Consider the following 115,343-nt stretch of genomic DNA (forward strand, 5'->3'; position numbering starts at 1 on the left):
CTGTTTTCGGTCACGTTATCGAAGGACAAGATGTGGTTGATGCAGTAGCTCAAGGCGATAAATTAGAAACTCTTGAAATTATCAGAGTGGGTGATGAAGCTAAAAACTGGAATGCTATCGAAGCTTTTGTAAGTTTAAAAGGAGCTCGTTTGAAAAAATTAGCGGCTTTAAAAGCAGAATCTGAAGCCAAAATGGAACAACTAGCTGCAGGGTTTGAAAAAACAGAAAGCGGTTTGCGTTACCAATTCATTCAAAGAGGTGAAGGTAAAAAAGCAGAAGCAGGAAAAACAGTTTCAGTACATTATGAAGGTTCATTAGAAAGCGGAAAAGTTTTTGATTCATCTTATCCAAGAAAAAAACCAATCGAATTCAAATTAGGAATTGGTCAAGTAATCGAAGGCTGGGACGAAGGAATCGCTTTATTGAAAGTAGGTGACAAAGCTCGTTTTGTAATTCCATCTGATTTAGGATACGGACCAAGTGGTGCTGGAGGAGTAATTCCACCAAACGCTATTTTGATTTTTGACGTAGAATTAATGGACGTAAAATAAAGTACACAGTATTCAGTAGCAGATAGCAGAACTGAATAATACAATACATTTTAGATCCCAATATTGTAAAAGATATTGGGATTTTTTTTATGTTTACTCAAAATAAAAAAAATATGAAAACGAAACTAATTGTACTAACACTAACAGGGCTTTTTATCGCTTCTTGTTCCAGCAAAAAAACAGCTGCAGTACCTGAAAAACCCAAAGAAGTGGTCTTAACTCCAGAACTGATTGAAGGAAAAAATTTGTATGGAACTAGCTGTGTCAAATGCCACAAACTCTATGAACCTACAGCATACAGCAAAGAAGAATGGAAACCCATTTTAGTTCGAATGCAGAAAAAAGCTCGTTTAGACGATGTAAAAATGGCTTCTATCACTAATTATATTCATTCACAATTATAATTGTAATTTCTATAAATTTGATAATAAAATTCATTGCCAATAAAGCTATGACTAAAAAAGACCGCAAATTGGCAAAATTATAATTTGCTAATTTGCGGTCTTTTTTGCTTTAAGGTTTTGGATATTGCTTTCGTATATTGCGAATTAATTCTTCGAGACCATTGAGTTTTAATTCATAAACCAGCTGTAATTGTTGACCTAACTCTCCTTTGGGAAATCCTTTATTGGAATACCAAACCACATAATATTCGGGCAAATCAATAAGATGCCAGCCTTCATATTTGCCGAAGGGCATTTTGGTGTGTGCCAGTTTGATGAGCTGTTTTTGGTCTTGTTCCATTTTTTTTAGAGAAAAGAAAATAGAGAAGAGAAAATAGACCTATCAAAAATCTTTTTTCTTTATTCTTTACTCTCTGTTCTTTTTTCTATTTCCAATTAAAACTAATTCTCTTCTCGATTTCAGGATTCAAACTTAAGAAAACTGGACAAGTCATCGCAGCTCTTTCTAGAATAGTTTTGTTTTTTTCATCGGTAGTAACATTCATATCAAAAACAATTTCTATAGCCGAAATCATCCTTGGTTCAGCTTTCATTATTTTTGTAACAGCAGCTGTTGATGTAGCCAAATCTACATTCAAATCTCTGGCTTTAATTCCCATAATAGTGAACATACAACTTGCCAAGGCATTGGCAACCGTATCAGTTGGAGAAAAAGCTTCTCCTTTTCCGTTGTTATCAATAGGTGCATCCGAAATGATTTCACTTCCAGATTGCAAATGAATAGACGATGTTCTTAAATCTCCTAAATAAGTTACTTTTGAGGTCATTTTTTTTGAGTTATGAGTTATGAATACTGATTACTAATTCGCTTCTTTTACCATCAAATCGGTGTCGTAGTGCAGGATATAAACACCTTTATTCGTATAACCACCGCCTTCTCTTTTATAAAATTCAAATTTATTATCTACTTGTTCCGTTGCTGTAGTATCTACTGTTTCTTGGTAACTTTTATCCTGTGATAAACGCAACATGGTATCAAAAGTCACATCAAAACCACGAGTGGCAAAATTGCTTGGTAAAATTTTATTTTTCTTTCTGTATTCTTTTTCAAAAATCAAAGCTTCTGGAGATTCGTTTTCACGAATAACTGAAGGATACATTAATTGTAATTTTGTTAACTGCTCAAAACTAATTTCATCTGTATCCAAAGTTTCATTCGGTTCTAAAATGACCAATTGTACTTTATACATTTTCATGGCTCCTATCATTGTGTTCATTGTCCACTTTATCATCACTGTGTTAGCGGTTTCCAAAATCACATAATTGATTTTATCTTTGACAAATAATCCTTTCAAACCTTCTACAGAAAGACTTCCGTTTTCTAAAAGTGGTGCAAATTGAACGTCTTTTTGATACTCTCTTAAATATTGTCTTACCGATTCTTTTTTCTTATCAACTACAGCAATCATATTACCGCCTTTAGCTCTCATATAATCGAACATAGCCGATTTTAAAGTTTCGTTGCTTGGAATAGTTTGGTACAAATTCGGATAAGCATTTCCTAAATCTTTTGACAAAGGAGAAATAACTGGAGTATTATTTTTGCTTAATAATTCCGCTGTTTTTTCAACATTACTTTGATAAAAAGGTCCCACAATAGCATCGGCATTTTCTAAATTAAGAGCAGCGACATTCGAACTATTTTTAGTTTCTTGCGAATCAAAAATATTTACATCAACAGCAATTCCAAGTGTTTTGGCAGAGTCAATTGCCATCAAAGCTCCAGAATAAAAATCCAAAGTCATGTTCAAAAACTTGTCTTTTTTCAAACGCGCAGCTGTTGAATTGATAGTATCACCTTCGATTTTTGAAATATTGAAAGGCAATAACAATACTAGTTTTTTTCTATTATTCGAACTGTTTTTTGGAGACAAAGAAGTGTATGCTTTTTTAGCTTCCTGCGTCATCAAAGCCGTTGATGGTACTTTTACTAGCATTCCTATTTCAACTCCATTGACCAAAGTTGGATTTAACTTTAGTAATTCGTCTTGACTCAAACCCGACATTTTAGACAAACTATACAAAGTTTCTTTTGGTTTTACTTCATAATCAACATAGCTAATTGCTGGAGTTGTTTTTGGAACAACAACTTTAGGCGTTTCAATTACAGTAACTTTATCCGTTTTTGGTCTATTTCCTTTAATTAATAATTGATAACCAATAGTCAAGTTAGGAATGATTTCGGGATTTAGTTTTTCCAATTCTTCTATTGTCATTCCATATTTTTTAGCAATGGAATATTTTGTCTCTTTAGGAAGAACTTCATGAAAAATATTTTTCTCTGGAGTAACAGTCGCTTTTTTTGGAGCTGTATTGGAAGGAATAATCAACACTTGCCCAATTTGCAAACCTAATTTTTCTAAATCGGGATTGGCTTTTTTCAAATCTTCTTCTGATACTCCGTATTGTTTTACAATACCAAATAAGGTTTCTTTGGGTTCTACTTTATGCGTTTTGGCAACTGCTTTTACTTTTGTAGTAGTTCCTTTTTTAGGAATAAGCAAAACGCTATCCACCTTCAAACCACTTTGTGCATCTGGATTTAATTGATAAATATCATAAGGAGTAATACTGTATTTTTGGGCAATTTGGGTAATCGTTTCTCCTTTTTCAACTTTGTGTTTATCAAAATTTTGTCCAAATGCAGAACAAACAATCATAAAAACAAAAATGCAAATAACTCTATTTATCATAATTCTAGTATTTTAATTTCAATAATTAATTTCAATGGCAATGTAATTATAAACGGCAATGACCGAAACAAATTGCAATTTCAATGCGTGGTTCTTTCGTTTTTAAAAAAAGTTAGCCACGAATTACACCAATTATCACTAATTTTTTAATCAACTTTAAAATTGAATTGCACTAATTCTATCTGCTTTAAGAATTTGTATAATAAAAAAAAGCTTTAATTGCTTCGCCTATTCGCTATCGCTCGGGTCGTGTTTATTAGTGTAATTCGTGGAGGAAACTTTTAAATTCGAAAGCAATGATTTCAATGCCAATATAAACGACAAAAATCAATTTCTAAATTACTTCTTGAAATTGATTTTTGTCATTATTGTTGTTTATTTTTTATTCCCACTCAATGGTTGCAGGCGGTTTTGAACTGATGTCATACACCACTCTATTAACTCCTTTTACTTTATTGATAATATCATTTGATACTTTCATCAAGAAATCATAAGGCAAATGAACCCAGTCAGCCGTCATTCCGTCAGTAGATTCTACGGCACGAAGCGCAACCACTTTTTCGTAAGTACGCTCATCGCCCATTACTCCAACACTATTTACAGGAAGCAAAATAGCTCCTGCCTGCCAAACTTTATCATACAATCCCCAAGATTTTAATCCGTCGATAAAAACCTTATCAACATCTTGTAAAATTTGTACTTTTTCTAAAGTAATATCACCTAAAATTCGAATAGACAATCCAGGTCCTGGAAAAGGATGTCTTCCTAATAATTCAGGATCAATTCCTAAAGTTGCTCCTACTCTTCGCACTTCATCTTTGAAAAGCATACGCAAAGGTTCCACAATTTTTAATTTCATATAATCAGGCAAACCACCCACATTATGGTGTGATTTGATGGTTGCCGATGGTCCTTTTACCGAAACCGATTCGATAACATCAGGATATATTGTTCCTTGGGCTAACCAAGTTACGTCTTCAATTTTATGTGATTCATCGTCAAAAACTTCGATAAAAGCATTTCCGATGGCTTTTCTTTTCAATTCTGGATCAGTAACTCCAGCCAAGGCATCGTAAAAACGTTGCGAAGCATCGACTCCTTTTACGTTCAAGCCCATACCTTCGTATTGATCTAAAACCGATTGGAATTCATTCTTACGAAGCAATCCGTTGTTTACGAAAATACAATATAGATTTTTACCAATAGCTTTGTTTAACAAAACCGCTGCTACAGTTGAATCTACACCTCCTGAAAGACCTAAAACCACTTTATCATTTCCGATTTTTTCTTTCATTTCGGATACGATTTCTTCTACGAAAGCATTTGGAGTGAAATTTTGAGGAACTTCAGCAATTTTCACCAAGAAATTCTCCAACATTTTGGATCCATCTGTAGAGTGAAACACTTCAGGATGGTATTGAATCGCATAAGTCGTTTCGCCGTCTATTTTGTATGCTGCGTATTCTACATCATGAGTACTGGCTAATTTTACGCCATTTGTTGGCAAAGCTTTGATACTATCGCTGTGGCTCATCCAAACCTGGCTGTTCTCGGAAACTCCTTCAAAAAAAGTTTCGTCTTCTTTAATGTAAGACAAATTCGCTCTACCGTATTCTCTTGTATTAGAAGCTGCAACTTCACCTCCACTAAAATGGGCTAGATATTGCGCTCCGTAACAAACGGCAAGCATAGGTAGTTTTCCTCTAATTTGTGATAAATCTGGGTGTGGTGCATCTTCTCCTCTAACAGAAAAAGGACTTCCACCAAGAATTACCGCTTTATAACTTGATAAATCACTCGGAAAATGATTGTAAGGAAAAATTTCGCAGAAAATATTTAATTCGCGAACTCTTCGTGCAATAAGCTGTGTGTATTGCGATCCGAAATCTAAAATAAGTACGTTGTGTTGCATGCGACAAAAATACTTTATATAATTGGGATTGAAAAATTATTTTATTTTCGTTTTTACAAATTTATTTATTTTTTGCATAAAAGTTCTAATGTATCGTTATAGAACCAACAAGCTTGCTAACTTTGAAAAAATAAAACCAAGAAATCCTACTATTCGTATATCAAAAAAAAAAAAAAAACAATTTATGAAATCTAAAATTTTTGCCCTAACCGTTGTTGCTGCCTTATTCTTTATCGCTTGCAGCACCATTGACGATTTATTATCTTTTACTATTTCGAATGAAACTAGCATTCAGATTAAAAGCAACACCCTAGTCAATTTACCTACCGATGTTGTTATGCCTGATGTTACAACTAACTCCTCAAACGAATTCAAAAATAACCGAACAGAGGCTAATTTAGTCAAAGATGTAAAATTGAAATCGCTAAATATTAGTATAACCAATCCAGAAGGAGAAAATTTTTCGTTCTTGAAATCAATTCATATTTATATCTCAACAAATGACACTAACGAGATTGAAATTGCCCATCAAGATAATATCAATTCAACAGCAAGTAGTATCGATTTGATTTGTACCAATGAAAAACTTGACCAATATATCAAAGCCGTTAGTTACAAAATCAGAACGAAAGTTACCTTAAAAGAAACGGTATCACAAGATGTTACTGTAAAATCAAATATGAAATTTAGAGTTACTGCTGATCCTTTTTAAGGTTTGTTTTCCTTTTTTTTTAACCATTAAGTTCATTTAAAAAAAGAATACAAGTCTTCATTTTTTAAATGAACTTAATGGTTTAAATGTTTTTATAGGATACAAAATGTTGTTCAAAAAATCATTAAAACGGGTATAACTTGTGACTAGTTATATCTTATTACAAACCTAAATTAGGCAACACAAAAGATTTCGTGTTGGGATGCAACCTGATCCATAATCCAGGATTTGTATTGAATTGCAGTAATGCTTCCTCTTTATTTGAACTCAATTTAGTTTGAAGCACGTTGGCATAGGTTTTAATTTTAGCTGGAGCAGAATCGGCATCTACAACAGACTGAACGATTTTTTTGGCTTGTAAAATCGCAGCTGGTCCTAAAGTGAGAATAGATTCAGCAGATCGACATTCTTTTTCATCGGCTTCATTCACTAGGCTTCCACCTGCTTTAAACTTACTGATGTGATGCTCCAAAATACTGCTCGATATGGGGATTATCCCAGCAATATGATGATGCTGCGCTCCAGAAAAAGGTTTAATATAAGCCAAATGCGAGGCTTGATTTTCTTCTGGACCATGACCAATAAAAAAAATATCCAAACCACCTAATTCCTCCAATTTAGTCAAATAGGCTACAAGTGCCGACTCTAAATCTTTGGTGTCTGTTTGCATGGGTGTAAAGCTTTTTATCTTTTTGAAAAAGGCATCTCCCAAAATACGCTCAAAATCTCTAACAAAACTGAAACCATTATTCATACTTAAAGGCGCAAGTGCATCTTGAGTAAACACATTCAAACGAGCCAATAACTCATCCTCTTGCGTTGATTGAGCCAATTCTCCCAACAAACGGTGCAATTCTTGAGCACCTCTCCCACCAAGAAGCGCAATATTAATATCGCCTTCTTTTAATTTTGCAGTGTCGTAAAGTTCATTCAACATCGCTTGACCTACTTCTGCTTCTGTGTTAAGAACTGTGGGTGTTATGCCATAATCAGTAAAATTAAATTCTTGGTCGCTCGTTTGAGACAACCATATTGTATTGTTGTCTTCGTATCTTGTAAATGGGGAGTTGTTCATGTTTATTGTGATTATAGTATTATTGTCTTGGTAATAAAGTGGGTTTGGTAGTAAATTAATGCTTATTTTGGATTTGCGAAATGATTTAAATACAAAACTATTTTTAAATTAAGTCAATTGTCCAAATCCGTTGTAGTAGTTATTGACTTTAGTGTTTACACATAGTATTTGAGCACATATTCAATGAACCAATTTGGTAGTTCAGTAGGTTCAACTATTAAAGACAAATGTTTTTCTTCTATTTTAGCTATTAGATTAAATTGTTCACTAGAATTATCAAATAAAAAACATTTATCAACATTTTCAATCATTTGTATTAGATTATTTAAGGTGTTATAATAACGACTAGAAATTTTATCAGGATTAACATCGTGCCCTCCCTTTCCAACTCTATTTTCAACTCTAGATACGTTAACTTCTGGATCATCAATACAAATGAAGTATAAATAAGTTTTATAACCTTTTTGTTTTGCTTCCTTTATTTCGTCAATTTTAGAAGGGTGACTCATTACAGTTTCAAAACAAAAATCAATTTTCTGTTCTTGTAAATAATGCCTTAAAAATGCACTGATAAGAGCACCTTCATAACTGTGGGTGTCTTTTTCAATATCTACTATAATATTTTCTTTTAGGGAGAAATCTATTTTATGATGATCATCATTAGATTTTTTGATAAGAGAAATTGCTCTTTCTGTTTTTAAAAAATTATCTAAATCGTTTTGAGTAAGGTTTAAATTAAATTCACTTAAATCAATAAATCCTTTAGTCGATAATTCTTTTTCTATTAAATCTGCATTAAGAAAAATTCCAGAATTATATTTTTTTGAAAATGAATCAAAAAGTGTACTTTTTCCAGAACCATTTGGTCCAGCAAATATTCTTAATCTTGATTCAGACATATTATTTTCTTTCTAAAATCATTCCTTTTCTCAAAGAAGATATGTCAATCGTTGGTTTCGAAATATTTCTTAAAACCTTGGTTGACCGATCAGGATTAATTGCAATAATTTGATGATTTCGAATTACTTTGATTGTAAGACCTAATGCTATTGAACTTCTAACCGCTTTTGATGATGCAATTTTTGCAGAGTCTAATAATATAGCATCTTCTTTAGAAGAAAAAAAAGTACTTCTTCTCTTGATTCCAACTTTAATATGTTTTCTCTTGTTTTTCATAAAATGCAACTTTAATTCAAAGATATGAAATTAAGTGAAGAGTTAATTGTAAAGGGGCAAAATGTTACTGCTAACGTTAGTTTGTAACGTTTTGTGGCTTTGCGAGGTTGCGAACTTCGGAACTAATTATTTTCTGTTAAAGATAAAATTTCTTGCGAAACGTGAACGTGAACTTACAACAAAATTCGCGATTGCGAGAAACGGCTGTTGTTAGCTGCTGGCTTTGTAGGTTCTAATTAGCTTACTTTCGGTTCTATTTTGAATTACATTCTTTTCAACTTTTGTCCACGGCATTCTCCACCTTTCGTAACCAGTATAAATTGTTTCCCAATCCAATCCATTTAGCTTTTGTAGCAACGTCTTGTATACTTTATCACCATTTACAAATTGTAAAATTCTATATTCACCATTGATTAATCCAATCACACTTTGGTAGAATTTGTCTACTAGCTCTTCGGAATCTGCGGAAAAAAATTGACACCAAATGTAAGCGGTTGCTAGATGAAGTTCATCTTCATTTTGTAAATTTAAATTAATTTCAAAGTCAACTCCATCTTGTTTCGGTATATCCATAGATAAGTCAACATGTTCATCATCATAATTTATTATCATTTTCAGTTCAGGAAAATGATTTTGGATTTCTTTAAACTTCTCTTCTGCTATTTTAAAACATCTTGATTTTGTGGTCATTGTATTGTTTCGTGTTAAAGCTTGCCGCCAACTTGCATATAGGTCTGACTCAATAAGACTTATCAACCCAAAATTGGATCGCTTTGTCTGATAAAAATCAGGTTTATTTATTTTCAAATATAGGATATTTATTTCATTAATCGCCAAATGGACTTTTAATTTATTACAAACTTTTCGTACTAATACAAACATCTATTTAAGTAATCAAACTGATATTATCTCCCAACAATTCTTGTATGTATCTAAAAAATTCAAAATTATCTTTTCTGAACCTACTCACAATCCCACCCCTATATCCTTTCCTTCCTATAACTTCCCTAACTTTGCAAACAGGATTTATAAATCCGAGCGATTAGGAAATCAAAAATCATGTTAGATAAAAAAGCAGTAAATAAAGAGAATAGCTGGACAGTTTGCCCCCAATGTCAGGGACGTGGCAAAAAAAGTCGAGGGCTCACCAACAAAGCGAAACTTCGTTATCAAGCAGCCGTTGAGGAATTCGAAAAAACCAATGGCGAAGGGATAGCACCTGTTCCTCCAGTTGGTCATCAACACAGTTGTTTGAATTGTTCGGGTTCTGGATTGATTGCTGCTGAAAATCCTCCTTTCGCAGATACAGAAAAATATCCTCATGTTGCTATTATCGGTGGTGGTATAGGAGGTGTTGCACTTGCGGTGGCATGTTTGCACCGTGGCATTCCTTTTACACTTTATGAACGGGATACTAATTTCGAAGCCCGCTCTCAAGGCTATGGACTTACGTTGCAACAAGCCAGTAAAGCGATGGATGGATTTGGGATTTTTACTTTAAAAGATGGAGTGGTTTCTACCAAACATATTGTTCATACGACAGACGGAAAAATAATTGGCGAATGGGGCATTCGAAAATGGTTGCAAACCGATACCAAAAACTTTCAAAAACGAACCAATGTGCATATCGCTAGACAATCTTTGCGTTTAGCATTATTGGAACAACTCGGCGGTCAGGATAAAATAGAATGGGGACACCAACTAGTTGATTTTAAAAAATCAGATAATGGTGCTGTTGATTTGAGTTTTCAAGTCAATGGCAAAATTAATCGCGCCAAAGCAGATCTTGTCGTAGGTGCTGATGGTATTCGGAGTTCGGTTCGCCAATTGCTCATTGGTGACGCTGTTAGTCCTTTGCGTTATTTGGGTTGCATTGTTATATTGGGAATTTGCCCGTTGACTGCTTTAGAAAATGTTGAAAGTTCTTTACTCGATTCCGCCACCGTATTTCAAACCGCCAATGGCAACGAACGAATTTATATGATGCCTTACACGTCAGATTCGATTATGTGGCAATTAAGTTTTCCCATGCTGGAAGAAGAAGCAAAAGCCTTAAGTGCCAAAGGACCGAAAGCACTCAAAGAAGAAGCTTGCCGAAGAACCCAATGGCACGATCCTATACCGCAAATTCTAATGGCAACTTTGGAAACGCAGATTTCAGGTTATCCTGTTTATGACCGAGAATTACTCACTTCTGAATTGATAGCCCAAGAAAAAGAAATTACCTTAATCGGTGATGCGGCACATCCTATGAGTCCCTTCAAAGGGCAAGGTGCGAATCAAGCATTATTGGACGCATTAACCTTGGCACGAGCCATTTACAAAGACTGCCGACCATCATCTGAATGGAGAAATTTTGGAATTAGAGAAACAGTCTTAAATGAATTTGAATCCGAAATGTTAGCTCGTAGTGCATCAAAAGTAATCGATTCTGCAGCCGCAGCCGAGTTCTTGCATTCTGAAATTGTACTCTACGAAGGAGATGAACCCAGAGGAAGATTTTTAAAAAGAAAAGAAGATAATCAGGATTAACATTGCCTTTATTCTCTAATAACAATCATTTTTATTTTAACACCTAATGCAAGATTATCCCAATATTCAGTAGTTATTGGTCTATTAACATCATCTACAATGTGAATTTCTGCTGTATTTCCTCCAACTGTTCCGGTGCTAGCAACAACCAATTCAATGTTATTAAAACCAAGTGCTAATGGAATTCTAAATTCACCAAATTCATAATTTAAATACACTTCTGAACGTAATATTTTACCGTTTAAATATACACTAATTAAATCTCCATCAATTCGTCCAAAATCTCTGTATTTGAAAGTAAAATATTCGGATTTGGTTCGAAATTCACCAAGGTATCTATCAATTCTATCCAATTCACTTTTATCTTCCTTCAACCCTTCCTGAATCATTGTTTTTTCTATATCCTTGGTCATTTTAGATTGATACACATCGCCCAATTTGTGTTCGAATTTATTTTTTTGAATCATCGAAAAATGATTTTCAGGAGTGCCTATTTCAAAAGCATTGTTTGGTTTGGGTTTGGTACCAAAAATATTAGTTTCCTTGAACACATTGGGAGCAACAATTTTAGGGATATCTAACTTGGGCAAATTAATTGATGGTGGAATATCTTTCTTTTCTTTCGGTTTTACGATAGTTTTTTGAGGTTTGATAGGCTTGAATTTAATATTAAATTCAGCCTGCCCAAAGGCTTGTGAGCCAATGCCAATGAAAAATATAATTAAAAGAATTTGCTTCATATTGCTTTTCTATACTGATGATTCAATATTTAAAAACCCAAAAATAATAGAAATCAATTAGCTAGAATCACAAAAATTGTATAAAATAATTCTTTGATGATTGTTCATATTCTCTCATACAAAAGCTTTTGCCACCAATTTCACGAATGTACACCAATTTTATTTCATTTTTAATTTCACTAATTTTCAGTTACTGTATTGAATTTGTGCAATTCATTTTGAATTTTATTAGAATTCGTGTTCATTCGTGAAATTTGTGGTTCTTTTTTTTAAATACTTTACTCTTTGACCAATATAATTGTAGCCTTATAACCAGTTCCTACATTCCATTGGCTTACCGAAATCACTGCACCTTTGTCATCATAAACCTCAAATTGGGCGGTATTCGGCGATGCAAAACCTTCGTTCAATGCTTCAAAATCAATCTTATTCACACCTTTAACTAAAGTGATTTTAAAACCTTGAAATTCGCCATCCAAACTTACTTCGGGTTCAATTACCTTATCATTCAAATGCACTTTTATCTTATCGCCATCTACAAATGCAGCGTCCCGATACCGAATGGTTGAAGTTATTGTTTTGGTTTTGAAACTGCCCAAAAATTGATTCTGTCTATAAAAAACCCCTTCTGAATTCGCTTCTTTTTTATACAAATTTTCATTTTTAAAAAGTTCTTCAGGATTGATTTTCAAAGAATCGGGTTGCTGAACCACATCGGGTGGTGTCACTTTTGGCGACACTTCTTTTGGAGGAATGATTTCCTTTTTTTTAGCTTTTGGAGCAGGAATGGGTTTGAATTTGGAATTAAATTCGTCTTGTGCCAATCCACTAAAAGAAATCATCATCACTATTGCAAAAAAAATTATTTTTTTCATACCACTATTTATTTAAAATTGAAATAAGCCAAACATTACTATCATAACATTTATTAACCGCATTTATTACATTTTTTAGCAAATAAGTAATTCCAAAGCCTATTCTCCTCATTGAAATTTTTAATGAAATTCAGCGTTTTTATTTCTCTATTTTTTCATAAATTGCGAAAAATCTTGAAAATCCGAATACGATTTCAAAACATTAAAAATCAACATAATAAACAAAAACAATTAAAATGAAAAGAGAAAATATCTTGACTGGATCACCTTGGGAAGACAAAATGGGTTACTGTCGTGCGGTACGTGTTGGCAATTTCATAGAAGTATCAGGAACGGTAGCTATCGTGGATGGTGACAAAGTAAAAGCAGATGATGCTTATGCACAAACTTTAAATATCCTAGAAAGAATCGAAAAAGTATTAGAAGATTTGAATGCTGGAATGAAAGATGTGATTCGTACTCGTATTTTTACTACTGACGTTACTACTTTTGAAGAAGTTGCCAAAGCACACGCTACTTTTTTCAAAGACGTAAAACCAACTACAGGTTTTTATGAAGTAAGCAAATTAGTAGCTCCAGAATATTTAGTAGAAATAGAATTCACTGCAATCGCTGCTGAATAATTTTCTACATTTTTGTCATTCCGTAGGAATCTCAACAAATAAAAGCAATTAAAGAGATTTGCTTCGCCTGTTCGCTATCGCTCGAGTCTACGGAATGACAAATAAATCTTATTTTATTCTAGCAAAAAGAGTAATCTAATTAAAGTACTGAATTTAATGAATCTAAAAAAAAACCTTATTCTCGTTGCCAAATGGCTTTTCATTTGTGTTTTGATAGGCGTTTTTTCGGGTTGTGCTTCGGCATTTTTTTTAGTGTCATTAGAATGGGTTACTCAATTTAGAGAACACCACAATTGGATTATTTGGCTGTTGCCAATGGGTGGACTTTCCATCGGATTAGTATACCATTATTACGGAACCGATGTTGTAAAAGGCAATAATGTATTACTAGAAGAATACGAAAATCCTCAAAAAATCATTCCGTTCAAAATGGCTCCAATGGTACTTATTAGTACTCTAATTACCCATCTTTTTGGAGGTTCAGCTGGTCGTGAAGGTACAGCGGTTCAAATGAGTGGTGCTATCGCTGACCAATTTACAAAACTTTTTCAACTCAATAATTCCGATAGAAAAACACTAATCATTCTAGGAATTAGCGCAGGATTTGCTTCCGTTTTCGGAACACCTTTGGCTGGAGCTATCTTTGCTTTGGAAGTTTTATATTTCAGTAAAATCAGTTTAAAAAGTAGTGTACTTTCCTTTCTTGTTGCTTATATTGCTTATTTCACAGTCGAAATTTTGCAAGTAAAACACACGCATTATTCAATTCCTAAAATCCCTGAAATTACAATCACAAATCTTGCTTGGATTAGTATTGTTGGGGTATTGTTTGGTTTAGCAGCGATGCTTTTTTCTAGAACAACTCATTTTTGGGGGAAGTTATTTTCAAAAACAATCACTTATCCTCCACTTCGTCCGTTTGTGGGAGGACTTGTTTTAGTGGTTGCGATTTATCTTATTGGTACTACAAAATACATTGGTTTAGGCGTTCCTATGATTGTGGAATCCTTTTCTACTCCAAACGCTTCCTACGATTTTTTACTTAAAATACTATTCACTGGATTTACCCTTGGCGCAGGTTTTAAAGGAGGCGAAGTAACACCGCTTTTCTTCGTTGGTGCTACACTCGGAAGTGCTTTATCGCTTGTTATTCCTTTGCCCATTGCACTATTAGCGGGAATGGGATTTGTAGCTGTATTTTCTGGAGCAACCCACACTCCTATTGCTTGCACGGTTATGGGAATGGAACTTTTTGGCTTTGAAAGTGGCATCTTTATTGGCTTGGCTTGTTTAATCGCTTATTTTTCTTCGGGTTCCGTTGGGATTTATCATTCGCAGATTGTAATGGGAGCAAAACATGATTTGTATCAACGCTTTAAACGAAATAATCTACGAGATTTATAGTGCTATAAATGTTTGTTAAATAGCAAAATGTTTTCAGCATTAAAGTAAAAAAATGTAAATTCGCAGACTATGAAAGAACAAGACATACAAGCGATACACCAACTATTATCTACCCCAAAAAAGATTGCTATTATTCCACATCGTGGTCCTGATGGTGATGCTATGGGTTCAACCCTTGGATTGTATCATTTTTTATTAAAAAACAACCACCAACCTGTTGTTATTTCTCCCAACGAGTTCCCTGATTTTTTAGCTTGGATGCCAGGCTCGGAAACCGTTAAAATATTCGAAAAAGACAAAACTAATTGTATTACAATTTTAGAAGAAGTAGAACTCGTTTTTACATTAGATTTCAATGCTTTACACCGTGTGGGTGAAATGGAAAAAGCCCTCGAAAAACTAACCGTTCCTTTCGTTATGATTGACCACCATCAATCGCCAGATAATTATGCCGTGGTGACTTATTCGGATACGGTTTTTGGTTCTACGTGCGAAATGTTATATAATTTCATTTCTTTTCTTGGCAAAAAATCCGATATTGACCAAACCATTGGAACCTGTATTTACACAGGAATTTTAACCGATTCAGGTTCGTTTCGTTTTCCAAAAACTACAGGAACAACCCACAGAATCATTGCCGATTTAATCGATTTGGGAGTCGAGAACACAGAAATTCCAAGTTTGCTTTACGATAACAGTACTTACAGCCGATTGCAATTACTAGGAAGAGCCTTGCAAAACATGAAACTTTTAGAAACTTCCAAAACCAGCTATATCACACTAACTCAAGAAGAATTAGATTCTTTTAACTACATAAAAGGCGATACCGAAGGAATTGTCAATTACGGATTAAGCATCAAAGGAATTGTTTTTGCTGCTATTTTTATCGAAAATGCCGAAGAAAAAATCATTAAGATTTCGTTTCGTTCGCAAGGCGATTTTGATGTAAATTTATTTGCCCGAGAACATTTTAACGGTGGTGGCCATCGGAATGCTGCGGGAGGAAAATCGGAAGTTTCAATGCAAGAAACTGTGCGTAAATTCGAAACTTTGGTTGCTCAATTAAAACTTTAATTCATCATGAAATACCCTAAACTAATACTAGCACTAGTATTAATTACCAGTCTCATTTTCAGTTGCAATAAAGAACAAGAAGCTCGAAGACCACTCTCTCAAGCTTCGGGAACTTTTATGAAAAAATCAGCAGAAAGAAACAAAAAATTAGTTGCTACCGAAGAAGAGCAAATTGAACAACTCATCAAGAGTAATCCAAAAGTAAAGTACATGGCTTCGACTAAAGGCTATTGGTACACGTATTTGACACAAAATACGCTCGATACCATTACGCCTAAAAAAGGAGATGTCGCTTTCTTTGACTATGAAATAAAAGACTTAAAAGGCAATATCATTTATTCTGAACTAGAATTAAGACCGCAAACTTATTCGGTGGACAAGCAAAATATCATGACCGGTTTGCGTGAAGGCATCAAATTAATGCACAAAAACGAAAAGATTGTCTTTCTTTTTCCGTCGCATATTGCTTATGGTTATCACGGTGACAACAAAAAAATTGGTACAAACCAACCGTTGATGTGTACCGTAACGCTACATAATTTTATTTCGGAATCAGCCTTTAAAAAAGAAATTTTGTTAAAGCAAAAAAGTACCGAATTAGAAGAAAAACACAAACCAAAAGACAGTTTAACTCAATAAAAGTACATTTAAAAATGAAAAAAAGCATTGTATCATTCATCCTTGCCCTCACTTTATTTTCTTGCAAACAAGAAGAAAAAAATAATTTACCCGACGGATTGTATGCAAAAATAGAAACCAGTAAAGGCGACATCATCGTACAATTGGATTATGAAAAAACACCTGTAACGGTGGCTAATTTTGTCACTTTGGCCGAAGGAAAAAATGAATATGTTACCCATGAAGAATTAAAAAACAAACCTTTTTATGACGGTTTAAAATTCCACCGTGTAATTCCTCAATTCATGATTCAAGGTGGTGATCCTTTGGGAACGGGTTCAGGAGATACAGGTTACAAATTTAAAGACGAAATTACCGATAGAGTTTTTGACAAAGCAGGACTTCTGGCTATGGCCAATAGTGGTCCAGGAACCAACAGCAGCCAGTTTTTTATCACGCATCTTGAAACGCCTTGGCTAGACGGTAAGCACACCATTTTTGGCCATGTTGTTCAAAACGGAATGGAAACCGTTAATAGAATCGTACAAAATGACGACATCAAAACCATAACCATCATCCGCAACGGAGAAGCTGCTAAAAAGTTTGATGCCGTAAAAGTATTTCAAGATTATTTTGCTGCCGAAGCCGAAATTCAAAAAAACAAAGCTGCAAACGAAGCAGCTGCAAACGCCAAATACAAAGTAATTTACGAACAAAAAGCGGCTAGTCTTAAAGCTTTAAAAACCAAAACAACCAAAACATCAACTGGATTGCAATATATCGTTACCCAAAAAGGAAGTGGTAAAAAACCGACTAGCGGACAAGATATCTACATTCACTACACTGGTTTTCTAGAAGACGGAACACTTTTTGACACCAGCCTTGAAGAGATGGCAAAAAACTTTGGAAAACTCAATCCTGATAGAGTTGCTCAAGGCGGATATCAACCGATGTTGTTTCAAGAAGGCTTAATTCCTGGATTTATTGAAGGTGTCAAAAAATTGAATATAGGAGACAAAGCAACACTATTTATCCCATCAAATCTAGCGTATGGCGAAGCTGGAGCTGGAAGAGTAATTCCACCAAATGCCAATATTATTTTTGAAATCGAATTATTAGAAAAACCAAATTAACTACAAAAAACAGACTTTAATTTAAACAAAATGAAAACTAAAATATTTTTATTCATATTGCTGGGAATGCTAAATATGCAAGCGCAAACAGCTAAAAAACCAGTAACAACCAAAAAACCGGCAACCACAACTGCAAAACCAAAAACAGTAGCAAAGCCAGCACCAAAAACAACAGTAGCTCCTGAAGGCATTTTTGCCACAATTACTACTAATAAAGGAAGCATTGTGGTAGCATTAGAATACAAAAAAACACCTGTAACGGTAGCCAACTTCATCTCATTGGCCGAAGGAAAAAACACTTTTGTTAGCGATGCTAAACTAAAAGGAAAACCTTTTTATGACGGATTAAAATTTCACCGTGTAATTGCTGATTTCATGATTCAAGGAGGAGATCCTTCCGGAAATGGATCAGGTGGACCGGGTTATAAATTCAAAGATGAGTTTACCGATTTGCAATTTGACAAAGGAGGAATTCTAGCTATGGCCAATGCTGGACCAACCACTAACGGAAGTCAGTTTTTTATCACCCACAAAGACACACCTTGGTTAAATGGCAAACACACCATTTTTGGTCATGTAACCAAAGGAATGGAAATTGTCAATGCGATAGCACAAGACGATGTAATTTTAAAAATTACCATTACCCGAAAAGGAGCCGCTGCTTTAGCCTTTAACGCACCAAAAGTATTTGCTGATTATTATGCTAACAAGGACGAAGAAGCTAAAAAACAAGCCGCTATAGACGAAGAAAACAAGAAAAAACAAGCCGCAATTGAAGCCGAAAACAAACGAATTTATTTTGAAAAATACGGAAGCGTAATCGCTGCTAAAAAAAACTATATAGCCGAAACAAAGGCCACTGCTACCACAACTCCATCAGGTGTATCGTATAAAATCACTCAAAAAGGAAGCGATGTAAAACCTGCCAACGGAACAACTGTTAACATCAGTTATGCTGGCTATTTAGAAGATGGAACTTTATTTGACAGTAATTTTTCAGATGTGGCTAAAAGCTACGGAATATATGATGCCAACAGAGATGCGCAAGGCGGTTACAAACCCTTTCCTTTTGAAACTGGACAAAAAAACATGATTCCTGGATTTCTTGAAGGATTAAATCAGTTGTCATTTGGCGACAAAGCCATTGTATTCATACCATCAAGTCTTGCTTATGGTGAAAATGGTGCTGGAAATGTGATACCGCCAAATGCTAATTTGATTTTCGAAATCGAAATGACTGAAATCAAAGCTGAAGTAAAACAATAAATTCACACTCGTTTTTATTCCGATATGATATTAAATAACAAACCCCGACAATTTTATTTTGTCGGGGTTTGGTGTTTTTGGGATATTTTTATAAATGTAAAAATCTGATTACTGCAACCTGATTACTGACCACTATTTCTTAAATTTCCAATCAAATTCGTCCTTGGCATTGATAATAGCACCAATTTCAAATTTTACCACTTCTTCAAATTCGGTTTGCAGGATAAACCAATTGTCTTCGTTGAAATAATTTTCGAAAGTATCAAAATCTTCTTCTGTAAATTTGGTAATATTTTTAGTAGCCAATTCCTTTTTAACCGCACTTATTTTTTTGCCAATGATTGTGTTACCAAACAATTCTAAATCGGGACTTGAAGCCACAATATACCCCAGCTTTAGTTCTTCATCCTTATAAAATGTCAAACGCATTTTGAGGGCATTATAGGCAAAAATCACATTGTCGTCTTCATCTTTATAATTGCGGTTGGGTTTTCCGTAAAGTGCCACCACATCGTTTTGTTTCATTCCGAAAAGGAGTTTATCGATTCCGTTTTTTAGGTTTATTTTCATTTGAATTTATTTTACCACAAAGGTCGTAAAGTTTTTCACAAAGTTCGCAAAGTTTACCAAAGTTAAGGCAATCGCTTTTAGAAAATTACCGCAGATTCGCAGATTTTAAAATAAATCAGAACTATTTTATTGCACTAATTCAAAAATCAGTGTTAATTTTATCTAATTTATGTTATGAAAATCAGCGAATCAGCGGTGTTTTTTTTTATTTAGAATTTCTTCGGTTTCAAAAGCGAATGCCCTGCTCAAAGTTCGCAAAGTTTTAAAATTAAAAACAAATCCTTATTTTAGTTCAACAAAAGTACTAATCATGAAATAGAAAGCCAAAATCATCACTCATCGAAACCAAAAAAGAATAGCCGTTTATTTCGAAAAAAATGCTGAATTAATAACAAGAATCAAATTAATAGAAGGATCACGCTGGAGTCAAACCATGGGCGTTTGGCACATTCCTGATACCGAAGAAAATAGAATTCGGTTTAGGATTCTTCCTTTATCACACACTATTCCGTCTCCAGATGGCATAGAACAAATCCAAAAATTCAAACAAGTACTGCGCTCCAAACGCTACAGCGAAAATACCATTACTACTTATAGCGAAGCACTAAAATTGTTCTTGGTTTTTTATAGAGAAAAAGCTATTGCCGAAATCACTAACGATGATGTGGTTATTTACAATAACGAATATATTTTGAAAAACAATCTATCTGCATCGTATCAAAACCAAATTGTCAACGCTATAAAATTATTTTTCCAAACCATTCGTGAAACCAAAATGCTGGTAGATAAAATTCACCGTCCTAAAAATGCGAAAACACTACCCAATGTTTTAAGTAAAGAAGAAATATTTAGACTTATTGATTTGACAACCAATATAAAACACAAAACGCTATTGGCTTTAATTTACTCATCTGGACTCCGAATTAGTGAAGCTATAAACATGAAAATCATTGATATTGATAGCCAAAGGATGCTAATTCATGTTAAAAATGCAAAGGGCAAAAAAGACCGATACACTTTATTGTCAACAAAAGTTTTAGAACTACTACGAGAGTACTATGCCATTTATAAACCAAAAATGTTTTTATTTGAAGGGCAACATGGAGAACAATATAGTAGTAGAAGTGCACAATCTGTATTGCAACAATCAGCTAAAAAAGCGGGAATCACTAGACCCATTAGTTTGCATACCCTTCGGCATAGTTTTGCCACACATTTATTAGAAAGTGGCACCGATTTGAGATACATACAAGATTTGTTAGGGCATAGTAGTCCGAAGACAACTATGATATATACCCATGTAACCAATACTTCGTTAAAAAAGATTATCAATCCTTTTGATATGTAAGAAATATTTTTAAATTTGTAAAACAAACAAAAAAATAAAACGCTCAAAAACTATTAAAAACATGCGTATAACATGCCAATTTAGAATAAAAAGTGGTAGTTTTATGCGTATATATAGTAGTTAGCGGGCATTGTAAAACGACACCAAAGAATGACACTTAAAGACGACATAAAAGCAAGAATACAAACTGATTTTGGAGCAAATGCAGACAAGGCAACGACAATGTTATTTGACGCAATCAACAAAGTTGACTATCTGAAAACAGACAGAGTTATTCGTTGTATTGTGTTTTTGGCAAATGGCGATTTGACAGACTTGAGCAAATACATTGAAACTGCAACTTTTGACACAAGAGATGTTATGCTTTGGGCTGAATATGAAAAATTAAGTGATGACTTGAACTACAAAAGAAAGCGAGACTTTAATAAGACGTTTGACGAATGTACAAGCAACGTGAAAGAATAAGAACATGCAAATTAACACAAAACTGAAATTGCTATTTGTTTGTACAGTAAACAGAATGAGAAGTGCAACGGCTCATAAAATTTACGAAGATGACGACCGTTTTGAAGTTAAGTCGGCAGGGACAGACAAGTCAGCAAACACAATTCTAACAGAAGAAATATTAAATTGGGCTGACAGTATTGTTGTAATGGAAAAACACCATAGAAATCATATAAGAAAACATTTTCCTGAAATCTATAAAAACAAGAGAATTGTTTGCTTGTACATTCCAGACGACTATGACTATATGCAGACTGAATTAATTGGAATACTAAAAGACAAAGTAGAAGATGTATACAGCAGGAAACTTATTTGACGAAGAGAAACAACGACCCGCTAACAGCCGTTTTGCAAAAGCGGGGGTTTCGTGCTTCTATGACAGTGAAGTGCTAAATTCAAGCTTTGTACTTCTAATGAAGTTTAGTGCTGAAAATCCCCGCCTTCGCAAAGCGGCGAAACGTTGGCGGTAAGTTAACCATCAAAAAACAACTAATTAGGAAACAACAACCAAATGAAAAAGATAATATTCAGTTCTTTAATAATTAATTTATTTGCTTGTAATTCGCAAACCAAAAATGTTGAAACTAAAAATGAAAGTTTAATTCAAAAATCAATTGAAAAAAGCTCAAATAATGATAAAGAATCAATTGTTGACTATAATTTGATTTTAGAAAATAAAAAAATTGACGGTATTGAAATTTCGCTACTGAATATTGGAAATTTAAATTTACCAACTGGAAAAATAATTGTTTGTGACCCTTTGGTCTATACCGAACTGATTCCCTTATCTAAAAGTGTAAACCCTGGGAATTATCCAATGAAAATCTATATAGCTAAAACAAAAAAATCGGGCGATAGATTTGCGTTGGCAAAATTGGAAATCACTGACAAAAAAGCCGTTAAATGGATTCTTGCATTAAGAGAAAACGAAAACAGCAATGAACTAAAAGAAGATGATTCCTTTTTTGGTTTTACTGTTGATGCAGGTTTAGCAAGTTTTTTTGATTATAAAACAGGTTTAGAATTTGACAAATTCCAAAAGGAATTTTATGAAAAAGATTCAAACAAAAATATTTATGATGATTATTTTGAAACTGAATTTAAAAAAAATGCAGTTAATAAAAATGACCCAAAAGATGTTGGGAATTGGATTAATTACACGTTTCCTAAAACAGAATTAAATATCCCAATGTTTCAATCAGGTTACGGAGATGGTTTATATCCAGCATATTGGGGAATTGATGCAAATGGAAAAATCACATCATTAATAATCGATTTCTTCGTTGTAGAATTACCAAAACTGAAGAAATAACCTACCGCCAACACACGCTACAACGGATTTGGGCAATTGGCTTAATGGGAAGTTGGTTTTGTATTTGGAATGATTTGGCAAATCCGAAGAATGGGCTTAATTTAGTCCCAAACCCGCTGTAGTGCCAGAACGTTAATGGTAAGCAAAAAAAGCGCACAATAAAACTTATCGTTTAATATTTTTGTACTTTTGAAAAAAAAGAGAAATTATGAGAACAATACAACTAAATATACCTGATAGTGTTGATTTGAAAGATTACGATTTTTCAATGATAATAGCGTCAAAACTTTATGAAGATGCAAAATTATCTGCAGGACAAGCTGCAGAAATAGCAGGACTGACAAAAAGAGCATTCATAGAAATACTTGGAAAATATGGTGTTTCAATATTTAGTAATTCAATTGATGATTTACAATCAGATATAGCAAATGCATAAAATAGTAATTTCCGATACAAGCACTCTGATTATTCTTCATAAAATAAATGAACTAAGTATCTTAAAACATGTTTATGGAGAACTTATAACTACTCCTGAAATAGCTGAAGAATTCGGAGAAAAATTACCAGATTGGATTACTGTACAATCAGTAACTGATGAAAAATATCAAAGGTTTTTGGAAACACAAATAGACCGTGGCGAAGCAAGTGCAATTGCATTAGCTTCGGAATTTGAAGATGTTACATTATTATTGGATGACCTCAAAGCTCGCAAATTAGCTGTAAAATTAAAACTTAAGACAACTGGAGCATTAGGAGTAATTCACAAAGCTAAACAAATGTCCATTATACCAAAAGTTAAGCCTTTAATTGATAAATTGTTATTGACGAATTTTCGAATATCTAACAATATTATAGATGAAATACTAAAGTTGAATAATGAATAAATTGCCAGCCACTAACAGCTAGAGTTTCGTTGCGTGCGCAGCACGAACAATGAAACTCCTGTTGAACGGAACCGATTATACGTCCGTCAACCTATGTACTTATCGTAAGAGCTTTAGAGAGAATAGCACGAGGATTTATAGTCCTCTTTTTTTTGGAGTAATTTCTGGAGATTTTATAGTGTTTTCCTTCACTTTTGAGTCCCGCTAATCCAAGCATTAGGTATCATAGATACAACGGATTTGGGCAATTGGCTTAATGGAAAAATGGTTTTGTATTTGGGATGATTTACTTCGTCTATTCGCTATCGCTTGGGTGGCAAATCCGAAAATAGGGTTTAATTTAGTCCCAAACTGCGTGTAGCGCTGGAACGTCAGGCTATGAAAAAACCACTATTTTCTATTAAAACCTCTCCGTTTTTCAATCCCCCAATTCAAATAAAGTCTTTTAAGATGAGGCTATTTTTTCTTCTAAATCCTAAAAAATAGACATCCCTGTTTTTGTGGTGAGCTGCTCCAGAGCAAACATCCCTAATTCAGAATTTCCATTAGAATTTAATCTTGGACTCCAGGTAGAAACAATAAATTCTTTAGGAAACAAAGCGACAATTCCGCCTCCTACTCCGCTTTTGCCTGGCAAGCCTACACGATAGGTAAACTCTCCTGATTCGTCATAAAACCCACAGGTTTGCATCAAAGCATTCATCCGTTTTACTTGGCTTTTGTCTAAAACTTGCATTCCTGACATAGACACTCCTTCGTTTGCCAAAAAATAAAAAGCTTTTGTCAATTCGTGACAAGACATAGTAATCGAACATTGGTGAAAATAGAAATCTAAAACTAAATCGACATCATTTTTCAAATTCCCAAAGGACTTTATAAAATTTGCCAAAGCAGTGTTTCTGCATCCTTCCTTTTTTTCGGATTGAGCTACTTTCAAATCAAAATCAATGGTTGGAATACCAGAAATTTTTCGAACGAAATCGAGAAATTCTTGCTTTGGGTTTTCAAAACTAGACACGATCATATCAGCAATAACAATAGCTCCCGCATTAATAAAAGGATTTCGAGGAATCCCTTTTTCGAATTCTAATTGCACTAAAGAGTTGAAAGGAGTTCCCGACGGTTCAACACCTACTCTTTCCCAAATTGTATCTCCTAGAATGGTAAATGCAAATGCTAGCGACAAGGGTTTAGAAACAGATTGAATAGAAAAACGCACTTCTGAATCTCCTATTCCAAAATTTTTACCTTGAATAGTGGTCAAACTAATCCCGAAACTATCTGGATTAACTGTTGCTAATTCTGGAATATAGGTGGCAATACTTCCTATTTTGTCTTGAACTTGTGATTCTTTGTAGATTTCTTGTAAGGTTTGCTCAATATGCTCCATGTGTAATTTAGAATATTTTCTGTAAAATTACTATATTCTTGAGGAAGAACGTCTAATATTAAGCTCGGAAGTAAGCACAACTTTTTTTTCAATTTTCACACTTGAAGCATTTTCTATTCGTTCTAAAAATACTTTTGCGGTCATTCTTCCCATTTCTAGAGGAACTTGATCTACGGTTGACATGGGCAGTTCCATAAAATCAGTAAAAGGTTCATTACCAAACCCCACTACACAACAATCTTCGGGAATACGAATGCCATTAGCTTTCAATTGTTGAATAGCACCTAGAGCTGCAAAATCACTTGAAGAAAATATAGCATCAGGTAGGTTTTTTAATTGCATAAGTGTTTTTACTGCTTCTGCACCTGCCTCAATATCACTTTTAGTAAGAATTATATAATTTTCGTCAATTTCAATTCCGTTATCAACCAATGCTTGTTTGTAGCCTTTAAGACGATTCTTGAAAATTTCTAAATTTTGGTTTCCTTTAAAATGAGCAATTCTAGAACAACCTTGTGCAATTAGATGTTGAGTTGCCATATAAGAAACCTCATAATCATTGATAGTAACAGAACTTACGCCATCTATATTTCTTTTTCTATCAAAAAATATTAAAGGAACATTTTTTTCTATAACTTTCTTGATTATCAAATCATTTTCAGAACTAACACTTTCAGAACTAATGTTTGAAACCGACATTAAAATTCCATCTACTTGAGCATTTAACAAAGTATTGATGTTTTCATACTCCCGTTTTTCATCTTCATGAGTTTGACAAATGATAACATTGTATTTATGTGCATATAACTCTTCCTCAATTCCTCGAATCACTGATGCAAAAAAATTACTATCAACACGAGGAACAATTACACCAACATTATAACTTTTTCCACTGCGAAGTGCTAGTGCTACTTTATTTTGTTTGTAATTCATTTTATTAGCCGTTTCTAACACTAATTTCCTAGTGCTTTCGCTAATCTTTGGATTATCATTTAATGCTCTTGAAACCGAAGCTGCAGTAATATCCAATACTTTGGCAATATCATAAATGGTTGTTTTTTTTGTCATTAGGGTATTCTATTTATTTTGAAACGCATAAAATTAATCCATTTTAGTAAAAATAAAGGCTAAAAGTAAAATCAATTGCACCACAAACACACATTAATCGTTAAAATTTCATTTATTTACTAAATAAAAAGCAAAAGTGCATTTTTTATTTGATATTTTTTAAGTAAATCGAATAAAAAACACATTATATTATGACATATCTATTTTTCATGTTATTTATTTTGGCTAAATGAAAATTAAAAATTAGATTTGCGTAATCGATTGCATTTTATTTTTAGCCAAAATAACAATCTCCTATAAATAATTTATTTACTTTAATAAATAACTACAAATCAACAAAATGACCACAAAAAACCAAACTTTAAAACACTTTCTTTCTGTTTCAGTTTTGTCTCTATTTATAATTTCATGCGGAACAAAAAAAACAATTGCTAAAAAAGATACTTGGAAAGAAATGCAAGAAATCATCCAAAGCGTTAAAATTCCAGTATTTGCTAATAAAAAATATGACATTACCAATTATGGAGCAAAAGCTGACGGCGTTTTTGACAACACTAAATCCTTTAAGGAAGCTATAGAAACTTGTTCTAAAAATGGTGGAGGAATTGTTGTGGTTCCAGCTGGTAAATATTTCACTGGTCCTATCCATTTAGAAAGCAATGTCAACCTTCATTTTGAAGATGGTGTCGAAATTCTATTTAGCACCAATCCAAAAGATTATCCAATCGTTCATACTTCATTTGAAGGAACCGAATTAATGAACTATTCCCCTTTAATTTATGCCTACAAAAAACAAAATGTTGCCGTAACCGGAAAAGCAAAACTTAATGGACAATCGAGCAGTGTCAATTGGTGGCCATGGTGTGGTGCTGGTTCTTATGGTTGGAAAAAGGGAGCTCCAAGTCAATCTGACCCACTTAATCGCCCAAGATTAGTGGACATGGCTGAAGAAGGAATTTCAGTAGAAAAACGAATTTTTGGAGAAGGACATTATATCCGACCTAATTTTATCGAATTTTTTGAATGTACCGATGTGCTTCTAAAAGATGTAACGATTGTTGATGTTCCGTTTTGGGTCATTCATCCCATCAAATCGACTAATGTAACTATTGATGGTGTAACTGTAAGAAGTCATGGCCCTAATAACGACGGTTGTGATCCTGAATATTCTAAAAATGTAATTATCAAAAATTGTATTTTCGATACAGGTGACGATTGCATTGCCATAAAAGCAGGAAGAGATGCCGATGGAAGACGTGTAGCGATAAAAAGCGAAAATATTGTAGTGCAAAACTGTACCATGTTTGACGGTCACGGTGGTGTAACTATTGGTAGTGAAATATCCGCTGGAGTGAGCAACGTATATGTTGAAAATTGTATTATGAATAGTCCAAACCTTGATGTTGCTATTCGCCTTAAAACCAATTCAAGAAGAGGCGCCTTAATCGAAAATTTCTATGTTAGAAACATCGAAATCGGTCAAGTTCGTGAAGCTATATTAAAAGTAGATATGTTTTATAACGTTCACGGAAATCAAACTGGAAACTTCATTCCTCGAATCGAAAATATTTCGTTGGAAAATGTAAAAGTAAAAAATGCTGGAAAATACAGTATTCTAGCCAAAGGCTACAAAGAGTCACCAATCAAAAACATAACATTCAAGAATGTAACTATCGAAAAAGTAGCTACTCCATTTTCTATAGAAAATGTGACCAATCTTAACTTTATCAATTCTTTCATCAACGGTGTTCCGATGAAGAACCCTAATAACTAGGCTTTTTATAAAAAAACAAAAAACAGGAGTTTACAACTTATTAAACTCCTGTTTTAAATTTTGACAATCTTTTGCAATACAAAATAGACAATGAAAAAAATTGTTATACTCTTCATACTATTTTACTCGGCAGTATTTGCGCAAAGCAAATTTCCTGTTGATAGCAGCTATACGGTAAAGAGCGTGTATGATAAAGTTAAAAAAGCTCATCCTTACATCAGCTACGTTCCTGCTCGTAACTATAAAACAGTAAAGGAGGAAAAAGAAATCGTCTATAAAAAAATAAAAGATAGAGAACTCCACCTTGACGCTTATTTTAACCAAACTAAAAAAAGAAATCCAGCAATTGTAATAGTTCACGGCGGTGGATGGAGATCAGGTAATAAATCTCAAATGGAAACCTTTGCTATTGAAATGGCTTCTAAAGAATATTCTTGTTTCAATATCGAATTTAGATTATCTCTTGAAGCGCCTTATCCTGCTGGTATTTTTGATGTAAAAAACGCCATTCAATACATCAAAAAAAATGCTCGAAAATTCAATGTAGATACCACCAAAATTGCAGTTTTGGGCTGTTCATCTGGCGCACAAATGGCTTCACTAATAGGAACTACGAATGGAAAAATCGCTTTTGAAGAACCAAATTCAGATAAAAAATTTTCTTCAAAAGTGAATGCTATTGTAAATATTGATGGAACTTTAGCCTTCAAGCATCCCGAATCGATAGAAGGAACGGTTGCTGGTTTGTGGCTTGGTGGCAGCTATGCCGAAGTACCTCAAATTTGGGAACAAGCCGCTCCATTAAATCAAACCGATAAAAACACACCTCCTATTTTATTCATCAACAGTAGTGTTCCCAGATTTCACGCTGGAAGAGATGATATGATTGCCATTTTGAACAAATATGGAATTTACAATGAAGTACATACTATTGAAAATTCGCCTCATTCTTTTTGGTTTTTGAATCCTTGGTTTGACGAGACAATAGTTTATACGACTCAATTTTTAGACAAAATATTCAAATAACAATTTAGTTTATGAAGAGCATTAAAAACATTTTCGTTGGTATGGCTTTGGTATTATTTTTTAATACCAATGCTCAAACATTGGAACCAAAAAAAGAAATCCTTATTTCAGATCAATTAAAATGGTCTGAACGAATGGCTTTATCTATCATGAAAAGACATCCCGAGGCTTGGCAAATTGACAATCATCCTGCTCCAAAATGGGATTACAAAATTGGAATGATTTTAACGGCTTACGAAAAATTATACAAGCAAACCAAAGATCAAAAATACTTCGACTATATCAAAGGATATGCTGATAAATTAATTGATAAAAATGGAACTTTCGAAAAATTTGACCCTCAAGACCATAACATCGATTTTATAAATGCGGGTAAAATACTTTTCAATCTTTACGATACTACTAAAGAAGAAAAATACCTCATTGCCATAAAAACATTACGAAAAAATTTTGACGATTACCCAAGAACTCAATCAGGTGGGTTTTGGCACAAAAAAATTTATCCTAACCAGATGTGGCTAGACGGATTGTATATGGGACAACCTTTTTACGCTCGTTATACAACTGAATATGAAAATGGAGAAAAATTGAACGATGTAGCACACCAATTTGAACTTCTTCATAAACATTCATTCGACCCAAAAACGGATTTGTATTTTCACGCTTGGGACGAAAGCAAAAAAATGCCTTGGGCAAACCCAACAACTGGAACGGCACCACATATTTGGTTAAGAGCTCTTGGTTGGTACGGAATGGCTTTAGTCGATGCTTTGGATTATTTCCCAAAAAACCATCCAAAACAAAAAGAATTGGTACAATATTTGAATGAACTGGCGACGGCTGTTAGCAACTATCAAGACAAATCAGGATTATGGTATCAAGTACCCGATTTAGCAACCCGAAAAGGGAATTATCTAGAGGCTTCTGGCTCATCAATGCTGGTTTATGCTATGGCAAAAGGAGCTCACAAAGGTTATTTGCCAGCTAAATTTGAAAAAGTAGCCCAAAAAGGTTTCGATGGGTTAATTAAAAACTTGATAAAAGTAGATGCTAAAGGCGAAATTCACATCACACAAGTTTGTGCCAGTGCTGGATTAGGCGGAAATCCATACAGAGACGGCTCTTTTGAATATTATATGAGCGAAAAAATAAAAGTAGATAATTCTCACGGATTGGGTGCTTTTCTTTTGGCTGCAATTGAATTAAATAAATAAAAAATAGAACCATTAAAAACCAAAACTATGCTAAAGATTAAACCAAACACATTCAAAGCAGCGACACTTTTCGTTTCGTTGGCTTTTTTAAGTTGCAAAACCACAGCTCAAGAACCTACAAAAAATCTGGAAACACAAAAAATAGAAATCTCTAAAAACGCAAAATGGTCGGATAAAATGGCTTTAACGTTGATGAAACGTTACCCCGAATCTTGGCAAATTGACAATGCTAAAGCGCCAAAATGGGATTATGTTCATGGTTTAGTAGCCCATTCATTTACTGAATTATACAAGAAAAATCCAGACCCAAGATATGCGGCTTATGCCAAAGGTTATACCGATATTTTGATTCAACCTGATGGAACAATCAAAACTTACGAATTAGAGAAATACAATATCGATATGATTGTAGCAGGTCGTTTGTTGTTCAATTTATACGCTACGTCAAAAGAGAACAAATATTTAGTGGCCATGCAAACCCTAAAAAAACAATTAGAAGGACAACCAAGAACGGATTCTGGTGGATTTTGGCACAAAAAAATATACACGAACCAAATGTGGTTAGACGGTTTGTACATGGGAGAACCATTCTATGCTCAATACACCGTTACATTTGAAAACGGAAAAAACCTAAACGACGTTGCCAAACAATTTGAAGAAATTCAATTGCACGCAACTGACCCAAAAACAGGTTTATTGTACCACGGTTGGGATTCCAAAAAACTAATGCCATGGGCAAATAAAGAAACCGGTAATTCTCCAAATTTCTGGTCAAGAGCTTTAGGATGGTACGCAATGGCGCTTGTTGATGCCTTGGATTATTTCCCAAAAGACCACCCAAAACAAAAAGAATTGGTGGGTTATTTGAACAACGTTGCTGCAAGTTTAGCCAAATTTCAAGATCCTAAAACAGGATTGTGGTATCAGGTTACTGACAAGGCTGGCGAAAAAGGAAATTATTTAGAAGGTTCAGGTTCAGCTATGTTTGCTTATGCTTTTGCAAAAGGAGCCAATAAAGGATACTTACCAGCAAAATTCAAAAAACTAGCGAACAAAGCATTTGATGGTTTAACTACTCAACTAATTAAAGTAGATCCTACTGACGGAACAATCACCATCACTGATGTTTGTGCTGTTGCTGGACTTGGAGGAACTCCTTATAGAGATGGTTCTTACGAGTATTATGTAAATGAAACTAAAAAAGACAACGATCCAAAAGCCACTGGTCCATTCATTTTAGCAGCAATAGAATTAAATAGATAAAATCAAATATGAAATTTATACAAATCACGTCTCTTCTTTTATCCTGTATTGCTATTCAATCAGTGATTGGACAAGAAAAAAATACAACTAATTATTCCCAAGTTTGGGTAGCAGACAATGGCGATGGAACCTACAAAAACCCCATCATCAATGCTGATTATTCTGATCCCGATGCTATTCGTGTTGGTGATGATTATTACATGACTTCCTCTTCTTTTAATTGTATTCCTGGTTTGCCTATTTTGCATTCCAAAGATATGGTCAATTGGGAATTGGTCAATTATGCGCTCAAAAAGCAACCTCCTTTCGACGTTTATGACAAACCCGGTCACGGAAACGGAGTTTGGGCTCCGTCCATACGATTCCATAATGAGGAATTTTACATTTATTATCCCGATCCTGACTATGGAATTTATATGATTAAAACCAAAGACCCAAAAGGCGATTGGTCTGAACCCGTTATGGTAAAAGAAGGAAAAGGTTTGATTGATCCTTGTCCGTTATGGGACGAAGACGGCAAAGCCTATCTTGCTTATGCCTATGCTGGAAGTCGTGCAGGATTCAAAAGTCTTTTGGCAATTTGCTCTTTAAACCCTGAAGGGACAAATGCAAATTATAACGATGATGTCATCATTATTGACGGTCACGATGGTGAAGCAACCATTGAAGGTCCTAAATTATATAAACGTAACGGCTACTATTATGTTTTTGCTCCCGCAGGTGGTGTTCCTACAGGATGGCAAACCGTAATGAGATCCAAAAATATCTGGGGACCTTATGAAAAAAGAAAAGTATTAGATCAAGGAAAAACAAAAGTAAACGGGCCACACCAAGGAGCTTGGGTGCAAACTCAAACTGGAGAAGATTGGTTTTTCCACTTTCAAGACAAGTTTGCTTACGGTAGAGTCGTTCATTTGCAACCTATGAAATGGATCAACGATTGGCCAGTAATTGGAACAGACAAAGATGGAGATGGCACTGGCGAACCAGTTTCAACTTACAAAAAACCAAATGTTGGAAAAACATATCCTATCATGACTCCTCCTGATTCGGATGAATTTAATAGTCCAAAATTAGGATTACAGTGGCAATGGCATGCTAATCAGCAAGTCTATTGGGGTTTTCCTTCCACGATGGGGTATTACACGATGTATTGTCGTCCGATGCCAAAAGAAGCAACCAATTTATTCGACATGGGAAATTTATTATTGCAAAAATTTCCAGCCGATGAATTTACCGCAACTACCAAAATGACTTTTAATGCCCGTTTTGACGATGAGCAAACTGGTTTAGTGATAATGGGACTGGATTACAGCTATTTGAAAGTAAAACAAACCGCAGGACAACTCGCTATATCCCAAGCAACTTGTAAAAATGCAGACAAAAAAGGAAAAGAAACCGAAAGTGAATCTGTTAAACTAAAAAGCAACACCTTTTACCTTCAAGTCAAAGTGAAAGCAGGAGGAATTTGCAGTTTTTTCTACAGTGAAGACGGCAAAAAATTTACAGCATTAGGAACTGATTTCAAAGCAAGAGAAGGCAAATGGATTGGAGCCAAACTAGGATTTTTAGCCCTACGAAACGGAAATATCAATGATGCAGGAAGTGTACGCATTGACTGGTTTAGAATCACAAAATAATACATGTAAAATGAAAAATTTTAAAAAAGGAATTGTCCTTGTTGTTCTATTACTCTTAAACTGGTGTTTTTACGCCCAAGTCAACAAACAAAAATGGCCTGAAATCATAAACAAATCAGAACCAACTTGGTTTGCAACTGATGAGGCAAAAGCAATAGCTGAAAATGTTTTGTTGTACCAACGCAATATTGGCGGATGGCCTAAAAACATCCAAATGCAAAATCCTTTGAGTGAAGTTGAAAAACAAAAATTAATTGCTCTTAAATCAGACACAAAGGAACTGACAACAGACAACAAAGCCACAACACAGGAAATGTTGTTTCTTTCTAAAATGTATGCCCAAGTAAAAGATGAAAGATATAAAAATGCTTTTTTAGCAGGATTTGATTATTTGTTGAAAGCCCAATATGCAAATGGAGGTTGGCCACAGTTTTATCCACTAAAAAAAGGATATTACACTCACGTTACTTACAACGATGATTCGATGGCTAACATCTTGAATGTACTAAAAGCCTGTGTTGATAAAACAGGTTATTATTCCATTCAACCATCCGAAGCTACTCTTGCAAAAGCGAAAATTGCTTTCGACAAAGGGATTGATTGTATTATCAAATCGCAATACAAACAAAACGGAGTATTAACGGCTTGGTGTGCACAACACGACGAAGTAACTTTACTACCTGCAAATGCCAGAGCTTATGAATTAGCTTCGTTAAGCGGCAAGGAATCGGCTAAAATTGTATTATTGTTGATGACTATCGAAAATCCTTCTCCTGAAGTGATTACTGCAGTAAACAGTGCTGTAACTTGGTTTGAAAAAACTAAAATTACTGACTTGCGAGAAGACAGAGTTGCTGTTCCAAACAGTAAAATTATGGAGAAAGTAATGGTAAAAGATCCCAATGCAGAACCGCTTTGGGCTCGTTTTATGGAGCTAGAAGACAACAAACCTTTCTTTTGTGATAGAGATGGAATTAAAAAATATTCTATAGCCGAAATTGGTCAAGAACGCAGAGTAGGTTACAGTTGGTACACCAACGAACCTAAAGAAGTTTTGAAAAAATATGTTGCCTGGAAAAAAAAACGCAACTTCTAACTGAAAATACCATTCAGAAGGAAAAAACAGTAAAAAATGAGTTTAAAATCGTCGTTGACAAAAATGGAAACGGCGATTTTTCAACCATTCAAGAAGCGGTAAACGCTGCAAAATCTTCTTCAAATCAAAGGATTATCATTTTTATAAAAAATGGTACTTACGATGAAAAAATTAGAATTCCTATCACGAAAACCAATATTTATTTCCTTGGTGAAAGTCGAGAAAACACCATATTAACTCACAATGATTATTCTGGAAAACCCAATATTGGTCCCAACAGTACCTTCAACACCTACACTCTTTTGGTAGAAGGCAATGACTTTATTGCCGAAAATCTTACCATTCAAAATACCGCTGGAACAATAGCCCAAGCGGTGGCATTGAACATAAATGCTGATCGAGTGATCGTAAATAATTGTTCGTTGTTAGGCAATCAAGACACGCTCTATACTTCGGGAAGAGGCAGTAAAAATTATTTCATAAACTGTTATATCGAAGGTACTACCGATTTTATTTTTGGACATGCCACTGCCCTATTCGAAAATTGCATCATTCACAGCAAGAAAGATTCGTATATCACAGCAGCTGCCACTCCAGAAACTTCTACTTTTGGATATATTTTCAAAAATTGTAAACTCACCGCTGACGAAAACACAACTCAAGTATATCTAGGAAGACCTTGGAAAGAGTATGCTAAAACCGTTTTCATGAATTGCGAAATGGGAAAACACATTAAACCCGAAGGTTGGCACAATTGGTCGAAACCAGAAGCTGAAAAAACCGTATTTTATGCGGAATACAAGTGCAAAGGTCTTGGATTTCAACCTAAAAAAAGAGTAACTTGGTCGCATCAATTAAAGAAGTCCGAAGCAAAAAAATATACATTAGAAAACTGCATGGGATTAGAATTTTCAAAAGCAATTATTCAATATTACTCCAAATAATTAGACCTAAAAAACCAAAATAATGAAACACAAAATTCTATTTTTTCTACTGGTTTCGCTACAGTGTTTGGCACAAAATAGTACGTACCCAACAGCCAGTGTCGATTCTATTATTAAACGAATTCAACTACCTAAAATTCCTTCGTATAAAATTGTAATAACTAAATTAGGAGCAAAAGGCGATTCGATAAGTAATGCCAAACCTGCTTTTGACAAAGCTATGGCGTTGTGCAAAAAAAATAATGGTGGAACCATCATTGTTCCTAAAGGAGTTTATACCTTAAATGGACCGATTCATTTTGTTAGTAATGTCAAATTACATCTGGAAGACGGAGCGAAAATAAGATTCGGATCCAATCCGAAAGATTATCCAATCGTTCTGACGAGTTGGGAAGGAACGATGCTTTACAATTATAGCCCACTTATTTATGGCAATAATGTAGAAAATATCGCCATAACTGGAAACGGAATTATCGACGGCGAAGCTAAAAACACTTGGATCAAATGGAAACCGCTTGAAGCCAAAGGCAAAGAATTGAGCCGAGAAATGAACCACAAAAACACGCCTATCAAAGAGCGTATTTTTGGCGAAGGCCATTATTTAAGACCGCAATTAATTCAGTTTATCAATTCAAAAAACATTCTTTTAGAAAATGTTCAAATTGAAGATTCTCCGTTTTGGTGTGTTCATTTATTGAAAAGTAAAAGCATTACGCTTCGTGGGTTAAAATACAAATCGTATAACAATAACAATGATGGTATTGACCCCGAATATTCGAGCGATATTTTAATAGAAAACATCCTTTTTGACAATGCCGATGATAATGTTGCCATTAAATCAGGAAGGGATGACGAAGGAAGAAGTAATTCTGCCACTCCATCCGAAAATATTGTGATTCGAAATTGTCAATTCAAAGGATTGCACGCCATTGTTATCGGTAGCGAAATGTCGGCTGGAGTTCGAAATGTGTATGTCGAGAACAGTACCTTTCGAGGTGATTTGAAAAGAGGAATATTTTTAAAAACCAATTCCGATCGTGGTGGTTATATCAAAAATATTTTTTTCAACAATTTAGCCTTTGGAAAAGTAGAAGATTGTATTTATATTACTGCTAATTATCATGGAGAAGGCGGTGGTTTGCATTCGTCTAAAATATCCGATATTTCATTTTCGAATATCAGTTGTGTCGAAGCTACTAAAACAGGAATTGTAATAGAAGGCTATCCGAATAAAAAAGTATCCAACATCAAATTAGATAACATCAACATTCTATCTGCTAAAAATGGTTTAACCATTACCAATTCTGAAAACGTAACAACAAACGAAATTGTCATTGGCGAAAAAGCCACAACTCCTACAGCTGCAAAATAAATTCATTACAACTAAAAACAATATACTATGAAACTGGTTTCCTTATTCTTTATACTTATTTCGTTAAACTGTTTAGCCCAAAAACCAACTATTTATGGCATTGGCGATTCGACCATGGCCAATAAAACAAAACCCGAAGAAAATCCAGAGCGCGGTTGGGGACAACTTTTTCCAACATTCTTAAACGACAAAGCAACATTTGACAATCGAGCTGTAAATGGTAGAAGTTCGAAAAGTTTTAGAACCGAAAAACGTTGGGACGACATTCTTAAAACATTAAAAAAAGGCGATTATGTCTTCATTCAATTTGGACACAACGACCAAAAGGATCAAGATTCAACTCGCTTTACCAACCCACACACTACCTATCGCCACAATTTGATTCGTTATGTACAAGAAACCAGAGAAAAAGGCGCAACACCTATTTTATTTTCTTCCATCGCTCGAAGAAATTTTAACGAAAAAGGAGTTTTAATTCCAACACATGGCGATTATACACTAGAAACTCGCTTGGTTGCACAAGAATACAATGTAACTTTCATTGATTTAGAATATTTTACTGAATTATTAGAGCAATCGTATGGTCCAGAAAAGTCAAAACAATTACATTTGCATTACAAAGCAGGGGAAATTCCTTATTATAAAGATGCTAAGGCTGATGATACTCATCTTGGGGTAAAAGGAGCAACCGAGGTAGCCAAAATTGTGGTGGAAGAATTAAAGAAAACCAAACTCGATATCGTAAAATATTTCAAAAACTAATAAAACGAAAACCAACTAAATCAGCCTAATTATGCAAGAGAAAAATATAACATTAGGAGAATTTATCATTGAAAACCAAAACGATTTTCAATATTCATCGGGCGAGTTATCTCGAATTTTCAACTCCATAAAACTAGCCGCAAAAGTAGTCAGCTACAAAGTGAACAAGGCTGGATTGGTGGACATCATTGGTGGTGTTGGCGAAAAAAATGTACAAGGCGAAGACCAGCAAAAACTGGATGTTTATGCCAATGAGATTTTTATCAAAACCTTAATCAATCGTGAAATTGTTTGCGGAATTGTTTCCGAAGAAAACGACGAATTTATTACTGTAAAAGGCAGTGATGAAGGCAATAATAACAAATATGTTATTTTGATGGATCCGTTGGATGGATCGTCTAACATTGATGTAAATGCCTCTGTAGGAACTATTTTTTCAGTTTACAGACGAATTTCCGAAGTAGGAACTCCTGTAACACTTGAAGATTTCTTGCAACCTGGAACTGCTCAAGTCGCTGCAGGTTATGTGCTTTACGGAACATCAACCATATTAGTTTACACTACCGGAAATGGCGTAAACGGTTTTACTTTGAATCCCGCAATTGGAACTTTTTATCTATCACACCCAAAAATGCAATTTCCAGTTGATGGCACAGTTTACTCCATAAACGAAGGTAATTATGTGCATTTTCCAAGAGGTGTAAAAGATTACATCAAATATTGCCAAACCGAAGAAGGCGATCGTCCTTACACATCCAGATACATAGGAAGTTTAGCGCCAGATATTCATAGAAATATGATTAAAGGCGGTGTCTATTTGTATCCAACCAGTACCAAATCACCAGAAGGAAAATTACGCCTTTTGTACGAATGCAACCCAATGGCGTTTATTGTAGAACAAGCGGGCGGAAAAGCTTCGGATGGATTTTCTAGAATAATGGAAATTGTTCCAACAGCTTTGCATGAAAGATGCCCATTCTTTGCTGGAAGTGCCAATATGGTGGACAAAATAGAAGAATTTATGCTAAATGCTAAATTGAGTAAGTATTAATCAATAGCTTTTTTCTAAAAATAAAAACTCGATACGCAGCACTTTTAAAAGTGACGTGTATCGGGTTTCTTTTTTAAAATCAAATCAAAACGAATCCTAAAATGAACCGCTTCAGAATAAAAATTTATATTTGCACAAAAAATAATACATGTTAAATTCTATAGATTTATTTTCAGGTTGTGGTGGCATGACATTGGGTTTTGGGTGGGCAGGATTCAATTCAGTGCTAGCTTCTGACATTGATGAAAATTGCGAAAAAACATTTGCTACCAATTTTCCTGAAATCCCTTTTTTGTGTGGCGATTTATCGAATTTTAGCCAAGAAGAATTTGACAAAATAATAAACAATCAAAACATCGATGTTATTATTGGTGGACCTCCTTGCCAAGGTTTTAGTTTAGCCAATAAAAAAAGGAACAAAGTCTCCGAAGATCCTCGAAACAAACTTTTTTATGAGTTTGTAAAAACCATCAATTGGTACAATCCAAAATCCTTTGTAATGGAAAATGTCAAAGGATTGTTATCCATGGAATCAGGACAAGTTATTAAAGAAATACAAAACGAGTTCGAAAACGCTGGGAAATTTGGGTACGAAGTAAAAACCAAAGTCTTAAAAGCTTCGGATTATGGCGTTCCACAATCAAGAGAGAGAGTTATTATTATTGGCATCAGAAAAGATTTAGGTTTGATTCCTGAATTTCCCGCTAAAAAATACGAAACGGGAATTACGGTAGAAGAAGCCATTTCCGATTTGCCGCAAATCAATGCTGGCGAAGGCGAAGAAAAAATGGTTTACCCTCAAAAACCTGCCAACGATTACCAAAAATTCATGCGCAAAAAGGCTAAAAAGGTTTTCAATCATATCGCCATGCGCCATACCCAAAGATTAATTGATCGATTTAAAGCCATTCAACCAGGAAAAAATTTATTGGATGTTTGGGAAACCCACGGTGCTGTACAAAGAGGGAATCCTAATGAAAAATCAAAAATAAAATTCAGCCAAAACAACTTGCGATTGATTGCCAATAAACCTGCTCCTACTATTGCAGCTTCTTTTCAAAGCAATTTTATTCATCCTTTTTTAGACCGAAATCTTACCGCCAGAGAAGGCGCCAGATTACAATCGTTTCCCGATGATTTCATTTTTGAAGGTATGCGAACCAAAATGAGTTGGGAAAAAGGATTGAGTCAATACCAACAAATTGGGAATGCCGTTCCGCCACTTATGGCTTTTGAAATTGCCTTAACACTCAAGCGAGTTTTGGAAAATGGCAACCAAGAAGAAAAGACAGAGGAACAATATCTTGCTTTTAACGAACCTGAAATTATCTCATAAAGATCCTATCTCAAAATAAAAAAACTGCCAAGACACTATAAATAGTACCTTGGCAGTAAAAAAAAATAGTTTATCTAAAAGGGAGATTAACTCCCTTAAGAATATTTCTTAATTAGAATCCGTAAACTACAGCTATAGTAGCTTGTGTAGCAGATTTTGTAGCCATCATATCAGAATCAGAAAAATAATCATCTGAATTACTATCTAATCTGAATTCTGGAATTAATGTAAATCCACCTACTTTGTAATTAGCTGATAAAGTAAAAGCTGTTACTGATTGATCTGCATCAAGACCAAACATATCTGCACCTTCTTTAGCTTTAAAATATTCTGCACGCAATCCAAGAGCAAAAGCATCAGTAATAGCTACAGATGGGTACAAAGCAAATCCTGTGTAACCTACATCACCTTCATTTGAGAAATCAGCAGCATTCAATCCTAATTTGAATTTTTCAGACAATTGGAAAGTTGCTGTTAAATCAACAATAGTTCCACTAACTGAACCGTCCATGAAATTAAGGTAAGCACTAACTGGGCCACTAGCATAAGACAATTGAGCTCCAACAGCATTCAATCCCTTTGCTGGATTAGCATTATAGCTATTCCAAGTATCATTAAAGATTCCTACCATTGCTCCAAATTTGTCTGATATTTTGTAGTTTGCTTTAACACCAGCATTTTGGAATGGTCCGTTTGTAAACAAATAAGAAGTAGAATAATGGAAATTAGCTACTGGAGAAATTACTTCATATCCAATAAAAGTTCCCATATAACCTGCAGTCATGCTAAATTTGTCTGTGAAAGCATAAGTAGCATACAAGTTTTGAATATGGAATGAATTTCCATCAACTCCATCTCCATTTAATATTGATTGGTATTGTCCTCTTGGTCCAAATGAAAGTTCACCAACGAATGAAGCTTTTCCTGTAGTTTTTTTCAAAGCAATGTCTAACATACCTAAAGAAAGTGAATTTTGGTCTGATGCAAAACTTGTTCCAATGTTTGGAGTTTTAGCAAAATCATACTTGTAATACAAATCTCCAGAACCAGAAATCTCTAGTGGTGTTGATGCAGGTGCATCTTGTGCAAATGTTACGCTGCTTGCTAGCATTAAAGCCAAAATAAGTGTTACTTTTTTCATGTTCAATTTAGTTTAATTATTAAATTAGTTTAGTTTATTAAAAAAAACAGCCTCTTTGTTTTCTAACTAGTTTATAAAATTTGTTTTTAATAAATCAAAAAACAATATTTTATTTAACTAAATTTCTGACAGATTAACTGGTTTTTCTTGAGACAAATCTATTAACTTAAATTGTAGTTGAGTAAAAAAAAAACAGTTTTTTGCTTCTTTTGGAGAAGAATTATCAATTAGCAAGAAATCGTAATCAAATAATATATTATCCGTATTTATAACAAGATATTTTACAATATCAATATTTAGAAAAATAACAATACCCCTAGTTTTTTACGTCAAAAAACAAATAATAGCCATAAAATTGAATTTTTATCACTAAAAAAAGACTAAAAAAAGTAAACACCCCTAAAAAAAATACACCTTATTAATTTATTGTATAAATATCAAAAAAACATATTCCAACTGAATATTATAAAAAAACAGCACTAAAACCTAAATAATAATCCATTAAAACCTGAAGTAAAGACATAAAAACCACTCTTTATTGAAGAAATAAAACAGAAGCGATTTTATTAAATCAGCAAAGAAAAATCAAACTCTATTCTGACATCAATTCAGATGTTAATTTTTTTCTTAAATTTGACTAACTAACTATGATTTCATTTGCTAAATTCTATTTTTGTACGCTATGAAGCGAGTAGCTCAAATATTATTGTTTGTATTCATTACTTTTCTTATCACACCTTCTATTATAAGTGTATTAGAAAAGAATGCAGACATTTCTGTATTTTATAATTTTTCTGAAGAAGAAAAAGCACATAAAGAAATCAAAGCTTTGATTAATGATGAAGTAGCTGATACTACTAGCAATTTATCCGAATTATTGAAAACTACTTTAATTCAGTCCGAAAATTTATCCAAACACGATAAAATTACTTCTAAAATATTCATTCCTCCGCCCGAAAACATTTAATACAGTGATAGGTTTTTATTAAAACCTGTTGGTTTGCATTATTTAGAATGCAACATTCTCTTTGTATTCAATTTTTAGTAAGGTATCATGACAAAAAAAAACAATCTTTTTGCTAACCTAAAATCTGATTTTGCATCAGGTTTAGTGGTTTTTTTGGTGGCGCTTCCTTTATGTTTAGGCATCGCAATGGCATCGGGTGCTCCTTTGTTTTCAGGCATTATCGCAGGTGTCGTAGGCGGAATCGTTGTAGGGTATTTAAGTAAATCTCACATAAGTGTTTCTGGCCCTGCAGCTGGCCTGACAGCTATTGTTTTAACTGCAATTACTGATTTAGGCGCTTTTGACATATTCTTAACAGCCGTTTTCATTGCTGGTTTAATTCAATTAGCACTTGGTTTTATCAAAGCAGGAAGTATTTCGAATTATTTTCCAACCAATGTAATCGAAGGGATGCTTGCTGGAATTGGAATTATAATTATTCTCAAACAGTTGCCACATGCTTTTGGTTACGACAGTGATTTTGAAGGCGATCAAGCCTTTGCCCAAACTGACGGGAGTAACTCCTTTTCGGCATTATTCAATATTGTTGACTATATTCAACTGGGTTCAATAGTAATAACAATCGTATCAATGATTATATTGATTGCTTGGACTAAAGTTTCTTTCCTTAAAAAAATGAAGCTAGTACCTGGAGCACTTATTGCGGTAATCATAGGTGTTGTTTTGAATGAATTTTTTATTGTATCCGGAAGTTCATTAGCCATCCAAAAAGAACATTTGGTTTCGCTACCTGTACCTACTTCATTAGAAGAATTCAAACAAATTATTGTAACTCCTAATTTTTCAGGTGTTACCAATCCCAAAGTTTGGATTGTAGCTCTGACTATTGCCATAGTTGCCTCGATAGAAACCTTATTATGTATTGAAGCTGCTGACAGAATGGATGTTTACAAACGTTATACAGACACAAATGTAGAATTAAAAGCGCAAGGAATTGGAAACATTGTAAGCTCGCTTATTGGTGGTTTACCAATGACCTCTGTAGTGGTTCGATCATCAGCCAATAATAATGCTGGAGCCAAATCTAAAATGTCAACCATCATACACGGAATTCTATTATTGATAAGCGTACTAACTATTCCTACTATACTCAACAAAATTCCATTGGCAACATTAGCTGCAATTCTATTGTTAGTAGGATATAAATTAGCCAATCCTGCAACTTTTAAGCACTTTTGGCAAAACGGAAAATACCAATTCGTTCCATTTATTGCCACCCTACTAGCAGTTGTATTCTTGGATTTATTAAAAGGAGTTGCTTTGGGAATTTTAATTAGTATTATTTTTATCCTGAAAGGAAACCTAAAAAGAGCCTACAGCTTCAGAAAACAAGAATACGCAGATGGTGATGTTATCCATATTGATTTAGCACAAGAAGTTTCTTTCTTGAACAAAGCCGCTATCAAAACGACCCTCAATGATATTCCAGAAAATTCACAAGTGATTATTAATGCTCAAGATACCGTTTATATAGCGCATGATGTTTTGGATTTAATCAAAGAATTCAAAAAAATTAGAGCCAAAGAAGAAAACATAAAAGTAAAACTCGTGGGTTTCAAAAAAGCTTATGACCTTACTAATACTGGAGAAGAAGAAAAACACATATTTGTAGAACACAATCAAACCATAAAAAAATCTTAATTAATAAAAAAGATGAGAACACATAACAAAGAAACACAATCAAAATTAACTCCAAGATTAGCATTAGAAATTTTGCAAGAAGGTAACAATAGATTCATCAAAAATCTCCAAGCCAATCGCGATTTATTACAACAAGCAAATGAGACTAAAGAAGGACAATGGCCATTTGCTATAATATTAAGTTGTATTGACAGCAGAACATCTGCAGAATTAATTTTTGATCAAGGTTTAGGCGATATTTTTTCAGCAAGAATAGCCGGAAATGTAGTAAACACTGACATCCTTGGTAGTATGGAATTTGCATGTAAAGTAGCTGGGTCTAAACTAATCGTAGTTTTAGGTCATAGTAAATGTGGAGCAATCAAAGGCGCATGTGATCATGTAGAAATGGGAAATCTTACTGAATTGCTATCTAAAATACAACCCGCAATTTACCAAGAAAAAGAAACTAAAGAAGATAGAACATCAAACAATGCTAGTTTTGTAGAAAACGTATCTCGAATCAACGTGAAACGAAGTGTGAAAAGTATTGTAGATCGTAGTTTTATCTTGGAACAAATGGTTGATAATGGTGAGATTGGAGTTGTTGGAGCCATGCACAACATCGAAACTGGAAAAGTAGAATTCTACACCGATATAATGTATATCAAAGATGATAATAACCCAAAATTTTCTGTATCAGAATTAAAAGAATAATTTTCCTTAAAAGTGAAAATAAAACAATAGTAAATCTGGTTTAAAAAACCGAAATAATTAAATTGCTATTAATTCACAACTCTTTTTATCAAGCCGACTCCTAACAGAGTCGGTTTTTTTTTTATCATTTCTTTCTAATATATTTTGCAATCATGTATTCCGAAATTGGTTTTAATGTTACGCCTGTTTCTGGATGCAATCCTGGATGAGTAAAACATTCTAAATCATTTTTATGAAGAACTTTGGCATACCAAAAAAGAGGTTTCCCATTTTTGAAAAAAGTGGTTGTATCACAAACTGTTACTTTTTTGAAATTATCCAATAAACTTTGATTATAAACAATAACTGCTAAAGAATCCTTAACCTCATCATAATCTGCAGCTTCATAATGATTGTTGACCCAAACCATACAATTTTTATTAGAGAAAAATGTCTTTTTAACACCATAACTTAACAATATTACAAATAATAACACCATTGCTACTAGAACCCATTTCTTTGAACTAGATTCCTTTTTTAACTCTTCAATGACAGTAAATTTTATTTCTGATTCTTCACTACTACCTTCTTCTTTTAAAAATGTACTTTCAACTACAATATTAGCACCTTCCCTTTTATCACCTCCAATGAACTTTCGAAAAGGTCTTGGATTAAAATCGACCAAAACCGCCATTAAATCCAAGGACAAAGTTCGAGTATTCTCTGTTCTTCCTCTCAAAAAATTTCCTATAGGTCTTAACCTATCTATTTTGGCCAGTTCTATCTGCTTTCGTTTACTGGATTTGTCATCTAATTCAAAAAATAAATCGAATATTTCTTGGTCTTGTTTACTAATGCCTTTATCGAAAAGCAACAAGCAAAAATTCTTCAATTCAGCTGGAGATGGATTTTGCAAAAAAGTCGAATACTGTCCCTTTTTTGCTTCTTCATAGCTAGCTTTTATCGCCTTTTTATAATCCTCGAGAGTAATTTTATTCATAGTGCAATCGGAATTTATCGGAATGGTTTGGAATTTATCAGAATCATCGTAATGACTGGAATCCGTTACTAATTATCGTTCAAAAACCCCATTCCTTTGCTTTAGAATTAGTTCTTGTTTTAACCTGCAATTAAGACAAATGTACGAAACTAGTTCTTAAAAAGTGTTGCTAAACAGTCTGGCGATTTTATCAGGGAAGTATAACTATTGCCTTTCTGTTTCAGCACACTTCACTTCCCAAACCAATAATTGAGCCTACAATTCACAATGAATTTGACTCCGGCATGCATCCGATTCAAGTATCGGGCAGCCACAACTATGTTTAATTTTAATCTTAACTAAAATGAAAAAAATATTTTTAGTAGCATTATGTATCGCTGCAAACACAATGCAAGTTTCCTGCACAACTGACGAAACAGAAACAGCCCCAACTAGTAATACTGTGAAAAATGTGGTAGCAGAAGGTAGTGGAGAAAGTACTCCGATTAAACCACCAAAACCATAATTTATTTTTAAAATAGTAATCTTCTATTTTAATAAATTTCTGTATTTTCGGGAAATGATACTCAAAAAGTTACATTTCCCGATTTTTATTTTATTTACAGCGTTTTTGGTAGTAATATCATGCCAAGAAAAACCACAAAACAAGCAAGATAAAACCAACAATCATACTCAAATTGATAGCCTTATCAACCTTGGCGAATTGCATTTTGACAATGTGAACTATGATAGCTCCTACTTCTTTTACAACAAATCGAAATCGCTTTGTAATCCTAAAACAGATCATACCAGAATTTTGTATTCTTTGTACCGAATGTCGGAAATTCAACAAAACCAAGGCGATTATGCTGGCAGCGAAAGTACAGCCACAGAAGCTTTACCTTTTTTAAAAAACAATATCGATCCCGCTTATGAATGTTCCATTTATAATTTATTAGGCATTGTCAATGTAAAACTATTTGATTACGATAACGCCCTTTATTACTACAACAAAGGATTACATTTGAAAATTGATAAAGCTCGAAAATTAAAATTTCAGCATAATATAGCCGTGGTGTACATCAATAAAAAAGACTACCACCGAGCCATTCAAATCTTGCTTCCATTGATTTCCAGAAAAGAAATTATACAAGATACTGTAACCTTTTCGAAAGCACTTGAAAATTTGGGATATTCCTATTATAGAACAGGAAACCAAAATGGGATTGATTACATGAATCAAGCCTTGAAAATCAAAAAACAAACTAATGACCACTGGGGAATGGTGTCTAGTTACCTACACCTTTCAGAATACTACAAAGACAATCCTAGTATAGCCAATAAATATGCTTCACTTGCTTATGAAAAAGCAACCAAAGTAAATAATGTGGATGAACGACTAGAATCTCTATCTTTATTAATAGAAAATAGCGCTGGAAACCAATCCAAAATTTATTCCAAAAAATACATTCAAATTAACGATAGTATCAAGAAAGTAAGACAAAAAGCCAGAAACCAATTTGCTAAAATAAAATACGACTCCAAGAAAGAAAAAGAAGAAAACTCAAAATTAAAAACCCAAAAAATAGAGACCGCATTAGAACTGGAGCAACACAAAAACAGAAATCTTATTTTAATTTTTTTAGTGATAACAGGTATTCTTTCTACCATTTTTTTGTATTACTTTTTGAAGGCTTTGAACAAAAAAGAAAAAATTCAAATCTCCTACGACACTGAAACCCGAATTTCTAAAAGATTGCATGACGAACTTGCTAATGACGTTTTTCATACCCTAGCTTTTGCCGAAACACAAGATTTATCGACAAGCCAAAATAAAGAAATTTTACTCAACAATTTAGATGCTATTTATTCCAGAACCCGGAATATATCCAAAGAAAACAGTGCCATAAATACTGGAAAAAAATACCTTAATTGCTTGAAGGAAATGATGTCTGGATTCAATACTGATACTGTTACTATCATTACCAATGGAATGGATACAATCGACTGGGACAATCTAGAAGTAAACAAAAAAATTATTATCTACAGGGTTATTCAAGAACTCTTGGTCAACATGAAAAAACACAGTCAATGCAGTTTAGCAGCCATTAGTTTCAAAAAAAACGAAAAAAAATTACAGATAGATTACAGTGATAACGGGCTTGGAGCGAGTTTAGACAAAATAAATTCAAGAAATGGACTCCAAAATGTGGAAAACCGTATTCTAGCTATAAAAGGAACTATTACTTTTGATACTAATACAAACAAGGGATTCAAAACCAGTTTTTCGATTCCTATATAAATTAGAAAATTACATGTTCAAAAAAGTTTTAGTAGTCGAAGATTTTGATAGCATCAGCATCACCGTTGGACAAGCATTAGAAGAGCTTGCAGTTTCCGAAATTCATCACGCCAAATACTGCGACGATGCACTTTTACGAATAAAAAAAGCACAACTTGATAAAACTCCTTACGATTTACTGATTAGCGATTTATCATTCAAAAACGATCATCGGGAAAACCTATTAAACTCTGGTGAGGAATTAATAGAAGCCATAAAAAAAATCCAACCCGAGATCAAAACCATCGTTTTTTCGATTGAAGACAAATCTTTTCGCATCAAATCGCTTTTTAACACTTTAGGAATAAACGCCTTTGTTTCCAAGGGACGAAACAGTATTCCTGAACTCAAAAGAGCCATAATTGGAGTTTTTAACGACCAAAAACCAACTCCTTCTGCTGAAGTTTCGCAAGCCTTGAGAGACAAATCCCTTATTGAAATAGAAGCCTACGACATCGAAATTCTAAAATTATTATCCAAAGGCTATATCCTAGAAGGGATTGTAACCGAATTCAAAACCCTAGGCATTGTCCCTAACGGAAACAGCAGCATTGAAAAACGTATCAACAAACTCAAAACCTATTTCAAGGCCAGTAACAACGTACATCTGATAGCTATTTCCAAAGATTTAGGATTAGTTTAAATTTTAGATTGCAGATTTTAGATTGCAGATTTTAAGTATCTATTACTTCACTATTTTATTTATTTTAAGTTTTTTTCCTTTTTTTTCCCTGCTTTACGGTTTCCCGTAAGGATACTGTTTTTATAGCCGCTACTTTTGGCATAAAATAAAAGTTCATGCCATGAAATCTAATGCCAAAATAAACGCCATCGTAATAACAATAGGGGTTTTAACAACCCTGTTATTACTATTCCTAAAAATAAATTGGAACAACATCCATTGGAAAATACTCCTTGTTCCAACAATAATTGCCTCACAAATCATTTTTTTGTCGGTTGCTATAAAAAAAAGGTATAAAAAACCCTAGCACTCCAAACCCAAAACAGCAGGTATCCAAATCCTGTTCAAAACAATCATTATGAGCGAAAATAACACACAAATCTATATAAAAAATGACATTACAATTTCCCCAAAAACCTTGAAAAATAAATGGGACAAATACCTCGATGACTATAAAAACTATACCCAATCTTACATCAAACATTACAAAAAATCACTCGATGGCAAATCCAAATCTCTGCTTAAATACCCATACAAAAAAGCCCAATCCGAATGGATTTACCAAAAATTATTGAATGCGCAACAGAAAAATTTCTTAACATCCAAACAATTAGAAAAAATGTACAAAATTCAAATTAAAATCGCTAACCCATGTCTTTCCTAAATACAAGCCCAATGAAAAAACTCAACTTTTCCCTAGCAATTCCATTCGTTCTCGCTCTATTTTCATGCCAATCCAAACCCGAAAAACAAGCTGTCGTTCCCGAAAATTACACCATCCAAAATTACAAACTAGACGATGATGAAATTGCACGAAGAAAAGCATTAGACACTATCGAAAAAACAGAAGACACAATTGCTATCAAATAATTTTTCAAAAAAAATGCTCCAAATGTGGAAAGCCGTAACGAAATGATTTTTTATGGTGGTAGGTTTGGAGGATTATTAATTAATCACTAAAAAAATGAAATTATGAAGTATTATGTAAACAACAGAGCACAATCAAATGGAGATCACGAAGTCCACACAGAAAAGTGTAACTTTCAACCGTCAGACAAGAAATATCTGGGTGAATTTTCAAATTGTGCTGATGCAGTAAAAGAAGCAAAGAAAACCTATTCCAAATCTAATGGATGTAAAACTTGCTCAAATACCTGTCATACCAGTTAAAAAGCAATTTTAATTAGACTATGTTCTCACATTATCTTACATATCTATTACAAAAATTACGCTTTTTAAAAGTGATAATCGCTCGATTCCTTATTATTCTTTTTAGAAGAAAAAAAGGAATCGAGTTGTTATATCTTGATTACAATACGGAGTATTTATTTGAAAACAGCTATTTAATTATTAATTATCGATTTAGAAATGCACTTTATTATCGTTTCAAGAATATAAAAACTCTTGAAAAACAAATTAAAATTTTCAATCTATCCAATTTCGATAATGAGTTTGATTTGGTTGTATATGGTTTTTTCCAAAAGAAAGTATATCAAATAAAAGTTGAACGAAAATTAGAACTCGACAATTCAAATTTCAAAGCTTCAACTTTAAATCTCAATTTAAAATTAAGTGAGATAAAAATTCCAAGACTTACTCCAGAAAATATTTATTGTACTATCCATAAACCAATAATTACAAAATCAAACATTGAAATAGAAAACAAAAAACTAGCAATATCAAATTCAACTTTTAACCAAAATGATTTTATATGACACGAGATTATTATGAATTACCAAAAACAGGATGGATAATGCGCCAACTGTGGAAATGTGCCGGAGGCGATAGATTCCTTTTAGAACGTGCAACCTATTCTGACCAAATAAAATATATGTGTTTAGGTGGAATTGTATTTGCTACTGGAGCAATGGCCGGATTGGCTGGCGGTTATGCTTTTTATACCATTTTTGAACCCAGAGGGTCAGCAATTGAAAACCCTATTGATTATCCAACGATATTATTGGCTTTGATTTTTGGAATAATATGGGGATTGATGATATATAACATTGACCGTTTTATAGTAACAAGTACAGGAAAAGGTGATGGAACAGAAGCAATAACAATTGGTGAATTGAAAAGTGCATTTCCTCGTATTTTAATGGGCGTCATTATAGCGATGACAATTTCCAAACCTGTTGAAATTAGAATGTTTAAAACTGAAATTGACATTAAGTTAAGAGAAAAACAGCTCGAACAACAAGTAGAATATCAAACAAAAGTTGACAAAACTTATGCTGACAGAGAAAAACTTTTGTTAACTGATTTTGGGAAGATAGAAATCCAAAGAGCAGATTTATTAAATAGAATTAAAGATTACGAAGTTCAATATAGAAAAGAAACTGCTGAAGGTATGGGTGGTAGAGGTCAAGGAGAAGGTCCAGTTGCAAGGGCACTAAAAATCCAACAAGCCAAATTAGAAGGAGAATTAAGCAGGTTCGATGAAATCAATAAATCAGAACTAACAGATTTAAATAATAAGAAAAAATCATTAAGACTTGAAAAAGATAAAGAACGAAACAATAATGCAAAAATAGCTAACGGTTTAGATGGACTTCTAGAAAGAATTAAAATATGTCACGAAGTTGCAGGTTTTTGGATATCACTCTTCATTACACTATTATTTATGGCAATAGAACTAACTCCAATCTTTTTTAAACTAATGTTAACCAAAACAACTTATGATTATTTGGCTGAAAACCGAGATGAGTTACTTAAGGCTGAATATGGCATAGAAGTTCAATATGATAAATACAAGGACAAAGAAGGAATAGAAAGACACTTGACCATAAATCACGAAGCGGAACGAATAATATTTGAAAAGAAAATGGTTACTAACATTCAAAAGGAACTGACAAAATATGCAGTAACCAAATATAAAGAAAGAGAAATGAGAAAAATAGATGATAATCTAGATGGTTACATTAAATCTATAAATCCTAATGAATAAAGGGATAAATGAAATAAGACTTTTTCTTTTTACCTGTTCAGGAGAAGATAATTATATATTAAAACGATGCAAAACTAAAATTCAAGTTAGGTTTGCTGCAATAGGTTTTTTTGTATTATTGATTTTTCTTGGATGTTTTATAAGTGCGTCTTTTTTTACTTATTCGCTATTCAATGGCGCCATTTGGGCAAGTCTTCCTATTGGGATTTTCTGGGGTGCAATGGTTGTAAATATATATCTATTATTATTGCATACCATTTCTCCTGCAATTATACCATTATCATCAAAAAAGAAACGAAAAAAAGATAATGAGGAAGAAAAAAAAGTGAGTTTTTTATCGCTTTCTATGTTTTTGCGTTTATTGTTAATGATGCTTTTAGCTATAATTATTTCACAACCTTTAAATGTTTATTTCTTAAGTTCATCAGTTTCAACAAGTATTGAAAAGCATAAACTACAAGAACGGGTTAAACTTTATACAACAACGAATCAGTCATTAATTAACAATGAACTAGAGTTTTTTAAAGATTTTAATAGAAAAACGTCTTCTAAAATTGCTCTGAATGAAACTAATGTTGCTAACACAAATTTGAATTTTATTAATACAAAAATAAGCGGAGATAGTTTGTTTCTCAAAAAGACAAATTCAGCTTTAAAAAAACTCGACAATTTAAACAATCATTGGTCATTATCTTCAAAACAAAAAAAGCATCAAACAAAACTTTTAGATGAAATTAATACTTTATTAGATGATGAATTAAAATCTGATTCGGATTTTATCAATCAGCTAAATGATATAAAATTACCATTATCAATAAAAACAGAATTTGATGATTTTAAAACAGAAATCACATCCCTAATTAATGATAAAAATGCTAATTATAAAGCATTAAATTCTTTACTAGACAAAAGTAATTTTTATGTAAAAACCATTCAATTATTGCTTTTTGAAAATCCTTTATCTTGGATTATTACAATTTTGGTATGCCTAGTTTTTTTAATTCCTATTGGATTAAAATATAAAGCTAGAGACATTTCTGCAAAAATGTTTTTAGCAGACAATAAAGAGGATTTACAACTAATTAAATTAAGACAAGAGTTAATAAACACAACCAATTTCAATTGGTTAGAAAAAAAAATAAAAAAAATTGACGCAAAAGAAATTAGAACTACAGATTATTATTTCCAAAGAATGCTAATTGAACACAAAATTATTTTGCACGAATATGATATTGCAAAAAAACAATATTCCGATATTTTGACAGATAGAGTCAAAACATATAATAAAATTTGTAAAGAAAGATTAAAGCCATTTCTTGAAAAGTTAAAGAAAATCAATAACAACAAATACAATGAAATAAATAATTCAATCAATACTGAATATAAAGACGAGCTATTAGTAAAATATGAATATTGGATAGATAGCCCTTTCAGAACCAAAAGAAAACAAGTTATTAAAATTGTTGAAAATCAAATAGGGTTATTAGATTTTGTATATATGCCAAATACAGAAAAAGAGATTTAATGGATAAAAAAATCGTAAATATCATTAATGAAGAATCTTTTCTGGACAAAGATGGTTTGGATTATATCAAAATAACCAAAGAAATTTTAACACCTAGAAAAACCTATCTAAAAGGTACGATTTCAGGAAAATACAGAGGTGATAAAATACCCGACGTTTCCGACAAATCTGATTTGTTTGATTTTGAAATATACGAAGCAGAAGTAAATTGTAATTCTATAGATGATTTTAGTAAAAACAAAGCTTTTGAATTCCCAAAAGATTTCAAGAATATTACGAATCAAAATAAAATTAGAGGTTCTGTTTTTCCTAAAGAAAAACTTCCTAAAATACTAGCTGTTCAAATTTCTGCAAATAATAATTCATTTGGTATAAATGTTTTAGAACCACAATTATTTGAATTCGAAATTAATCGAAAATACCATCAAACAGATGGTGAACAAGTTTATGGGACTTTTAATGCTTATATTACAGGTTATGTCTTTGATTATGAAAGAGAAGAAGTAGTAGAAATCATTGAAAAACCTATACTTGCTACCGATGAAAAAGTAAGAGGAATATATCCGCCTCTTAAACATCATTGCGAATCAAATGATATTAAGACGGGAAATGTAGAAAAAAAAGATGGTTATATAAGATACGAATATTTTTGCAAACATCACCAAGATACCGTTTGGGGTAATCGAAAATATATAGGAACGGGTTCTACAAATCAACCTTTTATTGATAATGGAGGCTGTCTTAAAGAAATATTCGGAATACTTGGCTTACTAGTCGGTTTGTTCTTCTTGATTACTATTTTACCTGGATTCTTATATATAATTGGATTTTGGATACTTACAATCCTTTTAGGATGGTTGGCTCCTTACTTAAAATGGATTTTTAGAATCATTGGTGTCATTTTATTATTTGCATTTTTAGCATCATTACTAAATGCTTTCATCCATCGCTCACATACTTATAATCCATACCCGATACCAACTCCTACTATTGTGAATCCTCCTGTATATTCTCCAATTGTAGATTCTACTTCTAAAAAAACAATTGATGAATGGATTACAATTAATAGAAAATGGCAAGATTATGACAACAACATCTATCAAGGGAAATATAAAATTAAAAAGAGTGATTTAACTAATTCAAAATATTACAAAAACAATTTATCTTTAATTCCAAGTACAAGTCAAAGCTATGATCAAATGATTTATTCTTTAAAAGAAAATGACAAAAACAATATATCAAGTATATATCATTTGTTTGATAGTATTGGTAAAGCAAATCGTTTAGATAAAATAAAATTCGCAAAAATGATTGTCACATTTGTTCAAGATTTGCCATACGCTGTTGTTTTAGAAAACGAATGCAATGGTAATCTTTACAATGATGAATTTACTAAAAAATATCTTTCCACTCCGAATGCAAATTGCGACCCATTTGAGCGTTTTGGCATCAACACACCTATCGAATTTTTAGTAAATCAAAAAGGTGATTGTGACACAAGAACATTACTACTTTATACACTACTGGCTCATTATGATTATGATATTACACTAATGAGTAGTGAATTTTATAGTCATTCTATAATCGGAATTAATCTACCTATCATTGGTACTGCTTACATATACAACAATCAAAAATACGTACTTTGGGAAACAACAACAATTTCAAAACCCGGAGTCATTTCAAAAGAAATTTCTATATTAAATAACTGGAGAATATCCTTAAAATCAAAATAACTATGGACAAACAAAGTATTTTTTTTACGGTTTTAGTTGCTGTAATTGCAACTGTTTTAATGCAAATGGCAATTCAATTTCTAGCAAAAAAACAAAAAATACAACCTAATAGCAATGAGCAAGGTCTTCCACTCTCACTTACAATATGGAATATATCGTTACTAATTCCATTTTTTCTTTATTTAAAAACTGCAATACTAATTTTAGAAAATACAATTGAGATTTTAATAAGTCCCAAATGTCCTGAAAATGCATTTTTGGGAGTAATACAACGAATTGCAATTTATATTGGCTTTACTTTTCTATTTACTTTTTTAGCATATTATCTAATTGGAATTATTCTAAAAATAAACTTAGGAAAAAGAATCGATAGTATAGAAATAGACAACAACAATTATGGCTATTTTTTAATAAAAGGAGTTTTGATGATATTCATATCCTTTGTATTACTAGATACTTTTGAACACCTATTAAATTGGTTTGCCCCAATTATTGAAACACCTTTTTATCATTAATTTAATTATTAAGTATATTAATTGAAGTTATCTCTAAAAGTAATTTAAAGCATACAAAAGTTCAAAAATGAAGCCTTATTTATTCCTATTTTCTATCCTGTTCCTTTTCCTCTCCTGCCAACAACCGCCCAAAATCCCAACAAAACCACAAAGTTTTCATAAAGAAAAAATCACACCTGATGATATCGAAACCATCACACCACAGGAAGCCAAAACCTTTCATCAAGACAAAAAACACGACTACGAATACCGAACAGGAAATTCGGGGCATTACGAATACAACTATGATGTAATAGGCAAGGATCAAGACAGCAACAAAGTCTCTGGAAAAATAAATATTGAAGGCAAATACGGAGCAGGAAAAATTGACGACAATCAAGGCAATCCACACAACATAGAAGTAGAATGGTATGGAAAAGGCAAACTAAAAGCCGTAGATGAAAATGGAAAAGCCTATGAGTTAGAAGTGAAATAACATTTAACTATTGAAAATATCGAATATCGCAATATGCGATATTTTTTTATAAAACATTGTAAAATAAAACAATATACCGTAATATTGCATATCGCAATACGCAATATTACAAATTATGATAGCATCAAAATACAATATGAAACCTCAAGATATTTTGGTTTTATTAAAAATAATAGCATTGGATAACAAAGAATGGCAACAACTAACTTTGGCTCAAGAACTAAATATGAGTCAATCCGAGATAAGTCAATCTTTGCAACGTTCCAAATATGCACAATTAGTTGATTTTTCGGGAAAAAAAGTGAATAAAGTAGCCTTTTATGAATTTTTAATACACGGTCTGAGTTATGTTTTTCCGCAAAGACCTGCAGCAGTAGTTCGAGGCATTGCAACGGCACATTCAGCCGCACCAATAAACGAAATGATACAAGCAACAGAAGCGTATGTCTGGCCTTATGCCAAAGGAAACACAAGAGGTCAGGCTGTTATTCCGCTTTATAGTTCCGCTATTGAAGCCAGTTTAAAAGACGCTGCTCTACACGAACTTTTGGCAATGACAGATGTACTGCGAGTTGGAAGCACAAGAGAAAAAGAAATCGCAAGGGTAGAATTAAAAAAGAGAATCTTAAATGAATAATTTTATTGACATTCAATCACTGGTAAATGTAGCAGTAGGCTTGAAGGAATTAAGACAAAAAGTAGTCTTTGTTGGTGGCGCAGTAATCAATCTTTACAACGACGACCTAGCTTCGGAAGAAATAAGACCTACTGAAGATATTGATATGACTTTAAAATTAGAAACCTATTTTGAATGGACAACTATTCAAGAACGCCTTTCGGAACTTGAATTCTTTCCCGATCCTTTCGGACACGCTATTTGTAGCTATCGATTTAAAGGAATTCCAATAGACATTATGCCTGCTGAAGAAAGTGCCATTGGAGATTCAAATAGCTGGTATGCACCAGGATTTAAAGATTTAAAAACCGTTATAATTGGAAATAATATAAGTATTCAAATTTTGAGTGCGCCTTATTTTCTGGCAACAAAGTTTGAAGCATTTAAAAATAGAGGCTTTAACGATTATAGAAGCAGTCATGATTTTGAAGACATCATATTCGTATTAGACAACAGAACATCCATAGTGGATGAAATTTTGCAAGCTGATGAAGAAGTGAAAAATTATTTAAAAAAGGAATTTCTCTTCTTAAAAAATCACAAAAATGCAGATGAAATTCTATCCATGCACATTCACCCATTAATCGTCAAAGAACGGTTCACACTACTAATGGAAAAGATAAATTTGATAATTGAATAATGACCAAACCCCTCCTATTTCTACTCTTATTCCTAACCGCTCCAACCTTCGCCCAAGTCAAACTCCTTTCTTGGAACATTGAAAATTTAGGAAAGTCCAAATCCGATTCTGAAATTGGTTTTATCGCTAATACTTTGAAAGACTATGATATTATTGTCATTCAAGAAGTCGTAGCCGGCGATGGTGGCGTACAAACCGTAGCAAAACTCGCCGACGAACTCAACCGAAAAGGCAACAAATGGGATTATGCCATCAGCAATCCAACAAGTAGTAGTGCCTATAAAACCGAACGTTATGCTTTCCTTTGGAAAACGAGTAAAGTAAAGAAAATAGGCAATGCTTGGCTCGAAAAAAAATACCATTTAGAAATTGATAGAGAACCTTTTTATAGCACTTTCGAGTATGCAAACAAAACATTCACAGTCGCCAATTTTCATGCAATAACCAAGAGTAAACAACCCGAAACGGAGATTAAATTTTTTAAATTTTTACCCGCAGCATATCCCAATTTGAATTTGATTTTTGTGGGCGATTTCAACTGTCCGCAATCGCACACGGTTTTCAATCCCTTGCGAAAAATGGGTTACACTTCTGTATTGGTCAATCAAAAAACATCCTTAAAAAAAGGATGCGTCGCTGGAAACTGTCTGGCATCAGAGTTTGATAATATCTTTTATAAAACTACAAAAATTAAAGTCTTGAATACTGGAGTTATCCATTTCTACACGAACTTCAATACTTTAGAACAAGCTCGAAAAATATCCGATCATATCCCAATTTGGATAGAATTTTCGTTGAACTAATTTTTTAAAATTTGGAATTTGAAATTTGGAATTTGCTTTTTAAAATTGACTAGGTTTTCTGTTTTTTCTTTCTCGCAGCTGGAAACAATACATTATTTAAAATCAATCGATAACCTGGGGAATTGGGATGCAAATCCAAAACAGTTGCAGGATCTCCCACACGATGCTGGTAATCTTCGGGATCGTGACCGCTAAAAAAAGTAAACATTCCTTTGCCTTTCTCACCGTGAATGTAACGCGCTTCGCCATTGAGTTCACAAGTTCCCATCACCAACACATTCGATTTGATGAGAGTCGCATCAAAAGAAGTGGTTTGTCCCATAAAACCTTTGATTAATTGGGTTTGATTTTGACACAACATACTCGGAATTGGATCCCATTTGGCTGAAAATTCCATTAAGGTAAAATAATCTTTTTCCATCGGAATTCTCCTTTTTTCGGTCATATCAATATCCGAAAACTCATAATGCTCTGGCTTTCTATCTAAAGTAAAATCCTTGAAAGCAAAAGAATTAGCATAATTTATTTTTGCTTGATAATTGGGCTCACTTGCATCACCATCAAACATTGATTCACAAATATCTACGCCATCGGCTGCTAAAGCAATATCAAAACTATCTGTAGCAGAACACATAGCAAACATAAATCCGCCACCAATAACGAAATCTCTAATTTTTTTGGCTACAGCCAATTTCTCTTCTGATACTTTTTTGTAGCCTAGCTTAGTTGCCAAAACTTCGGCATCTCGTTTTTGTTCGATGTACCAAGGCGAATTTCTATTGGAACCAAAAAACTTACCATATTGTCCTGTAAAATCTTCGTGATGCAAATGCAACCAATCATATAGCAGCAATTGATCACTTAAAACTTCTTCGTCATAAATGGGTGTAAACGGAATTTCGGCATAAGTCAAAACTAAAGTCACAGCATCGTCCCAAGGTTGTTTTCCTTTGGGAGTATAAACTGCTACTTTTGGGGCTTTTTCAAGTACAACTGCTTCCATATTTTGAGAAGGACTGGCAATTTCTTCTAAAATTTGGTTGGTTTCTGCATCGCTTAATATTTCAAAACTCACGTCTCGGATTTGGCATTCTTTTCTAATTTCTGGTGCATCGGCCAATAAAAAAGAACCGCCACGATAGTTGAGCAACCAGCTGGCTTTGTATTTCTTATCGATACACCAATAGGTAATTCCGTAGGCTTTCAGATGATTTTTTTGCGTATTTTCATCCATTGGCAACAAAATAAACGAAGCTTTTACCGAAAAGGAAATCAGGATTAAAAAAATAAGGAATACTTTTTTTGAAAACATTTGTAGATTTTTTATGCAGTACCAATTAGTTTACTTTCCCAAATATACTAGTTTTATTGGAGGAAAAAGGATAAAAAACACAGTATTAGTTTTAAAAAAGTAACCACGAATTACACTAATTATCACGAATTTTTTAGAATTTAAAATAAATTACACGAATTGTATCCCTAATCAGAATTCGTGTAATTTAAAACTAATCGAAATTTGTGTTTATTTGTGTAATTTGTGGCTAAAAACTAAAACGGCATATCATCGTCATCGTCGTCATTCAAATTGCTACCAAAGGCTTCATTTGGTGATGGAAGATTTTTAGTTTGGAATGGATTTTCTTCGTGATTCATACTCGAAGGCAAATCATCATAACTTCCGTTGTAATCGTCAAGATTGTCAAATTTACCAAGGTGTCCGATAAATTTCAAACGAACGTTTTCAATTCCACCATTACGGTGTTTGGCAATCATAATTTCGGCTTGACCTGCTGTTGGCGAGGCTTCATCATCATCCCACTCGTCAATTTTGTAATATTCTGGACGGTATAAAAACGAAACAATATCGGCATCTTGCTCAATCGCTCCCGATTCACGAAGATCAGAAAGCAATGGTCTTTTGCTAGATCCACGAGTTTCAACCGCACGCGATAGCTGTGAAAGTGCAATTACGGGAACGTTTAATTCCTTTGCCAAGGCTTTTAAATTTCGAGAGATTGTGGAGATTTCCTGCTCGCGATTTCCTCCTCCTTTACCATTTCCTCCAGCGGTCATCAATTGCAAATAATCCACAATGATGATTTTGATACCGTGTTGCGAAACCAAACGTCTCGCTTTGGCACGCAAATCAAAAATAGAAAGCGAGGGTGTATCATCAATAAACAAAGGCGCTTTTTCCAAGTTTTTCACTTTGGTACTCAACATCGTCCATTCGTGAGGTTCTAATTTACCAGTACGTAATTTCTCTGAAGACAAACCCGTTTCAGATGAAATCAACCTAGTAATCAACTGCACCGATGCCATCTCCAAAGAAAATAAAGCTACTGGATGTCCAAAATCGATAGCCATATTTCGTGCCATTGAAAGTACAAATGCAGTTTTTCCCATCGCAGGACGAGCCGCAATGATAATTAAATCACTCGGTTGCCAACCCGAAGTTAGTTTATCCAAATTAGTAAAACCAGTTTCAACACCACTTAATCCTTCTTGTTTACTAATTTCTTCAATTCTTTTTTTGGCTTGTAAAACCAAGCTTTGAGCTGTTTCTGAACTTCGCTTGATGTTTCCTTGGGTTACTTCATACAGTTTCGATTCAGCTTTGTCCAACAAGTCAAAAACATCCGTGGTTTCGTCATACGAATCTTCGATAATTTCAGTTGAAATTCGAATCAAACTGCGTTGAATGAATTTCTGCAAAATAATTCTGGAGTGAAATTCAATATGTGCCGAAGATGAAATTTTCTGCGTTAGTTGAATTAAGTAAAAATCACCACCAGCAAGGTCTAATTTTCCGTTCTTTTTGAGTTGAGCAGAAACGGTTAATAAATCAATAGGTTGTGTATCAGTAAAGAGCTGAACGATAGCTTCAAAAATATGTTTATGGGCTTCTTTGTAAAAAGCATCCGCTTGTAAAATATCAATTACATCATCTACACCTTTCTTATCAATCATCATCGCACCAAGCACAGCCTCTTCTAATTCTAAAACTTGAGGTTGCAACTTTCCTTTTTCAAGGTTGATAATGTTGGTCTTATCGTATTTAATTGGGTTTATATTCTTCACATTTTCCATAGAGCGAAAGTAACTAAAAATTAAAAAACTTTACTATTGACTTATTACAAATAATTGTTCATAAGCAATCGTTTTTTGTTCATAACCCAAAAAAAATCCGAAGCGATAAGGCTTCGGATTAATTTGTATAAAGTAAGATTTTACTCTTTGTATTCCCCCATTTGAAGGTATTTCTCCATTCTTTGGGCGATTAAATCGTCTGTTGATAAGTCTTTAAGCTCATTGTATCCTTTCATGATATATTGCTCTACTGTCTTAAAAGCAGTTTCTCTATCGTAGTGGGCTCCACCTAGCGGTTCTGGAATAATATCATCGACTAATTTTTGCTTTTTCATGTCGGAAGAAGTCAATTTCAAGGCTTCGGCAGCTTGCTCTTTATAATCCCAGCTTTTCCATAAAATAGAAGAACAAGACTCTGGAGAAATAACAGAATACCACGTATTTTCCATCATATATACTTTGTCACCTACACCAATTCCTAATGCACCACCTGAAGCGCCTTCGCCAATAACCACCACAATAATTGGCACTTTCAAACGTACCATTTCGATGATGTTTCTAGCAATAGCTTCTCCTTGTCCACGTTCTTCGGCTTCGATACCTGGAAAAGCTCCGGGAGTATCTACTAATGAAAGAACAGGAATTCCAAATTTTTCTGCCATTTTCATCAATCGCAAAGCTTTTCTATACCCTTCTGGATTGGGCATTCCGAAATTTCTATATTGACGAGTTTTGGTATTGTATCCTTTTTGTTGACCAATAATCATAAACGATTGTCCGTCAATTTTACCTAAACCGCCAATCATCGCTTTGTCGTCTTTAAAACCTCTATCGCCGTGAAGCTCTAGGAAAGTATCGCCACAAAGTGCTTTAATATGGTCTAAAGTGTAAGGTCTATTAGGGTGTCTTGACAATTGTACGCGTTGCCAAGCGGTAAGATTTTTATAAATATGCCTTTTGGTTTCTTCCAGTTTTTTGTTGATTTGTTTACAAGTATTGGTAACATCAACATCTGATTCTTGACCAATAACAAGACATTTGTCTAACTGATCTTCTAATTCTTTTATTGGAAGCTCAAAATCTAAATATTCCATAGGATGTGTCCTTTTTTTTTGGTTTGATTCGAACTGCAAATATAAATTTATTTATTCAAACATAAATTATTTACATTAAAAACATAAATCTATTTTACAGAAAGAAGCTTAAATTAATTATTCTTTATTCGATAAATAGTGTTTCACAACGCCGTTAAGAATAACAGTTATGACAATTAATAAGGCTCCAATATAAAACTCAAAGCTCATTTTTTCTTTTCCGCCAAGGATTAAATACGCCAAAATAATTCCGTAAACAGGCTCTAAACTCGTAGTTAGCATCACTGTATAAGGCGAAAGTTTTTGCATCACTTTGACCGAAGCTGTAAAAGCATAAGCGGTGCAAATGGATGATAAAATCAGTAGTAAAATCCAATCATTAACCGACAGAACAAAGAAATCAGCTGTGAATTTATTTTCGAATATAAAATAGATTGAAATAAAAACCACTCCAGCCAAGAATTCATAAAAAGTGATAACCGCCGAATCGTGTTTTTCGATTAATTTTCCATTCATTAGGGTGAATAAAACACCCATTATTATAGAAGCCAAGGCATACAACATTCCTTCCAAATAATTCATTTCGACTTGCAAAATAACGCCCAATCCAGCAATGATAACCAATCCGAAGAATACTTCATACCAAAGTACTTTTCGGCCATAAAACAAAGGTTCGAGTAGCGATGCTAAAAAAGCACCCAACGAAAAAACCGCTAAAGTGATGGAAACATTAGAAATATGAATGGCTTCGAAAAAAGTAATCCAATGTAAAGCTATCAAAAGTCCCACAAAAATTAATTTGAATAATTCTTTAGGAGGAACGGAAAATGACTTCTTTTTTGAAAGTATAAAAAGCAATAAAAATCCACTTGCTAGAAGCATTCGATACCAAACCAAAGCATCAGCAGCTATCGAAATCAAAGCTCCTAATACGGCTGTAAATCCCCAAATAAATACAATTAAATGAAGATTCAAATAACTTCCTAATTTATCTTTTTGCATTTCGTAGTAAAAAAATGGCTAAAATTCCGAACACAATATTCGAAAACCAAACCGCTAACAATGGCGAAAAAGTAGATTTTTCGGCTAGAGTTCCAAATATTTTATCAAAAAATACAAAGGAAAAAGCAATTCCAATTCCAATCGCTAGACTCACTCCCATTCCTCCTCTGCGCTTCATGGCTGAAACAGAAACGGCAATAATAGTCAAGATAAATGCCGAAACGGGAATACTGTATTTTTTGTACAAAACCACCTTGTAGATATTAACATTAGAAGAACCTCTACTTTTTTCTTTTTCGATAAACCGATTCAATTTACCTAAAGTTAAGGTCTCGGCAATATAAATCACGGGGGTTAAATCTTCTAAATCAAAACTAAATTTAGCCTCCTTGCTATCGGCTTTTTCGATTTTGTCTTCTAATGTTCCGACCGTTCTTTTGACATAATCATACATTGTATAATTCTTGGTTTTCGGATTCCATTGAATTCTACTAGCCGAAATTTTATACTCTAATTTATCTTTTTTAAACTTCTCATAACTAAAATTATAAGCCGTTTTGGTTTCGGGATTAAAGCTATTGACATAGATAAATTCGTTTTTACTGATTTGGCGAAAAACATCTGTGTTTTTTCCTCTCATGGCTTCTTTTCCGTCACTTCGAAGATAGGTGTATCGAAAATTATTAAAGCCTTCGTTTGCCTTTGGAACAATAAAAAAACCCATCAATAACACAACAATAGAAACAATAGTAGCTCCAATTATAAAAGGTCTCAAAAATCGTGAAAACGAAATTCCCGAACTCAAAATCGCAATAATTTCCGTATTATTGGCCAGTTTTGAAGTAAACCAAATCACCGACAGAAACAAAAATATCGGAAACAATAAATTCATGAAATAAATCGTGAAATTATAATAGTAAACCAATATTTCCGAGAGTGGAATTTTGTTGGCAATCATTTTATTTATCTTCTCCGAAACATCAATGATAATTCCAATAGGTGCAAACAAAAGTAACATTACCCCAAAAGTGGATAAGTATTTTTTAAGGATGTATTTGTCTATTATTGTTAACATTTTTTTTTATTTAAAGGTTTAAGATGGTTTAAGAGTTTAAATTGGTTTAAGAGTTTCAAGAGAACTTTAAACTTTTAAACCAATTTAAACTTTTAAACTTCTTTTACAATCTTTGGCTCATATTGCGCACCATCATGTCTTTCCAGGTTCTAAAATCTCCTGCTATGATATGTTTTCTAGCTTCGCGAACCAGCCACATATAAAATCCAAGATTGTGTATCGTAGCGATTTGTTTTCCGAGGTATTCATTGGCAGCAAACAAGTGACGCAAATAGGCTTTGGAATATTCTGTATCTACAAAAGTATGACCCATTTCATCAATTACAGAAAAATCGGCTTCCCATTTTTTGTTTTTGATATTAATCGTTCCGTTAGCCGTGAACAGCATTCCGTTTCTAGCATTTCGGGTTGGCATCACACAATCGAACATATCAATTCCCAAAGCAATATTTTCCAAAATATTGATTGGAGTTCCTACGCCCATTAAATAACGAGGCTTGTCTTCCGGAAGGATTTCACAAACCACTTCGGTCATGGCATACATTTCTTCGGCTGGTTCACCTACTGAAAGTCCGCCTATGGCATTTCCCTGCTGACCTGAATTGGCAATATATTCAGCAGATTGACGACGTAAATCTTTATAAGTACTTCCTTGAACAATTGGAAAAAAAGTTTGCTCATAACCATATTTATATGGCAGTTTATCCAAATGATTGATACATCTGTCCAACCAACGGTGCGTCATGTGCATCGAACGCTGTGCGTAACGGTAATCGCAAGGATACGGTGTACATTCGTCAAAAGCCATAATGATGTCTGCACCAATGGTACGCTGGATTTCCATCACATTTTCAGGAGTAAAAAAATGATAGGAACCGTCAATATGCGATTTGAATTTTACACCTTCTTCCTTAATTTTTCTATTAGAAGAAAGTGAATATACCTGATATCCACCCGAATCGGTCAGAATATTTCTGTCCCAATTCATGAATTTATGCAAACCACCTGCTTTTTCTAGAATTTCGGTTTGCGGACGCAGGTATAAATGATAGGTATTCCCGAGGATAATATCGGGGTTTATCTCTTCTTTCAATTCCCGTTGGTGCACTCCTTTTACCGAAGCAACCGTTCCCACAGGCATAAAAATTGGAGTTTCAATAACACCGTGATCAGTAGTGATACTTCCTGCTCTGGCTTTGGTATGTGGATCTTTTTGTAATAAATCAAATTTCATAAGGACTTTTTTCAGTGCGCAAAGATAAGGTAATTGTGAATTGTGAATTATGAATTGTGAATTTATTTAACAGCTAATATTATGGAAATAAATTATACAAGTTGTCACTAATCTATTTTCTTTTGTTAAACAATTAATTCGATTTAAAAGCTAAAAAAAAGACCAAAATGAGGTTTCCCGTAAAAATACAAAATTGATTATCAATAATTTAGACCTCAATAAAAACAACAATTCTCTAATTATGATAAAAAAATCCATTTTAATAGAAAACAAAACATCCATTACGACCAAAAATTTACAATTGGTTATCCAATCCGAAATTCGAGAAAGCTCAGTGCCCATTGAAGATATTGGTTTTTTAGTTTTAGATCATCCCGAAATTTACTTGAGTTTACCCGCCATGAATTTATTAGTAGAAAACAATACTGCTGTGATTATTTGTTCTAAAAATCATTTGCCTAACGGAATGTTTCTGAACCTCAACAGCCATCATATTCAGCAAGAAGTTTTTAGAAACCAAATTGAAGCTTCTGTTCCACTAAAAAAACAATTGTGGCAACAAACTATTGTGGAGAAAATAACCAATCAAGGGATTCTTTTGACAAAAATTACTCAAAATAAAAACAGCTTCGAATTCTTGGCAAGCAAAGTCTTGAGTGGAGATACGACAAACATGGAAGGAGTCGCTGCAAGCCAATATTGGAAATCCTTTTTTGATACTTATGACATCAATTTCAGACGAGAACGTTTTGGCGATTATCCCAATAATTTTCTCAATTATGGTTATGCGATTCTTCGGGCAGCAACCGCTAGAGCTTTGTCTGGAAGCGGATTATTGAACACGCTAGGCATTCATCACAAGAGCAAATACAACGCTTTTGCACTAGCCGATGATATTATGGAACCGTTCCGACCATTGGTTGACGAAAAAGTTTTCGAAATTATGCAAAACTATGAGGAACAGGAATTGAACACTAAAATCAAAGCCGAACTCTTGCAAGTATTAACTCGAACCGTTTATTTCAAGGATGAAAAAAGTCCGTTGATGGTCGCACTACAAAAAACGGCTAGTTCCTTGCAACAGTGTTTTATGGGAAGTAGAAAAAAAATTAAATATCCAAAATTATGGAACTTAACGCCTACCGAATAATGTGGTTGTTTGTATTTTTTGATTTGCCAACAGAAACCAAAAAGGATCGACGCAATGCTTCGCAATTCCGTGGCAGTTTGTTAAAAGATGGTTTCTCGATGATGCAATTTTCGGTTTATATTCGTCATTGTGCTAGTGGCGAAAGTGCCGATGTGCACGAAAAACGGATAAACAAACTCGTTCCGCCTTTGGGTAAAGTCAGTGTTTTACGAATTACCGACAAACAATTTGGGATGATTATTAATTATTTGGGCAAAGCCAAACAAGAAGCGGTAGATGCACCCACGCAATTGGAATTATTCTAGAAATAAAAAAATGCTCCAATCTAGCCTATCACGTGCTAAAAAGGAGCATTTTATTTTACGATATTTCTCTTTATTCTGTTGATTACTAGAAGGTAACAAGCCAACTAATATCGTGTTTTCTAATCTTTAATCAAACCACAACAGGTTCACGTCATATTTGTTTCCCTGTGAAAATATCGTGTTTTCTAATCTTTAATCAAACCACAACCCGCTTCTTTGAATATGATTTCTTCGTCGTAATATCGTGTTTTCTAATCTTTAATCAAACCACAACAATGTCCATTAATTCTTTTTGCATCTTAAAAATATCGTGTTTTCTAATCTTTAATCAAACCACAACCTTCTGCTCCTATAAACTTTTCTACGTCTCAATATCGTGTTTTCTAATCTTTAATCAAACCACAACTAACTCATATCCTTTTATTTCTTTATTTTTAATATCGTGTTTTCTAATCTTTAATCAAACCACAACAATGTCCATTAATTCTTTTTGCATCTTAAAATATCGTGTTTTCTAATCTTTAATCAAACCACAACTAATATTTAGATAACTAAATATACTTGATGAATATCGTGTTTTCTAATCTTTAATCAAACCACAACTAGTCTTTACCATAATAAAACCGATTTGCTAATATCGTGTTTTCTAATCTTTAATCAAACCACAACGTTACGCTTTCAGCATCAGGAACTCCGTTAAATATCGTGTTTTCTAATCTTTAATCAAACCACAACATATCTTGCTGTTATCTGCGTACAAATATAAATATCGTGTTTTCTAATCTTTAATCAAACCACAACCTCTTCCGACTCCTCTTATGTTTAGATGTGAATATCGTGTTTTCTAATCTTTAATCAAACCACAACCGGTATTGTCTATGCTTATTTGTACCCAAAAATATCGTGTTTTCTAATCTTTAATCAAACCACAACCTTGATACAGTCTTATAGGACAGACAAATAAATATCGTGTTTTCTAATCTTTAATCAAACCACAACCATTTTCTACATTCATATTTTTCAGTGCTGAATATCGTGTTTTCTAATCTTTAATCAAACCACAACTAACAGTACTGATGGTTCCGCATCTAGTACAATATCGTGTTTTCTAATCTTTAATCAAACCACAACAAATTGACGTCAAATTTGTTCCCTTGTGAAAATATCGTGTTTTCTAATCTTTAATCAAACCACAACAACTCACACCAAATGAATGATGTGAGTGTTAATATCGTGTTTTCTAATCTTTAATCAAACCACAACTAACCTTCGTGTGTGTATACTGTTTTCATAATATCGTGTTTTCTAATCTTTAATCAAACCACAACTGACAGTATTTAGTTATATAATTTACTGTCAATATCGTGTTTTCTAATCTTTAATCAAACCACAACAAACAAAAGCAAGCCAAAAAAAAATACAAAATATCGTGTTTTCTAATCTTTAATCAAACCACAACGGAGATATTAAGAATCCGTCAGGAATCAACAATATCGTGTTTTCTAATCTTTAATCAAACCACAACTACTCCCACATAAAACAGATCATATCACCAAATATCGTGTTTTCTAATCTTTAATCAAACCACAACAAAATACTCATTATGAAATATCTTTAAGAGAATATCGTGTTTTCTAATCTTTAATCAAACCACAACATGGATGATTATTCCGATTTGGTTTGCGACAATATCGTGTTTTCTAATCTTTAATCAAACCACAACATAATAATAACTCCACCGTTAGGACAAAAAAATATCGTGTTTTCTAATCTTTAATCAAACCACAACAATGCCAATCCTTCTTGGTTGCTTAACTTTAATATCGTGTTTTCTAATCTTTAATCAAACCACAACGTTTGTCATTCTGCCCCTACCCGCTAATGTAATATCGTGTTTTCTAATCTTTAATCAAACCACAACAATATCCATTAGTTCTTTTTGCATTTTGAAAATATCGTGTTTTCTAATCTTTAATCAAACCACAACATTAGTATTTCGTTCCCTTTACTTGTGTCAATATCGTGTTTTCTAATCTTTAATCAAACCACAACAAAAGAAATAGATATAGTATATAATAATAAAATATCGTGTTTTCTAATCTTTAATCAAACCACAACTGCGACGGTGATAGCGTCGTTAGCGATTTGAATATCGTGTTTTCTAATCTTTAATCAAACCACAACGCTTCTGAAAGCGCTTTGTTTGCGTTAGCAATATCGTGTTTTCTAATCTTTAATCAAACCACAACATGTATATTTTCCCACCTTTGTTTTTGTTTAATATCGTGTTTTCTAATCTTTAATCAAACCACAACTCTGTCAACTCCTCTTAAGTTTTCTGCTTCAATATCGTGTTTTCTAATCTTTAATCAAACCACAACAGAGAAGTAGATTCAAAAGCAGTTGAAGCAAATATCGTGTTTTCTAATCTTTAATCAAACCACAACTTAATATAATACCCAGCTATTACTATTATTAATATCGTGTTTTCTAATCTTTAATCAAACCACAACTTGATGGTTTTGATGATGTGAAATCTTTTGAATATCGTGTTTTCTAATCTTTAATCAAACCACAACAACTTCCATAAACTTCCTGCATCGATGGTGAATATCGTGTTTTCTAATCTTTAATCAAACCACAACCTGATAACGGCAAGTCGTTAAACTCGTCGGAATATCGTGTTTTCTAATCTTTAATCAAACCACAACAAAGCCTTTAGCCGCTCCCTCGATGTTGTAAATATCGTGTTTTCTAATCTTTAATCAAACCACAACAGCGCAGTACTGCTTATACGCTTCCCACTTAATATCGTGTTTTCTAATCTTTAATCAAACCACAACCCTGTACCCATCTCAGCGAAGAGTCCCGCGAATATCGTGTTTTCTAATCTTTAATCAAACCACAACCATGACATCTATCCAAAAGAAAGCGAGCAAATATCGTGTTTTCTAATCTTTAATCAAACCACAACCAACTTGTCGAGTTGAGCGTAGTAGCTTTGAATATCGTGTTTTCTAATCTTTAATCAAACCACAACCAGGAAGGTTTTTTTAGAGATACTTATAAAAATATCGTGTTTTCTAATCTTTAATCAAACCACAACCCATCAACGATTTGGGAGCAAATGGTGTGGAATATCGTGTTTTCTAATCTTTAATCAAACCACAACGAGCGGGACGGTATTTCAAAAGACAAAAACAATATCGTGTTTTCTAATCTTTAATCAAACCACAACCAAGGGGATTTCGACTGGATGCTCAAGCGGAATATCGTGTTTTCTAATCTTTAATCAAACCACAACAGCACTTCTCTTTCATTATTCGTGAAGATTAATATCGTGTTTTCTAATCTTTAATCAAACCACAACCGTCTAATGACCAAAACAGATCCGAAAGAAAATATCGTGTTTTCTAATCTTTAATCAAACCACAACTATGGAAGGCTGCATCGAAAATAATAGCGAAATATCGTGTTTTCTAATCTTTAATCAAACCACAACTGGTTGTTGACGAAAGTATCAAGATGAAAAAATATCGTGTTTTCTAATCTTTAATCAAACCACAACTGAAAGCTACTGCATCCCTGCTGGGCGGATGCCATACCTTTCAGTTGTGGTTTGAGATGTTTAAGACAATGAAAAACTTATGTCAAAGAACTTCTTAAAAATTTTGCCTGCCAATGATAGCCATTATTTCTATTGTATCGACATTAATTTTGTAAAAAATGGTATCAACTCCACAAACACAATATCTATATCCTTGACGAAAACGAATAGCTTCTGGAAATAGATACGGATTTGATGCAATTTTTGAAAAACAATCAAAAAACATATCATAATATTTATGCGCTTGAAGCATTCCGAAACGACTCATTCCATATTCAAAAATTCGAGTCAAATCCTCTTCTGCTTGAATATTTAGTTTATAACTAAACATTTAATTTTTTCTTAATTTCAGCTAATAACTCTTCTTTAGTTTTAGAGCTAAATCCACTTTTCTCCGCTTTATCAAGCTTCATTCTAACAAATTCTACATAATCATCTTGCGAACGTGCTTTTTTGATGAGATAATTAATAGCTTCACTTTTACTAGTAAATTCTTCTTCTGCAACTTGTTTTTTTAACCATTCGTCATTTTGATTGGCTAAAGTGATACTTTGACGTGTCATAACAATAATTTTAGTTGGTGTAAATTTACACCAAACTTTTGAAATAAATCAGATTTTTGAAATTTTTCCCGAAACTGAAATTTTTACTTTTATAGGATTAAATGTAAACCATCCTGTTTTACCTTCTCCAAATCCTCTTATTTGTTTGTAATCATCATCCGTAACCGTTGAAGACTTATGTTTTCTAAAAAAATAATCTCCTGATGTTAATTTTTGAACTCTGTACAAATTACCTCTTAAAATTTCATAATCAGGATTTCCCCAATTGATTTCATCTTCATTTAATCCTAATAAAAACATATCATTAATATGCAAAGTCGCAACCACTTCTTTTCCCTCGACAGGAAGTTGATACGTTGAAAATCCTTTGCTTTTTCGTTCCACAACAGTCCAAAAAGTTACCACTTCTTCCTTTAAATTTCCTTTGTCGTCTTTATAAATCAAAACGTGATGATTATTCCTAGGATTCACCCATTGATTAACATTATCCTTTAGCTTTTCTGCTCCTCCAATATTTTCTTTCATCCTTATTTTCAAAATTGGTACTGGCGCTCCATTTTTATTAGGCAAGAAAATTTGTGGTTGTTTCACTCCATTTTCATCAACAATAAAAAAAGTATTTACAGGAATTGTTCCTTTTACAAATCCGCCTAATTCTTGAATTCTTTTATAAATTAACATTCTAATAGCTTCGTCAACTACTTTTTCAAGTTGTTTTTCGGTTGTCAAACTATCAATGGATTTCCTAACGTGAAATGCTTCTTCTCCATTAAAATTTCGTTTACCAAAAACGGTTTCTTTATGCAATTGTCCTCGTGCAGCAACCCCTTTATTGATATGCGTTTTTCCGTTTTTTTCTACTTTGGTATATCGAATAGTGATATCATTAGCAATACGTTTATGTGAAATCAATATTTTATCAACAGCAACTTCAGCATCTTTTCTAAACGATTCCCAAGGCATCGGAAAATCTTTTAAATCGTAGTTTCTATTGTAGCGATTCCATTTGGATAATTCCTGTAAATAACTTGTTTTGCCACAAGCCATAACCAAGGCATCGATGGCGTGATGACGATGATCTTCTCTCGTTTTAGCATTTTCATCATTCAAAACAGTATTCAATCCCCACTTTTGGCGCAAGTTGGCTGTCATTTGTCCTGGAGAGACATTTACTTTTTTGCAAATTTTTGCTAAATAAGTTGAAGCTTCTTTGCTTATAAATCGGGTGTCATTTAATTGTCTTGAACTGAAATCATCATCAAACTTTATCTGTACAAATCTTTTGAATTTCTGGTAAGCGTTTGGATATTCCTTGGTGTCTGAAAATAATTTTAATGCTCGTTCTTTTCTAGCAATCCAATCCAATTCGTCATTTCCATAAAATTCAAAAGGCGTTCTATCTCCTTTACGCCTGTTTTCATCAGCATAACACAATGTTTTATTATTGAAACTATCGTTCAACGAACGACTCCACGGATGAATATGTTCTATTTGGACTTCGCCTGTAAAAAGTTTGCTAATAGGAATTGTAACACCTGTATAAGGACAAGTCTGTTTGCACTCTTCCCAAAGTTTGAATTTTAAAATGTTATCGTGTGAAACTCTAGCATATTTTTCAACTTCGGTTTTCACTCTGTCATTTTCACGTTCTAATCGCTTTTGATCTCTACGAATTTTATTTCGCTGTGATTTGGAGATTTTTAAATCTCGAGCCATTTCTACTTTTATCTCGTCGAGTTGTCCGTGTTCTTCAATTAATTCATTTACCAATTTCCGCAATTCAAATAAAGCAGTTATTACAATTGGATTTCGAATAGCTTGTATTTCCTTATCGGCATCTTTGCCAACTGGTAATTTTTCTAGTAATTCCGTAACATCAATTGTTGCCGAATGATGATAGAGTTTCTTTAATTGTTTGTCATTCAATTGAAATTCTTTTCGAAGTAAATCTTTAATAGTATCTATAAAACCACCTGAAATTTTAAATCTAACAATAGCTTCAACATTATCAATTAATTCTAATTGCTTCTGATTGTTTTCTGCTGTATCATTTTGCCATTTGTCACCAAAAGTATTTTTTATTCCACCCATAACCACTGCAACATCATAAGTATATCCTTGCTGTAAAAATGGTAAAATATTAGCAATAGCTTTTCGGCTCAAACTAGCGTAGCCGTCTTTTACATTAAACTTTGAAATTGCAACAGCTTGTTCCTCTGTAAAATTCCAATTCTTAATAGCATATGCTGCAAGATTTGATTTACTGTCAAAAAAATATAAAACGTGCCAAATATCTTCCTGCTCTTTTTCTGAAAAATCAAACCATTTTTTGCCAAAATATTTTTTATTGGATAAATTAGAAATAGTATGTGTGCCAACTATTTTATCGTCGTCTTTATAATTGAATTTGAATTCTGCACTTTCTTTACCGATGGCTTTTCGTAGTTTTTTGAATTCAATTTTATCAAAGGAAAGCAATTGCTCAATCAATTTGTTTTTTTCTATTTGAGATATTTTCTTTCCATTATATTCAACAGTATTTACCCATTGCCAAATTCTAAACATTTCAACAGGAATAGCACTTATTGGGCATTTTGTTTTTGAAGGTTCAAAAGAACAATTACCGACCAAATGCTTTTGTGAGCGTAAAGGTCTTTGATGAAATATAATTCCATCTTCTTTGTAATTATCTTGCTTTCTTCCTCCAAAAACTGTTTTTAAATCATAATTTAAAACAGAATGAAATTCCGATTGTTTATCCCAAATCAATTCAAATTCATCGATATACATCTTACGAGTGGTGTATCTATTTCGGATTCTTTCTAATCCATACTGAAACGGTTGATTTTCTTTTGGATAAATCTCAAATAAATAAGAACCTAAAGTTTTGCCTTCAATGCTTTCTTGTGTTTCTGATATTCCAATTTTCCCTTCTTTTGGAATACCTTTAAAAATAGTTCCTTTTTCATCATCTTCTCCTCCACTTTTTCTGCTATTACTTAAGAAACCTCTTCTTTGAATTAAATGGTAAAAAATTCTACCAATTTCTTCTAAAGACAACTTCTCATTCAATGCTTTTTGGCGCAATTCATAAGGATTCATTGCAAACCAAGTGGCTAATTTTTCAGAGGGGAATTGTTTGGTTTGTTTCCAATCTTCAAAATCTTTCAAACTCATTGGACACATATTATTTTCTGAAAGTGATTTTAACAATACTTTCTTTCTTAATCTTCGTCTAAAGAATTGACGCCTTACGCCTCTTGCTCCTGTTCGACTTGCATTTTTAGACATTTCATTATCACCATCGCCCAAATTCTCAACACCCATTGGAAAAATTCTGCTCCCAATGCCTAAAATTTTATTCAATTTATCATCAATTAAAGCCCACCCAATCGAGTTAGTCCCTAAATCTAATCCTAATATTTTTGCCATACCAATCTGTATTTTATAAGAATTTTTAAAACTACGGAGAAAATAATTACCCAGCTTACGGTTTCCCGTATTCAAACTAAAGTTTTTTTTACATACATTTGTAATGATTAAAATTTCTAATCTTTAATCTTATCACAATAAGGCTATATGCCGTAGATGAAAATCTTTAGTCCTGCTTCGGTGGGACTTTTTTTTTGATGTAAATTACCAAATAAAAACAATCGCAAATTCTAAATTTATAAAAATCTCCAAATTTTAAGCGAACAATTAGCCAACCATTATCCAAAAAATCCCCTATTGTTTTTCAGCAATAATCTAGTCGCAATCTTACTTTAAAAACAAATAATTACAGAAAAAAATTACCTATAGAATACTTAAAAACACAACCTATTTAAACTTTTTTATAAGAAATTAAATATATTTAAAATGTTTTTTTTAACTTTAAAACAAAATTATCCTTCTGATATAAAAATTGATTCGAAAGTACTTCTCAAAAAATATTTGAGTTGAGGGATAAAAATTAAAAGAAATGGAAGACATAAAAATTGATTTTCAAAAAATATTTGATTTAACTCCAAGTCTATATTTAATTCTCTCTCCTGAATTAAATATCTTGTACACAAACAATGCCTATGAAACAGCTTCAATGAAGAAAAGAGAAGAAATGATAGGGCGCAATATATTTGATGTTTTTCCTGATAATCCTGATGATAAAAATGCCAACGGAGTTGCTATCTTATCAAACTCGCTCCATTTAGTACTCAAAAACAAAAAACAGCATACGATGGCTGTTCAACGATATGACGTTCAAAGACCTGATGGCGTATTTGAAAAAAAATACTGGAGTCCACTGAACATTCCTGTATTAAATTCCGAAAATGAAATAGAATATATCATTCATCGTGTGGAAGATATAACCGAGTTTTTTTTAACCCAAATCGAACAACAAAGTAAAGAAGACAAAACTCTTGGACTCGAGAAAAAGGTCAACGAAATGGAAATTGAAATTATAAAACGTTCAAGGGAAATACAAGAATTCAATTTTGAATTAGAAAACAAAATTAAAGAACGTACAGAAACTTTATTAAAGAAAGAAGTTACACTAGCCAAACAAAACAAAAAATTACAGAATCAAAATAAAGAATTAGAACAATTCTCTTATGTAGCCTCACATGATCTTCAAGAGCCATTGCGATCTCTAGTTAGTTTCACCGAACTATTAGAAACAGAATTTGCTGGAAAATTAGGTGGCAATGGTGAATTTTACATTGATTTCATTTCCACATCATCTAAACGAATGCAGCAATTAGTCAAAGGATTACTGGATTATTCTAGGATAGGTAAAGAAAAAAAAACAATTACAGTAAATTGCAATCAAATTGTAAATGAAGTCCTTTCAGATATGATGGTTCTTATAAAAGAAAGCAATGCCGAAATAATAATATATGACTTACCTATTCTTATTGGTTATGAAACAGAATTGAGACAACTGTTTCAAAATCTCATCAGCAATGCTTTAAAATTCAAGAAAAAAAACATCCCTCCTAAAATTATTTTTTTAGCTAAAAAACAAGAAAACGAATGGCTTTTTTCAGTTCAAGATAATGCTATCGGCATTGATAAAAATGACATACACAAACTTTTTGTAATTTTTAAAAGACTCAACAACCGAGATGAATATGAAGGAACCGGAATTGGACTGGCACATTGCAAAAAAATTGTCGAGTTACATGGAGGAACAATTTGGGTAGATTCAAAACTTGGCGAGGGAAGCACTTTCAATTTTACCATTCCAATACTTAACATTTATGAAAAAGAAACTGAACTGCGTACTATTAATTGATGATGATTTAGGAACAAATTTCATCAACCAAATGCTCATTAAAAAAGCAGACATCACCGAAAATGTACAAACCGTATTAAACGGAAAAGAAGCTATTGACTTTATTACCAATAAAGGAAAATATGAAAAAGCTGGTAATGTATTTCCAAAACCAATGCTAACCTTACTCGATATAAACATGCCCGTAATGGATGGTTGGGAGTTTTTGGAAATTTATAAAAATTTGGAAATCCACCAAAAAGGAGAAATAATTATTGTAATGCTGACTACCTCTTTGAATCCTCATGATAAAAAAAGAGCCGAAAATTTTTCGGATGTTTCTGGTTTCAAAAACAAGCCATTGACACTAGAAATTATTAAGGATATTATGCAAAAACATTTTCCAGATTATTTGTAAAAAAGAATAAAATAGAAAAAATTAACAATTTCATTTACACATTCAAATTTAAAACTTCTCCAATTTTCAAGGCACATTTTTCGCCATCAATCGCTGCTGAAATAATCCCTCCGGCATAGCCAGCACCTTCGCCACAAGGATACAAACCTTTGATTTGAAGATGTTCCAATGTTTCGGCATCACGGGGAATACGTACTGGCGAGGAAGTTCTGGATTCAGGTGCATGAAGAATCGCTTCATTGGTCAAAAAACCACGCATGGATTTTCCAAATTCCACAAAACCTTCTCGTAATATTTGAGTCAGAAATCCTGGAAAAACCTGTCCCATTTCCACCGAAGTAGTTCCGGGAACATAAGAAGTTTTTGGGATATTGTTCGACACTTTATTTTGGGTAAAATCGACCATTTTTTGTGCAGGCACTTTTTGGGTTTGCCCTGCCAAATGCCAAGCTTTTTGCTCAATGCTTTTTTGGAATTCCATTCCTGCCAAAGCACCGAATTTAGCAAACGGCTTGAAATCTTCGAGTTTCAATTCGATAACTATTCCTGAATTGGCAGTAGCCTGATCCCTTTTGGATGGCGACCAACCGTTAGTTACCACTTCGCCTAGACTCGTCGCACAAGGCGCAATCACACCACCGGGACACATACAAAACGAATACATTCCCCTGCCTCCTACTTGCTTCACAATAGAATAAGGCGATGGTGGCAAATGCTCCCCACGATAATCACAACTGTACTGAATACTGTCAATTAACGACTGCGGATGCTCGGCACGAACGCCCAAGGCAAAAGCTTTGGCTTCGATAAAAATTTGTTTTCTGTCTAGTAATTCGAAAATATCTCGGGCAGAATGTCCTGTTGCCAAAATTATTTTGTTAGCAAGAATCGTGTCTCCATTTTGAATAACAATCCCCTGAACTTCATTATTTTTTATAAGAATATCTGTCAGTCGGGTTTCAAACAGCACCTGACCGCCCATTTCAATAATTTTCACCCGCATGTCCTGAATGATTTGCGGTAATTTATTGGTTCCGATATGCGGATGGGCATCCACCAAAATATCGTGTGAAGCACCATAAGCAACAAATAATTCCAAAATTCGGGTTACATCGCCACGCTTTTTGGAACGGGTGTATAACTTTCCGTCCGAATAAGTTCCTGCTCCGCCTTCGCCAAAACAGTAATTGGAATCTTCATCGACAATATGATCTCTGTTGATGGATTTCAAATCCCTTCTTCTTCCTCTAACGTCTTTGCCTCGTTCGATTACGATGGGTTTCAATCCCAATTCAATCAATTGCAAGGCTGCAAATAATCCCGCAGGACCCGCCCCTACAACAATTACTTCCTGTGCATTGGTAACATTCTTGTATTCTGGCAGTTCAATTTTAGCTTCTTGAATGGGTTCGCCAACCAAATAGATATCGACTTTCAAATTGAATTTCACGGCTTTTTGACGGGCATCAATCGAACGTTTCAGAATCGAAATATGTTGGATTTCTTTAACATCAACCCGAATTAATTTGGCAATATGTTGTTTGAGCAACAATTCGTTTGTAGCTGTTTCTGGCGATGTTTGGAAAAGTAATTCTTGTGGCATTGTTGCAGTTGATGGGTTATTTGAAAACAATAACGAAATGCAAAAATAGTATTTTGAAGGGAAACTTTATGGAGAACCTTTGTCAAAGTTTAGAACTTTGACAAAGGTATCGGTCTTTTCAATTTAGACTTTGTAACTTTACCATCTAAAACATTCAAAAATGACGAGACACACGAGCGACAGCGAACTGCCGAAGGAAATAAAACTAATATGGGATTTTCGTGGTCCTGCTTCCGCAAAAACAGCCGAACATCACGAAATTCATTTAAAGGAATATATTGCAATTGAAAAATTATCGCCCAACATTACAGGTTTCGAAATCCTTAATGAAATGTATGCGATTGCTTTTATGGTAGTTACCGATGAAACGATGATTCAAGTACGTGATGCTTTGAAACCGCATCGAGGAGAGGTTTTTTAGTATTCAGTGTTCAGTCGCAGTATGCAGTTCAACTTTGACTGAATACTGATTACTGAACACTGATTACTCTTTTAATTGGCTACTTCACTGATGAATTTAATTCGCATCAAACGCAATTCATCAATATCGTAATCGCCATCAAATTCTTTTAAGGCTTCTTCTATATTATCAGAATGGGATTCCATGAAATAGTCGTGAATTTCTTCCTGTTGATCTTCGTCTAGCATTTCATCAATCCAATATTTGATGTTAAGCTTTGTTCCTGAATTGACAATTTGTTCCATTTCGGTTATCAAAGCTTCCATATTCAACCCTTTTGCGGAAGCAATATCTTTGAGTGATAATTTCCTGTCAATATTTTGAATGATATACAATTTGTTGATAGAATTGGCACCTGTTGATTTTACCACTAAATCATCTGGACGAATGATATCATTATCTTCAACATATTGATTAATCAAGGTTACGAATTCTTTACCGTATTTTTTGGCTTTTCCTTCCCCAACACCATGAATATTGGTCAATTCCTCCATAGAAATTGGATATTTCAACGCCATATCTTCGAGTGATGGATCTTGGAAAACTACAAAAGGAGGAACCCCTAATTTTTTGGCTACTTTTTTACGTAAGTCACGCAACATATCCATCAAAACTTCATCGGCTACTCCGCTTGATTTTGCAGCTGTTACTATAGCTTCGTCTTCGGATTCATTGTATTCATGATCTTCTGACATTAGGAAAGATTCTGGGTTTTTAATAAAATCCAAACCTTTTTGGGTAATTTTAATTATTCCGTAAGTTTCGATATCTTTTGACAATAATCCATTTACTAATACTTGACGCAATAATGCCATCCAATATTTTTCGTCATGATCAGTACCTGAACCAAAAAAAGGCTGCACATCTGTTCTATGTGCTTTTATCACAGCATTCACACGACCAATCAAAGTAAAAACTACTTCTTTGGATTTATAAATATGTTTGGTATCACGAACTACTTCGAGTAATTGGACTACTTCATCTTTAGCCTCTACTTTCACTTTTGGATTACGAACGTTGTCGTCCATATCACCACCTTCTCCTGTTTCGGTATCGAATTCTTCACCAAAATAATGCAAAAGAAATTTTCTTCTAGACATCGAAGTTTCAGCATAAGCCACTACTTCTTGCAGTAAAGCAAAACCTATTTCCTGTTCGGCTACTGGTTTTCCTGACAAGAATTTTTCCAGCTTTTCAACATCTTTATAGGAGTAATAAGCCAAACAGTGACCTTCTCCTCCATCGCGACCTGCACGACCGGTTTCTTGATAATAACTTTCTAATGATTTTGGAATGTCATGGTGTATAACAAAGCGAACATCGGGCTTGTCAATTCCCATTCCGAAGGCAATTGTTGCTACCACTACATCAACATCTTCCATCAAGAACATATCTTGATGCTTGGCACGAGTCTTGGCATCTAATCCTGCGTGATATGGCACTGCGCTTATTCCGTTTACTTGCAAAACCTCGGCTACTGCTTCTACTTTTTTGCGGCTCAAACAGTAAATAATTCCAGATTTTCCTTTGTGTTGCTTGATGAAACGAATGATATCCGCTTCGATATTTTTGGTTTTGGTACGAACTTCATAAAACAAATTGGCTCTATTAAAGGATGCTTTGTAAGTAGTTGCATCCGACATATCCAAGTTTTTAAGAATGTCTTCCTGCACTTTTGGAGTGGCTGTTGCAGTAAGACCTATAATAGGCACATCACCTAATTGCTTGATAATTCCTTTAAGATTTCGGTACTCTGGTCTAAAATCGTGTCCCCATTCCGAAATACAGTGCGCTTCGTCAATGGCTACAAATGAAATGGTCACACTTTGCAAAAAACTTAAATACTCTTCCTTTGTCAAAGACTCTGGAGCAACATACAATAGTTTTGTCAAACCCGAGCTAATATCCTTTTTGACTTGAGCAATCTCTGTTTTAGTTAATGACGAATTGAGTACGTGTGCAATTCCATTTTCTGAAGACAAACTCCTTATGGCATCAACCTGATTTTTCATCAAGGCAATCAAAGGAGAAACCACAATAGCGGTTCCGTCTTGAACCAAAGCTGGCAACTGATAACAAAGTGATTTTCCACCACCTGTTGGCATAATGACAAAAGTATTTTCCTTGTTGAGAATACTTTTTACAACTCGCTCTTGTAAACCTTTGAATTGGTTAAAGCCAAAATACTTCTTTAATTCTTTGTGGATGTCAATTTCGTTTGAATTCATTCTTTATTAATGGTATTTTATCTAAATTTGCACCACTAAAGATACTAATTTCTTTTATACTCACAAATTTTTATAAAAATTCTATTTTGGACACCAAGGAAAATATTCTGATTTCAGCAAAAAAAACTATTCTATCCGAAAGCGAATCCATAGCAAAACTAATTGATTTTATTGATATTAACTTTGCCGAAGCTACCAAAATTATATTCCATTCAAAAGGACGATTAATTGTAACCGGAATTGGCAAAAGTGCGATTATTGCACAAAAAATGGTCGCTACGTTTAATTCTACAGGAACTCCATCTATCTTTTTACATGCTACAGAAGCCATTCATGGTGATTTAGGGATGGTTCAGCCCAATGATGTAGTGCTTTGCATTTCAAAAAGCGGTAATAGCCCCGAAATAAAAGCACTTATTCCTTTACTGAAGAGATTTGGTAATCAATTGATTGCTATGACAGGAAATATGACTTCTTTCTTGGCAAAAGAATCAGAATATGTTTTGAACACCACGGTCGATGCCGAAGCTTGTCCTAATAATCTAGCACCAACCAATAGCACAACTGCCCAATTAGTAATAGGCGATGCGCTGGCTATCTGTTTGATGCAATTGCGAAATTTTACCCCCGAAGATTTTGCCAAATACCATCCAGGTGGTGCTTTAGGCAAAAAACTATTGCTTCGTGTACAAGATATGCTCGAAAACACGTTAAAACCAATGGTTGCTCCTGATACTGCTATAAAAAAGGTTATTTTTGAAATCTCTGAAAAACGTCTTGGTGTTACCGCTGTAGTAGAAAATGATAAGGTAATCGGAATTATTACCGATGGTGATATTCGAAGAATGTTGAACGAGAATGACAGTTTTGCCCATTTGACAGCCAAAGATATTATGACTAAAAAACCAAAAACAATACAATCTTCGACTATGGTAGTTGATGCGTTGAATATTCTAGAAGATTTCTCCATAACACAGTTAATTGTTATTGATAACGACCAGTACAAAGGTGTTTTACACTTACATGATATATTAAAAGAAGGCATTATATAATGAAAAAAGAACTTAATCAAATGTCCTTTTTGGATCATCTCGAAGAATTAAGATGGTTGCTAGTAAGAAGTACTATTGCCATTTTAGTCATGGCATGTGCTACTTATTTTATCAGTGATTATTTGTTTGACACCATTCTATTTGGACCAACAAGACCCACTTTTTTTACCTATACATTTCTTTGTGATTTATCACACCAAATAGGAATAGCCGAAAGTATTTGTATTACCGAATTTCCATTTATTATTCAGAATACAGAAATGGAGGGACAAGTCAATATGTTTGTATGGATGTGTATTTTGGCTGGTTTTATTCTTGCCTTTCCATATATATTGTGGCAAATTTGGGGCTTCATCAGTCCTGCTTTGTATGAAAAAGAAAAGAAAAATGCAGTCGTATTCATCGTTACGTCTTCTCTACTCTTTTTTATGGGAGTGCTGTTTGGCTATTTTTTTGTTATTCCAATGTCTGTCAATTTTGTGGCTACATTCTCGGTTAGTGAAATGGTAACCAATCAATTCACATTAGATTCTTATATGGGAATGGTCAAAACATCGATTCTCGCCAGCGGATTGTTTTTCGAATTGCCTATAATCATTTATTTCTTGACCAAACTGGATTTAGTAACTCCAAAATTCTTAAGAGATTCTCGTAGATATGCTATTGTAATTGTACTGATCATTTCTGCAATTGTTACTCCACCAGACGTTGTGAGCCAAACTATCGTAGCCATACCGATGCTGATTGTTTTTGAGTTAAGCATCCTCATTTCGGCAATTGTTTATAAAAATCAGCAACGAAAAAGCAAAACAATTAGTTAATTACAATCACAAAAAAAGTCAATATCATCCAACTGATAACCGAATAAATCATACAAAATGAAGTTAAGAGCCGAAAATTTAATCAAAACATACAAAGGAAGAAGTGTTGTAAAAGGCATTTCAGTAGAAGTGAATCAAGGCGAAATCGTGGGACTTTTGGGACCAAACGGAGCTGGAAAAACCACTTCTTTTTATATGATTGTAGGTTTAGTAAAACCCAATATGGGCAATATTTTCCTAGATGATTTGAATATTACCGATTATCCAATGTACAAAAGAGCCCAACAAGGCATTGGTTATTTGGCGCAAGAAGCTTCTGTTTTTAGAAAATTGAGTATTGAAGATAATATTTTGAGCGTTTTGCAATTGACCAAACTTTCTAAAGAAGCACAAGTAGCCAAAATGGAAAGCCTTATTGCCGAATTTAGTTTAGAACACATTCGTACCAATCGAGGTGATTTACTTTCGGGAGGAGAACGCCGTCGTACTGAAATTGCTCGTTGCTTGGCAACCGACCCAAAATTTATTTTATTGGATGAACCCTTTGCAGGTGTTGACCCAGTTGCTGTAGAAGACATTCAAAGAATTGTGGCTCAATTAAAAAACAAAAATATTGGCATCTTAATCACCGATCACAACGTGCAAGAAACCCTTGCTATTACCGACAAAACCTATTTGATGTTTGAAGGAGGAATTCTAAAAGCAGGAATTCCTGAAGAATTAGTAGAAGACGAAATGGTACGTAGAGTTTATCTAGGACAGAATTTCGAATTGAGAAAAAAGAAATTGGAGTTTTAAAAAAATATTCCGTTATTTGAAAAATCAGTTTTGAAACTAATTCTATAAAAATGGAAGATCCAGACAATCCAAGTCCTGAAACCCAAGAAAGATGGTTTAAAGATCCTAACAATTGGATTTGGGGAATTTTCTATTACAATCCAAAAGACAATCGTATTTTTCCTCCAAAAAGAAATTCGAACTATGGAGCAGGATTTACAACTAATTTCGCAAATCCTAAATCGGTACTTACTTTGATTGGTATTTTATTATTCTTCGCATTTGTAGCAATATTAATCCAAAAAACAAAATAATTACTCTATCGTAATAAACCGCAACTGCTCAACATCACCATTAAAAATATTGACATCCACATTGCCTTTTATTCCTGATACAGAAGCCTTTTCGGTAAACTGCCAGAACAACCAATCATCGCCAATTTTCTCTCGGTAAAAATTATAATTGGCAATCCAAAAAAGATAATCCGAGAAATCTTCTTTCAAAAAATCATCGTAATATTTTTCGCCAGAATAAATAATGGGTTTTACTTTATAATGGGCTTCAACAGCATTCAACCAACGTCTTAAACCTATTTTCAAACTATCCAAGGATTGTCCTTTTGGTAGTTTTTCAATATCTAAAACAGGTGGCAAATCGCCTTTTCGTAACTGAACGGTTTGAATAAAAAGTCGAGCTTGTTCTAATGAATTTTCGTTGGGACGATAATAATGATAAGCACCACGAATGATGTTGCTTTCTTTTGCGCTACGCCAGTTTGCCGCAAATCGACTATCTACTTTGTCGTTTCCAGCTGTAGCTCGAATGAAAACAAATTCCAAAGAATACTTACTTTCAATAGAATTTATCAAATCCCAATCGACTTCTCCTTGAAATTCCGAAACATCAAATCCAATGGCTTTACCCTCGTGTTTTTCCAAAACTTGGAAATTACGAATATCTGTAATGCGTTTGTCTTCGGCTTCTTCATAAGATAATTTATCCGATTTGAAACTGAAATAATACGCCAATCCGTTGCGATAATGATAACAAACGCCAAAAAAAAGGAGAATAAAAAATCCAATTATCGAATAAGTACGCAGTTTTCCAGAGAAAAAAGAGGTTTTCTTTTTCGGTTTTCGCCTAATTATGGTTTTGCTTCGGGTGGTTTTCCGCCTCATTAAAAAACTATTTTTTTCAGGAATTTGTTATTGATAACCGACAACAAAACATAAGTAATAATAACCAACGGAATTCCTAAATATTGGAAAAAAACTAACAACAAAACTGCCAAAGTCAAAAAAACAACTTGAAGCGCATTCTTCTTAAAAGTAAAGTTTTTAATTTTTAAGGAAAATAACGGAATTTCAGCATTGAGGATATAAGCGCTAAACAAAGTGATAACCAATAAAATCCATTTGTTGGATAAAATTTCGAATATTACTAATGAATCCGAATATTCTAAAACTAAAGGCAAACTCAAAATAAAAAGCGCATTGGCAGGTGTTGGCAAACCTATAAAAGAATCGGTTTGACGCGTATCAATATTAAAATTAGCCAAACGATAACAAGAACCTAAAGTAATAATAAAACCTAAATAAGGAACAATTAGAAGTGGTGCGGCTGAATCTTGAGCTTTTAGCAACAGCGAAAACATTACATAACCAGGAACAATTCCGCTAGTTACCATATCCGCCAAAGAATCCAATTGCAATCCCAACGGACTTGAAACCTTGAACAAGCGAGCAAAAAAGCCATCGAAAAAATCTAAAAAAATACCCAAACACACAAAGTAGAAAGCCATTTCAAAATTTAATTCTGCCACAAAAACTACAGCAATACAACCGCAAAAAAGATTGAGTAAAGTAATTAAGTTAGGAATGTGTTTTTTTATGTCCATGGTAATTAAAATTGATTGTCAAAGTTCACAAATTTAATATAATAACTGATTGAGAAGTGCGTTTTTAGAAGAGATTTAAACCATTTTAAATTTAAAAACTGGAATGGGTTGTTAAAAAAGACATTAGCTCATTAAAAAATTATATTTTTGAAAAAAATTAAAAACCACTTGGGTCTGCAAAAATCAGCAATGTCAAGAAAAAATATATTTATTTTCCTTTTTATACTTTGTGGCTGTTCGTATGCACAAACCGTACGGAAATATTCGAACGAATTTATGAATATCGGTGTCGATGCTGCTGCATTAGGAATGTCTAACGCCATGACTGCAAGCACTAATGACGTAAATGCTGGCTACTGGAATCCCGCAGGATTAGTCCATCTGGAAGACCACCAAATTTCGTTAATGCACGCCAATTATTTTGCTAATATTGCCCAATACGACTACATTGCTTACGCTAATACTATTGATGATCAAAGTGCTTGGGGAATTTCCTTAATTCGTTTTGGGGTGGATGATATTATGAATACTACACAACTCATCGATAGCCAAGGAAATATTGATTACAATAGAATCAGTCTTTTTTCTACAGCCGATTATGGGGTTACTTTTTCGTATGCCCGAAAATTACAAGTGCCTGGATTTCAATATGGGGTAAATGCCAAAGTAATTCGTCGAATTATAGGAAAATTTGCCAGCTCTTGGGGTTTTGGGTTTGATGCTGGAATTCAATTCGAAAAAAATGACTGGCAATTTGGCTTGATGCTTCGTGATATTACAACTACTTATAATGTTTGGAACATTGACGAAGCCGAATATCAAAAAATAGCCGATGCCATTCCGGGACAAAACCAAGAATTACCTGAAAGCACTGAAATTACTGCTCCAAAAGCACAATTGGGATTGTCTAAAAAGTTCCTATTTCATTATGACTATAGCCTTTTGGCTGCAGCCAATTTGAATGTTGTTTTCGCTCAAACCAACGATATTATTTCAACAAGTTTTGCTAGTGTTGATCCTGCTTTAGGATTTGAATTTGGTTATACCGATTTAGTTTTCTTAAGAGCTGGAGTGGGAAATTTTCAAAACGTACAACAAATTGACAATACCGAAAAAATAGGATTCCAACCTAATATTGGTTTGGGTTTCAAATACAAAGGCATTCAAGTTGATTATGCCTTGACCGATTTAGGCAATCAAAGTGCTGCTTTGTATTCGAATATTTTTTCGGTAAAAGTAGATTTGGGAGTTTTTAGAAATTAATTTATAAATCCACATGATTTCAATACTAAAAAAAACAGTTTTTTTTGCACTGCTTATCATCTCAAACATTGTTTTTTCTCAAAACCTTCCTCTTTCTGAAAAAGCTAAAGTAAGTGTTATCACTTGCGATACAGGCAACGAATCCTATTCGCTTTTTGGACATACGGCGATACGAATAACCGACATTGATAATAACTTGGATGTGGTTTACAACTACGGCGCATTTGATTTTGCTACACCCAATTTTGTTGCCAAATTTGCCAAAGGCGATTTACAATATTTTGCTATTGCGCATTCTTTTCAAGACTTTTTGAATCAATATACCTTTGAACAGCGAACCGTTTTTGAGCAAGAATTATTGATTTCAAGAGCCTACAAACAAAAATTATTCGACAATTTGAATGCTGTTTTAGCATCTGAAAAAAAGTATTATACTTATAAATTTATCGACAAAAACTGCACTTCGATGGTGGTGGATATATTGAATCAAACATTAGGTTCGAAAATAATTTTCAAGAAAACAGATACTGACAAAACCTACCGAAGTATCTTGTATCCTTATTTTGATAATTCCTTTTATGAAAAATTAGGCACGAGTATTATCTTCGGAAAAAAAGTGGATGAATTGGGAACACGAATCTTTTTGCCATTAGAACTACATAAAAATTTAGCCACAACTCAATTTGGAAATCAATTACTTTCCAAAAAAAGCGAAACGCTGTTAGAATTTAAAAAAGAAACCTCAAAATCTTGGTGGAATACCATTTATACTTTGATTGCTTTTCTTGCTATTGTTGTAATTTTAAACAAAAGAAGCGTCGATTTGTTTTACTTGACGCTTATGGGAGTATTCGGAATCTTCTTTGTATTTATGGGATTTTATTCGTTTCACCTTGAGTTAGAATACAATTACAACATTTTATTATTTAATCCCTTTTTGTTGCTTTTGATTTATTTTTATGCTAGACAAAACAGAAAATGGATTATCAATTCGGGCTATTTGAATGTGTTTTTAGTACTTATTTATGTCGTTTTTATGCTAAACAAAATACATTTACTGATTGTATTACCATTTGTTTTGACAAATATTATTCTATTAACTAGAATCATAATTAAGAACAGCAAACGAATTCCTGTAATTATTTAATTACTGACCACGGTAAAACAAAACGGTACTGAATGTTTTTAAGGTAATATTCAAATCCATAAAAAGGCTTCGGTGTTTGATGTAATACAAGTCATATTGCAGTTTTATCAAACTATCTTCTATAGATTCTCCATAGGAATAATTAACTTGTGCCCAGCCTGTAAGTCCTGGTTTAATAACATGGCGAGTTTCATAAAAAGGCATTATTTCGGCAATTTCCTTTACAAAGAAAGGTCTTTCGGGTCTTGGTCCAATAACTGCCATATCTCCTTTTAAGATATTTAAAAATTGTGGAATTTCATCAATCCTGGTTTTTCGCATGAATTTTCCAAAAGCCGTTACTCTGCTATCATTATTTGTAGAAAAAACAGCTCCTTCTTTTTCGGCATTGGAAATCATGGATCTGAACTTGTATATTTGAAAAATTTTACCATTTTTACCCACACGTTCTTGAGTATAAAATAACGAACCTTTATTTCCAATGGCATTGCCAATTATTATTATTGGCAATAATAAAACACCTACTAACAAACCAAAAATTGAAATTAATGTTTCCATTATTCTCAAATTAATTTTATATAACTGGTTGTTATTTGCTCTATTAAAAGGGAAAAATTTATAAAAATCTCTAGTAATATGATGTACTGGAATTCGATGTGTTTTATCTTCAAAAACTTGAGTGTACTCGCGAATGGTTGTACCCGATTCTAACAAATGAAGTAATTTTTGATACAATTCAACAGTTATTTCTTCTGTTTTTTGAGAAGCCACAACCACTTCATAGAGTTTACTTCTTTTTACAAAAGTGGCTAATTCACTAACTTCTAGATTGTGAACATATTTATAACTAGGCAAATTAGACTTTTCTATATCAGTATTCACATAAGCTACAATGCGATAATGAGGATCCGAATTTTCTAATTCTCGAACCAGCTCCTCTACTTGCTCTCGGCTACAAACTAGTATTACTTGCTGTACAAATCTATTGGATGCTAAAAATTTGACATAAAATATTCTCCAAACTAACAAGGATATCAATATTGTGAAGTAAAAAATAACGATTTGTATTCTATTAGAAGGCAAGGAAGCTGAAAAAATTGGCGTCAATAAATAGAATAAAAATGAGGTTGAAGCAGTAAGAATGGTACTTCGCAAAACTTGAAATTGATTACTGGCAACCTGAAGATTGTACATTTCAAAAACAGTTCCGATTCCATTTAAATAGAATGCTAAAAGAACTCCATAATTAAAATCGGTTGTTGAAACAGAAAGGTATTCCAAGTCTAAAATATCACCAACAATACGCAAGGCTACTAAAACAAAAATTACATCAAAGGATCGGAGTAATACTTTTCGCTCTGAAACTTCAAAATGTATTTTATTACTGTTGTTCATTTTTCTTTTTATCTTATTACAAAACAAACATACTTAAAAAAAATCGATTAAATACATAAAAAACAGCTAAAAAACACAAATTGTTATAAATAAACAAACTATCGTATATTTTTTCTTACTATATAAAATAAATCCGATTTCTTTACAAAATTACTATTTCTTAATCTATTTAGAACTTTTTTAAACTATATTAATTCAATTAAGAATCTTTTTTTCTTTTTTGAGTTTGAGTTTCGCCTAAAAAAACATTTAATAATGATAACGAATAAACAAATGCTGGTGCTGCAGTTCGCATGGCAGCGTGATTGATTGTCAAAAACCAAAAAGTAACAAAACACAACAAATACATGTTGAATTTATTTTCTAAATACAAAAACAAAGGCGTAAAAAACAAAATCAACAACCCCATGATTCCCAGTGAACCATGTTCGGCAAGCATCCTTGTAATTTCATCGTGAGATAAGGTTCCATCACCTGTTTCGGCTTTACGCACTTCAACTCCTTTTCCAACTCCGACACCAAAAATGGGATTCTTCAAAAAGGCATTGATTTCTCCTTTGGCTACGTCTTCCCTACCTGTTAACTGGCTTTCCTTGACCCTTCCTGCTGCATCTTGATTGGCATAACGTTTGTCAATAAGTCCCCCAGTTTGAAACGAAGTGTACATCCAAGTAGCCATCATCGCAACTGCCATCAAAATAATCAAATAATTCAGTTTTACTCTTCCATCAAAATTCGATTTAACATAGAGAAAAAATAACAGCAATAATATCATTAATAAACCCGTAATCATTCCTCCTCGAGAGAAAGTGACCATCCCTCGATAGCTAATGTTTAAGGCAATAATCAAATTGATAATAACCATAACTTTAGTCTTGGATTCTAAAATTATGCGAGAAAAGAAAATAAACATTCCCAATCCTAAAACCGTTGCCACCTGATTGGGACCAAAACCACCCGAAGTTTCAAAACTAGATTGTGTACTAGTGATTACATCCCTGACATTAGGCGTATAAAAAGTTAAATATACCATACAACTAATGATAGGCAAACCCATACAAAGTAGCACCGAATTAATTTGGCTTAAAGGTATTTTTCTCCTAAAAGTATAAAGCGATGCCACTCCTAGACATACTGGTCCCGAAATATTAAAGGCTATAGCGTTTTTAATATCCGTTTCCACATTCAATACAAATGTTGACATAATAACACCTGGAATCAATAGCAATAAAAACAACCAATATGGAATGGCGTTTCTCGAAAACCCACTAAAATACATTCCAATAAAAACAAAAACCATCACTCCATATTTAGAAATCTCATACAAGGGATTTCCACCCGTCATTCTCAAAAAAACCTCGCTACCTACTATATAAGCGGCTGCCATTAAGGCTTCATTGTTTCTATTTTGAGCTTTTATAACAAAATAGACTCCCAAAATAAAAATCGCATAACCATATATTTTAGATGTAAACGGAAATACAAACACCAAAAATCCGATTGCAACATGCAAAAGGATTAAATTAAGATATAAAATGTCGTTTCTTGTCATTTATTATATTTTTGTAACCAGTCTAAATAGTGTATCATTACGGTTTCTTCTGAATAATTGTCACTAACCGTTTTTTGAAATGCTTTTCCAAAATTATATTGCAAAATTTCATTTTCTATTAGTTGAACCAATGAATTATAAAACGATTCCATATTTCCTGCTTCGACCAAAAAACCGTTCTCACCATCTTGAACTAACAAAGGAATTTCCCCTACATTAGTCACTACAACTGGTTTTTCGTGCCAACCGTATTCTAACAGAGCCACAGGTAAGCCTTCGGATTGCGAAGTTAGAACCGCAATTGTGGATTGAGCCAAAACATTAGAAATATCTTGTCTGGAACCATAAATAAAAACTGTATTCTCTAAATTAAAATCCTGAATCAGCTTCTTAATTTGATTTGAATACTCATCTTCAAAATCTTTTCCAACCAAGTGAAATGTATAATCTGGGTGAGAAAACTGAATTTTTTTAGCTACTTCCAGCAACAAAAAATGATTTTTTTGTACTCTCAAATTCGCCAAAGATAGTATTCGTTTTCCTTGAATTCCTTTCAAAACAGTCTTTTCTAAAGTTTCACTTACTTTAGAAGGAAAATTAGGCAAATAAATCACATTTTTATGATTCATTTTTTGTTCTGCCCAATTTTTCAAATGTTGATTTACGGCAATAATCCCACTAAAAAATGGAAGTGTAATTCGCAAAGCCAATGAAGGTCTTTCAGCCAAAAACTCGCTATCGCCATAATGATCGTGCCAAATTAATTGTAATGAAGGACAAGATAATTTCAGAAGAAAAGCCAGAAAAAAAGAAGTACTGTGAGCGTGGATGACTTCCACTTTATTGTCTATCGCAAATTTTCGCAATGCAAAAAGAGCTCTAAAATCAATCGCTCCTTTTTTGTTTAAAAACAAATATGCCACTTTTGGATGGACTTGATTCAAGAGCGAACCTTCTTTTCGACTAACGACCAAGCCTGAAAAATCTATTTTTTCTGCAAGCGCATTGGCGTAATTCACAGCCATTCGTTCGGCACCACCAGCCTCTAGAGAATCAATAATTTGAAGTATTCTCATGCTTTCAATAATTTTTTAATATCCCTTTCAAAAACATCCAAGGTGTATTTTCTGGACCAATCACTCGCTTTTTGGCTTTTGATTTTAAAATCTGTTTCGTTTTGCAACAGCGTTTTTAATTGTTGAACGTTATTTTCTAAATCTATTTCCAATAAAACACCCCGTTTGCCATAATCCAACATAAACGGAACACAAGAAACTGGAGTCGCCACAGGAACACAACCCCAAAACATTCCTTCGGCAATCGCTTTGGGCCAACCTTCACTTTCGGATGGTAAAATCACAAAATGGCTTTGCTCGTAGGCTTTTTGAACCACTTCTTTAGTTTGATTTCCTGCTAACAAAATAATTTTATCTAAATTATTTTGAACAATATAATCTTCTAAATGGCTTCTTTCTGCTCCTTCTCCGTATAAAGTTAAAGCAACATTATTCCCTTTTTTAAATAATTTTTCGACCAATTGAATGGCATACAACGGATTTTTACCTTTAACCAAAGTTCCCACAAAAACAAAACGAATTTCCTTTTGAAAATCTTTAGAAACAACAGGTAATTTATCAGATTCGTGATACGTGGCGGTAAAAAAAGCTTTGATGTTTTTTGAACTTCCCTCCCATTCGCCATAAACCAAAACTTGCATATTTCGAGTCAAAAAAGGATTGGATAAAATCCATTTTTGTAATTTATAACTCAACGGTTGCTTGGATTTTGGATCCCAATTACCCGCATATTTGGCTGTTTTTATTTTATTTGGAAATAAAATCTGAACCAAACAACCCAACAAACCAATGTTACCTGGACATCGCAAATGAATGTGATCCGCTTTTTGCATGGCTTTGTAGATTTGCCAACAAATTTTAGGAATCTTAAAAAAAGTGCTAAAAATAGCTTTGAGATTCAAGACATCAAAACTATTAACTTCCACAAATTCAATATTTTTGTGTTCGTAATATATATCAATAGCTGTCTTTTTAGCATCGGATAGAGGAGCAACAATGATGACTTTTTCGACATTTTTGATCCAAATATTCATTTCTCGAACGTAAGGTGCATAAGCAAAATAGCGATTCTGCTCAAAAAGATGCGGTACGTGAGTAATGATAACAAAATTCATTGGATAGGATACAATTGCGAATTTGGAATTTCTAGTGGTAAATATATCGTTAAAAACCGTCAATATCCAAGAGAAAATTGAAATTTATCAATACTATTTTCAAGAAATGACTTTCGAAAAAGTTGAAATTAAAAGAACAATTTTCAGAATTCTCACTACTAATCAGACCTTAACATTTGTTAACAAAATAGATTTTCAGAAACGATAATTAATTGTATTTTTACCGTTCAAAATTTAGAAAAATAAATGGGCAAAATCATTGCGATTGCTAATCAAAAAGGAGGAGTAGGAAAGACCACAACGTCTATCAATCTCGCTGCTTCACTAGGTGTTTTAGAAAAAAAAGTATTATTAATAGATGCTGATCCTCAAGCCAATGCTACATCAGGATTGGGTATTGATGTGGAAACTGTCGAAATTGGCACTTACCAAATTTTGGAGCACAGCAACACCCCAAAGGAAGCAACCCTAAAAAGTTCTTCTCCAAATGTAGATGTCATACCTTCTCATATTGACCTTGTGGCCATCGAAATTGAATTGGTGGACAAAGAAAACAGAGAATACATGCTCAAAAAAGCACTAGAAAGCACCAAAGATGAATACGATTATATCATCATTGACTGTGCGCCATCCCTTGGATTGCTTACTTTGAATGCTTTGACTGCCGCAGATTCTGTGGTAATTCCTATCCAATGCGAATATTTTGCACTCGAAGGTTTGGGTAAATTATTGAATACCATCAAAAGCATACAAAAAATTCACAATCCCGAATTAGATATCGAAGGATTGCTCTTGACCATGTTTGACTCTCGTTTGCGTTTGTCCAATCAGGTGGTTGAAGAAGTTCAAAAACATTTCAACGATATGGTTTTTGAAACTATCATTCAAAGAAATGTAAAATTGAGCGAAGCACCAAGTTTTGGTGAAAGCATTATCAACTATGACGCTACCAGCAAAGGAGCTACTAATTATTTGCATTTGGCTCAAGAAATCATAAAGAAAAACAGCTAAATTTTATGGCACAAGCACTTAAAAAACAAGCATTAGGAAGAGGTTTATCAGCATTATTGAAAGACCCTGAAAACGATATAAAATCAGTAACGGATAAAAATGCCGACAAAGTTGTTGGTAATATTATTGAATTGGAATTGGATGCTATCGAAATCAATCCGTTTCAACCTAGAAGCAATTTCAACGAAGAATCCTTAAAAGAATTAGCCACCTCTATCAAAGAATTAGGCGTTATTCAGCCGATTACCGTTCGAAAATTAGACTTTAATAAATACCAATTAATTTCGGGTGAGCGACGTCTTCGTGCTTCCAAATTGGTTGGATTGACTACCGTTCCCGCTTACATTCGAATTGCCAATGACAACGAATCGTTGGTTATGGCATTGGTGGAAAACATCCAACGTCATGATTTAGACCCTATTGAAATTGCGCTTTCGTACCAAAGATTGATTGACGAAATTCAATTGACACAAGAACAAATGAGCGAACGTGTGGGAAAAAAACGTTCTACAATTGCTAATTATTTGCGTCTTTTGAAATTAGACCCGATTATCCAAACTGGAATTCGTGATGGATTTATCAGTATGGGACACGGTCGTGCGATAATCAACATTGAAAATTTAGACATTCAAACTGATATTTATCAAAAAATCGTCAGTCAGAATCTTTCAGTTCGTGACACGGAAGCTTTAGTTAAAAATTATCAAGAAAGTTTAAAACCAAAACCAGTTGCGACTAAATCAAAAGCGACTTCTTTTGAAATTGAAGACATTCAAAAAAATGCTTTCAACTCTTATTTTGGTACTAAAGTCGATGTAAAAGTGGCTGGAAATGGCAAAGGAAAAATCACTATTCCATTTCACTCCGAAGAAGATTTTAATAGAATTATCAAACTAATAAAAGGATAGTGCGTAAAATATTTTTCATACTATTCTTCATTGTCATGGGAAGCAATACTGTTTTTTCTCAAAAGAAAACAGACACTCCTTTGATTACCAAAGACACCTTAAAATCGAACAACATTGATCCTTTGACTCCTGCCAAAGCCGCATTTTATTCGGCAATTTTACCAGGATTAGGACAGGCTTACAACAAAAAATACTGGAAAATCCCCCTTGTGTATGGAGCCATCGGAACGAGTATGTATTTTTATTTGGACAGTCAAAAAAGCTACAACCAATACCGTGACGAATACAAACGCCGTTTGGAAGGTTTTGAAAGAGGCGAAGAGTTAAAAAAATACGATGATGCTACGCTAATTTCAGCACAAAAATTCTACCAAAGAAACCGAGATTTATCTGCCTTATTTGTGGTTGGTTTCTATGTTTTGAACATTATCGATGCCAATGTTGATGCAGCTTTAACTCAATTTAACATCAACGATGATTTATCTTTTAAACCCAATGTTTATCGAAATGATGTAACATTAAAGTCGAATGTGGGACTTATAATCAATTATAGTTTTTAGCAACTCACTAAAATCGAAAACAAAAAAATAAAAAAGACAATTGTAATTTTAAAAATAGAATGAAAATAGCACTTTTAGGATACGGAAAAATGGGACAGGTAATCGAAAGAATTGCCCTAGAAAGAGGACACGAAATTGTTTTGAAAAAAGACGAATTCAACACTTATGACGGACTTTCAGATGCCGATGTCGCTATCGATTTTAGTGTTCCGTCTGCTGCTGTGGATAATATTTCGAGCTGTTTTCATGCCAATGTTCCTGTTATTTCTGGAACTACAGGTTGGCTAGAACATTATGACGAAATGATAGCGCTTTGTGCTGAAAAAAATGGAGGATTTATTTCGAGTTCAAACTTTAGTTTAGGAGTCAATCTTTTCTTTGAATTGAATGAATATTTGGCAAAAATGATGTCCAAATTCGATTCCTACAAAGTCAATATGGAAGAAATTCACCATACTCAAAAACTAGATGCACCCAGTGGAACTGCCATTTCATTAGCCAAAGGCGTAATCGAAAATAGCAATTACACCAATTGGACAATGGAAACACCTGAATCCAACCAAATTCATATCGAAGCCAAAAGAATTGGAACAGTTCCCGGAACGCACACTGTAACCTACAAAACCGAAATAGATTCCATCGAAATCAAACACACCGCTCACAATCGCGAAGGTTTTGCTCTTGGAGCTGTAATCGCTGCCGAATGGATTGTAGGCAAACATGGCGTTTTCACAATGAGAGACGTTTTATCTTAAAGTTGTTGAATAGGTTATTTGGTTAATCGTTTAATCGAAAGAAAATATAGTAAAACAAATTACCAATAAATAAACGACTTACCAACAAACCAAATCCCCGAATAAACGATTAAACAAATAAACAACACATTATGACAGCATTTCAATGGTTTGTATTTTTCTTGATTCTTCAAGTAATACATTTTTTAGGAACTTGGAAATTATACGAAGCTGCAGGCAGAAAACGTTGGGAAGCCGCTATTCCTGTATATAATTCTATAGTTTTGATGAAAATTATAGGTCGCCCTACTTGGTGGACACTTTTGCTTTTCATTCCCATTATCAACCTAATTATGTTTGCTGTTATTTGGGTAGAAACGTTGAGAAGCTTTGGAAAACGCTCTTATTTAGATACTTTTTTAGGGTTAATCACTTTTGGTTTTTACATTTATTATGTGAATTATACTCAAAAATTAAACTATGTAGCAGATCGAAAACTGAATGAAGAAAATCAAGCTGGAAGTACAGTAAGTTCGTTATTATTTGCTATTATCGTTGCGACTTTGGTGCATACTTATGTCGTTCAACCGTTTACGATTCCTACTTCTTCATTGGAAAAATCGTTGTTGGTAGGCGACTTTTTGTTTGTAAGCAAAATGAATTATGGTCCAAGAGTTCCCATGACAACTGTGGCTTTACCTATGGTTCATGACTCGATTCCTATGACCAAAAAGAAATCGTATTTGAGCTGGCCTCAACTGCCTTATTTAAGACTACCAGCTTTCGAAAAAATAAAAAATTCTGATATTGTAGTTTTCAATTGGCCAGTAGATACTGTTTATCAATTTAGAGACGTATCCGGAAGACACATTGATAAACCAATTGACAAAAAATCGAATTATGTGAAGCGTTGTGTGGGTATTCCAGGTGATAGTTTAGCGATAAAAGATGGTATCGTTTATATCAACGGAAAAGTATTGGCTTTGCCAGAAAGAGCTAAACCACAATATTCTTATAAATTAGTTTTAGACGGAAAAACTCCAATTGATTTTGAGTTTTTATTCAAAGACATGGATGTTACGGATGGAGTTAATTATGTAAGTCCACAAAAAGATACTGTTGGAATTGCGGCTCTTACTGCTGAAAGTGCAGCACGTTTTAAAAACATTCTTGGCATAAAAGCGGTTATTCGCAATGTATCACATCAGGCTGAAACGGGTAGACATGGCGTTTTTCCTCATACTACACAATGGAATCGAGATAATTATGGACCAATCTACATTCCGCAAGCTGGAAAATCAGTTGCTTTAAACCTAAATTCTTTGCCTTTTTATAGTTATATAATTACCGAATACGAAAAGAACAAATTAGAAATTAAAGGAAGTGACATTTACATCAATGGCGAAAAAACCAACACTTATACTTTCAAACAAGATTATTACTGGATGATGGGAGACAACCGTCACAACTCGGAAGACAGCCGTTATTGGGGTTATGTTCCTGCCGATCACATCGTAGGAAAACCAGTATTCATCTGGATGAGTTGGGATACCAATGGTAAAGGTTTAGGAAAAATTCGTTGGGAAAGAATGTTCACAACCGTTGGTGGCGATGGACAACCGCAATCGTATTTCAAAATTTTCTTGATTCTTTTAGCAGTCTATTTTGTGGGAGAGTATTTTTGGAACAAAAGAAAAGCAAACAAAGCATAAAAGTTTAAGGGTTTAAAAGTTTAATGTTGTTTAACCACAATACGAATTAAACTTTTAAACCATTTTAAACAAATACAATACACAAAATGAACATTCTTATTCACCCTACTTACTTTCCTTCGATTAGTCATTTTGTGGCTATGGCTCAAGCGGACAGTATTACGTTTGAAATGGAAGATAATTTTCAGAAACAAACCAATAGAAACAGGACTTATATCTACAGTCCCAATGGGATTCAGTTATTGAATATTCCTGTAAAACATTCGAAAGAAAGCCATCAAAAGACAAAAGATGTTAAAATAGAAATGGATTTTGATTGGCAAAAACAACATTTCAAATCACTAGAAGCGGCTTACAGAAGTTCTCCTTTTTTCGAATATTTTGAAGATGATATTTACCCTATTTTCGAGAAGAAACACATTTTTTTGATGGATTTGAATTTTGAAGTTTTGGATATTGTTACCAAATGTTTGCGAATGAAATTGGAATACACCACTACAACCGAATATTTTCACGAAGTAAATCCTGATGTTGCCGATTTTAGATTCTTGGCAAACGGAAAAAAAGACAACTCCCAATTTGAAGTTTATCCACAAGTATTTGAGGAAAAAGCAGGTTTTTTAAACAACTTGAATATTCTGGATTTGCTGTTCAATGAAGGGAAATTTGCCATGGATTATTTGAAAAGTCAGCCTTTAATTGTAAAATAATCCGAATTTATTCCATAGATAATCGGGTCATAATCGGAAAGTGATCTGAATTTACAAAATCAGGAAAGTTTTCAAAACTTTTGACTTTCATCGTGTTATCTGTAAAAATATAATCGATTCTGGCAGGATAATATCGGAATTTATAGGTGGCTCCAAATCCTTTTCCAGCTTCTTCAAAAGTATCTTTTAATTTTCCTTTTATATCTCTGTAAACAAAAGAAAACGCACTGTTATTCATGTCTCCACAAATAATAACAGGATAAGGACAATCTTTTTTATGTTCTTTGAATAGTTCAGCTTGTTGCTGTTGCTGCATAAAAGCTTTGCTAATTCTGTTCAACAATTTTTGTGATTTGCCACCTTGATTGATAGCATCAATGTTCTCATCAATTTCATTTACATCTGGCGAAATTTTGATGGATTGCAAGTGCATATTATAGACTCTGATAATGTCTGTTCCACGTTTAATATCAGCAAAAACGACATTATTATTCGAATTTGGAAAAAGAATTTTGCCCTCGTTTATAATCGGAAATTTAGAAAAAATGGCTTGACCAGTCTTAATTTGATTCCCGTCCATAAAAATATAACGGTGTGGATACAATTTCAAATCCATATTAGCAGAATTTGAATATTCCTGAACACACAATATATCAGGATTTTTTTCATTAATAAAACCCAAGATATTATCCGGAATATCGTCTCTTTCGACCCATTTGAACACATTGAAGAGTCGGACATTGTAACTCATTACGGTAAAATCTTTGTCATCTACAGGATAATCTTTACCCGAAAATTTATAGAATTTATTAATGAAAGTAATCCCCATCAAAAGCACCAATCCCGACAGAATCATTCGCTTTTTGAATTGTAATCCCCAATAGACAAAAAACAGTCCATTTAAGACAAAAAACAACGGCATAAACAAAGTCAATACAGATAGAATTGGAAAAACTTTAGGAGCCAAAAAAGGCAAAATATAAGCAACGAAAGTCGATACAGTCAGAACTATATTCAAAAAAAACATGAGCTTATTAAACCACGAAAGGTTTTTCATTTTTTTGTTTTTTGTTGAGAGTTATAAGTTGTAAGTTGTAAAATTACTAAATTGTAAATTGCAATCTAAATTCTCAAACCTGCATTCTATTTACTGTAAACTGCAATATGATTACTGAACACTGACCACTTTACTTCCCAGCTTTGAACAGAAATTCTTTTTCTTCTTTGGTCAAACAATCATAACCCGAACGACTTATTTTATCTAATATTTCGTCTATCTGTTGTTGCGTTTTATCTTTAGTCACAATTCTAGAAGAAGCTGGTTTTTCTGTTGGTTTCTTGTAATTCCTGTGTACTGTTTTTAATGGTTTAGAAGGCGATTTCTTGAACAAATTAACAAAAAAATCAATTACAGATGAAACTATTTTACTCAAATCGGTTCCGTTTTGCAATAATTTAATATACACCAAACCAAAAAAAGCACCCGCCAAATGCGCAATATGACCGCCCGAATTGTCTAATTGTAGTTGCAACAAATCAATTAGAAGTATTACAGCTGTAATTTGCCACAGTTTGACATTTCCAACCAGCAATAATCGAACATTCATCAAAGGTTGAAAAGTAGTTACGGCCACTAAAATGGCCATTATAGCTCCAGATGCACCAACCATCGAAGTCAATACATTCAGAGAATAAAAAGTCAAAACAAAAATAAGACCCGCAAAAATAGCCGACAATATGTACAATCCCAACAGTTGTTTTTGATTGAAAAAAGTCAAAAACAACTGACTGGAAAAATTTAAAATAATCATATTGAAGAAAATATGCCCGAATCCATTATGAAAAAAAGCATAGGTAAGAAAAGTCCATGGCTTAAAAATGAAATCGGAAGGTGCCGAAGATAAAGCAATCCAATTAGGCAGATTGAATTCTCCAAACTTGAATTGGTAGAAAAAAACTAACGAAACTAGAAAGCAAGCAATATTCCAGTAGATTAACTTTTGAGTCATTCCACCGGATTTATATTGCATTTTTAAATCGTCAATTATACTTGCCATTTTAGATTTGTTTCAACAGTTACTGACGTTCGGGAACGAATTTAGATTAGTTTCTAAATCCTAAAAATAGGAACCTTATGCGTCCAAATCTACTTTAGTTTTAGAAGCAATTTCTTTATATGTCCCGTTTACTAATTTCTCACGAATCGCTTCAAAAGCGGTAAGAGTTTCGTCAATATCAGACAATGTATGTGGAGCTGTTGGAATAACACGCAATAAAATCATCCCTTTTGGAATAACTGGATAAATCACAATCGACAAGAAAATACCGTAGTTTTCTCTTAAATCATTCACCATTACCATCGCTTCTGGCACACTTCCTTCAAGGTAAACTGGCGTAACGCAAGTATTCGTGTCACCAATGTTAAATCCTTTGCTTTTTAAACCATTTTGCAAAGCATTTACGTTTTCCCATAATTTGTCTTTTAAACTTGGGTTATCACGCAACAATTGCAAGCGTTTCAATGAACCAATGGTTTGAATCATTGGCAATGCTTTGGCAAACATTTGAGAACGCAAGTTGTATTTTAAATAATCAATAATATCTTTATCAGCCGCTACGAATGCACCAATATTCGCCATTGATTTGGCAAATGTAGAAAAGTAAACATCAATTCCGTCTTGGCAACCTTGCTCCTCACCTGCTCCAGCTCCTGTTTTCCCTAGAGTTCCAAAACCGTGTGCATCATCAACTAACAAACGGAAATTGTATTTCTTTTTCATTTCTACAATTTCTTTCAACTTTCCTTGTTGACCACGCATTCCAAAAACACCTTCGGTAATAAAAAGAATTCCTCCACCTTGTTCAGCGGCTAATTTCGTAGCACGCTGCAGGTTTTTCTCCATACTTTCGATGTCGTTATGTTTGTAAGTAAAACGCTTGCCACTATGCAAACGAACTCCGTCAATAATACAAGCGTGACCATCTACATCATACACAATTACATCATTTCGGGTCACCAAAGCATCAATAATAGACACCATTCCCTGATACCCAAAATTCAGCAAATAAGCCGATTCTTTCATTACAAAAGCAGCTAATTCTTGCTCTAATTGTTCGTGATATTTGGTGTGACCTGACATCATTCTGGCACCCATTGGAGCAGCAGCACCAAATTCTAAAGCTGCATCAGCATCTGCTTTACGCACTTCTGGATGATTGGCCAAACCTAAATAATCGTTCAAACTCCAGTTTAAAACCTCTTTCCCTTGGAATTTCATTCTTGGTCCTAAATCGCCTTCCAACTTTGGAAAAACAAAATAACCTTCTGCTTGTGAAGCCCATTTCCCTAAAGGCCCTTTATTGTTTTGAATTCTTTCGAATAAATCTTTTACCATAATATATATCTGTACTACTATTAATTTTAAGAGGTTGCAAAAATAAATATTTAAAATTTATTAGCATCTTGAAAGTAAAATTATTTTTAGTGGGCTGTTTCCTGCTGTTCATTATATCAAAAAGCAAAAGGATACCGTTTAACTACGTTGAATCTTCGATTTCCATCAGGGCTAGACATCTTTGGTAACAATAAACTTTGTACATTTGAATACTATTTTTCATTAGAAAAAATCATATCAATACAATTATGTCACAAACTCCCAAAGAATTAAAACTAGCCGTTCTCATTGATGCCGACAACGTTCCGTACAGCAATGTCAAAGGAATGATGGAAGAAATAGCCAAATACGGAACTCCAACAACCAAACGCATTTACGCCGATTGGACAAAACCGAATGCCAATGGCTGGAAATCAGTTTTACTGGAACACGCCATTACCCCAATTCAACAATACAGTTACACGGTGGGTAAAAATTCTTCGGATTCAGCGTTGATTATTGATGCCATGGATTTATTGTATTCGGATAAATTAGATGGTTTTTGTATTGTTTCTAGTGATAGTGATTTTACCAGATTGGCTATTCGTTTGAGAGAATCGGGAATGAAAGTCATTGGCATTGGCGAAAAGAAAACGCCAAGTGCTTTTATCGCTGCTTGCGACCGTTTTGTATTTATCGAAGTTTTGGACGGTGCTATCAAAAAGACACGAAAAATAGCTAATGTTCAAAGTAAATTACCAAAACCAGCTACAACTCCTGCATCTGAACCTAAAAAACTGGTAGAAAAAGAAGCTCCAAGCAAAATCGACAATCAAACCATTGAACTTATTGAAGACACTCTCGAAGCGATTGGCGATGAAGACGGCTGGGCATTCCTTGGCGATGTAGGCAACCTCATCGTGAAGAAAAAACCCGAATTTGATCCTAGAAATTATGGTTTTTCAAAACTAACTCCGATGCTAAAATCCCTAACTGACATTCTCGAAATTGACGAAAGAGAATCGGACAAAAAAGGAATCAAACACGTGTATGTTAGGCTTCGTTACAGTTAGACAACGACCCTTTTTTGATTAACATAGATTCAAAAATTCTCTTTTATTGATTATTATTTTAGATTTAATATTTTAAATATTTTTTAAGAATTTGTTTCATCAAAAAGATTCTTTTTCGTGTAAATTTGCGGGAATCGTGCTTTTTTTAAAGTAAAAAACCTTGATACCACTTAAATTAATTATTAAATGAGAAAACAAATTTTCGTTGTTGGAATTTCATTATTAGCCATATCCTTATTTTTCAATTACTACATGCAAACAGCCTATTTGTTTTCTGTAGTAATGGTTACTTTCATCGGAATTGGATTTTACAATACCATTCAAAAAAAGCACACCATACTCCGAAATTTTCCCATTATTGGCTATTTTAGATACATTTTTGAAAGTATTTCACCAGAAATTCAGCAATATTTTATCGAACGCTCTACAGATGGAAAACCTTTTTCCAGAAACCAACGTTCTTTAGTGTATCAAAGAGCAAAAAACATTGATTCCAATACTCCATTTGGAACACAGTTGGACTTGAATCATACCAATTACGAAGGTATCAAACACTCGATGTTTCCCGCAGCAGTAAATGAAGAATTACCTCGTGTTTTAGTGGGTGGACCAGCTTGTAAACAACCGTATTCAGCTTCTTTATTGAATATTTCAGCGATGAGTTTTGGGTCTTTGAGTGAAAACGCAATTGTTGCTCTGAATAAAGGAGCGCAAAGAGGCAAGTTTTATCACAATACAGGCGAAGGTGGTTTGACCGAATTTCATCAAAATGGTGCTGATATTACTTGGCAAATAGGAACAGGATATTTTGGTTGTCGTGATGACCGAGGTAGTTTTGATGGCGGAAAGTTTGCAGAAAAAGCGAATCTTCCCGAGGTGAAAATGATTGAAATTAAACTCTCTCAAGGTGCAAAACCAGGTCACGGAGGCGTTTTACCAGCAGCTAAAAACACAGAGCAAATTGCCAAAATAAGAGGTGTACAACCGCATACAACTATCCTTTCGCCTCCTTGTCATAGTGCTTTTTCAGATGCTAAAGGATTAGTTGAATTTATTGATCGCTTACGCCAATTGTCTAACGGAAAACCTATTGGATTCAAACTTTGCATTGGTCAAACCAATGAATTCGAAGCGATTTGCCACGAAATGATTGCTGCTGATTGCTATCCTGATTTTATCACCGTAGATGGTGCCGAAGGCGGAACAGGTGCTGCGCCTCTAGAATTTTCAGACGGTGTAGGAATGCCTTTTGAACCTGCCTTGATTTTTGTCAATAAAACATTGGTCAATTTGAATATTCGAGATAAAATAAGAATCATTGGTAGCGGAAAAATCATTTCGGGTTATTCTATTTTGCACGCCATTGCGTTGGGGGCAGATATGTGTAATTCTGCCAGAGGATTTCTGTTTTCGCTGGGGTGCATTCAGGCGTTGCGTTGCCACAACAATCAATGTCCTACTGGTGTAGCGACTCAAGATAAAATGTTGATGAAAGGCTTGGTGGTAAGCGACAAATCGGAACGCGTGTATCATTTTCATAAAAACACTTTGCACGCTGCCAACGAATTATTAGCCGCAGCTGGAAAAACGAGTTTCGCCGATGCGGATATCAATATCTTTATGCGTGGGGATGAATTTAGTGAATTATCTAATTTGTATTTTCCGAATAATTTATCGAATGTGAGTAGTACACGGTAGTTATCTTCAAGTTTATAAAAATGAAACTAAAAAAACCAACGGAAGAATTCATCGCTGAAATTCTCAAATTATATTCAGTTGAAGAAGGTAACGAACTTGATCAAAATCTTATTAAATTATTTAAAACATTTAATGATGATAAAAACAAATTCAATGTTTTAATAAAAGTTGCATCCTTAAATAAAATTTACTCAACAGCAATAGTTAATATAAATCCAGTTGTTGACCAAATAATTAAAATCACTAACTCTGAATCAAATCCAAATACAATAACTGAATATATTGTATTTGTAGATAAAATATCTAAAGTTAATTGGACAAATGAAAAAGGAAAATGTTTTGAACGGAATAACTTATCTTTTTCATCTAAATACGTTCATTTTTTAAGCAATTTTGAAACTCCAATTTATGATAGTTATATTTGGATTATCATGAATGGATATTTAGGTCAAAAAAATAACGAAAAGATTTCATTTGAAAACCCAAGTAATTTCATAGAGTTTTATGCAAGATTTGAAAAATTTAAAATAGATTTAGGTTTGGAAAAATTCTCAAATTATGATATTGATAAATTTTTATGGCAATATGGCAAAAAGTTAATAAAAGAAATTGAAAATGAAATGTCTATTGATTTAGAACAAGCTAAATCTGAACTAAAGAAAAGAATAAAAGCCAGCAATTAAAATTTACAACATCGATTTTAGATAATTGACTTAATAGAAAGTTGTTTTATACAAGAGCTATTTCCACAAAAAAAGGTTAAGTTGAATTTTTTATCAACTTAACCTTTTTACATTTTACAACACAAAATAATGATCGTTCTCTACTACTTTTGTGTCTTTTTTATTCTCCAATTCAGTATCAAAAGAATACTCACTTCGGTATTCGTTGACCATTTGCATTAGATTTTTTTCAATCGTATTGGCAATTGCGGTAACAGGCGTATCGGTTGGTCTGTTTTCGAAAGGATCTTGCAAATGAATTGCCATTTTCTCAATTAAAACGAAAGCTGCCGAAATGGCTGTAATCAACGGAATAGCGAACCAGCTCAAGACACTTGTTAATCCAAAAGGCAATAATAAAATAAACAAACACAAAGTCAATCGGATGTACAAACTATAGGTTGTTGGAAAAATCGTGTTTTTAATTCTTTCGCATTTCCCCATGTGATCACACAATCTGGAGATTGTATTGTCAATTTCTACTTGCTGATACATATTGATTCGTTTATCATTTCGAGCATTTCGAAGATCGCGAGCATGCAAAATTAAAATAGCATTAGGCACGTTTTGATGATTCTTAACATATTTAATTTCCTCTTCGCTCATAAACTCTTTGAGCGGTTTTATCGCATCTTTTTTCCGAAGGGATTGCCCCAAACTATAACACCAAGCTATTTGTCTTTTAGTAAAAGTTTCTTTAAAGTCATTGGCTTCAACAGAAAAATCTGGATCTTTATAGAAAGTCATTACTTGACGAATTAAGGTTCGAGAATCATTTACAATCGCACCCCAAACAATTCGTGCTTCCCACCAACGGTCATAGGCCTGATTGGATTTGAAAGCCAATAATAATGAAATAATGGTTCCAATCATGGTTGGAATCGCTATTGGAATATCAACTGGAAGGTTGATGAAATAATGATGAAAAATTTCGAATATTATAGTATAAGCTAATACAAGAGCCAGCTCTACCTTAATTTTTCCGAGAACATATTTAATGGGAATTCTTTTCTTTAATAACATCTTTTTAATTTTAGATTACAGTTCGTCTTGAAAAAAATGTTCAGGCAAATTCTTCGTAGAGTGATAAAACAGGAAGTCCTAAAAGTTCATTGATTTCTTCTTTCTTTTTCTTTTTGAATTTGATTTTTTCGCCTTTACGGGTTTGAATAAGTAAATCGATATCATATTTAGAGATGGCTTCGTTAATATGAGGCGCAACTTCTTCAAAATTGTTTTGGTAGTTGGACGTTTGACCTACGATTTCAAAAGAAAAATTCTTGTCTAAAAACTGTTGAATATCTTTCACATGCGCATTGGCAGTAGCATTTTCAATATAAAGTGCTTTGTTACAATCTTCTTTGATAGGTTCGTTGCCCAAATGCAGAATAGGACATTTTTGATTGCCCGCCAATTGCACTAAATATTGATGAATTCTTTTGGTTTCTTGTTTATAGGAATGAGGCAAAATCAATAACTTTATATCAAAGGCTTCGATAATTCTTCTGAAAATTGGAGATGAAAGACCGTATTGATGGTGTACTTTTATTTTACAGTTGTCTGTATTACTTATAATGGCTCGGCATTGGTCTAAAACATCCTCTTGATTTGGAGTTAGTCCTGATTTCATTTCACGCAAAAAATGAGAAGATGAAAAAGTATCAGGAGTATCGGAAACTAGCATTAAAATAATTTCAGACTTATAATCTTTCGCTTGATTAATAGCAGATTGTACAGCAAAAATCGTATCGCTTTTTAAGGTCGTAGGAATTAAAAAATTTTTCATAAGCATAAAATGATTTAGTTTATACTTACAAAGTAACTTCCTGAATATTAGAAGAGTCTTAATTTAAGATTAGATTTTCTTAAGATTCAACATTAGAATTTTTAATGTTAGATTTCTTGAAAACAATAGTAACGATAGTTCCTTTGTTTTCTTCAGATTGCACTTGTAGTTCTCCGTCGTGCATTCGGATAATTTTCATCGCCAAAGGCAATCCCAAACCGTAACCTATATATTTTGCAGCAATTTTTCCTCTAAAGAAAGGCTCATATAAATGTGGAATATCCTCGGGTGGAATTCCTATTCCGATATCGTTTATTGAAATTTTAATTTGGTCCTGATTAGCGGATAATGACACAAACACCTCATTATTATCGGAATATTTCACACCATTAGCAATGATATTATTAATAGCTAATTCCAGTAAAGGTTTGTTGCATGGAATTAATAGTAAATTAGAATCCTGTGGAGCAAAGTTAAGTTTGACACTCACTCTATTATTAGGGAATAATTTATCAATATCGGATTTTACATCCATCAATAGTTCATCAATTCTGGCAATATCCAGCACTTGTTTTTTGCCGTCATAACCAGTTTGGGTTAGCTTCAACAAACTCTCGGTAAGATTTCCTAATCGTGATGCCTGACTGTAAATATTCTCTAAAGACTGCACGTATTCTGGCACAGGTCTTTCTTTGAGAAGCATAATTTCAGCCTCGGCAATAATGGTGGTAATTGGCGTTTTGAGTTCGTGTGAAGCATTATTTATAAAATTAGCCTGAATTTCGAATGAAGTTTCCAAACGATCCAACATATTATTAAAAGTAGCCGTTAGATCGGATATTTCATCAGAATTCTTAAGCTCTGGAAGTCGGTTATGGAGGTTGGAAGCACTAATTCTTTTTACCTCATTAGTGATTCTCGCTACAGGATTAATGACTCGTTTTGCTAAAAAGCGACCTAAAAAGAAAGCCAGTACTATGAATCCGATACCACCAAAGAATAATATTTTCACGATGTAAACGGTTGTTGTTTTTCCTCTTCGGTCACGTGCACCAACAATTACAATATATTTTTGATTCCCTTCTGTAAAAACCTGACCTAAATAGTACTTGCTGTTAACTTCAAAATAATCTTTTCCTGTTTTTAAAATATTAGAATAAAACTCATTTGGAAGATTTAATTTAGTGTTATAATCAAAACTATTGGCACTGTTTATTTTAAGAACATATTCTTCTTCTTCAATTAGTTCTTCTAAACCGTTTTTCTTTAAATTACTGTAATATTTTATTTTTTCAGGATCATACTGAAAGTGAATAGAAGCTACAATTTTAGATCGATCGTCAAGTCTTTTCAAAAAATGATATCGATTATTTTCTCTAAACAAAACAAATACTATAACACTTAATAACAACGTACTAAAGCAAGAAAGTGCTACATAAGTAACCGTTATTTTTTTTCTAATATCCATTTTTAAGATTTAATAACATAACCCAAACCTTTCATCGTATGAATGAGTTTCGTATTGAAAGGTTTATCAATTTTTTTTCGTAAATAGGTAATATAAACATCAACCACATTGGTATTCATATCAAAATTTATATCCCAAACATTGTCTAAAATTTGATCCCGAGATACTATTCTACCTTTATTTTTTGCCAAATAATAGAGTAATTTGAATTCTTTGGCGGTTAAAACGATTGACTCCCCAGCTCTTTTGACCGTTTTTGCTCGAGCATTAATTTCTAAATCACCAATGCTAATGGAATCTATTTTCTCGATTTCTTGACTGGCTCTGCGATTTAGAGCATTTACTCTAGCATCAAGTTCTCCAAATTTAAAGGGTTTTACCAAATAATCATCCGCCCCGGCGTTCAAACCTGTTACAATATTCTCTGAAGTTCCCAAAGCAGTAAGCAATAAAACAGGAACAAAATTTTTGCTAGCTCTCAACCTTCTGCAAATTTCGATTCCGTTGATGTCGGGCAACATTACATCCAAAATAACCACATCAAAAGTATAATTGTGAATCATTTCTAGAGCTGTAGTACCGTCAAGCGCAACACTTACTTCGTTGTTATTCTCGGCAAATCCTTTCCGCAAAATGGATAAAAGATTAGGCTCGTCCTCTACAATTAGTAACTTCATTTGAGAAAAAAAATGTGTATTTAACAAAACTACTAATTGAAATTAAAATCTAGAAGGAGATTAGAAAGAATTATGATTTAATTAAGAACTGTTTATTTTGAAATAAAAAGGTATTAAATCGAGAGGAGAGAAAAATAAAAACAACACAATCGAATAAAATTACCGCTACTTTTTAACCGCTATCCAAAAAAAGAGGGCTTTTTATAGCCCTCTCATTATGATTTTGATTTATCATCATCAACTTTACCTTCATTTAAAATTGAGTAATGAACCCTTTTCTTTTTATAGTCTAACATCTTAAGTAACGAATCAAAATCATACTCAAATATACAATTAAAAAAACTTTAATGTTCTGAAAAATAATGATTTAACTATTGTTTAACAAATAAAAATTAGCATTTCAAAACATTGTATCTTTGCCATTATTTTATAAAATCAAAAAAAATGAAACTCGTTTTTGCTACTAACAACAAAAATAAAATCCTCGAAGTACAACAAATGCTTCCTGCTACTATCGAAATTATTAGTTTAGAAAGCATTGGTTGTTTTGAAGAAATTCCAGAAACAGCAGATACCATAGAAGGAAATGCGATTTTAAAAGCCAATTATATCAGTGAAAAATACGGTTACGATTGTTTTGCCGATGACACTGGACTAGAAGTCGAAGCACTAAACGGTGAACCAGGCGTTTATTCAGCTCGTTATGCTGGCGAACAAAGAAATGCTGATGATAATATGAATAAGTTATTAAACGCTTTATCCAATAAACCAAATAGAAATGCTCAATTCAAAACTGTTATTGCCTTAAATCTAAACGGAAAACAACATCTTTTTACAGGAATAGCTCGTGGCGAAATCACTTTAGAAAAAACAGGAAATCAAGGTTTTGGATACGATCCTATCTTTCAACCAGAAGGATTTTCAAAAACTTTTGCACAACTTTCTTTAGAAGAAAAAGGAGGAATTAGCCACCGTGGTAAAGCAACAGAGCAGTTAATTTACTTTTTAAAAATTAAATAAAATTCAAATTTGTAAGGAAGATTTAACTCTTAAATCTGAAAAACGAAATCTAAAATCTAAAATCCTAAATCTAAAATTCTGATTATCAAATAACAATAAAATCTTAAATCTGAATTTTCCATTAGATTATATGGTTTTTTAAGTGTACTTTTGCACCAAATTTTAAAAACATATATGAATAAATTTGAACAATTAGGATTGAGTGAATCGCTACAACGTGCGATTATCGATCTAGGATTTGAGAATCCGACCGAAGTACAGGAGAAAGCGATTCCCCTATTATTGGAACAAGACACAGATTTAGTTGCGTTGGCTCAAACAGGGACAGGGAAAACAGCAGCTTTTGGTTTTCCAGTCATTCAAAAAATTGATGCCGACAACAGAAATACACAGGCGTTAATCTTATCACCTACCCGCGAACTTTGTTTGCAAATTACAAATGAACTTAAAAACTACTCTAAATACGAAAAAGGTATTAACGTAGTGGCTGTTTATGGTGGTGCGAGTATTACAGAACAGGCTAGAGACATCAAAAGAGGTGCGCAAATTATTGTGGCTACTCCAGGTAGAATGCAAGACATGATTAACAGAGGATTGGTAAACATTTCTCAAATTAATTACTGTATTCTTGACGAGGCAGACGAAATGTTGAACATGGGCTTCTATGAAGACATCGTAAACATCTTGTCAACCACGCCAGACGAAAAAAACACATGGTTATTCTCGGCTACCATGCCTGCAGAAGTAGCCAGAATTGGAAAACAATTCATGACCAATCCATTAGAGATTACAGTTGGAACTAAAAATTCAGGTTCAGCAACAGTTTCTCACGAATTTTACTTGGTAAATGCTCGTGACCGTTACGAAGCTTTGAAAAGATTGGCAGATGCTAATCCAGACATTTTCTCGGTTGTTTTTTGTAGAACCAAACGTGATACACAAGCAGTTGCAGAGAAATTAATCGAAGACGGATACAGTGCTGCTGCATTGCACGGAGATTTATCTCAAGCGCAACGTGATGGCGTTATGAAATCGTTTAGAGGTCGTCAAATTCAAATGCTTGTGGCTACTGATGTTGCTGCTCGTGGAATTGACGTTGACAATGTTACTCACGTAGTAAACTATCAATTGCCTGACGAAATAGAAACCTACAATCACCGTTCAGGCCGTACGGGTCGTGCTGGGAAATTAGGAACTTCTATAGTTATTGTAACCAAAAGTGAGATCCGTAAGATTTCTTCAATCGAAAGAATCATCAAACAAAAATTCGAAGAAAAAACAATCCCTTCTGGAATTGAAATCTGCGAAATCCAATTGTTACACCTAGCAACAAAAATTAAAGACACAGAAGTAGATCACGAAATTGACAACTACTTGCCAGCTATCAATAATGTGTTAGAAGGTTTGACAAAAGAAGAATTGATTAAGAAAATGGTTTCAGTAGAATTTAACCGTTTTATCAATTATTACAAGAAAAACAGAGACATATCTAATCAATCATCTGACAGACGTGAGCGTGATGATAGAGACGGAGCCCCAAGAGAAAATAACAATGGTGGTGCTGTAAGATATTTTGTAAACATTGGTTCTAGAGATAATTTCGACTGGATGTCATTGAAAGATTACTTGAAAGAAACTTTAGACCTAGGTCGTGATGATGTTTTCAAAGTAGATGTAAAAGAAGGTTTCTCTTTCTTTAACACTGATCCTGAACACACAGATAAAGTAATGGAAGTATTGAACAACGTACAATTAGAAGGACGTCGTATCAATGTTGAAATTTCTAAAAACGATGGTGGCGGAAGACGTGATCATAACGGAAGAAACTCTGGAGGTTTTGGTGGCGGAAGAAGTTCGGGACCAAGAAGAGAAGGAAGTTTTGCTCCAAGACGTGAAGGTTCTGGTGGTGGATTTAGAAGCGACAGAAATTCAGCTCCTCGTGAAGGAGGTTTTGGACCAAGAAGCAATTCAGCTCCAAGAACTGGTGGTTTTTCAGAAAGAGCCCCAAGACGTGAGGGTGGTTCATCAGAAAGACCTGCCAGACGTTCTGAAAGCTTTGGAGATGCTCCAAGAGAAAGAAGACCAAGAAGAAGCTAGAAAAAAATTGTAGATTTTAGGTTGCAGATTTTAGAATTCTAGTTTGCAATTATTATATCTACTGTTAATTTTCTTATAATTATATTGAAACTACATTATATTTCATACCTATTTATTACTTTTAAAGTTTTAAATCTGTTTATGAAATATCTTGTAGTTTCTTTTTTTTTAATACTTACCTCAACAGTCTTTTCTCAAGCTATTGATGCGGCTCAAACCGTTACGGGAACCATTCTTAATGACAATACCAAATTCCCTTTGCCCAACGTTAATATTATTAACATCAACAAAGTTAGAGGAACAACTACTGATGATAGAGGGAATTTTACACTTGCAGTATCTGTAAATGACACATTACACATTACTTGTATTGGATTTCAATCCTTGAGAATTAGAGTTACTAATGACTGGGTAAGAACTAAATCGACTACCATTCAACTAACCGAAAAAGCATACGCCCTTGAAGAAGTAATTGTTGGCGGCTATAATTTAACAGGCTATCTCGAAGTAGATTCTAAATTAATTCCAGTTAAAGAAAATTACCGTTACAGCATAAACGGATTGACCGAAGGTTATGAAACAGGTGATACTTCACCTGGAGCTTTTGGCAAAGTAATGGGTGCTATTTTTAATCCCGCCGACAAACTTTATAATTTTTTTGGTAAAAAGCCCAATGAACTCAAGCGTTTGAAAGAAATGAAAAAAGACGATACCGTCCGTAACCTTCTGGAAACTAAATACGATCGTGAAACTATTTCAGTTCTTTTAGGTATCGACAAAAAAGAAATTGCCGAAATACTAGCTCGTTGTAACTACTCGGAATCTTTTGTAAAAACAGCTAACGACCTTCAAATACTTGACGCCATAAGTGGCTGTTATGAAGAATATAAAATTTTGAAGAAAAAATAATTTTTTTTTCAGAATGAAAGGATAATCATAACTGAAATTAAATACTCTTAAAATCTCTAATTATCAAATGATAGTTAGAGATTTTTTATTTAAAACAATATCCTTTTTAAAACTACATACATAAAACTCCCCGAAAACAAAGACTTTCTTTATTCTTGTTAAAATATTTTAAAAATAATCATCGTTTTATATATTAAACTGAATATCTTTTACGTTGTATGTTCAAACAACCCTGCTTATGACTTGACAAATACTTTAACCAATAAAACCTTGAATTATGTCTAGATTAAGTATTTACGAAACTCGTTGGATTGACCTTGTTTTCGAAAACAAAAACAAAGAATATGGTGCTTACCAAATGCGCCGTGACAGTGTAAAATCCTCATTGACTGCCCTATTTATGGGATTATTATTTGTCGCTTCTATTGGAGTCATTTCTACAGTTGCCAGTCATTTCAAATCAGATACTGCTCCTGTTGATTTAATTCCTGAATGGTCAGAACCTATCAAAGTAACCGATATTCTTGTTACTCCAGAACCAAAAACCGAAGCTGCATCTTCGCAAGCACCAACACAAAACATTACCGAAATACCTGTAAAACAAGAGATTTTCAGAAATCCGATTATCGTAAATCCAAATGAAGCTACGCCCGAGATACCCGTTACTACTGAAATAAAAAACACCACAAACAACAGTTCAGAAAGCATAGGTATGGGAAATTCAACCACTTTAGATGGATATGGTTCAGGAGCTGGATCTGGAACTGGAGTTACTCCCGAGGTGGATTATGGAACTTCAATCGTTGGCACTTCTATTTTAGACAAGATGCCTCAATTTCCGGGCGGAATGGAAAAATTCTATAAATATGTGAGCAACAATTTTGAAAAACCAGAAATTGATGCTTCTAATATCATTAAAATTTATGTATCGTTTGTTATCGAAAAAGATGGTACTATGACTGATATCAAAGTCAATAGAGACCCTGGTTATGGACTAGGCAGAGAAGCTGTTCGTGTTTTGAAATCCTTAAAAACCAAATGGACTCCAGGAATCATCAATTCAAAACCTGTTCGAACCGCATATAATCTTCCGATTTCAATACAAATGCAATAAACAAAAAAGCAGAACCCAAAAGTTCTGCTTTTTTTATGTTTTAAAAAACTTATTTCTTTTTCGTAGTAGTCGTTTTTTTGGTAGTGGTCTTTTTTACAGGAGTTACTGTTGGCATTTTATGGATATATGGCTTATACAATCCTTCTTTTACAGCTCTGTTTTTAGCATTTTCAGATCGTACTTTCGGATCAGGATGTGAACTCATCATTCGAGTTAAAAAATCACTTTGAGTTCCTTCGCTCATTTTAGCTAAAATAGCAAAAGCTGATTCTACCGCATTGACATTATAGCCATTTTTCTTCATAAAATCATAAGCAAAATCATCTGCTTCTGATTCCTGCTTGCGACTGTGTTTACTATCAATCATAGCACTACCTATTTTTCCCAATTGGCTGTCCGTTATTGTAGCAATAGCGTTTGATTGTGAGGCTGCAGCATCAATTAAGGCTGCTTTTTGGTAAGCTGCTTTTATGGCATCTCTTGAATCGTTATTGACAACATGACCTATTTCGTGACCTATCACTACCAGCAATTCATTGTCATCCATCACGTCCATCAATCCAGTATAAACCCTAACACTTCCATCGGCTGTGGCAAAAGCATTTACTTCTTTAATCACATAAATTTTATAATTTATAACCAAACCATTCACATTGGTATGTTTTCCAAAAATCTTGTTCAATCTAATTGTGTAGGGATCTTTTGGACCAGCAATAGTGTGCTCGGTATCCATTTTTACAACCGCTTCTTTAGATAATGCTGCTGCTTGTTCATTTGTAAAAGTCAAACCAGCATAGCCTTTTTGAACTGCACCTAACGCTTTTTCGCCAAAATTAATTTGTGCATTAACTCCCGAAAAGCCTAAAAAAGTAAATAAAACAACTAAAAATAAGGAATCTTTCTTCATCTTTTAAATTTTAATTTATAAGCGACAAAGATAGTATTAAGTATAGATTTCATCCTAATCAAATGCAATTTCATCATAAAAATCAATGTTCCCAAGTTGTTAAATAAAGGTTAAACAAAAATTAAACAGTTGTTTAATTTAAACAGTTGTTTAATTTTGTCTCATTAAATTAAAAACAGTGGAAAACGATTTAAACGACAAACAAATTCAAATTCTGGAAGTAGCCGAATCACTCTTTGCAGAGAAAGGTTTTGATGGCACTTCGATTAGGGATATTTCGAAAGAAGCCAATATCAACGTAGCTATGGTTTCCTATTATTTTGGAAGCAAAGAAAAATTATTAGAATCTTTAGTCTTATATAAAACTTCTGGTCTAAAAGAATTATTAGTGAATTTGATAGATGAAAAACTGGAACCTATCGAAAAAATAAACAAGCTAATTGACCTTTATGTCAATAGACTCAACTGCAACAGAGGAAT

General features: G+C 33.6%; 108 protein-coding genes and 1 CRISPR repeat array (2 of these 109 running past the window's edge). Of the genes, 68 read left to right on the forward strand and 40 right to left on the reverse strand.

What is annotated here, in order from left to right:
- On the forward strand, positions 1-551 hold the 3' portion of the coding sequence (locus OZP15_RS10960) for a peptidylprolyl isomerase (protein ID WP_281336104.1). It extends 382 nt beyond the left edge of the window; 551 of the gene's 933 nt are visible here — the last part of the coding sequence; the start codon falls outside the window, past its left edge; its stop codon occupies positions 549-551.
- A 113-nt stretch (positions 552-664) separates the two neighbouring features.
- Positions 665-955, forward strand: coding sequence for a cytochrome c family protein (locus tag OZP15_RS10965; RefSeq protein ID WP_269225476.1), 291 nt, complete (start codon positions 665-667; stop codon positions 953-955).
- A 109-nt stretch (positions 956-1,064) separates the two neighbouring features.
- Here the strand turns inward: OZP15_RS10965 and OZP15_RS10970 are convergent, their stop codons facing one another.
- The 4 genes from OZP15_RS10970 to guaA form a co-directional block, all read right to left on the reverse strand.
- The gene (locus OZP15_RS10970) at positions 1,065-1,295 is read right to left on the reverse strand and encodes a DUF3820 family protein (RefSeq protein WP_269225477.1); all 231 of its coding nucleotides are present in this window, start codon (positions 1,293-1,295) and stop codon (positions 1,065-1,067) included.
- A gap of 85 nt (positions 1,296-1,380) precedes the next feature.
- Positions 1,381-1,782 carry an OsmC family protein gene (locus OZP15_RS10975; protein WP_269225478.1) on the reverse strand — a complete coding sequence of 134 codons (402 nt, stop codon included), beginning with the start codon at positions 1,780-1,782 and terminating at the stop codon, positions 1,381-1,383.
- Positions 1,783-1,815: 33 nt separating this feature from the next.
- Positions 1,816-3,708, reverse strand: coding sequence for a LysM peptidoglycan-binding domain-containing protein (locus OZP15_RS10980; RefSeq protein ID WP_281336105.1), 1,893 nt, complete (start codon positions 3,706-3,708; stop codon positions 1,816-1,818).
- 382 nt (positions 3,709-4,090) lie between these two features.
- Positions 4,091-5,620, reverse strand: coding sequence for a glutamine-hydrolyzing GMP synthase (gene guaA / locus OZP15_RS10985; protein ID WP_281336106.1), 1,530 nt, complete (start codon positions 5,618-5,620; stop codon positions 4,091-4,093).
- 184 nt (positions 5,621-5,804) lie between these two features.
- Between guaA and OZP15_RS10990 the strand changes: the two genes are divergently transcribed.
- Positions 5,805-6,332, forward strand: coding sequence for a hypothetical protein (locus OZP15_RS10990; RefSeq protein ID WP_269225481.1), 528 nt, complete (start codon positions 5,805-5,807; stop codon positions 6,330-6,332).
- A gap of 160 nt (positions 6,333-6,492) precedes the next feature.
- On the opposite strand, the gene OZP15_RS10995 is transcribed toward OZP15_RS10990, so the two are convergent.
- The 4 genes from OZP15_RS10995 to OZP15_RS11010 all read right to left on the reverse strand — a co-directional run bounded on the left by OZP15_RS10995 (position 6,493) and on the right by OZP15_RS11010 (position 9,465).
- Positions 6,493-7,407 (reverse strand): hypothetical protein, encoded by a 915-nt coding sequence (locus tag OZP15_RS10995; protein WP_281336107.1) that lies wholly within the window; start codon positions 7,405-7,407, stop codon positions 6,493-6,495.
- Positions 7,408-7,562: 155 nt separating this feature from the next.
- Positions 7,563-8,306 carry an ATPase gene (locus tag OZP15_RS11000; RefSeq protein ID WP_281336108.1) on the reverse strand — a complete coding sequence of 248 codons (744 nt, stop codon included), beginning with the start codon at positions 8,304-8,306 and terminating at the stop codon, positions 7,563-7,565.
- Between the two features lies 1 nt (position 8,307).
- The gene (locus tag OZP15_RS11005) at positions 8,308-8,583 is read right to left on the reverse strand and encodes a hypothetical protein (protein ID WP_281336109.1); all 276 of its coding nucleotides are present in this window, start codon (positions 8,581-8,583) and stop codon (positions 8,308-8,310) included.
- Positions 8,584-8,793: 210 nt separating this feature from the next.
- Positions 8,794-9,465 carry a hypothetical protein gene (locus OZP15_RS11010; RefSeq protein ID WP_281336110.1) on the reverse strand — a complete coding sequence of 224 codons (672 nt, stop codon included), beginning with the start codon at positions 9,463-9,465 and terminating at the stop codon, positions 8,794-8,796.
- Positions 9,466-9,642: 177 nt separating this feature from the next.
- Between OZP15_RS11010 and OZP15_RS11015 the strand changes: the two genes are divergently transcribed.
- Positions 9,643-11,115 (forward strand): FAD-dependent oxidoreductase, encoded by a 1,473-nt coding sequence (locus OZP15_RS11015; RefSeq protein ID WP_281336111.1) that lies wholly within the window; start codon positions 9,643-9,645, stop codon positions 11,113-11,115.
- 8 nt (positions 11,116-11,123) lie between these two features.
- Here the strand turns inward: OZP15_RS11015 and OZP15_RS11020 are convergent, their stop codons facing one another.
- Entirely contained in the window at positions 11,124-11,855 is a 732-nt protein-coding gene (locus tag OZP15_RS11020) for a hypothetical protein (protein ID WP_281336112.1), read from the reverse strand.
- Positions 11,856-12,133: 278 nt separating this feature from the next.
- Positions 12,134-12,730, reverse strand: coding sequence for a hypothetical protein (locus OZP15_RS11025; RefSeq protein WP_281336113.1), 597 nt, complete (start codon positions 12,728-12,730; stop codon positions 12,134-12,136).
- 236 nt (positions 12,731-12,966) lie between these two features.
- Between OZP15_RS11025 and OZP15_RS11030 the strand changes: the two genes are divergently transcribed.
- The 6 genes from OZP15_RS11030 to OZP15_RS11055 all read left to right on the forward strand — a co-directional run bounded on the left by OZP15_RS11030 (position 12,967) and on the right by OZP15_RS11055 (position 18,848).
- Positions 12,967-13,353 (forward strand): RidA family protein, encoded by a 387-nt coding sequence (locus OZP15_RS11030; RefSeq protein WP_269225491.1) that lies wholly within the window; start codon positions 12,967-12,969, stop codon positions 13,351-13,353.
- Between the two features lie 156 nt (positions 13,354-13,509).
- Entirely contained in the window at positions 13,510-14,757 is a 1,248-nt protein-coding gene (locus OZP15_RS11035; RefSeq protein WP_281336114.1) for a voltage-gated chloride channel family protein, read from the forward strand.
- Positions 14,758-14,826: 69 nt separating this feature from the next.
- Complete coding sequence (locus OZP15_RS11040) at positions 14,827-15,831, forward strand: DHH family phosphoesterase (RefSeq protein WP_269225492.1); 1,005 nt, start codon at positions 14,827-14,829, stop codon at positions 15,829-15,831.
- Positions 15,832-15,837: 6 nt separating this feature from the next.
- A complete protein-coding gene (gene gldI / locus OZP15_RS11045; RefSeq protein ID WP_269225493.1) occupies positions 15,838-16,470 on the forward strand; it encodes a gliding motility-associated peptidyl-prolyl isomerase GldI in 633 nt (210 codons plus the stop codon).
- Positions 16,471-16,484: 14 nt separating this feature from the next.
- Positions 16,485-17,582, forward strand: coding sequence for a peptidylprolyl isomerase (locus OZP15_RS11050; protein ID WP_281336115.1), 1,098 nt, complete (start codon positions 16,485-16,487; stop codon positions 17,580-17,582).
- A 30-nt stretch (positions 17,583-17,612) separates the two neighbouring features.
- Positions 17,613-18,848, forward strand: a complete 1,236-nt coding sequence (locus OZP15_RS11055) for a peptidylprolyl isomerase (RefSeq protein ID WP_269225494.1) — start codon at positions 17,613-17,615, stop codon at positions 18,846-18,848.
- Between the two features lie 132 nt (positions 18,849-18,980).
- Here OZP15_RS11055 and OZP15_RS11060 read toward each other — a convergent pair whose 3' ends face one another.
- A complete protein-coding gene (locus tag OZP15_RS11060; RefSeq protein WP_269225495.1) occupies positions 18,981-19,418 on the reverse strand; it encodes a hypothetical protein in 438 nt (145 codons plus the stop codon).
- Positions 19,419-19,851: 433 nt separating this feature from the next.
- Here OZP15_RS11060 and xerA point away from each other — a divergent pair, with 433 nt between their 5' ends.
- From xerA to OZP15_RS11090, 6 genes are all read left to right on the forward strand, one after another.
- Positions 19,852-20,766: a site-specific tyrosine recombinase/integron integrase gene (gene xerA / locus OZP15_RS11065; RefSeq protein WP_269225496.1), complete on the forward strand. Its 915-nt coding sequence runs from the start codon at positions 19,852-19,854 to the stop codon at positions 20,764-20,766.
- 150 nt (positions 20,767-20,916) lie between these two features.
- Positions 20,917-21,231 (forward strand): hypothetical protein, encoded by a 315-nt coding sequence (locus OZP15_RS11070; protein ID WP_269225497.1) that lies wholly within the window; start codon positions 20,917-20,919, stop codon positions 21,229-21,231.
- Positions 21,232-21,235: 4 nt separating this feature from the next.
- Positions 21,236-21,586, forward strand: a complete 351-nt coding sequence (locus OZP15_RS11075; RefSeq protein WP_269225498.1) for a low molecular weight protein tyrosine phosphatase family protein — start codon at positions 21,236-21,238, stop codon at positions 21,584-21,586.
- 195 nt (positions 21,587-21,781) lie between these two features.
- Positions 21,782-22,582, forward strand: coding sequence for a DUF4241 domain-containing protein (locus OZP15_RS11080; protein ID WP_269225499.1), 801 nt, complete (start codon positions 21,782-21,784; stop codon positions 22,580-22,582).
- Between the two features lie 208 nt (positions 22,583-22,790).
- The gene (locus OZP15_RS11085; protein WP_269225500.1) at positions 22,791-23,018 is read left to right on the forward strand and encodes a UPF0175 family protein; all 228 of its coding nucleotides are present in this window, start codon (positions 22,791-22,793) and stop codon (positions 23,016-23,018) included.
- On the forward strand, positions 23,011-23,466 hold the full coding sequence (locus OZP15_RS11090; RefSeq protein ID WP_269225501.1) for a PIN domain-containing protein: 456 nt from the start codon (positions 23,011-23,013) through the stop codon (positions 23,464-23,466). Before OZP15_RS11085 ends, OZP15_RS11090 begins: the two co-directional genes overlap by 8 nt.
- Before the next feature lie 475 nt (positions 23,467-23,941).
- Here OZP15_RS11090 and OZP15_RS11095 read toward each other — a convergent pair whose 3' ends face one another.
- Complete coding sequence (locus OZP15_RS11095) at positions 23,942-24,856, reverse strand: glutaminase (RefSeq protein ID WP_269225502.1); 915 nt, start codon at positions 24,854-24,856, stop codon at positions 23,942-23,944.
- Between the two features lie 30 nt (positions 24,857-24,886).
- Positions 24,887-25,924: a LacI family DNA-binding transcriptional regulator gene (locus OZP15_RS11100; protein ID WP_281336116.1), complete on the reverse strand. Its 1,038-nt coding sequence runs from the start codon at positions 25,922-25,924 to the stop codon at positions 24,887-24,889.
- Positions 25,925-26,264: 340 nt separating this feature from the next.
- Here OZP15_RS11100 and OZP15_RS11105 point away from each other — a divergent pair, with 340 nt between their 5' ends.
- The 11 genes from OZP15_RS11105 to OZP15_RS11155 all read left to right on the forward strand — a co-directional run bounded on the left by OZP15_RS11105 (position 26,265) and on the right by OZP15_RS11155 (position 39,402).
- On the forward strand, positions 26,265-27,698 hold the full coding sequence (locus OZP15_RS11105; RefSeq protein ID WP_281336117.1) for a glycoside hydrolase family 28 protein: 1,434 nt from the start codon (positions 26,265-26,267) through the stop codon (positions 27,696-27,698).
- 90 nt (positions 27,699-27,788) lie between these two features.
- Entirely contained in the window at positions 27,789-28,724 is a 936-nt protein-coding gene (locus OZP15_RS11110) for an alpha/beta hydrolase (RefSeq protein WP_269225503.1), read from the forward strand.
- A gap of 11 nt (positions 28,725-28,735) precedes the next feature.
- A complete protein-coding gene (locus OZP15_RS11115) occupies positions 28,736-29,938 on the forward strand; it encodes a glycoside hydrolase family 88/105 protein (protein WP_281336118.1) in 1,203 nt (400 codons plus the stop codon).
- Positions 29,939-29,965: 27 nt separating this feature from the next.
- Entirely contained in the window at positions 29,966-31,201 is a 1,236-nt protein-coding gene (locus OZP15_RS11120; protein WP_269225505.1) for a glycoside hydrolase family 88/105 protein, read from the forward strand.
- An 8-nt stretch (positions 31,202-31,209) separates the two neighbouring features.
- Positions 31,210-32,841, forward strand: a complete 1,632-nt coding sequence (locus OZP15_RS11125; protein ID WP_281336119.1) for a glycoside hydrolase family 43 protein — start codon at positions 31,210-31,212, stop codon at positions 32,839-32,841.
- Positions 32,842-32,851: 10 nt separating this feature from the next.
- Positions 32,852-33,937: a pectate lyase gene (gene pelA, locus OZP15_RS11130; RefSeq protein ID WP_281336120.1), complete on the forward strand. Its 1,086-nt coding sequence runs from the start codon at positions 32,852-32,854 to the stop codon at positions 33,935-33,937.
- An 86-nt stretch (positions 33,938-34,023) separates the two neighbouring features.
- Positions 34,024-34,881, forward strand: a complete 858-nt coding sequence (locus OZP15_RS11135; RefSeq protein ID WP_281337484.1) for a pectinesterase family protein — start codon at positions 34,024-34,026, stop codon at positions 34,879-34,881.
- 22 nt (positions 34,882-34,903) lie between these two features.
- Positions 34,904-36,253: a glycoside hydrolase family 28 protein gene (locus OZP15_RS11140; protein ID WP_281336121.1), complete on the forward strand. Its 1,350-nt coding sequence runs from the start codon at positions 34,904-34,906 to the stop codon at positions 36,251-36,253.
- Between the two features lie 27 nt (positions 36,254-36,280).
- Positions 36,281-37,015: a rhamnogalacturonan acetylesterase gene (locus OZP15_RS11145; protein ID WP_281336122.1), complete on the forward strand. Its 735-nt coding sequence runs from the start codon at positions 36,281-36,283 to the stop codon at positions 37,013-37,015.
- 31 nt (positions 37,016-37,046) lie between these two features.
- A complete protein-coding gene (fbp, locus tag OZP15_RS11150; RefSeq protein ID WP_269225513.1) occupies positions 37,047-38,066 on the forward strand; it encodes a class 1 fructose-bisphosphatase in 1,020 nt (339 codons plus the stop codon).
- A gap of 148 nt (positions 38,067-38,214) precedes the next feature.
- A complete protein-coding gene (locus tag OZP15_RS11155) occupies positions 38,215-39,402 on the forward strand; it encodes a DNA cytosine methyltransferase (protein ID WP_269225514.1) in 1,188 nt (395 codons plus the stop codon).
- A 112-nt stretch (positions 39,403-39,514) separates the two neighbouring features.
- On the opposite strand, the gene OZP15_RS11160 is transcribed toward OZP15_RS11155, so the two are convergent.
- Positions 39,515-40,543, reverse strand: coding sequence for a porin (locus tag OZP15_RS11160; protein ID WP_281336123.1), 1,029 nt, complete (start codon positions 40,541-40,543; stop codon positions 39,515-39,517).
- 682 nt (positions 40,544-41,225) lie between these two features.
- On the opposite strand from OZP15_RS11160, the gene OZP15_RS11165 reads away from it, so the two are divergent.
- The 3 genes from OZP15_RS11165 (at position 41,226) to OZP15_RS11175 (ending at position 43,907) form a co-directional block, all read left to right on the forward strand.
- On the forward strand, positions 41,226-41,510 hold the full coding sequence (locus tag OZP15_RS11165; protein WP_269225515.1) for a hypothetical protein: 285 nt from the start codon (positions 41,226-41,228) through the stop codon (positions 41,508-41,510).
- A gap of 87 nt (positions 41,511-41,597) precedes the next feature.
- Positions 41,598-43,211 carry a SulP family inorganic anion transporter gene (locus tag OZP15_RS11170; RefSeq protein WP_281336124.1) on the forward strand — a complete coding sequence of 538 codons (1,614 nt, stop codon included), beginning with the start codon at positions 41,598-41,600 and terminating at the stop codon, positions 43,209-43,211.
- Between the two features lie 12 nt (positions 43,212-43,223).
- The gene (locus OZP15_RS11175) at positions 43,224-43,907 is read left to right on the forward strand and encodes a carbonic anhydrase family protein (protein ID WP_269225516.1); all 684 of its coding nucleotides are present in this window, start codon (positions 43,224-43,226) and stop codon (positions 43,905-43,907) included.
- 124 nt (positions 43,908-44,031) lie between these two features.
- Here OZP15_RS11175 and OZP15_RS11180 read toward each other — a convergent pair whose 3' ends face one another.
- The gene (locus tag OZP15_RS11180; RefSeq protein ID WP_269225517.1) at positions 44,032-44,886 is read right to left on the reverse strand and encodes a hypothetical protein; all 855 of its coding nucleotides are present in this window, start codon (positions 44,884-44,886) and stop codon (positions 44,032-44,034) included.
- A gap of 343 nt (positions 44,887-45,229) precedes the next feature.
- Between OZP15_RS11180 and OZP15_RS11185 the strand changes: the two genes are divergently transcribed.
- The 13 genes from OZP15_RS11185 (at position 45,230) to OZP15_RS11245 (ending at position 57,205) form a co-directional block, all read left to right on the forward strand.
- The gene (locus tag OZP15_RS11185; RefSeq protein WP_281336125.1) at positions 45,230-45,391 is read left to right on the forward strand and encodes a hypothetical protein; all 162 of its coding nucleotides are present in this window, start codon (positions 45,230-45,232) and stop codon (positions 45,389-45,391) included.
- A 105-nt stretch (positions 45,392-45,496) separates the two neighbouring features.
- Positions 45,497-47,167, forward strand: coding sequence for a tetratricopeptide repeat-containing sensor histidine kinase (locus tag OZP15_RS11190; RefSeq protein WP_281336126.1), 1,671 nt, complete (start codon positions 45,497-45,499; stop codon positions 47,165-47,167).
- A 13-nt stretch (positions 47,168-47,180) separates the two neighbouring features.
- Complete coding sequence (locus OZP15_RS11195; RefSeq protein ID WP_281336127.1) at positions 47,181-47,849, forward strand: response regulator; 669 nt, start codon at positions 47,181-47,183, stop codon at positions 47,847-47,849.
- Positions 47,850-48,246: 397 nt separating this feature from the next.
- Positions 48,247-48,552, forward strand: a complete 306-nt coding sequence (locus OZP15_RS11200; protein ID WP_269225520.1) for a hypothetical protein — start codon at positions 48,247-48,249, stop codon at positions 48,550-48,552.
- An 11-nt stretch (positions 48,553-48,563) separates the two neighbouring features.
- Positions 48,564-48,758: a hypothetical protein gene (locus OZP15_RS11205; protein WP_269225521.1), complete on the forward strand. Its 195-nt coding sequence runs from the start codon at positions 48,564-48,566 to the stop codon at positions 48,756-48,758.
- An 841-nt stretch (positions 48,759-49,599) separates the two neighbouring features.
- Complete coding sequence (locus OZP15_RS11210) at positions 49,600-50,835, forward strand: DUF4407 domain-containing protein (RefSeq protein WP_281336128.1); 1,236 nt, start codon at positions 49,600-49,602, stop codon at positions 50,833-50,835.
- Positions 50,828-52,360: a DUF4407 domain-containing protein gene (locus OZP15_RS11215; protein WP_281336129.1), complete on the forward strand. Its 1,533-nt coding sequence runs from the start codon at positions 50,828-50,830 to the stop codon at positions 52,358-52,360. The genes OZP15_RS11210 and OZP15_RS11215 overlap by 8 nt, the downstream gene beginning before the upstream one ends.
- Positions 52,360-54,096, forward strand: coding sequence for a hypothetical protein (locus OZP15_RS11220; RefSeq protein ID WP_281336130.1), 1,737 nt, complete (start codon positions 52,360-52,362; stop codon positions 54,094-54,096). Before OZP15_RS11215 ends, OZP15_RS11220 begins: the two co-directional genes overlap by 1 nt.
- Positions 54,097-54,098: 2 nt before the next feature.
- Positions 54,099-54,611 (forward strand): hypothetical protein, encoded by a 513-nt coding sequence (locus OZP15_RS11225; RefSeq protein ID WP_281336131.1) that lies wholly within the window; start codon positions 54,099-54,101, stop codon positions 54,609-54,611.
- Positions 54,612-54,678: 67 nt separating this feature from the next.
- Complete coding sequence (locus tag OZP15_RS11230; RefSeq protein WP_269225531.1) at positions 54,679-55,086, forward strand: hypothetical protein; 408 nt, start codon at positions 54,679-54,681, stop codon at positions 55,084-55,086.
- 115 nt (positions 55,087-55,201) lie between these two features.
- Entirely contained in the window at positions 55,202-55,723 is a 522-nt protein-coding gene (locus tag OZP15_RS11235; RefSeq protein ID WP_281336132.1) for a hypothetical protein, read from the forward strand.
- Positions 55,716-56,402, forward strand: a complete 687-nt coding sequence (locus OZP15_RS11240) for a nucleotidyl transferase AbiEii/AbiGii toxin family protein (RefSeq protein WP_269225534.1) — start codon at positions 55,716-55,718, stop codon at positions 56,400-56,402. Before OZP15_RS11235 ends, OZP15_RS11240 begins: the two co-directional genes overlap by 8 nt.
- Entirely contained in the window at positions 56,402-57,205 is an 804-nt protein-coding gene (locus tag OZP15_RS11245; RefSeq protein WP_281336133.1) for an endonuclease/exonuclease/phosphatase family protein, read from the forward strand. Before OZP15_RS11240 ends, OZP15_RS11245 begins: the two co-directional genes overlap by 1 nt.
- A gap of 49 nt (positions 57,206-57,254) precedes the next feature.
- On the opposite strand, the gene OZP15_RS11250 is transcribed toward OZP15_RS11245, so the two are convergent.
- The 6 genes from OZP15_RS11250 to tgt all read right to left on the reverse strand — a co-directional run bounded on the left by OZP15_RS11250 (position 57,255) and on the right by tgt (position 64,700).
- Positions 57,255-58,517 (reverse strand): asparagine synthetase B, encoded by a 1,263-nt coding sequence (locus OZP15_RS11250; RefSeq protein WP_281336134.1) that lies wholly within the window; start codon positions 58,515-58,517, stop codon positions 57,255-57,257.
- 236 nt (positions 58,518-58,753) lie between these two features.
- A complete protein-coding gene (gene dnaB / locus OZP15_RS11255; RefSeq protein WP_269225535.1) occupies positions 58,754-60,295 on the reverse strand; it encodes a replicative DNA helicase in 1,542 nt (513 codons plus the stop codon).
- Between the two features lie 140 nt (positions 60,296-60,435).
- Positions 60,436-61,389 carry an acetyl-CoA carboxylase carboxyltransferase subunit alpha gene (locus OZP15_RS11260; protein WP_269225536.1) on the reverse strand — a complete coding sequence of 318 codons (954 nt, stop codon included), beginning with the start codon at positions 61,387-61,389 and terminating at the stop codon, positions 60,436-60,438.
- A 117-nt stretch (positions 61,390-61,506) separates the two neighbouring features.
- On the reverse strand, positions 61,507-62,391 hold the full coding sequence (locus tag OZP15_RS11265; protein WP_269225537.1) for a DMT family transporter: 885 nt from the start codon (positions 62,389-62,391) through the stop codon (positions 61,507-61,509).
- A complete protein-coding gene (locus OZP15_RS11270; RefSeq protein WP_281336135.1) occupies positions 62,378-63,466 on the reverse strand; it encodes an LptF/LptG family permease in 1,089 nt (362 codons plus the stop codon). The genes OZP15_RS11265 and OZP15_RS11270 overlap by 14 nt, the downstream gene beginning before the upstream one ends.
- A gap of 103 nt (positions 63,467-63,569) precedes the next feature.
- A complete protein-coding gene (gene tgt / locus OZP15_RS11275) occupies positions 63,570-64,700 on the reverse strand; it encodes a tRNA guanosine(34) transglycosylase Tgt (RefSeq protein WP_281336136.1) in 1,131 nt (376 codons plus the stop codon).
- A 241-nt stretch (positions 64,701-64,941) separates the two neighbouring features.
- On the opposite strand from tgt, the gene cas1 reads away from it, so the two are divergent.
- A complete protein-coding gene (gene cas1, locus OZP15_RS11280; RefSeq protein ID WP_281336137.1) occupies positions 64,942-65,850 on the forward strand; it encodes a type II CRISPR-associated endonuclease Cas1 in 909 nt (302 codons plus the stop codon).
- Positions 65,826-66,155 (forward strand): CRISPR-associated endonuclease Cas2, encoded by a 330-nt coding sequence (cas2, locus tag OZP15_RS11285; protein ID WP_281336138.1) that lies wholly within the window; start codon positions 65,826-65,828, stop codon positions 66,153-66,155. The genes cas1 and cas2 overlap by 25 nt, the downstream gene beginning before the upstream one ends.
- Positions 66,156-66,261: 106 nt before the next feature.
- Positions 66,262-69,723: a CRISPR direct-repeat array (repeat unit 36 nt; unit sequence AATATCGTGTTTTCTAATCTTTAATCAAACCACAAC).
- Positions 69,724-69,817: 94 nt separating this feature from the next.
- Here cas2 and OZP15_RS11290 read toward each other — a convergent pair.
- The 3 genes from OZP15_RS11290 to cas9 are packed head-to-tail and all read right to left on the reverse strand — an operon-like array spanning position 69,818 to position 73,757.
- Positions 69,818-70,093 carry a type II toxin-antitoxin system RelE/ParE family toxin gene (locus tag OZP15_RS11290; RefSeq protein ID WP_269225540.1) on the reverse strand — a complete coding sequence of 92 codons (276 nt, stop codon included), beginning with the start codon at positions 70,091-70,093 and terminating at the stop codon, positions 69,818-69,820.
- Entirely contained in the window at positions 70,086-70,325 is a 240-nt protein-coding gene (locus OZP15_RS11295) for a ribbon-helix-helix domain-containing protein (protein ID WP_269225541.1), read from the reverse strand. Before OZP15_RS11295 ends, OZP15_RS11290 begins: the two co-directional genes overlap by 8 nt.
- Before the next feature lie 48 nt (positions 70,326-70,373).
- Positions 70,374-73,757, reverse strand: coding sequence for a type II CRISPR RNA-guided endonuclease Cas9 (cas9, locus tag OZP15_RS11300; RefSeq protein WP_281336139.1), 3,384 nt, complete (start codon positions 73,755-73,757; stop codon positions 70,374-70,376).
- Between the two features lie 529 nt (positions 73,758-74,286).
- Between cas9 and OZP15_RS11305 the strand changes: the two genes are divergently transcribed.
- Positions 74,287-75,600 (forward strand): ATP-binding protein, encoded by a 1,314-nt coding sequence (locus OZP15_RS11305; protein ID WP_281336140.1) that lies wholly within the window; start codon positions 74,287-74,289, stop codon positions 75,598-75,600.
- Positions 75,566-75,997, forward strand: a complete 432-nt coding sequence (locus tag OZP15_RS11310) for a response regulator (protein ID WP_269225547.1) — start codon at positions 75,566-75,568, stop codon at positions 75,995-75,997. Before OZP15_RS11305 ends, OZP15_RS11310 begins: the two co-directional genes overlap by 35 nt.
- Positions 75,998-76,031: 34 nt before the next feature.
- Here the strand turns inward: OZP15_RS11310 and OZP15_RS11315 are convergent, their stop codons facing one another.
- On the reverse strand, positions 76,032-77,600 hold the full coding sequence (locus OZP15_RS11315; RefSeq protein WP_281336141.1) for an NAD(P)/FAD-dependent oxidoreductase: 1,569 nt from the start codon (positions 77,598-77,600) through the stop codon (positions 76,032-76,034).
- A gap of 187 nt (positions 77,601-77,787) precedes the next feature.
- Here OZP15_RS11315 and OZP15_RS11320 point away from each other — a divergent pair, with 187 nt between their 5' ends.
- Complete coding sequence (locus OZP15_RS11320; protein WP_269227922.1) at positions 77,788-78,021, forward strand: hypothetical protein; 234 nt, start codon at positions 77,788-77,790, stop codon at positions 78,019-78,021.
- A 71-nt stretch (positions 78,022-78,092) separates the two neighbouring features.
- Here the strand turns inward: OZP15_RS11320 and OZP15_RS11325 are convergent, their stop codons facing one another.
- Positions 78,093-80,288 (reverse strand): RecQ family ATP-dependent DNA helicase, encoded by a 2,196-nt coding sequence (locus OZP15_RS11325; RefSeq protein ID WP_281336142.1) that lies wholly within the window; start codon positions 80,286-80,288, stop codon positions 78,093-78,095.
- An 86-nt stretch (positions 80,289-80,374) separates the two neighbouring features.
- Between OZP15_RS11325 and OZP15_RS11330 the strand changes: the two genes are divergently transcribed.
- From OZP15_RS11330 to OZP15_RS11345, 4 genes are read left to right on the forward strand one after another with little or no spacing between them, the layout of a single operon-like run.
- Complete coding sequence (locus tag OZP15_RS11330) at positions 80,375-81,340, forward strand: KpsF/GutQ family sugar-phosphate isomerase (protein ID WP_269225548.1); 966 nt, start codon at positions 80,375-80,377, stop codon at positions 81,338-81,340.
- Positions 81,337-82,161 (forward strand): twin-arginine translocase subunit TatC, encoded by an 825-nt coding sequence (tatC, locus tag OZP15_RS11335; RefSeq protein ID WP_281337485.1) that lies wholly within the window; start codon positions 81,337-81,339, stop codon positions 82,159-82,161. Before OZP15_RS11330 ends, tatC begins: the two co-directional genes overlap by 4 nt.
- 57 nt (positions 82,162-82,218) lie before the next feature.
- Positions 82,219-82,959: an LPS export ABC transporter ATP-binding protein gene (lptB, locus tag OZP15_RS11340; RefSeq protein WP_281336143.1), complete on the forward strand. Its 741-nt coding sequence runs from the start codon at positions 82,219-82,221 to the stop codon at positions 82,957-82,959.
- Positions 82,960-83,009: 50 nt separating this feature from the next.
- Complete coding sequence (locus tag OZP15_RS11345; RefSeq protein WP_269225549.1) at positions 83,010-83,252, forward strand: DUF5808 domain-containing protein; 243 nt, start codon at positions 83,010-83,012, stop codon at positions 83,250-83,252.
- Here OZP15_RS11345 and OZP15_RS11350 read toward each other — a convergent pair whose 3' ends face one another.
- Entirely contained in the window at positions 83,253-84,116 is an 864-nt protein-coding gene (locus OZP15_RS11350; RefSeq protein ID WP_281336144.1) for a glycoside hydrolase family 25 protein, read from the reverse strand. It abuts the gene before it with no gap.
- Positions 84,116-84,835 carry a CDP-alcohol phosphatidyltransferase family protein gene (locus OZP15_RS11355; RefSeq protein ID WP_281336145.1) on the reverse strand — a complete coding sequence of 240 codons (720 nt, stop codon included), beginning with the start codon at positions 84,833-84,835 and terminating at the stop codon, positions 84,116-84,118. The genes OZP15_RS11350 and OZP15_RS11355 overlap by 1 nt, the downstream gene beginning before the upstream one ends.
- A gap of 189 nt (positions 84,836-85,024) precedes the next feature.
- Here OZP15_RS11355 and OZP15_RS11360 point away from each other — a divergent pair, with 189 nt between their 5' ends.
- The gene (locus OZP15_RS11360) at positions 85,025-86,098 is read left to right on the forward strand and encodes a putative type IX sorting system protein PorV2 (RefSeq protein ID WP_281337486.1); all 1,074 of its coding nucleotides are present in this window, start codon (positions 85,025-85,027) and stop codon (positions 86,096-86,098) included.
- Positions 86,099-86,111: 13 nt separating this feature from the next.
- Positions 86,112-87,245 carry a lipoprotein N-acyltransferase Lnb domain-containing protein gene (locus OZP15_RS11365; protein ID WP_281336146.1) on the forward strand — a complete coding sequence of 378 codons (1,134 nt, stop codon included), beginning with the start codon at positions 86,112-86,114 and terminating at the stop codon, positions 87,243-87,245.
- Here OZP15_RS11365 and OZP15_RS11370 read toward each other — a convergent pair whose 3' ends face one another.
- The 4 genes from OZP15_RS11370 to OZP15_RS11385 all read right to left on the reverse strand — a co-directional run bounded on the left by OZP15_RS11370 (position 87,246) and on the right by OZP15_RS11385 (position 92,383).
- Positions 87,246-88,640, reverse strand: a complete 1,395-nt coding sequence (locus OZP15_RS11370) for an exopolysaccharide biosynthesis polyprenyl glycosylphosphotransferase (RefSeq protein WP_281336147.1) — start codon at positions 88,638-88,640, stop codon at positions 87,246-87,248. It lies immediately after the preceding gene.
- Between the two features lie 199 nt (positions 88,641-88,839).
- Entirely contained in the window at positions 88,840-90,192 is a 1,353-nt protein-coding gene (locus tag OZP15_RS11375) for an O-antigen ligase family protein (protein ID WP_281336148.1), read from the reverse strand.
- Positions 90,189-91,268: a glycosyltransferase gene (locus tag OZP15_RS11380; RefSeq protein ID WP_281336149.1), complete on the reverse strand. Its 1,080-nt coding sequence runs from the start codon at positions 91,266-91,268 to the stop codon at positions 90,189-90,191. Before OZP15_RS11380 ends, OZP15_RS11375 begins: the two co-directional genes overlap by 4 nt.
- Entirely contained in the window at positions 91,265-92,383 is a 1,119-nt protein-coding gene (locus OZP15_RS11385) for a glycosyltransferase (RefSeq protein ID WP_281336150.1), read from the reverse strand. The genes OZP15_RS11380 and OZP15_RS11385 overlap by 4 nt, the downstream gene beginning before the upstream one ends.
- Positions 92,384-92,629: 246 nt before the next feature.
- Here OZP15_RS11385 and OZP15_RS11390 point away from each other — a divergent pair, with 246 nt between their 5' ends.
- From OZP15_RS11390 to OZP15_RS11415, 6 genes are all read left to right on the forward strand, one after another.
- Entirely contained in the window at positions 92,630-93,394 is a 765-nt protein-coding gene (locus tag OZP15_RS11390; RefSeq protein ID WP_281336151.1) for a ParA family protein, read from the forward strand.
- Positions 93,395-93,399: 5 nt separating this feature from the next.
- Positions 93,400-94,302: a ParB/RepB/Spo0J family partition protein gene (locus tag OZP15_RS11395; protein ID WP_281336152.1), complete on the forward strand. Its 903-nt coding sequence runs from the start codon at positions 93,400-93,402 to the stop codon at positions 94,300-94,302.
- A gap of 35 nt (positions 94,303-94,337) precedes the next feature.
- Positions 94,338-94,862, forward strand: coding sequence for a DUF5683 domain-containing protein (locus OZP15_RS11400; protein ID WP_281336153.1), 525 nt, complete (start codon positions 94,338-94,340; stop codon positions 94,860-94,862).
- A 59-nt stretch (positions 94,863-94,921) separates the two neighbouring features.
- Positions 94,922-95,617 (forward strand): 4-hydroxy-tetrahydrodipicolinate reductase, encoded by a 696-nt coding sequence (gene dapB / locus OZP15_RS11405; RefSeq protein WP_269225557.1) that lies wholly within the window; start codon positions 94,922-94,924, stop codon positions 95,615-95,617.
- Between the two features lie 131 nt (positions 95,618-95,748).
- Positions 95,749-97,308 (forward strand): signal peptidase I, encoded by a 1,560-nt coding sequence (gene lepB / locus OZP15_RS11410; RefSeq protein WP_281336154.1) that lies wholly within the window; start codon positions 95,749-95,751, stop codon positions 97,306-97,308.
- 86 nt (positions 97,309-97,394) lie between these two features.
- Entirely contained in the window at positions 97,395-98,018 is a 624-nt protein-coding gene (locus OZP15_RS11415; protein ID WP_269225558.1) for a WbqC family protein, read from the forward strand.
- 7 nt (positions 98,019-98,025) lie between these two features.
- Here OZP15_RS11415 and OZP15_RS11420 read toward each other — a convergent pair whose 3' ends face one another.
- The 3 genes from OZP15_RS11420 to capB form a co-directional block, all read right to left on the reverse strand.
- Positions 98,026-99,075, reverse strand: coding sequence for an endonuclease/exonuclease/phosphatase family protein (locus OZP15_RS11420; protein WP_281336155.1), 1,050 nt, complete (start codon positions 99,073-99,075; stop codon positions 98,026-98,028).
- A gap of 130 nt (positions 99,076-99,205) precedes the next feature.
- Positions 99,206-100,075, reverse strand: coding sequence for a rhomboid family intramembrane serine protease (locus OZP15_RS11425; RefSeq protein WP_281336156.1), 870 nt, complete (start codon positions 100,073-100,075; stop codon positions 99,206-99,208).
- Between the two features lie 75 nt (positions 100,076-100,150).
- Positions 100,151-101,413, reverse strand: a complete 1,263-nt coding sequence (capB, locus tag OZP15_RS11430; RefSeq protein ID WP_281336157.1) for a cysteate-C-fatty acyltransferase — start codon at positions 101,411-101,413, stop codon at positions 100,151-100,153.
- Between the two features lie 248 nt (positions 101,414-101,661).
- On the opposite strand from capB, the gene OZP15_RS11435 reads away from it, so the two are divergent.
- From OZP15_RS11435 to OZP15_RS11445, 3 genes are all read left to right on the forward strand, one after another.
- A complete protein-coding gene (locus tag OZP15_RS11435) occupies positions 101,662-102,465 on the forward strand; it encodes an NYN domain-containing protein (protein WP_269225560.1) in 804 nt (267 codons plus the stop codon).
- A 186-nt stretch (positions 102,466-102,651) separates the two neighbouring features.
- Positions 102,652-104,163 (forward strand): FMN-binding glutamate synthase family protein, encoded by a 1,512-nt coding sequence (locus tag OZP15_RS11440; protein WP_269225561.1) that lies wholly within the window; start codon positions 102,652-102,654, stop codon positions 104,161-104,163.
- 20 nt (positions 104,164-104,183) lie between these two features.
- Positions 104,184-104,846 (forward strand): hypothetical protein, encoded by a 663-nt coding sequence (locus OZP15_RS11445; RefSeq protein WP_269225562.1) that lies wholly within the window; start codon positions 104,184-104,186, stop codon positions 104,844-104,846.
- Positions 104,847-104,960: 114 nt separating this feature from the next.
- On the opposite strand, the gene OZP15_RS11450 is transcribed toward OZP15_RS11445, so the two are convergent.
- From OZP15_RS11450 to OZP15_RS11465, 4 genes are all read right to left on the reverse strand, one after another.
- A complete protein-coding gene (locus OZP15_RS11450) occupies positions 104,961-105,908 on the reverse strand; it encodes a bestrophin family protein (RefSeq protein ID WP_269225563.1) in 948 nt (315 codons plus the stop codon).
- A gap of 40 nt (positions 105,909-105,948) precedes the next feature.
- Positions 105,949-106,671 (reverse strand): adenine nucleotide alpha hydrolase family protein, encoded by a 723-nt coding sequence (locus OZP15_RS11455; RefSeq protein WP_269225564.1) that lies wholly within the window; start codon positions 106,669-106,671, stop codon positions 105,949-105,951.
- Positions 106,672-106,750: 79 nt separating this feature from the next.
- The gene (locus tag OZP15_RS11460; protein ID WP_281336158.1) at positions 106,751-108,139 is read right to left on the reverse strand and encodes a HAMP domain-containing sensor histidine kinase; all 1,389 of its coding nucleotides are present in this window, start codon (positions 108,137-108,139) and stop codon (positions 106,751-106,753) included.
- 2 nt (positions 108,140-108,141) lie between these two features.
- Complete coding sequence (locus OZP15_RS11465) at positions 108,142-108,816, reverse strand: response regulator transcription factor (protein ID WP_281336159.1); 675 nt, start codon at positions 108,814-108,816, stop codon at positions 108,142-108,144.
- A 444-nt stretch (positions 108,817-109,260) separates the two neighbouring features.
- Between OZP15_RS11465 and OZP15_RS11470 the strand changes: the two genes are divergently transcribed.
- The 4 genes from OZP15_RS11470 to OZP15_RS11485 all read left to right on the forward strand — a co-directional run bounded on the left by OZP15_RS11470 (position 109,261) and on the right by OZP15_RS11485 (position 113,956).
- A complete protein-coding gene (locus OZP15_RS11470) occupies positions 109,261-109,836 on the forward strand; it encodes a non-canonical purine NTP diphosphatase (RefSeq protein WP_269225566.1) in 576 nt (191 codons plus the stop codon).
- A 174-nt stretch (positions 109,837-110,010) separates the two neighbouring features.
- The gene (locus tag OZP15_RS11475) at positions 110,011-111,933 is read left to right on the forward strand and encodes a DEAD/DEAH box helicase (RefSeq protein WP_281336160.1); all 1,923 of its coding nucleotides are present in this window, start codon (positions 110,011-110,013) and stop codon (positions 111,931-111,933) included.
- A 141-nt stretch (positions 111,934-112,074) separates the two neighbouring features.
- Complete coding sequence (locus OZP15_RS11480) at positions 112,075-112,842, forward strand: carboxypeptidase-like regulatory domain-containing protein (protein WP_281336161.1); 768 nt, start codon at positions 112,075-112,077, stop codon at positions 112,840-112,842.
- Positions 112,843-113,119: 277 nt separating this feature from the next.
- A complete protein-coding gene (locus OZP15_RS11485; RefSeq protein WP_269225567.1) occupies positions 113,120-113,956 on the forward strand; it encodes an energy transducer TonB in 837 nt (278 codons plus the stop codon).
- A gap of 49 nt (positions 113,957-114,005) precedes the next feature.
- On the opposite strand, the gene OZP15_RS11490 is transcribed toward OZP15_RS11485, so the two are convergent.
- Positions 114,006-114,863, reverse strand: coding sequence for a M48 family metalloprotease (locus OZP15_RS11490; protein ID WP_281336162.1), 858 nt, complete (start codon positions 114,861-114,863; stop codon positions 114,006-114,008).
- Between the two features lie 178 nt (positions 114,864-115,041).
- On the opposite strand from OZP15_RS11490, the gene OZP15_RS11495 reads away from it, so the two are divergent.
- A protein-coding gene (locus OZP15_RS11495; protein ID WP_281336163.1) for a TetR/AcrR family transcriptional regulator crosses the window boundary here: on the forward strand, positions 115,042-115,343 show its beginning. It continues 325 nt past the right edge of the window; only the first 302 of its 627 coding nucleotides appear in the window; its start codon is at positions 115,042-115,044; its stop codon lies off the right edge, out of view.

This window comes from Flavobacterium eburneipallidum (assembly GCF_027111355.2).
In the GTDB taxonomy this organism is placed as follows: Bacteria; Bacteroidota; Bacteroidia; order Flavobacteriales; family Flavobacteriaceae; genus Flavobacterium; species Flavobacterium eburneipallidum.

Excerpts from the sequence above, each read along its gene's own strand:
- OZP15_RS10965 (WP_269225476.1), top strand. The coding sequence starts at position 665 with ATGAAAACGAAACTAATTGTACTAACACTAACAGGGCTTTTTATCGCT.
- OZP15_RS10970 (WP_269225477.1), bottom strand. The coding sequence starts at position 1,295 with ATGGAACAAGACCAAAAACAGCTCATCAAACTGGCACACACCAAAATG.
- OZP15_RS10975 (WP_269225478.1), bottom strand. The coding sequence starts at position 1,782 with ATGACCTCAAAAGTAACTTATTTAGGAGATTTAAGAACATCGTCTATT.
- OZP15_RS10980 (WP_281336105.1), bottom strand. The coding sequence starts at position 3,708 with ATGATAAATAGAGTTATTTGCATTTTTGTTTTTATGATTGTTTGTTCT.
- guaA (WP_281336106.1), bottom strand. The coding sequence starts at position 5,620 with ATGCAACACAACGTACTTATTTTAGATTTCGGATCGCAATACACACAG.
- OZP15_RS10990 (WP_269225481.1), top strand. The coding sequence starts at position 5,805 with ATGAAATCTAAAATTTTTGCCCTAACCGTTGTTGCTGCCTTATTCTTT.
- OZP15_RS10995 (WP_281336107.1), bottom strand. The coding sequence starts at position 7,407 with ATGAACAACTCCCCATTTACAAGATACGAAGACAACAATACAATATGG.
- OZP15_RS11000 (WP_281336108.1), bottom strand. The coding sequence starts at position 8,306 with ATGTCTGAATCAAGATTAAGAATATTTGCTGGACCAAATGGTTCTGGA.
- OZP15_RS11005 (WP_281336109.1), bottom strand. The coding sequence starts at position 8,583 with ATGAAAAACAAGAGAAAACATATTAAAGTTGGAATCAAGAGAAGAAGT.
- OZP15_RS11010 (WP_281336110.1), bottom strand. The coding sequence starts at position 9,465 with ATGTTTGTATTAGTACGAAAAGTTTGTAATAAATTAAAAGTCCATTTG.
- OZP15_RS11015 (WP_281336111.1), top strand. The coding sequence starts at position 9,643 with ATGTTAGATAAAAAAGCAGTAAATAAAGAGAATAGCTGGACAGTTTGC.
- OZP15_RS11020 (WP_281336112.1), bottom strand. The coding sequence starts at position 11,855 with ATGAAGCAAATTCTTTTAATTATATTTTTCATTGGCATTGGCTCACAA.
- OZP15_RS11025 (WP_281336113.1), bottom strand. The coding sequence starts at position 12,730 with ATGAAAAAAATAATTTTTTTTGCAATAGTGATGATGATTTCTTTTAGT.
- OZP15_RS11030 (WP_269225491.1), top strand. The coding sequence starts at position 12,967 with ATGAAAAGAGAAAATATCTTGACTGGATCACCTTGGGAAGACAAAATG.
- OZP15_RS11035 (WP_281336114.1), top strand. The coding sequence starts at position 13,510 with ATGAATCTAAAAAAAAACCTTATTCTCGTTGCCAAATGGCTTTTCATT.
- OZP15_RS11040 (WP_269225492.1), top strand. The coding sequence starts at position 14,827 with ATGAAAGAACAAGACATACAAGCGATACACCAACTATTATCTACCCCA.
- gldI (WP_269225493.1), top strand. The coding sequence starts at position 15,838 with ATGAAATACCCTAAACTAATACTAGCACTAGTATTAATTACCAGTCTC.
- OZP15_RS11050 (WP_281336115.1), top strand. The coding sequence starts at position 16,485 with ATGAAAAAAAGCATTGTATCATTCATCCTTGCCCTCACTTTATTTTCT.
- OZP15_RS11055 (WP_269225494.1), top strand. The coding sequence starts at position 17,613 with ATGAAAACTAAAATATTTTTATTCATATTGCTGGGAATGCTAAATATG.
- OZP15_RS11060 (WP_269225495.1), bottom strand. The coding sequence starts at position 19,418 with ATGAAAATAAACCTAAAAAACGGAATCGATAAACTCCTTTTCGGAATG.
- xerA (WP_269225496.1), top strand. The coding sequence starts at position 19,852 with ATGGGCGTTTGGCACATTCCTGATACCGAAGAAAATAGAATTCGGTTT.
- OZP15_RS11070 (WP_269225497.1), top strand. The coding sequence starts at position 20,917 with ATGACACTTAAAGACGACATAAAAGCAAGAATACAAACTGATTTTGGA.
- OZP15_RS11075 (WP_269225498.1), top strand. The coding sequence starts at position 21,236 with ATGCAAATTAACACAAAACTGAAATTGCTATTTGTTTGTACAGTAAAC.
- OZP15_RS11080 (WP_269225499.1), top strand. The coding sequence starts at position 21,782 with ATGAAAAAGATAATATTCAGTTCTTTAATAATTAATTTATTTGCTTGT.
- OZP15_RS11085 (WP_269225500.1), top strand. The coding sequence starts at position 22,791 with ATGAGAACAATACAACTAAATATACCTGATAGTGTTGATTTGAAAGAT.
- OZP15_RS11090 (WP_269225501.1), top strand. The coding sequence starts at position 23,011 with ATGCATAAAATAGTAATTTCCGATACAAGCACTCTGATTATTCTTCAT.
- OZP15_RS11095 (WP_269225502.1), bottom strand. The coding sequence starts at position 24,856 with ATGGAGCATATTGAGCAAACCTTACAAGAAATCTACAAAGAATCACAA.
- OZP15_RS11100 (WP_281336116.1), bottom strand. The coding sequence starts at position 25,924 with ATGACAAAAAAAACAACCATTTATGATATTGCCAAAGTATTGGATATT.
- OZP15_RS11105 (WP_281336117.1), top strand. The coding sequence starts at position 26,265 with ATGACCACAAAAAACCAAACTTTAAAACACTTTCTTTCTGTTTCAGTT.
- OZP15_RS11110 (WP_269225503.1), top strand. The coding sequence starts at position 27,789 with ATGAAAAAAATTGTTATACTCTTCATACTATTTTACTCGGCAGTATTT.
- OZP15_RS11115 (WP_281336118.1), top strand. The coding sequence starts at position 28,736 with ATGAAGAGCATTAAAAACATTTTCGTTGGTATGGCTTTGGTATTATTT.
- OZP15_RS11120 (WP_269225505.1), top strand. The coding sequence starts at position 29,966 with ATGCTAAAGATTAAACCAAACACATTCAAAGCAGCGACACTTTTCGTT.
- OZP15_RS11125 (WP_281336119.1), top strand. The coding sequence starts at position 31,210 with ATGAAATTTATACAAATCACGTCTCTTCTTTTATCCTGTATTGCTATT.
- pelA (WP_281336120.1), top strand. The coding sequence starts at position 32,852 with ATGAAAAATTTTAAAAAAGGAATTGTCCTTGTTGTTCTATTACTCTTA.
- OZP15_RS11140 (WP_281336121.1), top strand. The coding sequence starts at position 34,904 with ATGAAACACAAAATTCTATTTTTTCTACTGGTTTCGCTACAGTGTTTG.
- OZP15_RS11145 (WP_281336122.1), top strand. The coding sequence starts at position 36,281 with ATGAAACTGGTTTCCTTATTCTTTATACTTATTTCGTTAAACTGTTTA.
- fbp (WP_269225513.1), top strand. The coding sequence starts at position 37,047 with ATGCAAGAGAAAAATATAACATTAGGAGAATTTATCATTGAAAACCAA.
- OZP15_RS11155 (WP_269225514.1), top strand. The coding sequence starts at position 38,215 with ATGTTAAATTCTATAGATTTATTTTCAGGTTGTGGTGGCATGACATTG.
- OZP15_RS11160 (WP_281336123.1), bottom strand. The coding sequence starts at position 40,543 with ATGAAAAAAGTAACACTTATTTTGGCTTTAATGCTAGCAAGCAGCGTA.
- OZP15_RS11165 (WP_269225515.1), top strand. The coding sequence starts at position 41,226 with ATGAAGCGAGTAGCTCAAATATTATTGTTTGTATTCATTACTTTTCTT.
- OZP15_RS11170 (WP_281336124.1), top strand. The coding sequence starts at position 41,598 with ATGACAAAAAAAAACAATCTTTTTGCTAACCTAAAATCTGATTTTGCA.
- OZP15_RS11175 (WP_269225516.1), top strand. The coding sequence starts at position 43,224 with ATGAGAACACATAACAAAGAAACACAATCAAAATTAACTCCAAGATTA.
- OZP15_RS11180 (WP_269225517.1), bottom strand. The coding sequence starts at position 44,886 with ATGAATAAAATTACTCTCGAGGATTATAAAAAGGCGATAAAAGCTAGC.
- OZP15_RS11185 (WP_281336125.1), top strand. The coding sequence starts at position 45,230 with ATGAAAAAAATATTTTTAGTAGCATTATGTATCGCTGCAAACACAATG.
- OZP15_RS11195 (WP_281336127.1), top strand. The coding sequence starts at position 47,181 with ATGTTCAAAAAAGTTTTAGTAGTCGAAGATTTTGATAGCATCAGCATC.
- OZP15_RS11200 (WP_269225520.1), top strand. The coding sequence starts at position 48,247 with ATGAGCGAAAATAACACACAAATCTATATAAAAAATGACATTACAATT.
- OZP15_RS11205 (WP_269225521.1), top strand. The coding sequence starts at position 48,564 with ATGAAAAAACTCAACTTTTCCCTAGCAATTCCATTCGTTCTCGCTCTA.
- OZP15_RS11210 (WP_281336128.1), top strand. The coding sequence starts at position 49,600 with ATGACACGAGATTATTATGAATTACCAAAAACAGGATGGATAATGCGC.
- OZP15_RS11215 (WP_281336129.1), top strand. The coding sequence starts at position 50,828 with ATGAATAAAGGGATAAATGAAATAAGACTTTTTCTTTTTACCTGTTCA.
- OZP15_RS11220 (WP_281336130.1), top strand. The coding sequence starts at position 52,360 with ATGGATAAAAAAATCGTAAATATCATTAATGAAGAATCTTTTCTGGAC.
- OZP15_RS11225 (WP_281336131.1), top strand. The coding sequence starts at position 54,099 with ATGGACAAACAAAGTATTTTTTTTACGGTTTTAGTTGCTGTAATTGCA.
- OZP15_RS11230 (WP_269225531.1), top strand. The coding sequence starts at position 54,679 with ATGAAGCCTTATTTATTCCTATTTTCTATCCTGTTCCTTTTCCTCTCC.
- OZP15_RS11235 (WP_281336132.1), top strand. The coding sequence starts at position 55,202 with ATGATAGCATCAAAATACAATATGAAACCTCAAGATATTTTGGTTTTA.
- OZP15_RS11240 (WP_269225534.1), top strand. The coding sequence starts at position 55,716 with ATGAATAATTTTATTGACATTCAATCACTGGTAAATGTAGCAGTAGGC.
- OZP15_RS11245 (WP_281336133.1), top strand. The coding sequence starts at position 56,402 with ATGACCAAACCCCTCCTATTTCTACTCTTATTCCTAACCGCTCCAACC.
- OZP15_RS11250 (WP_281336134.1), bottom strand. The coding sequence starts at position 58,517 with ATGTTTTCAAAAAAAGTATTCCTTATTTTTTTAATCCTGATTTCCTTT.
- dnaB (WP_269225535.1), bottom strand. The coding sequence starts at position 60,295 with ATGGAAAATGTGAAGAATATAAACCCAATTAAATACGATAAGACCAAC.
- OZP15_RS11260 (WP_269225536.1), bottom strand. The coding sequence starts at position 61,389 with ATGGAATATTTAGATTTTGAGCTTCCAATAAAAGAATTAGAAGATCAG.
- OZP15_RS11265 (WP_269225537.1), bottom strand. The coding sequence starts at position 62,391 with ATGCAAAAAGATAAATTAGGAAGTTATTTGAATCTTCATTTAATTGTA.
- OZP15_RS11270 (WP_281336135.1), bottom strand. The coding sequence starts at position 63,466 with ATGTTAACAATAATAGACAAATACATCCTTAAAAAATACTTATCCACT.
- tgt (WP_281336136.1), bottom strand. The coding sequence starts at position 64,700 with ATGAAATTTGATTTATTACAAAAAGATCCACATACCAAAGCCAGAGCA.
- cas1 (WP_281336137.1), top strand. The coding sequence starts at position 64,942 with ATGATAAAAAAATCCATTTTAATAGAAAACAAAACATCCATTACGACC.
- cas2 (WP_281336138.1), top strand. The coding sequence starts at position 65,826 with ATGGAACTTAACGCCTACCGAATAATGTGGTTGTTTGTATTTTTTGAT.
- OZP15_RS11290 (WP_269225540.1), bottom strand. The coding sequence starts at position 70,093 with ATGTTTAGTTATAAACTAAATATTCAAGCAGAAGAGGATTTGACTCGA.
- OZP15_RS11295 (WP_269225541.1), bottom strand. The coding sequence starts at position 70,325 with ATGACACGTCAAAGTATCACTTTAGCCAATCAAAATGACGAATGGTTA.
- cas9 (WP_281336139.1), bottom strand. The coding sequence starts at position 73,757 with ATGGCAAAAATATTAGGATTAGATTTAGGGACTAACTCGATTGGGTGG.
- OZP15_RS11305 (WP_281336140.1), top strand. The coding sequence starts at position 74,287 with ATGGAAGACATAAAAATTGATTTTCAAAAAATATTTGATTTAACTCCA.
- OZP15_RS11310 (WP_269225547.1), top strand. The coding sequence starts at position 75,566 with ATGAAAAAGAAACTGAACTGCGTACTATTAATTGATGATGATTTAGGA.
- OZP15_RS11315 (WP_281336141.1), bottom strand. The coding sequence starts at position 77,600 with ATGCCACAAGAATTACTTTTCCAAACATCGCCAGAAACAGCTACAAAC.
- OZP15_RS11325 (WP_281336142.1), bottom strand. The coding sequence starts at position 80,288 with ATGAATTCAAACGAAATTGACATCCACAAAGAATTAAAGAAGTATTTT.
- lptB (WP_281336143.1), top strand. The coding sequence starts at position 82,219 with ATGAAGTTAAGAGCCGAAAATTTAATCAAAACATACAAAGGAAGAAGT.
- OZP15_RS11345 (WP_269225549.1), top strand. The coding sequence starts at position 83,010 with ATGGAAGATCCAGACAATCCAAGTCCTGAAACCCAAGAAAGATGGTTT.
- OZP15_RS11350 (WP_281336144.1), bottom strand. The coding sequence starts at position 84,116 with ATGAGGCGGAAAACCACCCGAAGCAAAACCATAATTAGGCGAAAACCG.
- OZP15_RS11355 (WP_281336145.1), bottom strand. The coding sequence starts at position 84,835 with ATGGACATAAAAAAACACATTCCTAACTTAATTACTTTACTCAATCTT.
- OZP15_RS11360 (WP_281337486.1), top strand. The coding sequence starts at position 85,025 with ATGTCAAGAAAAAATATATTTATTTTCCTTTTTATACTTTGTGGCTGT.
- OZP15_RS11365 (WP_281336146.1), top strand. The coding sequence starts at position 86,112 with ATGATTTCAATACTAAAAAAAACAGTTTTTTTTGCACTGCTTATCATC.
- OZP15_RS11370 (WP_281336147.1), bottom strand. The coding sequence starts at position 88,640 with ATGAACAACAGTAATAAAATACATTTTGAAGTTTCAGAGCGAAAAGTA.
- OZP15_RS11375 (WP_281336148.1), bottom strand. The coding sequence starts at position 90,192 with ATGACAAGAAACGACATTTTATATCTTAATTTAATCCTTTTGCATGTT.
- OZP15_RS11380 (WP_281336149.1), bottom strand. The coding sequence starts at position 91,268 with ATGAGAATACTTCAAATTATTGATTCTCTAGAGGCTGGTGGTGCCGAA.
- OZP15_RS11385 (WP_281336150.1), bottom strand. The coding sequence starts at position 92,383 with ATGAATTTTGTTATCATTACTCACGTACCGCATCTTTTTGAGCAGAAT.
- OZP15_RS11390 (WP_281336151.1), top strand. The coding sequence starts at position 92,630 with ATGGGCAAAATCATTGCGATTGCTAATCAAAAAGGAGGAGTAGGAAAG.
- OZP15_RS11395 (WP_281336152.1), top strand. The coding sequence starts at position 93,400 with ATGGCACAAGCACTTAAAAAACAAGCATTAGGAAGAGGTTTATCAGCA.
- OZP15_RS11400 (WP_281336153.1), top strand. The coding sequence starts at position 94,338 with ATGGGAAGCAATACTGTTTTTTCTCAAAAGAAAACAGACACTCCTTTG.
- dapB (WP_269225557.1), top strand. The coding sequence starts at position 94,922 with ATGAAAATAGCACTTTTAGGATACGGAAAAATGGGACAGGTAATCGAA.
- lepB (WP_281336154.1), top strand. The coding sequence starts at position 95,749 with ATGACAGCATTTCAATGGTTTGTATTTTTCTTGATTCTTCAAGTAATA.
- OZP15_RS11415 (WP_269225558.1), top strand. The coding sequence starts at position 97,395 with ATGAACATTCTTATTCACCCTACTTACTTTCCTTCGATTAGTCATTTT.
- OZP15_RS11420 (WP_281336155.1), bottom strand. The coding sequence starts at position 99,075 with ATGAAAAACCTTTCGTGGTTTAATAAGCTCATGTTTTTTTTGAATATA.
- OZP15_RS11425 (WP_281336156.1), bottom strand. The coding sequence starts at position 100,075 with ATGGCAAGTATAATTGACGATTTAAAAATGCAATATAAATCCGGTGGA.
- capB (WP_281336157.1), bottom strand. The coding sequence starts at position 101,413 with ATGGTAAAAGATTTATTCGAAAGAATTCAAAACAATAAAGGGCCTTTA.
- OZP15_RS11435 (WP_269225560.1), top strand. The coding sequence starts at position 101,662 with ATGTCACAAACTCCCAAAGAATTAAAACTAGCCGTTCTCATTGATGCC.
- OZP15_RS11440 (WP_269225561.1), top strand. The coding sequence starts at position 102,652 with ATGAGAAAACAAATTTTCGTTGTTGGAATTTCATTATTAGCCATATCC.
- OZP15_RS11445 (WP_269225562.1), top strand. The coding sequence starts at position 104,184 with ATGAAACTAAAAAAACCAACGGAAGAATTCATCGCTGAAATTCTCAAA.
- OZP15_RS11450 (WP_269225563.1), bottom strand. The coding sequence starts at position 105,908 with ATGTTATTAAAGAAAAGAATTCCCATTAAATATGTTCTCGGAAAAATT.
- OZP15_RS11455 (WP_269225564.1), bottom strand. The coding sequence starts at position 106,671 with ATGAAAAATTTTTTAATTCCTACGACCTTAAAAAGCGATACGATTTTT.
- OZP15_RS11460 (WP_281336158.1), bottom strand. The coding sequence starts at position 108,139 with ATGGATATTAGAAAAAAAATAACGGTTACTTATGTAGCACTTTCTTGC.
- OZP15_RS11465 (WP_281336159.1), bottom strand. The coding sequence starts at position 108,816 with ATGAAGTTACTAATTGTAGAGGACGAGCCTAATCTTTTATCCATTTTG.
- OZP15_RS11470 (WP_269225566.1), top strand. The coding sequence starts at position 109,261 with ATGAAACTCGTTTTTGCTACTAACAACAAAAATAAAATCCTCGAAGTA.
- OZP15_RS11475 (WP_281336160.1), top strand. The coding sequence starts at position 110,011 with ATGAATAAATTTGAACAATTAGGATTGAGTGAATCGCTACAACGTGCG.
- OZP15_RS11480 (WP_281336161.1), top strand. The coding sequence starts at position 112,075 with ATGAAATATCTTGTAGTTTCTTTTTTTTTAATACTTACCTCAACAGTC.
- OZP15_RS11485 (WP_269225567.1), top strand. The coding sequence starts at position 113,120 with ATGTCTAGATTAAGTATTTACGAAACTCGTTGGATTGACCTTGTTTTC.
- OZP15_RS11490 (WP_281336162.1), bottom strand. The coding sequence starts at position 114,863 with ATGAAGAAAGATTCCTTATTTTTAGTTGTTTTATTTACTTTTTTAGGC.